The organism is Pseudoalteromonas sp. MMG006 (genome assembly GCF_018101025.1).
Taxonomy (GTDB): Bacteria; Pseudomonadota; Gammaproteobacteria; order Enterobacterales; family Alteromonadaceae; genus Pseudoalteromonas.
The window spans coordinates 230,687-343,131 of the sequence record NZ_JAGJEJ010000002.1 but is presented as its reverse complement, the minus strand read 5'-3'; the positions used below and the strand labels follow the sequence as shown (position 1 = coordinate 343,131).

The 112,445-nt window shown below is 39.7% G+C and carries 104 protein-coding genes, 21 tRNA genes and 1 pseudogene (1 of these 126 cut by a window edge); 54 read left to right on the top strand and 72 right to left on the bottom strand.

The annotated features are described in order from the left end of the window. Positions 1 to 23: 23 nt before the first annotated feature. The 3 genes from J8L73_RS04110 to J8L73_RS04100 all read right to left on the bottom strand — a co-directional run bounded on the left by J8L73_RS04110 (position 24) and on the right by J8L73_RS04100 (position 430). Positions 24 to 99: transfer RNA gene (locus tag J8L73_RS04110), tRNA-Glu, on the bottom strand. Positions 100 to 241: 142 nt separating this feature from the next. Beyond that, positions 242 to 317: transfer RNA gene (locus tag J8L73_RS04105), tRNA-Glu, on the bottom strand. A gap of 37 nt (positions 318 to 354) precedes the next feature. Then, positions 355 to 430 (bottom strand) — tRNA-Ala (locus J8L73_RS04100). Positions 431 to 1,453: 1,023 nt separating this feature from the next. Here J8L73_RS04100 and J8L73_RS04095 point away from each other — a divergent pair. The 8 genes from J8L73_RS04095 (at position 1,454) to J8L73_RS04060 (ending at position 4,531) form a co-directional block, all read left to right on the top strand. Further along, a tRNA-Val gene (locus tag J8L73_RS04095) sits at positions 1,454 to 1,529 on the top strand. Positions 1,530 to 1,675: 146 nt separating this feature from the next. Next, a tRNA-Val gene (locus J8L73_RS04090) sits at positions 1,676 to 1,751 on the top strand. 50 nt (positions 1,752 to 1,801) lie between these two features. Beyond that, positions 1,802 to 1,877: transfer RNA gene (locus tag J8L73_RS04085), tRNA-Val, on the top strand. A gap of 151 nt (positions 1,878 to 2,028) precedes the next feature. Continuing rightward, positions 2,029 to 2,104: transfer RNA gene (locus J8L73_RS04080), tRNA-Val, on the top strand. A 46-nt stretch (positions 2,105 to 2,150) separates the two neighbouring features. After that, positions 2,151 to 2,226, top strand: a tRNA-Val gene (locus tag J8L73_RS04075). A gap of 36 nt (positions 2,227 to 2,262) precedes the next feature. After that, positions 2,263 to 2,338 (top strand) — tRNA-Val (locus tag J8L73_RS04070). A 55-nt stretch (positions 2,339 to 2,393) separates the two neighbouring features. Continuing rightward, positions 2,394 to 2,469 (top strand) — tRNA-Val (locus J8L73_RS04065). A 418-nt stretch (positions 2,470 to 2,887) separates the two neighbouring features. Next, positions 2,888 to 4,531, top strand: a complete 1,644-nt coding sequence (locus J8L73_RS04060; protein ID WP_211000091.1) for a tetratricopeptide repeat-containing response regulator — start codon at positions 2,888 to 2,890, stop codon at positions 4,529 to 4,531. A gap of 3 nt (positions 4,532 to 4,534) precedes the next feature. Here J8L73_RS04060 and msrB read toward each other — a convergent pair whose 3' ends face one another. From msrB to J8L73_RS04010, 10 genes are all read right to left on the bottom strand, one after another. Next, a complete protein-coding gene (msrB, locus tag J8L73_RS04055) occupies positions 4,535 to 4,975 on the bottom strand; it encodes a peptide-methionine (R)-S-oxide reductase MsrB (protein ID WP_211014955.1) in 441 nt (146 codons plus the stop codon). A gap of 106 nt (positions 4,976 to 5,081) precedes the next feature. Further along, the gene (locus J8L73_RS04050) at positions 5,082 to 5,522 is read right to left on the bottom strand and encodes a hypothetical protein (protein ID WP_211014954.1); all 441 of its coding nucleotides are present in this window, start codon (positions 5,520 to 5,522) and stop codon (positions 5,082 to 5,084) included. A 1-nt stretch (position 5,523) separates the two neighbouring features. Beyond that, positions 5,524 to 6,042, bottom strand: a complete 519-nt coding sequence (locus tag J8L73_RS04045) for a DUF2919 domain-containing protein (RefSeq protein ID WP_211014952.1) — start codon at positions 6,040 to 6,042, stop codon at positions 5,524 to 5,526. Between the two features lie 11 nt (positions 6,043 to 6,053). Further along, positions 6,054 to 8,072, bottom strand: coding sequence for an NAD-dependent DNA ligase LigA (ligA, locus tag J8L73_RS04040; RefSeq protein ID WP_211014950.1), 2,019 nt, complete (start codon positions 8,070 to 8,072; stop codon positions 6,054 to 6,056). A 73-nt stretch (positions 8,073 to 8,145) separates the two neighbouring features. After that, positions 8,146 to 8,898, bottom strand: coding sequence for a cell division protein ZipA (gene zipA / locus J8L73_RS04035; RefSeq protein ID WP_211014948.1), 753 nt, complete (start codon positions 8,896 to 8,898; stop codon positions 8,146 to 8,148). A gap of 73 nt (positions 8,899 to 8,971) precedes the next feature. After that, complete coding sequence (locus J8L73_RS04030) at positions 8,972 to 12,370, bottom strand: AAA family ATPase (RefSeq protein WP_211014946.1); 3,399 nt, start codon at positions 12,368 to 12,370, stop codon at positions 8,972 to 8,974. A gap of 67 nt (positions 12,371 to 12,437) precedes the next feature. Continuing rightward, positions 12,438 to 13,169: an RNA methyltransferase gene (locus J8L73_RS04025; protein ID WP_211014944.1), complete on the bottom strand. Its 732-nt coding sequence runs from the start codon at positions 13,167 to 13,169 to the stop codon at positions 12,438 to 12,440. A 78-nt stretch (positions 13,170 to 13,247) separates the two neighbouring features. Further along, positions 13,248 to 15,287 (bottom strand): FUSC family protein, encoded by a 2,040-nt coding sequence (locus tag J8L73_RS04020; RefSeq protein WP_211014942.1) that lies wholly within the window; start codon positions 15,285 to 15,287, stop codon positions 13,248 to 13,250. 10 nt (positions 15,288 to 15,297) lie between these two features. Then, a complete protein-coding gene (locus J8L73_RS04015; protein ID WP_210999918.1) occupies positions 15,298 to 16,158 on the bottom strand; it encodes an HlyD family secretion protein in 861 nt (286 codons plus the stop codon). A 5-nt stretch (positions 16,159 to 16,163) separates the two neighbouring features. Next, entirely contained in the window at positions 16,164 to 16,367 is a 204-nt protein-coding gene (locus J8L73_RS04010; protein ID WP_210999919.1) for a DUF1656 domain-containing protein, read from the bottom strand. A gap of 233 nt (positions 16,368 to 16,600) precedes the next feature. On the opposite strand from J8L73_RS04010, the pseudogene J8L73_RS04005 reads away from it, so the two are divergent. The 3 genes and pseudogenes from J8L73_RS04005 to J8L73_RS03995 all read left to right on the top strand — a co-directional run bounded on the left by J8L73_RS04005 (position 16,601) and on the right by J8L73_RS03995 (position 19,276). Further along, positions 16,601 to 17,709 (top strand): annotated as a pseudogene (locus tag J8L73_RS04005) (YjgN family protein). Positions 17,710 to 17,718: 9 nt separating this feature from the next. Continuing rightward, the gene (locus J8L73_RS04000; protein ID WP_211014940.1) at positions 17,719 to 18,741 is read left to right on the top strand and encodes a M48 family metallopeptidase; all 1,023 of its coding nucleotides are present in this window, start codon (positions 17,719 to 17,721) and stop codon (positions 18,739 to 18,741) included. Positions 18,742 to 18,922: 181 nt separating this feature from the next. Next, positions 18,923 to 19,276, top strand: coding sequence for a DoxX-like family protein (locus J8L73_RS03995; RefSeq protein ID WP_348771792.1), 354 nt, complete (start codon positions 18,923 to 18,925; stop codon positions 19,274 to 19,276). Between the two features lie 53 nt (positions 19,277 to 19,329). On the opposite strand, the gene speB is transcribed toward J8L73_RS03995, so the two are convergent. Together speB and speA are read right to left on the bottom strand one after the other, a co-directional pair. Next, on the bottom strand, positions 19,330 to 20,253 hold the full coding sequence (gene speB / locus J8L73_RS03990; protein ID WP_211014938.1) for an agmatinase: 924 nt from the start codon (positions 20,251 to 20,253) through the stop codon (positions 19,330 to 19,332). A gap of 3 nt (positions 20,254 to 20,256) precedes the next feature. Then, a complete protein-coding gene (speA, locus tag J8L73_RS03985; protein ID WP_211014936.1) occupies positions 20,257 to 22,170 on the bottom strand; it encodes a biosynthetic arginine decarboxylase in 1,914 nt (637 codons plus the stop codon). 243 nt (positions 22,171 to 22,413) lie between these two features. On the opposite strand from speA, the gene J8L73_RS03980 reads away from it, so the two are divergent. Beyond that, positions 22,414 to 23,277: an alpha/beta hydrolase gene (locus J8L73_RS03980; protein WP_211014934.1), complete on the top strand. Its 864-nt coding sequence runs from the start codon at positions 22,414 to 22,416 to the stop codon at positions 23,275 to 23,277. 2 nt (positions 23,278 to 23,279) lie between these two features. Next, positions 23,280 to 23,900 carry a TetR/AcrR family transcriptional regulator gene (locus tag J8L73_RS03975; RefSeq protein WP_211014932.1) on the top strand — a complete coding sequence of 207 codons (621 nt, stop codon included), beginning with the start codon at positions 23,280 to 23,282 and terminating at the stop codon, positions 23,898 to 23,900. 60 nt (positions 23,901 to 23,960) lie between these two features. On the opposite strand, the gene J8L73_RS03970 is transcribed toward J8L73_RS03975, so the two are convergent. From J8L73_RS03970 to J8L73_RS03955, 4 genes are all read right to left on the bottom strand, one after another. Beyond that, positions 23,961 to 24,293 carry a YnfA family protein gene (locus tag J8L73_RS03970; protein WP_211014930.1) on the bottom strand — a complete coding sequence of 111 codons (333 nt, stop codon included), beginning with the start codon at positions 24,291 to 24,293 and terminating at the stop codon, positions 23,961 to 23,963. Positions 24,294 to 24,414: 121 nt separating this feature from the next. Continuing rightward, positions 24,415 to 25,284, bottom strand: coding sequence for an MYG1 family protein (locus J8L73_RS03965; protein WP_211014928.1), 870 nt, complete (start codon positions 25,282 to 25,284; stop codon positions 24,415 to 24,417). Positions 25,285 to 25,449: 165 nt separating this feature from the next. Further along, positions 25,450 to 25,920, bottom strand: a complete 471-nt coding sequence (locus tag J8L73_RS03960) for a GNAT family N-acetyltransferase (protein ID WP_211014926.1) — start codon at positions 25,918 to 25,920, stop codon at positions 25,450 to 25,452. Between the two features lie 150 nt (positions 25,921 to 26,070). Continuing rightward, the gene (locus J8L73_RS03955; protein ID WP_211014924.1) at positions 26,071 to 28,335 is read right to left on the bottom strand and encodes an EAL domain-containing protein; all 2,265 of its coding nucleotides are present in this window, start codon (positions 28,333 to 28,335) and stop codon (positions 26,071 to 26,073) included. Between the two features lie 392 nt (positions 28,336 to 28,727). Here J8L73_RS03955 and cysZ point away from each other — a divergent pair, with 392 nt between their 5' ends. Continuing rightward, positions 28,728 to 29,456: a sulfate transporter CysZ gene (gene cysZ / locus J8L73_RS03950; RefSeq protein ID WP_348771958.1), complete on the top strand. Its 729-nt coding sequence runs from the start codon at positions 28,728 to 28,730 to the stop codon at positions 29,454 to 29,456. Between the two features lie 72 nt (positions 29,457 to 29,528). On the opposite strand, the gene J8L73_RS03945 is transcribed toward cysZ, so the two are convergent. The 14 genes from J8L73_RS03945 to hemA form a co-directional block, all read right to left on the bottom strand. Then, positions 29,529 to 30,050 carry a hypothetical protein gene (locus J8L73_RS03945; RefSeq protein WP_210999930.1) on the bottom strand — a complete coding sequence of 174 codons (522 nt, stop codon included), beginning with the start codon at positions 30,048 to 30,050 and terminating at the stop codon, positions 29,529 to 29,531. Between the two features lies 1 nt (position 30,051). Beyond that, positions 30,052 to 33,357 carry a lamin tail domain-containing protein gene (locus tag J8L73_RS03940; RefSeq protein ID WP_211014922.1) on the bottom strand — a complete coding sequence of 1,102 codons (3,306 nt, stop codon included), beginning with the start codon at positions 33,355 to 33,357 and terminating at the stop codon, positions 30,052 to 30,054. Between the two features lie 17 nt (positions 33,358 to 33,374). Further along, complete coding sequence (gene rlmM / locus J8L73_RS03935) at positions 33,375 to 34,460, bottom strand: 23S rRNA (cytidine(2498)-2'-O)-methyltransferase RlmM (protein ID WP_211014920.1); 1,086 nt, start codon at positions 34,458 to 34,460, stop codon at positions 33,375 to 33,377. 17 nt (positions 34,461 to 34,477) lie between these two features. Beyond that, positions 34,478 to 34,846 (bottom strand): DUF423 domain-containing protein, encoded by a 369-nt coding sequence (locus J8L73_RS03930; protein ID WP_211014918.1) that lies wholly within the window; start codon positions 34,844 to 34,846, stop codon positions 34,478 to 34,480. Beyond that, positions 34,843 to 35,478: an alpha/beta family hydrolase gene (locus J8L73_RS03925; RefSeq protein WP_211014916.1), complete on the bottom strand. Its 636-nt coding sequence runs from the start codon at positions 35,476 to 35,478 to the stop codon at positions 34,843 to 34,845. Before J8L73_RS03925 ends, J8L73_RS03930 begins: the two co-directional genes overlap by 4 nt. A gap of 2 nt (positions 35,479 to 35,480) precedes the next feature. Next, positions 35,481 to 36,377 carry a transcriptional regulator GcvA gene (locus tag J8L73_RS03920; RefSeq protein ID WP_210999935.1) on the bottom strand — a complete coding sequence of 299 codons (897 nt, stop codon included), beginning with the start codon at positions 36,375 to 36,377 and terminating at the stop codon, positions 35,481 to 35,483. Between the two features lie 127 nt (positions 36,378 to 36,504). After that, positions 36,505 to 37,359 (bottom strand): 3-deoxy-8-phosphooctulonate synthase, encoded by an 855-nt coding sequence (gene kdsA, locus J8L73_RS03915; protein ID WP_210999936.1) that lies wholly within the window; start codon positions 37,357 to 37,359, stop codon positions 36,505 to 36,507. A gap of 9 nt (positions 37,360 to 37,368) precedes the next feature. Continuing rightward, positions 37,369 to 38,622 (bottom strand): DUF819 family protein, encoded by a 1,254-nt coding sequence (locus J8L73_RS03910; protein WP_211014914.1) that lies wholly within the window; start codon positions 38,620 to 38,622, stop codon positions 37,369 to 37,371. A 14-nt stretch (positions 38,623 to 38,636) separates the two neighbouring features. After that, a complete protein-coding gene (locus J8L73_RS03905) occupies positions 38,637 to 39,464 on the bottom strand; it encodes a tetratricopeptide repeat protein (protein ID WP_210999938.1) in 828 nt (275 codons plus the stop codon). Positions 39,465 to 39,611: 147 nt separating this feature from the next. Next, positions 39,612 to 39,986 (bottom strand): SirB2 family protein, encoded by a 375-nt coding sequence (locus tag J8L73_RS03900; RefSeq protein WP_211014912.1) that lies wholly within the window; start codon positions 39,984 to 39,986, stop codon positions 39,612 to 39,614. 27 nt (positions 39,987 to 40,013) lie between these two features. Further along, positions 40,014 to 41,558 carry a response regulator gene (locus J8L73_RS03895; protein WP_210999940.1) on the bottom strand — a complete coding sequence of 515 codons (1,545 nt, stop codon included), beginning with the start codon at positions 41,556 to 41,558 and terminating at the stop codon, positions 40,014 to 40,016. A gap of 54 nt (positions 41,559 to 41,612) precedes the next feature. Then, positions 41,613 to 42,452 carry a peptide chain release factor N(5)-glutamine methyltransferase gene (gene prmC / locus J8L73_RS03890; RefSeq protein WP_211014910.1) on the bottom strand — a complete coding sequence of 280 codons (840 nt, stop codon included), beginning with the start codon at positions 42,450 to 42,452 and terminating at the stop codon, positions 41,613 to 41,615. 2 nt (positions 42,453 to 42,454) lie between these two features. Next, entirely contained in the window at positions 42,455 to 43,540 is a 1,086-nt protein-coding gene (gene prfA, locus J8L73_RS03885) for a peptide chain release factor 1 (protein WP_211014908.1), read from the bottom strand. Between the two features lie 7 nt (positions 43,541 to 43,547). After that, a complete protein-coding gene (gene hemA, locus J8L73_RS03880) occupies positions 43,548 to 44,804 on the bottom strand; it encodes a glutamyl-tRNA reductase (RefSeq protein ID WP_211014906.1) in 1,257 nt (418 codons plus the stop codon). 83 nt (positions 44,805 to 44,887) lie between these two features. On the opposite strand from hemA, the gene lolB reads away from it, so the two are divergent. The 16 genes from lolB (at position 44,888) to J8L73_RS03800 (ending at position 51,949) form a co-directional block, all read left to right on the top strand. Then, positions 44,888 to 45,475 (top strand): lipoprotein insertase outer membrane protein LolB, encoded by a 588-nt coding sequence (gene lolB / locus J8L73_RS03875; RefSeq protein WP_211014904.1) that lies wholly within the window; start codon positions 44,888 to 44,890, stop codon positions 45,473 to 45,475. 364 nt (positions 45,476 to 45,839) lie between these two features. Then, a complete protein-coding gene (gene ispE, locus J8L73_RS03870; RefSeq protein WP_211014903.1) occupies positions 45,840 to 46,697 on the top strand; it encodes a 4-(cytidine 5'-diphospho)-2-C-methyl-D-erythritol kinase in 858 nt (285 codons plus the stop codon). Between the two features lie 88 nt (positions 46,698 to 46,785). After that, a complete protein-coding gene (locus J8L73_RS03865) occupies positions 46,786 to 47,733 on the top strand; it encodes a ribose-phosphate pyrophosphokinase (RefSeq protein ID WP_138683549.1) in 948 nt (315 codons plus the stop codon). 149 nt (positions 47,734 to 47,882) lie between these two features. Further along, positions 47,883 to 48,497: a 50S ribosomal protein L25/general stress protein Ctc gene (locus tag J8L73_RS03860; RefSeq protein ID WP_058547454.1), complete on the top strand. Its 615-nt coding sequence runs from the start codon at positions 47,883 to 47,885 to the stop codon at positions 48,495 to 48,497. A gap of 17 nt (positions 48,498 to 48,514) precedes the next feature. Next, positions 48,515 to 49,099, top strand: coding sequence for an aminoacyl-tRNA hydrolase (pth, locus tag J8L73_RS03855; protein WP_058547453.1), 585 nt, complete (start codon positions 48,515 to 48,517; stop codon positions 49,097 to 49,099). 33 nt (positions 49,100 to 49,132) lie between these two features. Next, positions 49,133 to 50,224 carry a redox-regulated ATPase YchF gene (ychF, locus tag J8L73_RS03850; RefSeq protein WP_058547452.1) on the top strand — a complete coding sequence of 364 codons (1,092 nt, stop codon included), beginning with the start codon at positions 49,133 to 49,135 and terminating at the stop codon, positions 50,222 to 50,224. Between the two features lie 523 nt (positions 50,225 to 50,747). Next, positions 50,748 to 50,824 (top strand) — tRNA-Met (locus J8L73_RS03845). A gap of 69 nt (positions 50,825 to 50,893) precedes the next feature. Next, positions 50,894 to 50,978, top strand: a tRNA-Leu gene (locus J8L73_RS03840). 38 nt (positions 50,979 to 51,016) lie between these two features. Further along, positions 51,017 to 51,091, top strand: a tRNA-Gln gene (locus J8L73_RS03835). 5 nt (positions 51,092 to 51,096) lie between these two features. Beyond that, positions 51,097 to 51,173: transfer RNA gene (locus J8L73_RS03830), tRNA-Met, on the top strand. Between the two features lie 97 nt (positions 51,174 to 51,270). Further along, positions 51,271 to 51,355, top strand: a tRNA-Leu gene (locus J8L73_RS03825). Between the two features lie 40 nt (positions 51,356 to 51,395). Next, positions 51,396 to 51,470, top strand: a tRNA-Gln gene (locus J8L73_RS03820). Positions 51,471 to 51,510: 40 nt separating this feature from the next. Next, positions 51,511 to 51,595, top strand: a tRNA-Leu gene (locus J8L73_RS03815). A 40-nt stretch (positions 51,596 to 51,635) separates the two neighbouring features. After that, positions 51,636 to 51,710 (top strand) — tRNA-Gln (locus J8L73_RS03810). A 40-nt stretch (positions 51,711 to 51,750) separates the two neighbouring features. Continuing rightward, a tRNA-Leu gene (locus J8L73_RS03805) sits at positions 51,751 to 51,835 on the top strand. 39 nt (positions 51,836 to 51,874) lie between these two features. Further along, positions 51,875 to 51,949: transfer RNA gene (locus tag J8L73_RS03800), tRNA-Gln, on the top strand. 5 nt (positions 51,950 to 51,954) lie between these two features. On the opposite strand, the gene J8L73_RS03795 is transcribed toward J8L73_RS03800, so the two are convergent. Together J8L73_RS03795 and J8L73_RS03790 are read right to left on the bottom strand one after the other, a co-directional pair. Beyond that, positions 51,955 to 53,544: a bifunctional diguanylate cyclase/phosphodiesterase gene (locus J8L73_RS03795; protein WP_348771957.1), complete on the bottom strand. Its 1,590-nt coding sequence runs from the start codon at positions 53,542 to 53,544 to the stop codon at positions 51,955 to 51,957. Between the two features lie 157 nt (positions 53,545 to 53,701). Further along, a complete protein-coding gene (locus J8L73_RS03790) occupies positions 53,702 to 54,871 on the bottom strand; it encodes an FAD-dependent monooxygenase (protein WP_247659558.1) in 1,170 nt (389 codons plus the stop codon). A 256-nt stretch (positions 54,872 to 55,127) separates the two neighbouring features. Here J8L73_RS03790 and miaB point away from each other — a divergent pair, with 256 nt between their 5' ends. From miaB to lnt, 5 genes are read left to right on the top strand one after another with little or no spacing between them, the layout of a single operon-like run. Next, positions 55,128 to 56,576, top strand: coding sequence for a tRNA (N6-isopentenyl adenosine(37)-C2)-methylthiotransferase MiaB (miaB, locus tag J8L73_RS03785; RefSeq protein ID WP_210999947.1), 1,449 nt, complete (start codon positions 55,128 to 55,130; stop codon positions 56,574 to 56,576). Positions 56,577 to 56,630: 54 nt separating this feature from the next. Continuing rightward, positions 56,631 to 57,689: a PhoH family protein gene (locus J8L73_RS03780; protein ID WP_138683547.1), complete on the top strand. Its 1,059-nt coding sequence runs from the start codon at positions 56,631 to 56,633 to the stop codon at positions 57,687 to 57,689. 4 nt (positions 57,690 to 57,693) lie between these two features. Then, a complete protein-coding gene (gene ybeY, locus J8L73_RS03775) occupies positions 57,694 to 58,152 on the top strand; it encodes an rRNA maturation RNase YbeY (protein WP_104642303.1) in 459 nt (152 codons plus the stop codon). 22 nt (positions 58,153 to 58,174) lie between these two features. Further along, the gene (gene corC, locus J8L73_RS03770) at positions 58,175 to 59,059 is read left to right on the top strand and encodes a CNNM family magnesium/cobalt transport protein CorC (protein ID WP_058547447.1); all 885 of its coding nucleotides are present in this window, start codon (positions 58,175 to 58,177) and stop codon (positions 59,057 to 59,059) included. After that, complete coding sequence (gene lnt, locus J8L73_RS03765) at positions 59,040 to 60,596, top strand: apolipoprotein N-acyltransferase (RefSeq protein ID WP_211014901.1); 1,557 nt, start codon at positions 59,040 to 59,042, stop codon at positions 60,594 to 60,596. Before corC ends, lnt begins: the two co-directional genes overlap by 20 nt. Before the next feature lie 94 nt (positions 60,597 to 60,690). Here the strand turns inward: lnt and J8L73_RS03760 are convergent, their stop codons facing one another. The 4 genes from J8L73_RS03760 to J8L73_RS03745 all read right to left on the bottom strand — a co-directional run bounded on the left by J8L73_RS03760 (position 60,691) and on the right by J8L73_RS03745 (position 63,333). After that, positions 60,691 to 61,503, bottom strand: a complete 813-nt coding sequence (locus tag J8L73_RS03760) for a hypothetical protein (protein ID WP_211014899.1) — start codon at positions 61,501 to 61,503, stop codon at positions 60,691 to 60,693. 138 nt (positions 61,504 to 61,641) lie between these two features. Then, the gene (locus J8L73_RS03755; protein ID WP_211014897.1) at positions 61,642 to 61,929 is read right to left on the bottom strand and encodes a type II toxin-antitoxin system RelE/ParE family toxin; all 288 of its coding nucleotides are present in this window, start codon (positions 61,927 to 61,929) and stop codon (positions 61,642 to 61,644) included. Continuing rightward, positions 61,919 to 62,170, bottom strand: a complete 252-nt coding sequence (locus tag J8L73_RS03750; RefSeq protein WP_121955460.1) for a type II toxin-antitoxin system Phd/YefM family antitoxin — start codon at positions 62,168 to 62,170, stop codon at positions 61,919 to 61,921. The genes J8L73_RS03755 and J8L73_RS03750 overlap by 11 nt, the downstream gene beginning before the upstream one ends. A gap of 83 nt (positions 62,171 to 62,253) precedes the next feature. Next, positions 62,254 to 63,333, bottom strand: a complete 1,080-nt coding sequence (locus tag J8L73_RS03745; protein ID WP_211014895.1) for an RDD family protein — start codon at positions 63,331 to 63,333, stop codon at positions 62,254 to 62,256. A gap of 117 nt (positions 63,334 to 63,450) precedes the next feature. Here J8L73_RS03745 and J8L73_RS03740 point away from each other — a divergent pair, with 117 nt between their 5' ends. Continuing rightward, positions 63,451 to 63,666: a hypothetical protein gene (locus tag J8L73_RS03740; protein ID WP_247659556.1), complete on the top strand. Its 216-nt coding sequence runs from the start codon at positions 63,451 to 63,453 to the stop codon at positions 63,664 to 63,666. Positions 63,667 to 63,730: 64 nt separating this feature from the next. Next, positions 63,731 to 64,255 carry a CIA30 family protein gene (locus tag J8L73_RS03735; RefSeq protein WP_211014893.1) on the top strand — a complete coding sequence of 175 codons (525 nt, stop codon included), beginning with the start codon at positions 63,731 to 63,733 and terminating at the stop codon, positions 64,253 to 64,255. Between the two features lie 18 nt (positions 64,256 to 64,273). Here J8L73_RS03735 and J8L73_RS03730 read toward each other — a convergent pair whose 3' ends face one another. The 4 genes from J8L73_RS03730 to J8L73_RS03715 all read right to left on the bottom strand — a co-directional run bounded on the left by J8L73_RS03730 (position 64,274) and on the right by J8L73_RS03715 (position 68,362). After that, complete coding sequence (locus J8L73_RS03730) at positions 64,274 to 64,786, bottom strand: hypothetical protein (RefSeq protein ID WP_211014891.1); 513 nt, start codon at positions 64,784 to 64,786, stop codon at positions 64,274 to 64,276. 138 nt (positions 64,787 to 64,924) lie between these two features. Next, positions 64,925 to 65,401: an FKBP-type peptidyl-prolyl cis-trans isomerase gene (locus J8L73_RS03725; RefSeq protein WP_211014889.1), complete on the bottom strand. Its 477-nt coding sequence runs from the start codon at positions 65,399 to 65,401 to the stop codon at positions 64,925 to 64,927. Continuing rightward, positions 65,402 to 67,825, bottom strand: a complete 2,424-nt coding sequence (locus tag J8L73_RS03720; protein WP_247659555.1) for an ATP-binding protein — start codon at positions 67,823 to 67,825, stop codon at positions 65,402 to 65,404. A gap of 78 nt (positions 67,826 to 67,903) precedes the next feature. Further along, the gene (locus J8L73_RS03715; RefSeq protein WP_138683536.1) at positions 67,904 to 68,362 is read right to left on the bottom strand and encodes a hypothetical protein; all 459 of its coding nucleotides are present in this window, start codon (positions 68,360 to 68,362) and stop codon (positions 67,904 to 67,906) included. A 174-nt stretch (positions 68,363 to 68,536) separates the two neighbouring features. Between J8L73_RS03715 and leuS the strand changes: the two genes are divergently transcribed. The 13 genes from leuS (at position 68,537) to lipA (ending at position 81,246) form a co-directional block, all read left to right on the top strand. Then, on the top strand, positions 68,537 to 71,125 hold the full coding sequence (leuS, locus tag J8L73_RS03710) for a leucine--tRNA ligase (RefSeq protein WP_211014885.1): 2,589 nt from the start codon (positions 68,537 to 68,539) through the stop codon (positions 71,123 to 71,125). Next, positions 71,126 to 71,617 carry an LPS assembly lipoprotein LptE gene (gene lptE / locus J8L73_RS03705; protein WP_210999957.1) on the top strand — a complete coding sequence of 164 codons (492 nt, stop codon included), beginning with the start codon at positions 71,126 to 71,128 and terminating at the stop codon, positions 71,615 to 71,617. Beyond that, positions 71,617 to 72,654 carry a DNA polymerase III subunit delta gene (gene holA / locus J8L73_RS03700; protein WP_211014882.1) on the top strand — a complete coding sequence of 346 codons (1,038 nt, stop codon included), beginning with the start codon at positions 71,617 to 71,619 and terminating at the stop codon, positions 72,652 to 72,654. Before lptE ends, holA begins: the two co-directional genes overlap by 1 nt. Before the next feature lie 14 nt (positions 72,655 to 72,668). Beyond that, positions 72,669 to 73,304: a nicotinate-nucleotide adenylyltransferase gene (gene nadD / locus J8L73_RS03695; protein WP_211014881.1), complete on the top strand. Its 636-nt coding sequence runs from the start codon at positions 72,669 to 72,671 to the stop codon at positions 73,302 to 73,304. A 54-nt stretch (positions 73,305 to 73,358) separates the two neighbouring features. Then, positions 73,359 to 73,676, top strand: a complete 318-nt coding sequence (gene rsfS, locus J8L73_RS03690; protein ID WP_211014879.1) for a ribosome silencing factor — start codon at positions 73,359 to 73,361, stop codon at positions 73,674 to 73,676. A gap of 36 nt (positions 73,677 to 73,712) precedes the next feature. Continuing rightward, positions 73,713 to 74,183: a 23S rRNA (pseudouridine(1915)-N(3))-methyltransferase RlmH gene (gene rlmH / locus J8L73_RS03685; RefSeq protein WP_058547433.1), complete on the top strand. Its 471-nt coding sequence runs from the start codon at positions 73,713 to 73,715 to the stop codon at positions 74,181 to 74,183. 8 nt (positions 74,184 to 74,191) lie between these two features. Then, positions 74,192 to 76,069, top strand: coding sequence for a penicillin-binding protein 2 (gene mrdA / locus J8L73_RS03680; RefSeq protein WP_211014877.1), 1,878 nt, complete (start codon positions 74,192 to 74,194; stop codon positions 76,067 to 76,069). Then, on the top strand, positions 76,069 to 77,175 hold the full coding sequence (gene rodA / locus J8L73_RS03675; protein ID WP_210999962.1) for a rod shape-determining protein RodA: 1,107 nt from the start codon (positions 76,069 to 76,071) through the stop codon (positions 77,173 to 77,175). The genes mrdA and rodA overlap by 1 nt, the downstream gene beginning before the upstream one ends. Further along, entirely contained in the window at positions 77,175 to 77,939 is a 765-nt protein-coding gene (locus J8L73_RS03670; protein WP_211014875.1) for a septal ring lytic transglycosylase RlpA family protein, read from the top strand. The genes rodA and J8L73_RS03670 overlap by 1 nt, the downstream gene beginning before the upstream one ends. Before the next feature lie 53 nt (positions 77,940 to 77,992). Then, positions 77,993 to 79,153 (top strand): serine hydrolase, encoded by a 1,161-nt coding sequence (locus tag J8L73_RS03665; RefSeq protein WP_058547529.1) that lies wholly within the window; start codon positions 77,993 to 77,995, stop codon positions 79,151 to 79,153. Between the two features lie 179 nt (positions 79,154 to 79,332). Next, positions 79,333 to 79,611: a DUF493 family protein YbeD gene (ybeD, locus tag J8L73_RS03660; protein WP_058547429.1), complete on the top strand. Its 279-nt coding sequence runs from the start codon at positions 79,333 to 79,335 to the stop codon at positions 79,609 to 79,611. A 19-nt stretch (positions 79,612 to 79,630) separates the two neighbouring features. Further along, a complete protein-coding gene (lipB, locus tag J8L73_RS03655) occupies positions 79,631 to 80,284 on the top strand; it encodes a lipoyl(octanoyl) transferase LipB (RefSeq protein WP_104642286.1) in 654 nt (217 codons plus the stop codon). Beyond that, positions 80,281 to 81,246: a lipoyl synthase gene (lipA, locus tag J8L73_RS03650; RefSeq protein ID WP_058547427.1), complete on the top strand. Its 966-nt coding sequence runs from the start codon at positions 80,281 to 80,283 to the stop codon at positions 81,244 to 81,246. Before lipB ends, lipA begins: the two co-directional genes overlap by 4 nt. Before the next feature lie 85 nt (positions 81,247 to 81,331). Here lipA and J8L73_RS19480 read toward each other — a convergent pair whose 3' ends face one another. Together J8L73_RS19480 and J8L73_RS03645 are read right to left on the bottom strand one after the other, a co-directional pair. Beyond that, the gene (locus J8L73_RS19480) at positions 81,332 to 81,478 is read right to left on the bottom strand and encodes a hypothetical protein (RefSeq protein ID WP_348771956.1); all 147 of its coding nucleotides are present in this window, start codon (positions 81,476 to 81,478) and stop codon (positions 81,332 to 81,334) included. 59 nt (positions 81,479 to 81,537) lie between these two features. Further along, positions 81,538 to 82,047, bottom strand: coding sequence for a VCBS domain-containing protein (locus tag J8L73_RS03645; RefSeq protein ID WP_348771955.1), 510 nt, complete (start codon positions 82,045 to 82,047; stop codon positions 81,538 to 81,540). Positions 82,048 to 82,261: 214 nt separating this feature from the next. Between J8L73_RS03645 and J8L73_RS03640 the strand changes: the two genes are divergently transcribed. Both J8L73_RS03640 and J8L73_RS03635 read left to right on the top strand, forming a co-directional pair. Further along, positions 82,262 to 82,501: an RNA recognition motif containing protein gene (locus tag J8L73_RS03640; RefSeq protein ID WP_058547426.1), complete on the top strand. Its 240-nt coding sequence runs from the start codon at positions 82,262 to 82,264 to the stop codon at positions 82,499 to 82,501. Between the two features lie 202 nt (positions 82,502 to 82,703). Continuing rightward, entirely contained in the window at positions 82,704 to 84,323 is a 1,620-nt protein-coding gene (locus J8L73_RS03635) for a M28 family metallopeptidase (protein ID WP_211014873.1), read from the top strand. Between the two features lie 43 nt (positions 84,324 to 84,366). On the opposite strand, the gene J8L73_RS03630 is transcribed toward J8L73_RS03635, so the two are convergent. From J8L73_RS03630 to J8L73_RS03515, 24 genes are all read right to left on the bottom strand, one after another. Then, positions 84,367 to 85,314 (bottom strand): EAL-associated domain-containing protein, encoded by a 948-nt coding sequence (locus J8L73_RS03630; RefSeq protein ID WP_138683528.1) that lies wholly within the window; start codon positions 85,312 to 85,314, stop codon positions 84,367 to 84,369. 231 nt (positions 85,315 to 85,545) lie between these two features. Beyond that, positions 85,546 to 85,761, bottom strand: a complete 216-nt coding sequence (locus J8L73_RS03625) for an EF-hand domain-containing protein (protein WP_058547423.1) — start codon at positions 85,759 to 85,761, stop codon at positions 85,546 to 85,548. 81 nt (positions 85,762 to 85,842) lie between these two features. Further along, entirely contained in the window at positions 85,843 to 86,043 is a 201-nt protein-coding gene (locus tag J8L73_RS03620) for a calmodulin (RefSeq protein ID WP_210999965.1), read from the bottom strand. Between the two features lie 169 nt (positions 86,044 to 86,212). After that, positions 86,213 to 86,425, bottom strand: a complete 213-nt coding sequence (locus tag J8L73_RS03615) for an EF-hand domain-containing protein (RefSeq protein ID WP_058547421.1) — start codon at positions 86,423 to 86,425, stop codon at positions 86,213 to 86,215. A 621-nt stretch (positions 86,426 to 87,046) separates the two neighbouring features. Continuing rightward, positions 87,047 to 87,262, bottom strand: a complete 216-nt coding sequence (locus J8L73_RS03610) for a TIGR02450 family Trp-rich protein (RefSeq protein ID WP_210999966.1) — start codon at positions 87,260 to 87,262, stop codon at positions 87,047 to 87,049. Between the two features lie 96 nt (positions 87,263 to 87,358). Further along, positions 87,359 to 87,712 carry a cupredoxin domain-containing protein gene (locus J8L73_RS03605; protein ID WP_210999967.1) on the bottom strand — a complete coding sequence of 118 codons (354 nt, stop codon included), beginning with the start codon at positions 87,710 to 87,712 and terminating at the stop codon, positions 87,359 to 87,361. Between the two features lie 10 nt (positions 87,713 to 87,722). Next, on the bottom strand, positions 87,723 to 89,966 hold the full coding sequence (locus J8L73_RS03600; RefSeq protein WP_211014871.1) for a heavy metal translocating P-type ATPase: 2,244 nt from the start codon (positions 89,964 to 89,966) through the stop codon (positions 87,723 to 87,725). Continuing rightward, the gene (locus J8L73_RS03595; protein ID WP_211014869.1) at positions 89,959 to 90,399 is read right to left on the bottom strand and encodes a MerR family transcriptional regulator; all 441 of its coding nucleotides are present in this window, start codon (positions 90,397 to 90,399) and stop codon (positions 89,959 to 89,961) included. Before J8L73_RS03595 ends, J8L73_RS03600 begins: the two co-directional genes overlap by 8 nt. Positions 90,400 to 90,704: 305 nt before the next feature. After that, a complete protein-coding gene (locus J8L73_RS03590; RefSeq protein WP_210999970.1) occupies positions 90,705 to 91,037 on the bottom strand; it encodes a Na+/H+ antiporter subunit G in 333 nt (110 codons plus the stop codon). Between the two features lie 9 nt (positions 91,038 to 91,046). After that, positions 91,047 to 91,316 (bottom strand): K+/H+ antiporter subunit F, encoded by a 270-nt coding sequence (locus tag J8L73_RS03585; RefSeq protein WP_210999971.1) that lies wholly within the window; start codon positions 91,314 to 91,316, stop codon positions 91,047 to 91,049. Further along, positions 91,310 to 91,846: a Na+/H+ antiporter subunit E gene (locus J8L73_RS03580; RefSeq protein WP_211014867.1), complete on the bottom strand. Its 537-nt coding sequence runs from the start codon at positions 91,844 to 91,846 to the stop codon at positions 91,310 to 91,312. Before J8L73_RS03580 ends, J8L73_RS03585 begins: the two co-directional genes overlap by 7 nt. Next, positions 91,846 to 93,363, bottom strand: a complete 1,518-nt coding sequence (locus J8L73_RS03575; RefSeq protein ID WP_211014865.1) for a monovalent cation/H+ antiporter subunit D — start codon at positions 93,361 to 93,363, stop codon at positions 91,846 to 91,848. Before J8L73_RS03575 ends, J8L73_RS03580 begins: the two co-directional genes overlap by 1 nt. After that, entirely contained in the window at positions 93,360 to 93,713 is a 354-nt protein-coding gene (locus J8L73_RS03570) for a Na+/H+ antiporter subunit C (RefSeq protein ID WP_210999974.1), read from the bottom strand. The genes J8L73_RS03575 and J8L73_RS03570 overlap by 4 nt, the downstream gene beginning before the upstream one ends. Next, a complete protein-coding gene (locus tag J8L73_RS03565) occupies positions 93,713 to 96,505 on the bottom strand; it encodes a monovalent cation/H+ antiporter subunit A (protein WP_211014863.1) in 2,793 nt (930 codons plus the stop codon). Before J8L73_RS03565 ends, J8L73_RS03570 begins: the two co-directional genes overlap by 1 nt. 271 nt (positions 96,506 to 96,776) lie before the next feature. Further along, entirely contained in the window at positions 96,777 to 97,898 is a 1,122-nt protein-coding gene (locus tag J8L73_RS03560; protein WP_211014861.1) for a hypothetical protein, read from the bottom strand. Next, positions 97,885 to 98,763, bottom strand: a complete 879-nt coding sequence (gene nlpI / locus J8L73_RS03555) for a lipoprotein NlpI (protein WP_211014859.1) — start codon at positions 98,761 to 98,763, stop codon at positions 97,885 to 97,887. The genes J8L73_RS03560 and nlpI overlap by 14 nt, the downstream gene beginning before the upstream one ends. Positions 98,764 to 98,904: 141 nt before the next feature. Continuing rightward, positions 98,905 to 101,031, bottom strand: coding sequence for a polyribonucleotide nucleotidyltransferase (gene pnp / locus J8L73_RS03550; RefSeq protein WP_210999977.1), 2,127 nt, complete (start codon positions 101,029 to 101,031; stop codon positions 98,905 to 98,907). Between the two features lie 338 nt (positions 101,032 to 101,369). After that, complete coding sequence (rpsO, locus tag J8L73_RS03545; RefSeq protein ID WP_004585888.1) at positions 101,370 to 101,639, bottom strand: 30S ribosomal protein S15; 270 nt, start codon at positions 101,637 to 101,639, stop codon at positions 101,370 to 101,372. A 144-nt stretch (positions 101,640 to 101,783) separates the two neighbouring features. Then, positions 101,784 to 102,743: a tRNA pseudouridine(55) synthase TruB gene (truB, locus tag J8L73_RS03540; RefSeq protein ID WP_211014857.1), complete on the bottom strand. Its 960-nt coding sequence runs from the start codon at positions 102,741 to 102,743 to the stop codon at positions 101,784 to 101,786. Next, complete coding sequence (gene rbfA / locus J8L73_RS03535; protein ID WP_210999978.1) at positions 102,743 to 103,150, bottom strand: 30S ribosome-binding factor RbfA; 408 nt, start codon at positions 103,148 to 103,150, stop codon at positions 102,743 to 102,745. The genes truB and rbfA overlap by 1 nt, the downstream gene beginning before the upstream one ends. Positions 103,151 to 103,259: 109 nt before the next feature. Continuing rightward, complete coding sequence (infB, locus tag J8L73_RS03530) at positions 103,260 to 105,920, bottom strand: translation initiation factor IF-2 (protein ID WP_058547406.1); 2,661 nt, start codon at positions 105,918 to 105,920, stop codon at positions 103,260 to 103,262. 25 nt (positions 105,921 to 105,945) lie between these two features. Beyond that, entirely contained in the window at positions 105,946 to 107,445 is a 1,500-nt protein-coding gene (gene nusA, locus J8L73_RS03525) for a transcription termination factor NusA (RefSeq protein ID WP_210999979.1), read from the bottom strand. A gap of 38 nt (positions 107,446 to 107,483) precedes the next feature. Then, positions 107,484 to 107,939: a ribosome maturation factor RimP gene (gene rimP / locus J8L73_RS03520; RefSeq protein WP_210999980.1), complete on the bottom strand. Its 456-nt coding sequence runs from the start codon at positions 107,937 to 107,939 to the stop codon at positions 107,484 to 107,486. 282 nt (positions 107,940 to 108,221) lie between these two features. Next, positions 108,222 to 108,298 (bottom strand) — tRNA-Met (locus tag J8L73_RS03515). 404 nt (positions 108,299 to 108,702) lie between these two features. On the opposite strand from J8L73_RS03515, the gene J8L73_RS03510 reads away from it, so the two are divergent. Beyond that, positions 108,703 to 109,164, top strand: coding sequence for a globin domain-containing protein (locus tag J8L73_RS03510; protein WP_210999981.1), 462 nt, complete (start codon positions 108,703 to 108,705; stop codon positions 109,162 to 109,164). Between the two features lie 327 nt (positions 109,165 to 109,491). Then, positions 109,492 to 111,048: a cryptochrome/photolyase family protein gene (locus J8L73_RS03505; protein ID WP_211014855.1), complete on the top strand. Its 1,557-nt coding sequence runs from the start codon at positions 109,492 to 109,494 to the stop codon at positions 111,046 to 111,048. A gap of 59 nt (positions 111,049 to 111,107) precedes the next feature. On the opposite strand, the gene J8L73_RS03500 is transcribed toward J8L73_RS03505, so the two are convergent. The 3 genes from J8L73_RS03500 to J8L73_RS03490 form a co-directional block, all read right to left on the bottom strand. Continuing rightward, positions 111,108 to 111,554, bottom strand: a complete 447-nt coding sequence (locus tag J8L73_RS03500; protein ID WP_210999983.1) for an Hsp20 family protein — start codon at positions 111,552 to 111,554, stop codon at positions 111,108 to 111,110. A 236-nt stretch (positions 111,555 to 111,790) separates the two neighbouring features. Further along, positions 111,791 to 112,321, bottom strand: a complete 531-nt coding sequence (locus J8L73_RS03495; RefSeq protein WP_211014854.1) for a redoxin domain-containing protein — start codon at positions 112,319 to 112,321, stop codon at positions 111,791 to 111,793. A 112-nt stretch (positions 112,322 to 112,433) separates the two neighbouring features. Beyond that, positions 112,434 to 112,445, bottom strand: the end of a protein-coding gene (locus tag J8L73_RS03490; RefSeq protein ID WP_211014852.1) for a sigma-54 dependent transcriptional regulator. It continues 1,386 nt past the right edge of the window; the window shows 12 of its 1,398 coding nt (coding positions 1,387–1,398); the start codon falls outside the window, past its right edge; its stop codon occupies positions 112,434 to 112,436.

Genomic DNA, 112,445 nt, shown 5'->3' with positions numbered 1-112,445 from the left:
ACACTGACTATTAAAATAGTAAGTGGCGTCCCCAAGGGGATTCGAACCCCTGTTACCGCCGTGAAAGGGCGGTGTCCTAGGCCTCTAGACGATGGGGACACATAAATGTGTCACTAGGACATTTGATAATGTTAGACTCATATCATGAGTTGCTAAGGTAATGCGTAATCTACAAGTAAAGACTCGAGCTTTAATTGTTACGCCATTCTCTTGGTAAAACCACCTCTAACCTAAAGCTAGATGGCGTCCCCAAGGGGATTCGAACCCCTGTTACCGCCGTGAAAGGGCGGTGTCCTAGGCCTCTAGACGATGGGGACACAGAAAACTGCTACCCTAGGACATTACACTAATTTTTGGTGGAGCCATGCGGGATCGAACCGCAGACCTCTTCACTGCCAGCGAAGCGCTCTCCCAGCTGAGCTATGGCCCCAACATAATCAATACTCGCTGTGATAAACACGTCGTGTATCGCTTAGTGCGGGGCGCATTCTATGCACCACCCAAAATAAAGTCAACAGTTTTTTACCTAGCTTTATTTAAATGGTTTAATTTTCAACAAACTGGCTATCAAGCGTGCTAAAAAACGCAATTTAGATAAAATCCCTCATAGACTGCTCATAATAACACCATAATCTTAAAGCTCTTTGTTAGAGCCTTCCTACCGCTATTAACCTCTTGGGTTGTATTATAAATAAAAGGTATACATTTATATGCAAATTAAGTTTAAGCGATTTACTTTTTTAAACTTGCAGCCAATAGTAAGGTTTGTTTTGTCTAGGTGGCAATTTATTAGCTGGGCGAGGCTTTAGTTCCTCGGGTTTAATGTATAAGTAAAAATAAATAAAACTTATTAAAGCTTGTGCACCCTACTTTGCCCTTCAATAATATTTTCTTTGAATGGCACATACCTGGAATTGAGTGATATCGCCTTTTTAGAATATCCACAATATACAACTTCTATATTACCTAAATACAACTACTACTAATTTAACCTTTAAAGATAAATACTCTCAGCTATACATAAAAATATTAGAAAACTTTAAAGTATGTCTATTTTTATAATTGAATTGAAGCGTGTTTAACCATTTCATAGTAGAGACGTGTACTTATAAAGTTCCAGAACTGTTTGCTCTCATCTAACTCTCAAAACTAAACTTGTATAAACTTTTGAATTTTGAATTTTGAATTTTGAATTTTGAATTTTGAACAGAACCCTACGAATGAATTCAAAAAGCAATTGTTGCTTGTAATGTAATAAGCAACTTCATTAGTGTCCACTGCTGTTTATTTAAACTACCACTGCGGAATTGCTGAGAAAATAGACGCAACTCATACCCCGTTGTTTATAAAACCTTCATTCAGTACATTTTTATCATTCAAGTGTTGACACATTTCCAACTCTATCTATAATAGCGCCCCACAACAACGCAGCAATGTGAGGTTGTTTAGATGTGGGTGATTAGCTCAGTTGGGAGAGCATCGCCCTTACAAGGCGAGGGTCACTGGTTCAAGTCCAGTATCACCCACCACTTTTTATAAGTGTTCACATCTAAATTCTACATGGGTTGTTAGCCCAGTTAGAAAAAGAGAGCGTCACTGCTATTTAAAAATAATTGTGGGGTTCACTGGTTAAAGTCCAGTACTATTTGTTTTAATAGTAGCGTTTATTATATGTGGGTGATTAGCTCAGTTGGGAGAGCATCGCCCTTACAAGGCGAGGGTCACTGGTTCAAGTCCAGTATCACCCACCACATATAAAACCTATAATTATATTAATAGTCATGTTTTAAAGTTGTAATATGGGTCGTTAGCTCAGTTGGGAGAGCATCGCCCTTACAAGGCGAGGGTCACTGGTTCAAGTCCAGTACGACCCACCATTTTTTAAAATGGTGTATATTACAAAAATCTAAATGAGTTATTAACTCACTTAGAAAAAGAGAACATTACCGCTATTTAAAAGTAACGGCGAGGTTCACTGGTTAAAATCCAGTACTATTTATTTTAATAGTAGCGTTTTAATTTATATGTGGGTGATTAGCTCAGTTGGGAGAGCATCGCCCTTACAAGGCGAGGGTCACTGGTTCAAGTCCAGTATCACCCACCACATATAAACCTATTATTATATCAATAGTCGCGTTTAAATTTAATATGGGTCGTTAGCTCAGTTGGGAGAGCATCGCCCTTACAAGGCGAGGGTCACTGGTTCAAGTCCAGTACGACCCACCATTCTTAGAATGGTGCATCATATTAAATATATAATTTGGGTGATTAGCTCAGTTGGGAGAGCATCGCCCTTACAAGGCGAGGGTCACTGGTTCAAGTCCAGTATCACCCACCAAATTATACTAAGCGATTAATTGATAACCTTAATAAAAGTCATACCTATTATATGTGGGTGATTAGCTCAGTTGGGAGAGCATCGCCCTTACAAGGCGAGGGTCACTGGTTCAAGTCCAGTATCACCCACCACATATAACTACTCCAAAATCCATAATTTAAAATTTCCCAAAAATATCCTTTTATAAAAAATCGATTTTTACCGCATAAAACTCAATTTAAGTAATCAACCTAGTTAAAAAATAACATTCTTATCCTCTATAAATAATGCCCAGAGTTAATGATTCAAACCAGTTAGTCACCCACACATATAACTACATCCATACTACCTAACCTAAACTCTTGTGATGATATTTAACCTCTCAGTTTTATTCTAAATAATGTCTAGTAATCACTGCACATCAAATACAATTAGTTTAAATAATATAAAGACAGCTAAACGTATGAATATAAATTAATCTTCTAATAACCTCGTCTAATATATAAATTCTCTTGTAAGCAGCGAAACTGTTGATTATAGTCTGTGTTAAATACAATCACACTTAAACCAATGCCAACTAAGATCTATTCAAAAGCTAAAATATTAATAGTCGAAGAGCAGCCACTTGCTCAAAGCTATATGAAACAGTCATTAGAAAAGCTTGGCTTTCGACAGCTAAGTTTTGCTGATCATGCAACTTCGGCAAAAGAGCAGTGTTTAAGTGAGCAATTTGATTTAATAGTGTGTTCGTTTAATTTAAGCAAACAACAAGATGGTTATCAGCTTTACGAAGAGTTACGTGTTAAACAACTAATTAAAAACTCAACGGGTTTTATTTTTATATCTGCAGAAACCAGCGGCTCACTTGTGCATAGTGTTTTAGAGCTTCAGCCCGACGACTTTTTAGTAAAACCTTTCACCGCACAAGAACTTAAAACACGTATAGAACGAATTCTTAAACGTAAGCATGACTTACAAACCGTCTATACGTTTATCGACGATGGTAACGATTCTAAAGCAGTAAAGTATATAGATTCTGCGCTTGATAAAAATAATAGCTACAGCCCTATATTACTTCGCTTAAAAGGAGATGCCCTACTTCGCTTAAAAAGAAACGAAGAAGCAAAAGACTTTTTTAAATCAGTCCTAGATATACAAAAGTTTGCTTGGGCTAAAGTTGGTTTAGTAGAAGCGTTAATTGCAAATAATGAACATATTCTAGCGCAGCGTATGTTAAAAACTATGCTGGAACGCCATGAAACACGCTTAGTTGCGCTCGACTTACTGGGGCGTTTAGAAATAAAACTTAGTCAATTTGAATTAGCACAGGAATTTTTAAGTCAAGCGGTTGATATCGCTCCTCGAAATATTTCCCGTCAGAAGTCGTTAAGTAATGTATCGTTAATTAATCACGACTACGAAAAGAGCTATTTAACGCAAAAAGAAATCGCCAGTTATGCCAAACATTCAATACACGACAACCCCGACATTTACCTAAATGCGGCTCGTGCAGGTATCGACTTTGCGTTAACAACTGATCAAACAGATCAAATTCAGCGTATTTCACGTCAAACTAATAAATATATTAACGACTTAAAACAACAATTTCCTAATAACACTAATCAAGCACAAATTGATGTATTAAATGCTCGCCTACATTATTTAAAAGATGAACATCAAAAAGCAAAAAAACTGATAGAGCAACTTGATGAAGACGACTCACATATTCGCTCAGTAGATGGAGCGCTTGATAAAGCAAAAGCATTTCATGAGCTTGGTTTTCACCAAAAAGCACAAACTTTGTTTACTCAAATTATTAGCCATTGCGAGCGCCACCCAACTGTAAGCGACACGACTTATCTGCGTTATATTCAACAACAGCAAAGTGAACGTAGAGATATTAAAATGGGCCCTAAAGAGCTTAACAACCATGCGGTTAGTCAGTTCAACAAAGGTCAGTTAAATATGGCGTTAGAAGCGTTTACAAAAGCATTTAGAGTTATGCCACGCAATCCTAGTATTGCGCTTAATTTATTACAGTGTTTGTTTGATTCAACCAAACAAAAAGGCGGCACTTTTAACTTAGCTATCGCCAAAAAATGCTACGCCCTTTTGAGTAAATCATCACTACCTACCGATCAGGCGCAAAGGTTAGATAAAATTTTGCATATGGCCAAAGAAATGAAGCTCGATATTCAAAATCCGGACAAATAGCTTTTATAGCTTTTTCATTGCTGCAGCGTTTACGCAATAACGTAAACCAGTAGGCTGAGGCCCATCAGGAAATATGTGCCCTAAGTGCGCATCGCACACATTGCAAACCACTTCTACACGCTGCATACCATGGCTTGAATCATTCACGTACCCTATTGCTTCAATAGTGGCTGGTTGAGTAAACGAAGGCCAACCTGTGCCGCTATCAAACTTTTCATCCGCGTCGAATAATAAGTTATCACAACATACGCATGCATATTTGCCTGGCTCTAATAATGTACAACTTTGAGAGCTATGTGGACGTTCAGTGCCTTTTTTACGAGTAACATAGTATTGGTCTTCACTAAGGAGCTCTCGCCACTGTTCGTCGCTTTTCACAACCTTTTTAGGGGGAGTTGGATTGCCATTGTTAGCAAAATTAATAACATCGTTCCATTTCAACATAACAGCCTCATAAATAATTAAAAAGCATTAGGGTGTAAGCCTAATTAAGGTAGAGGTAAACTAAAGTAAATCAAAGCGTTATAAATACACTATCACCCGATTTGATTTATCCAAAATGTATTGTTTGCTTCTCAGATTCTGTAAGTATACGTTTAACAAAGGCATCTAGCTCAGTACTTTGCGCCGGTAGGCTCACGCTTAACTGACGATCATTACTGCTGTGTATTATTAGCTCATCACTTTTACTTTCAACACGTTCAATATTACTAATAACCAACCAATGCGGGCCGTGCTTTTTATCAAAAAAGCCTGTTAGGCTAAACAACATAAGATGCTGTGCGTCGCGTTGAATAAAACTATCTAATCGATTTCTCGATTTAAATAACGCCGTTAACCTATAAAAACTAGAACAAAGTACAAAAAGCCACACACCAAATAAAAACTTAAACCACATGTACTCACTAAGATTAGTGCTTAACGCAAGCACTAAAAGCAACAATGCAATGACCGATACCACCATCGCTATTTTTTTATTCACGGCGTCCATTTCAATCCTTTGTGAGTAATTTTTTCTCTGTAGATGCTTTTTCTGTAGGCTCAGGCCAATCATTAAAAAACACGGTTAAATATCGGCTTTTAGCCAAGTACCACAGTACCCACAAAACAATAACCATTTGCACAGCTAAAAATAGCGAAAACCGATAATGACTATGAGCCGCCTGTATACTAAGCCACGCTAAATCAATCACAGCGCACAAAATAAGTGGCCAGCGCATATGGCGCCATACTTTTGCTAATTTTTCACTCGCGCTGTGTGAATCTCTTGGCCGGCGCAAACAAAACAATACCGTAGGTACAATCGCAATGGCACCAATACTAATAGCAATAAAAAAATCATTTTTGGTTTTAAAGAATAACGACATTAAATCAAGTTCTGGTCTGCGGCTAAGGGCCGCAATCACCCAAATAAAATATGAGCGCAGTAATATCAGCACACTTAAATGAAATGCAATGGGCGTACGGTAACTCCCGTATTTGTCCCAGTACTCTGGCCCATATCGGCTCATTATTTTTTATCCTAACCGTTATATTTTTCAAACAAGGCAATTAAATCTTCTTCGCTAAGTATTTCAATACCTAGGTCCTGTGCTTTGGTAAGTTTTGAGCCTGCTTTTTCACCTGCCACTAAGGCATCTGTTTTAGCCGACACACTGCCAGCCACTTTTGCACCTAGTTGCTGTAAACGAGCTTTTGCGTCATTTCGATTTAATGTATTTAATGTCCCCGTAAGTACATACGTTAAATCAGCCAAAGGTTGCTCATCTTTTGATGGTGCACTAAGCGCAGGCCAATTAATACCTTGCTCTATCAACGCAGTAACTACATCAACATTATGTTGCTCATCAAAAAAGCCACGAACATGAGTTGCTACAATAGCGCCTACATCACTTACTTGCGTTAAACTATCTATGCTGGCATTTGTTACATTTTCAAGGGTTAAAAAGTGATTAGCTAAGTTTTGTGCAGTCGCTTCACCTACTTCTCTTATGCCTAAAGAGTATAAAAATTTAGCAAGCGTAGTGGCTTTTGCATCCTCAAGCGCACCTACTAAATTTTTAGCCGATTTAGGGCCCATACGTTCAAGCGATTCAAAATGGCCTTGTTTCAAAATAAACAAATCTGCGGGCGTTTTAACCAGCTCTCTATCGACTAATTGATCAACTATTTTATCGCCTAGGCCGTCAACATCTAGCGCTTTGCGTGAGGCAAAGTGCTTAATAGCCTGTTTGCGCTGTGCCGGGCATACAAGGCCCCCAGTACAACGGGCTACAGCTTCACCTTCCACTTTTTCTACGTGGGAGTCACAAATTGGGCACGTTTTAGGAAACTCAATACCACGAGCATCGTCAGGTCGGCGCTCAAGCACTACTTGTGTAATTTGTGGAATTACATCGCCAGCACGGCGAATAATAACGGTATCACCTACTTTTACACCTAAACGGGCAATTTCATCACCATTATGAAGCGTGGCATTTGAGACCGTAACACCGCCAACAAATACTGGTTCTAAACGGGCAACCGGTGTTATTGCACCGGTACGGCCAACCTGAAACTCTACATCGAGTAATTGAGTAACCTCTTCTTGCGCCGGAAATTTATACGCAATAGCCCAGCGCGGAGCACGTGCTACAAACCCTAAACGCTCTTGTAAGGCCTTTTCGTTTATTTTAATTACTACGCCATCAATTTCATATTTAAGCTCGCCACGGCGCGTTAAAATATCGCTATAATATTCAAGTGCCGCTTGAGTGCCTTCTACCAATTTAGTTTCTGGGCAAAGTGGTAATCCCCAATCGGTTAATTTAGCCAATTGCTGGTAATGATCCTCAGGGATGCTGCCATCGGCAACCAAACCTGTACTGTACGCATAAAACATCAACGGGCGTTTAGCGGTAATTTTTGAATCAAGTTGGCGCAAACTTCCAGCTGCGGCATTACGTGGATTTACAAACACCTTATCGCCGCGTTTTTGCGCTTCAGTATTTAATTTATCAAAGCCAGCACTATCCATAAATACTTCACCGCGCACTTCAAGCTCTGCAGGATAATCGCCACGCAGCTTTAGTGGTACATTACGAATTGTTTTTACATTTTGGGTAATGTTTTCACCGGTAAATCCATCCCCGCGCGTTGCTGCTTGTACTAATACACCATCACGGTAAATAATAGAGACTGCTAGGCCATCTAGTTTTGGTTCACAGCAAAAAGTAAGCTCGCCTGTACTCATTAGGCGCTCTTTTATACGGCGATTAAACGCACTGAACTCTTCTTCGCTAAAAGCATTATCGAGCGATAACATAGGCACTTGGTGAGCAACTTGCTCAAATTTACTCAGTGCTGCCCCGCCCACTTTTTGAGTTGGCGAATCGGGCGTTAAAAATTCTGGGTGCTGGGTTTCAAGTGCACTGAGTTCGCGTAATAGCCTATCGTATTCAGCATCTGGAATGCTTGGGGTATCAAGCACATAATAATTGTAATTGTGCTGCTCTAAAGTACGACGAAGATGATTAACTTGCTCACTAATGCTGCTAGACATTTAAACCTCAAAAAACATAAAAAAAGCCACTTTTAGTTAAGTGGCTTAATAAAAAATAATGTATGCGTATTAATTACGCAGAAAATGCACGGACCTGCTCAACATATTGACGAACACGGTCAACACTCATTTCTTCACGCTCGGCATCTAAAATTTGTGCACCAAACTCATCAGCAATTTTTTTAGCCGCGCTGTGCAGCATATTAAACGCTGCAAGCCCATCGCCTTCGCAAGGCAGAGTCATAAATAAGCTCACACCCGCTGTGCTAAATTGTTCCATATTGTCTATATCAAACGTGCCTGGGTTGTACATATTTACCAGTCTGAATAACACTGGTCCTTGGCCTGCTGGGTCAATATGACGATTAAAAAAACCGTCTTCTGAATACTTAAAGCCTAAAGTGTTCACTGCTGGCAATAATTTACTGCCCTGCATGGTTAACCCTTCTGGCATTTGTATATGCACAATTACAAAGTCAGACATCTCAACTGGCGCAGTTTCTTCGCTTTGTGGCTGGGCTTCTGGCTCTTGCACAACTTCCAAATCATCTTCAATTGGAATTTCTGGAACGCTTGTATCCATTTGAGGCTCGTTAGCATCAAAGTTAAGCTCACCAAATTGCGGCTCATCGCGCTGGGTAACTTCTGGCTCTTTTGGCTGTGCGGCCGGTGTATGAGATGGAGTCTCTTGCATTGGTTCTACCCGCTCGCTAGCAGGTACTTCTGGGCTATCTTTTTTTCTAACTGACCATAAACCGTGTACTAATAAGCCACCTATGACAAATACACTGATCACGATTAAAACCCATCTTAGTTCTTCGGCCATCCCCTCACCTTTTATTATTTGATATGCCTAAACCTGTGCATTAGTAAAATACTAATACGCTTAAATTAAAATATTATGTGTGTGCAAGTTGCACTGCTTGTTCTATATCTACTGCTACCATTCGTGAAACACCTGGCTCTGCCATAGTAACGCCAGTTAATCGCCCTGCCATTTCCATCGCAATTTTATTATGACTAATATAAATAAACTGCACTGATTGTGACATTTCTTCAACCAAACGGCAAAAACGAACCACATTGGCATCATCAAGCGGTGCATCTACCTCGTCCAGCATACAGAATGGAGCTGGATTGAGCCTGAATATAGAAAACACTAATGATAATGCGGTCAGCGCTTTTTCTCCACCACTTAACAAATGAATTGTTGAATTTTTCTTGCCAGGTGGTCGTGCCATTATACTAACACCACTTTCGAGTAAATCGTCACTGGTTAACTCTAAATATGCACTCCCGCCACCAAATACTTTTGGAAATAGCTGTGCAAAGTCTTCGTTAACTTGATCAAAGGTCGCTTTAAAGCGTGTTTTTGTCTCAATATCTATTTTACGAATGGCACCTTCGAGAGTATTTAGCGCTTTGGTTAAATCATCTAATTGGTTATCTAGGTATTCACTACGCTGCTTTGCAAGGTCAAACTCTTCTATTGCTGCTAAATTTACGGCGCCTAATTTTTCAAGCTGATTAGTTATTCCCGTTAACTGGTTTTGCGTGGCACTTAAACTTAAAGAGTCAGGTAATGCTTCGAGTATGTGCTTTAAGTTTTGTTTTAGCTCGTCTAATGGCTCAAGCGCTGCTTGTGCTTTGATAAGTAGGCTTTGTTCTTCAATGGTGAGTTTTTGATGCTGCTCTTGTAAACCCACCAGCTCACCTTGTGAATTTTTAAGGCTCGCTTGCTTTGTATTTAAGCTTTCTTTAGCTTGAGCAAGTTTACTTTGAAGCGATATTAGCACCTGCTCACCTTGCTTGTGTTGCTCAAGCAAGCTTGCAATTTTATCTGTGAGTTCTTGCTCTGGAATGAGGAGCTCTTCTATTTCCTCAAGTAACTCTTTAGCACCTTCACTTGCACTTTTATGCTCTTGCTTTGCATGGTTAAGTTTAGTTTGGCTTAGTTGCCATTCACTTTGTATTTTTTGTTCGTATAAACTACTTTGATGCGCTTTTGTTTTATATTGCTCAAGCGTGGTTACAGCTTGACTATACTGCGACTCACTTTGTACTCGAGCATTATTTGCTTTTGCTAAATCATCAGCTAAGTTAAGTTGCTGCTCTTTAATTACTTCAAGCACTTGCACTTGTTCATCGCACGTTTTTAATAACTGTGTGTGCTCAGTTGTTAATGTCAGCTTTTGCTGTTCAAATTTTTCTAATTGTTGTAAGTGCTGAGCAACCTGCTCTTTAAGCATGTCGCTACGCGTTGTGGCTATGGCAATATTTTGTGCAAGTTGATGTATAGCCTCTTTAAGCTCGTTTAATTCATTACTTTGCTGTGTTTGCTGGGCTTTGCAATCGTCAAATTGCTGTTGTATGTTTTGCAGCGTTTGCTGTGCAGCGTTTAATTGTATTGTTTTTTCTTTTAGCTGTTTATGCTTTAAAAGCTGAGAGTTATCGGCGTTTTTATCGGCGCTAACATGCCAATTTCGAGCATGAAGCGCACCTGTTCTATCCATCACCGCAATATAAAAATCATCTTTTAGCAGTGTTAAATCGGCCACTTCGCTATAAGCAATGCGTGTGAGTAAGTCAGGGTAAACACCCTTATTAATAAATGCAGCTAAGCTGTTTTTTGGCACAGCTTTATTACTTTGCCAAACACTGTTATTACTTTGCTGTTTAGTTACATGTAAATGCTCAAGTGATTGCAAGGCTTGTTCAATTACGTGCTCAAACCCTTCTTTAACCACTAATTGCTTAAATAAATTTTGGCTCTGAGCATTTTTATCTTCAAGTCCAAGGCTACTCATCAAACCAGCTATACTGGCTTTTAGCTCGTTAAGGTGTTGTAAGTTATCTTCAAGCTGCTTTTGAGCTTGCTCAACTAAATTATTCTGCTCTGCAAGTTCAGCACTGCAATGCGACTGCGTAGTTTGCTTACTGGCAAGTTCTTGAGTGAGGGCTTGGCGCCTTTGTGTTTGCTCAACTAGCTGCTGCTCTATATCGCTACTTTTAAGTTCATTAATTTGCTGTTGTACTTGGCTTAGCTGATTACTTACATGCTCACGTGCTTGAACGCTTTGATTAATCGTACTTTGCTGCAATTGCGCTTTACTATTATGTTCAAGCTGCTGCTCATTTAAAGCTTGCCACACACGCGTAGCTTGCAGCTTTTCATCAGCTAATAACTCTAATGTTTGAGTCAACTCATCAACTTGCTCGGTGCACATTAAGCTTTGCTCTGTGGCGTCTTGCAAGGTAATTGCGAGTTGTTCACATACACTTTGCTGTTGTAATTTGAGTTCTAAGCTTTGCGATTGACGTAGCTCTAGCTTTACACGATTTTGTTTAAGCGTTTGTGTCTGTTGTTTAATATTTATTTGTTGCTGCTCAGCTCGAGTCAACTCAGTGTGAGTAACGTGTTGCTGATGCTGCGCGTCGCTTAATTTATCTTGTTGTGCTTGAACTTGCCCCTCTAGGCTTGCAAGTACGTCATCGTGCCCTGAGTGCGCCGTTTTAAAAAACGTTATTTGCTCATTCAGCTTTTTAATTTGTGTGCTTTTTTCGAGCTGTTGTTGATGCAGCTTTTGCCATTTTAAAACAGCAATTTGCCCTTTTAAAGTGCGCTCTTGCGCCTTGAGCTCTCGGTATTTTTTAGCATCAACCGATTGCACAGCAAGTTTATCAAGTTGAGTTTGCAGCTCTTTGCGCACATCAAGTAATCGCTCTAGGTTTTCGCGGGTACTTTTAATACGTGTTTGAGTTTCGCGGCGGCGCTCTTTGTATTTAGACACACCGGCGGCTTCTTCTAAAAATACCCGCAGCTCTTGCGGTTTACTTTCTATTAAGCGCGAGATCATCCCTTGCTCAATAATCGCATAGCTACGCGGCCCAAGCCCTGTGCCTAAAAATATATCGGTAATATCGCGCTTACGACATTTGCTACCGTTTAAAAAATACAGCGATTGCCCGTCACGAGTGACTAAGCGTTTAATTGCAATTTGATTACGATCGGCAAAAGTATTGGGGATATCACCTTGGGTATTATCAAAAATCAGCTCTACAGAGGCTTGCGAGATAGGTTTACGATTAGTTGAGCCATTAAAAATGACATCGGTCATGGCATCGCCACGTAAATTTTTAGCTGAGCTTTCACCAAGCACCCATCGCACTGCATCAATAACGTTAGATTTGCCGCAGCCATTAGGGCCAACAACACACGTCATTTGATCAGGAAATGGAATTTTAGTGGGCTCTACAAACGATTTAAAGCCCGCTAATTTGATTGTGCTTAAGCGCATCTTATTGTTATTACCGATTATTATTGTTATTAATTACAAACAATTTAACTCATAAATAGTTAAATTGTTAAGCTTGGCGTTTAAAGTTATCTAAAATAATACCGGTGGCCATTGCCACATTAAGTGACTCTGCACCGCCAAAAGCAGGTATGGTTATTTTGTCGCTCACTAATTTTGCACATTCCTCGCGTATTCCATGCGATTCACTCCCCATAAGCAAAACACCTTCACCACTAAATTGTGTTTTATGCACACTTTGCCCATCTAAAAACGCACCATATATTGGCAAGTTTAAAGTTTGTAAATATTCAGGTAATTCAACTTGGCTTACAGATACTCTTACAAACGAGCCCATAGTGGCACTAATCGTTTTAGGGTTGTAAGCATCGGCGCTGTCGGTACTCGTTACAATATGCTTAATGCCGTACCAATCAGCAACTCTAATAATAGTGCCTAAATTGCCCGGATCTGATACGCCATCAAGAGCAAGGATTAAACCATTACTTTTTGGAAGCGCTGTATTTGGCATATTAACAATAGCAATTGCAGCATTATTACTTACCAGCGTACTTGCTTTTGTGAGTTGCTCTTCTTGAGCCTCAGTTAATTGGGCATGAGGATATTGGCTTTGATAAGTGTTAATAAACGCCTGTGTAGCAAATATATCAACCGCTTTTAATGGGCTGTTTAACAACTCAAGTACGTTTTTTTCACCTTGCACAAGGTATTGATTATATTGCTTTCGGTACTTTTTTTGGCCAAGTTGGCGAATAAGTTTGAGTTGGTTTTTTGAAATCATAGCAGCCCCATAAATTTATCCCCGCAGTATAACAGATTTAACAAACACATCTGAACTTCAAAAACATGAAAACGCCGATTAAGCTTCCGCTATTTTTTTAGCGCTGCGCTCAAAAGTAAGGTTAATGCGCATAAACATGCCTTTAATCGCTTCAACCTGATTTGTTTCGCCTGCAGCATCTACTAGTTCTGCGTATAAGGCGTCTGATTTGTTTTTAAACTCATCGCTACTTTTACCTTTTGTTGCCAGTAAAAAAGCATCGGCAAGGGCATGTTGCCAACTAATAAGTTGCTTTAAGTCTTTGCCAGCAAGTTGTGTACAAATAGACTGCAAGCGAATAGATGCGTGTCCTATGTTTAAAGCGGTTAACGCTAAGTCGGTGATCGCACGCGTATGAGAGCCTTGATCGTAATTAGTCAAACGCAGTAAACGATCTGACATTCTGCGGTTATACCAAATAGCAGGCATGCGCTGTTGATGGATATGTAATAAGTCTTGATGCGTTGTTTTAAACACTCGGTGAATAAGTAAACGTACACTCGGTCCAGTAATTAAGTGAAACACCCAATACAAAATACTCACACCCGCAAAAATAGCCATTGCTGCGCTTAAAGTATAATCGATAGAAAACGCCAAACTCATATCAGTACTTGGCCGCACTAAAATAGTAAACGGAATACAAAACCCTAAACCATACGGCAGTGTCGCTCTATCTGCCAGTAGCAGTAAACCTAAAAAGTAAGGCCCCGCTAGTACCAAAATTAAAACCTCTAGCTGCCCACCACTTTGTGAAAGTAAATTAAGCGCATAAAAAACAGTGACGAACGAGGCGACAGCAATACCTATTAATAAGCGCTTTAAAACGACCTTTAACATGGCAAGAGGTATACGCGCCAACATGATTGAAAAAATGACTGGTAAAATCATAATCATTAATGCAGCTGATGAGCCTGTGCTTACCCAAACAAATGCACCAATAATAAATACTAAGCTAGTTCTAAGTCCTACAAACATTCCCGCTAAAGGATCACGATAGGTCAGCATGCTAGGGGCATTTAATAGGCTTTGGTCTCGCTCTTCTAGTGCTTTATATGCTTTGAGTAATATGGTTAACTCAGAGGCAATTTCTAGGGCTAGCGACAACATATGCGATTCGAATGGGGAGTCGGTTTGATTATTCGCCTTAAGCGCAGTTAAGCGTTTTCTATAAGCTTTTACCTCATCTGCGCAATATTGAAAACTGTCTGATTTGGCAATATTGCATAAAACATCACTCATATTATGCATAAGCGTTGTTAAATCGGGTGTGATCAACTCAGTATGACTACGCTGTAAGCGACCAAAAATTTGAATTAGCGCAAGTAAAGAGAGTACTTTTTGAGAAACTTGGTTTGCGGCACGAGCGCGCCCGGGTCCTTTGGGGCCTTCGTACCTTACCGCGCTTGAATCCTCGTTTATAGCGCCAAGAGTTGCCATTATTGTATCTATTTTTTGATGACGTTTTTCGTGTGTGCCTTTCTCATCTATTTCGGTCATTAAGTAATTTAATGTTTGGTTAATAACAGCGCGTGCTTGTACCTGCAAAGTCTCTTTTACCTTAACAGGCCAAAATAAATGACTCACTAAACCTGCACATAACGACCCCACTACGATTTCGCTCATTCGAGATTGTGCTATATCAAAAACGGCTTGGCTACTTACTGTTGCTGGATTGGCCATCACTAAAAGTACAATAATTTCAGCCGTCACTGCTGCCATAGCAAACGCATAGATAAAGTTGGTTTGTCGCACCATTGCCGAAAGTGCTGAGTTTAACCCTAGCCACAATGCTAAAGTACTCAAAGCAAGGTATGGATAAGGCATAAGTTGTGTAAGCAAAAATATGCCAAATAAGCCACCTACAATAGTGCCTATTATTTGGCAAATGGCCTTTTCTATAACTAAACCACTTTCAGGGCGCAATTGTAAAAATATAGCTGAGACTAATGCCCAATAAGGCCTATCGAGGTTAAGGTACATAGCAACACTTAACGACATTGCCATGGCAATAACGCCTTTTGTTGCAAAAATAATGGCTTGTTTTTTTGGAAAGAATAAATTCCTCAATACATCACCCAAGGTGTTCTCCTTAATGCGTATTGAGGTGAATTGTGGCTGTCATACCTGCGCTAAGCTGCATATTTTTTGGTACGGTGTCTAATTTAATATCAACAGGTATGCGCTGTGACAAACGCACCCAATTGAATGTTTGCTGTACTACAGGTAGCAACTGTGTATTACTTTGTGTATTGGTGTTAGCTATGGCTTTACCCACACTAGTCACATGACCCGTTATAGCTTCACCACCACTTAAAAGGGATATTTTTGCTTTTTGATTATTATGTATTAAAGGGATTTTGGTTTCTTCAAAGTAACCCGTTACATAAAAAGAATCTGACTTAACAATTGCAAATACTGAAGTTCCTTGCGCTACGTAATTACCCTCACGCAGGCTTAAATTAATAATTTGCCCACTCACCGGTGCGTATGCTTTTGTTCTATCAACGTTTAGCTGCGCTATTGCTTGCTCTGTTTTTGCAAGTTCATAATTAGCTTTGGCTATTTTTGAATTAATACGTGTTGACTCAAGGCTTTCTTCGCTGATGGCCTGTTGTGTATTTAGGCCTTTCCTGCGTTGTAGCTTGTGCTTTGCAAGCTCCCATGTGTATAAGGCATTTTCGGTATTGGCTTTACTTTTATCAAGCGCCGCTTGATAGCGTTTATCATCAACACTAAAAAGTAAATCTCCCTTTTTGATGCTTTGCCCATCTTTTATATTTAACTTAGTTACCCATCCAGATACATCAGGCGAAACAGTGACTATTTCAGCCCTTATACGGCCATCTCTGGTCCATGGCGTGTGCATATAATCAGTCCATATCCAGCGACCTGCAAAAACAGCAGCTATAACAACAATAACAGTTATAAATATACGTAAATATTTTGTCATCTAATTTATCTTCCACTGAGTAAATAAACGGTTAAGGCCATATAACAAATAAATAAAGACACCTCAAACCACGCCACCTTCCAAATACGCTCGTGCCAATCTAAACGGTGTAATACAAACCGAGTAATGGCCGTTAAAACAAACGCTATAGGAAAATAAATAACCAAAGGGCTAAACTCTACTCCGCCTAAAACAACGGCTTGCAACATAATAAAATCCATTCGTGTTTAAAAACGGTTATAAACAATGCCTGATATGAACAGTTGAACAATTATAATTACTTGCTCTTAATCTAAAATTAATAACTAGACAGTTTTGAATCTACAACTATTACTTATAGCCTTTTAATCAGTTACTTGCAAAAGGCTAGCGTTACTATAAACATTGAACTTTGCACCAAATTTAGGTAAATTAACAAAAAAACAACATGGGTATAATTTAAATGGAATCAATACACCCTACTCCCCCAGAAACAACACCTGAAGTTAATGAACCTGCGCACCCTATTTTTAGTGGAAAAGTACAATTTAGCGGCAAAGGCGGTGAGTTTTTTGGTATTTGGATAGTCAATATTTTACTCAGCGTACTTACTTTAGGTATTTACTCTGCTTGGGCAAAGGTGCGCACAATGCGTTACTTTTATGGCCACACCCGCATTGACGGACACAGCTTTGACTACTTAGCAACGCCTATACAAATTTTAAAAGGTCGTATTTTAGCGGTTATTGTATTTTTAATTTACTCCTTTGGTAGCAGCTTTTTTCCACTTGTGGGTTTATTATTTGTCGTTGCTTTTATATTTTTAATGCCGTGGATAATTAATCAAGGCCTGCGTTTTAATATGCGTATGACCCGTCATCGTAATGTACGCTTTGCATTTAAAGGCGATTACGGCGAAGCTTTCATTAATTTTATACTGTTACCTATCGCCAGCATTTTTACCTTTTACTTATTAATGCCGTATGTTTTAAAACGTATCGACAGTTACATACACAGCAATATTAGCTACGGTGATACGCCGTTAGCCGTAAACCTAAAAGGCGAAACCTACTACTTAACAGCCCTTATTTGTTTTGTAGTAAGCTCTATCACTATGGTGATTTTTATGGCTGTTTTAGGCTTGTTTGGCCTTGATTTAATGAATGCAGAAAACCAACAAGCTGCACAAGACCCAACCAAAATGGTCATTATGTTTGGTGGGTTAATGATTGCTTATGTATTTATGATTGCCATAGTCACCGCGGTTTGGGCGGCGGCTATTCGTAACCATATTTTTGATAACAGCCAATTTGAAAACATAGCGTCTTTTAAATCAGAGCTTAAGCCTATTCCTTTTGCCATATTACTATTAACAAATATGCTAGCAATTGCGTTTCCCTTGGGCTTGCCTACCCGTGGACCAAAGTACGTACATCGAGAATGCTCGCCGACGTTACTACCGTTAGTATTTACCCAGGTGCGCTAAATTTAGTGGATACCGCGCAGCAAGAGCAATCATCGTTTGCAGAAGAAGCGGCCAATGTATTTGATATTGACCTATCACTAACTTAAGAGCTTATTATGCACGTACAGGGACATTACTTCTCAAAAGCATCAAGCAATTATCAACAAGTTGTCGCTAATATTAGCGACACCTTGGTTGAGATTAGCCACGATGATCAGCTTATTTCAAGCTACGCAATAAGCGATATAACACTCACCTCTGGCCTTGCCGGGCTTGCTGACGAACTGCGTTTTAACGATGGTAGCCGCTTTATTCCAAATGATGTGAATTATCGCTGGCCTTTTAAAACCAATAAGCACGACCTACTAGAGCGTCTTGAAAAAAGTAAATGGGCTATTTTAGCTGCCATTATTTTTACACCGCTGTTTATGTGGCTAATGCTTTATAAAGTAGTACCCGCTATTGCTGTATACAGTGTTGATACCCTGCCACGCAGTGTAGTAGAGCAAATGGGCGAGCAAAGTTTTACCTTAATTGAAAAGCTAGCCCTTGATGAAAGTGAGCTGCCAATTGAGCAACAAACTAAAGTGCAACAACACTTCAATAGCATGCTTAATGAACTCTCGCTTGAGCCATCGGTTTATAGATTATCGTTTTATAAATCAGATAGCTTTGGGGCTAATGCGTTTGCAATGCCCCATGGGCGTATTGTAGTGACTGATGAATTAGCAAATTTATTAGCCGATAAACCCAACGCATTAAAAGCCGTATTACTTCACGAAATTGGCCACGTTGTCCACCAGCATAGCGTACGCATGACAGCCCAATCGGCAGCCAGTACCGTTGTACTTGCTGTGATATTTGGCGATTTAGAAGGGATAGCAGAAGTGGCACTTGGTACCGGTGCTACGTTTGCACAGCAGGGCTTTTCGCGTGATATGGAACGCGAGGCAGATAGCTACGCCCTCATACAACTTGAGCATTTAGGTTATTCGAGCAATGATTTTGCCGATGCCATACAAGCACTACAAAGTGCCCACACAAGTGAAAATGAGCACCTTGAAAAGGTAAACAATTTGCTCGAATATTTATCAAGCCACCCAAGTGCACAAGAGCGCATTGATAATGCCAGAAAATAACACGTTATATATTCAACTTGCTCGCTACATAGTGAGTCTAAGTTGGGCATACTAATTCGATTAACTATAGGAGCTATTTTAACGATAAATAAATCATTTAGTAACTAGGCAAAAAATTTTGTGTTTAGTGGTTCTAAATAGAGATTTTTTAACGACGTTAGTAATTGATTTAGTACGTTAAATTGTTCAAATAGTTATTTGGGTTAGTATCATTCACGGCTTTTTTCCAAAGCTTTATCATATTGCACCGCTTGAAAAATTGATGACAGGCAGTGCAGGTTTTTCAGCACAAGTGTCTGACTTGATTACACGTTCAGCGGGTGTTGGCGAAATTATATTTGGCGTGTGTTTATTTGTATTTTATAAAAATAAGCACATCGTTATTTTAAATATTTTAGCGCTTGTAGGGCTTTTGTTAGCGGTTGTGATAATGCAGCCACCATTACTTATTGAAGCATTTAACCCAGTAACAACTAACCTGCCGCTTATTGGGCTAAGCGTTATTTGGTTAAAAGAAATTAATCGACATCTCTAAAATAAAAGAGGTATGCCAGTGCATACCTTTTTAGTAGGACTTAACTTATTACGTTAGTACTTATTTTTATGTGTCCACAAATGCAATAACTCGCTCGCAATGGTTGCTGCGGCAATAGCGGTAAGCTCGCTTTGGTCGTACGACGGTGATACCTCTACCACATCCATGCCCACCATATTTATGCCTTTTAGCGCACGCAGTATTTTAAGCACTTTATCTGACGTTAAACCACCGCATACCGGTGTGCCTGTACCTGGTGCAAATGCAGGATCGAGGCAGTCTATATCAAACGTTAAGTAAACAGATAAGTCACCTACTCGCTCACGTATTTGCGCTGCAATGTCATTGGCATGTAAATCGTTAGCCTGCATTGCATCAATCACGGCAAACTCGTGCTTTGATTGGTCAAAGTCGGTGCGAATACCAATTTGTATACTGTGCTCTACATCAATTAACCCTTCCATAGGCGCATGATAAAACATAGTGCCGTGATCAAAACGTGAGCCATTGCTGTATGTATCAGTGTGCGCATCAAAATGAACCAAGGCCATTTTGCCATGTATCTTTGCATGTGCACGCAATAGCGGAAGCGTTACAAAGTGATCGCCCCCAAGGCCTAACAGCGTTGTACCTTGGCGAAGTATTTGCTCTGCGGCCATTCCTAGCTGTGCCGTAAAATACTCAGGATCGCCTACCGGGTAAGTAAAGTCCCCTGCATCTGCAACCGTTAAACGCTCAAACAAAGGAAATGTCCACGGGTATTTAGTGTCTTCCCAGGCTAAATGTACCGACGCTCTGCGAATGGCATCGGGCCCTAAGCGAGCACCGGGACGGCCCGAGGTGGCTAAGTCAAACGGTAAGCCTAGTACAACGACATCTGCATCAATGGCATTAATATTTTGCACCATAGGACGACGTAAAAACGTCATCCCGTTTGAATACAATGAGTGGTCAACATGACCAAACAAGCTAGACATTGCTTATAACTCTTCTAAATAAGTGTAGCCATTCAGGCCGCTTTGCAACTCGTCTAAAACGCTTTGCTGTTCATTTTTATCTATTTTTGCAGACACTAACTGCGCGTAAGACTGCTGAAAGCTCTCAACATCTAAATGTACATAACGCATCATGTCAGCCACCGTATCGCCTTGATTTATTTCGCTGATACTGGCAACGCCTTGCTCATCCATATTGATAATAGCGCTGTGTGTATCGCCAAATAAATTATGCATGTCACCTAAAATTTCTTGGTACGCACCCACTAAGAAAAAGCCCATTAAGTAAGGTTTATCAGCACTGTACTCAGGCACCGGTAATGTGCTTTCAATGCCTTGGCCATCAACATAGTGCTCAAGAGCGCCGTCTGAATCACAGGTTATATCAAGTAATACCGCTCGTTTTTTTGGTGCTTCGGTTAAGCCACTTAATGGCAATACCGGAAACACTTGATCAATCCCCCACGCATCAGGCAATGATTGAAAAAGCGAAAAGTTTACAAAAAACTTATCGGCTAAACGCGCATTTAACTCGTCAATAATTGGGCGATGAAAACGGTTTTTGTTATCCATGTGTTTGTTAAGCTCATAACAAATACGTAAGTTAACTTGCTCTGCCCACGCACGCTGCGTTAAATCTAAAAGCCCAAGTGCAAACTGGTTATGCGCCTCTGCTAAATCCCCTTGGCTATCATGATAAATTTCAATGAGTGCGCGGTCGTCTGTTAAATCTGTTAACTGCACAAACGAGGCCCACATATTATTTAATAAAAGCGGTGCATCGGCTGCAGGCGCTTTTAGCTGTTCTGGTACGTAGCTTTCTGTGCCTATCACGTTTGATATAAGTACAGCATGGTGCGCCGTTAGTGCACGTCCTGACTCAGAAATAATAGTCGGCATTGGTTGCGCGTACTGCTTACAGGTATCGCCTATGGTGTACACAATATTATTTGCATACTCAGCTAAGCTGTAGTTCATTGAGTTATGAGATTGGCTGCGCGTACCATCATAATCAATCGCTAAACCGCCCCCTACATCTAAGCACTCAATGCTTGCACCTAATTTGCGTAACTCACAGTAAAAACGCGCGGCCTCGCTTACACCTAAACGCACATCTCGAATGTTTGCCATTTGCGAGCCTAAGTGAAAATGCACAAGTTGCATTAAATCAAGCTGGCCTGCGTCTTTTAAACGATTCACTACGTGCAGTACTTGTGACGCTGATAAACCAAACTTAGATTTTTCGCCGCCACTTGCTTGCCACTTACCTTTACCTTGCGATGCTAAACGTACACGAATACCAATGCGCGGTTTAACATTTAGCGCTTTTGCTTGGCTAAGTACCATGTCGAGCTCAGAAAGCTTTTCAAGCACTATGTATACTTTGTGGCCTAGCTTTTCGCCAATCAGTGCTAAGCGCACATATTCTTTGTCTTTGTAGCCATTACATACAATCACTGCACTGGTTTTTTCTGCCATTGCCAAAACGGTTAATAACTCTGGTTTGCTGCCTGCTTCTAGGCCTAATTGTTTTTTTTCTAATTCAGCTTGGCTTGCTACTATTTCTTCAACGACTTCGCGTTGTTGGTTAACTTTAATTGGGTAAACTAATAAGTAGTCTTTTGGGTAACCATAGTTTTCAATCGCGGTATTAAACGCACTACATAAACTGTGCACACGATGATGTAAAATTTGTGGAAAGCGCACTAAAGCCGGTAAGCTTAAGCCTTTTTCTTGAAGTTGTTTTGCGATATCTGTTAGTGCAATAGTTTGCTCTGGGGCGTGAGCCTTTGGCGCAACATACACATCACCTTGATCATTAATACCAAAAAAACCTTGGCTCCAATGACGAACATTGTAACTCGTGCGAGCTTGTGCTAGTGATGTTGTCTCTTTCATTTATCTTTCTCTTTTATTTAATAATGCCGGTTTGGCTAGTTGCGCGCATTAAAAGAAAAATAGACTTTTAAGTCCAACAAGTATTTTTACTCGTAACGAGTGATTTTTAACATTGATAAAAGCTTTAACCATATCAAGCTGTTTAAATGCGGTTACAACGACTTAAGCTTCGCCATTTAATTAAAAAGTACAACTGTACTTTTTTCAGATAAAATAGAACAATTGTACTTATTTGGCATAATCATGAAGCAAATTTATTTTAATCAGAACAAACCACCTAGGTTTGCCAAAGTCACTAAAGCAGCAACATTTGGTTTAACTAAAACATTTCCAAATCTTAGCGCTCGCCTTGCTATGAAGGTATTTTGTAACCCTCATAGCAGACGAAAATACGACTTTAGAACAGATATTCAACCAATAAATATCAAGCTTAATACCCAATTAGGTGCTATTAACTTGTATTACTTTAGCCAAGAGGGAAACAGTAAAGCGGTATTTCTTTCTCACGGCTGGGCAGATAGCACAAATCGCTTTACTACATTGATAAATGAACTGGTAGAAAAAGGCTTCAACGTGTACTCAATCGATCACATTGGCCATGGTTATTCTTATGGTAAGGTTTCTCATTTATACGGCTACATGCAAGGACTAACTGCTGCGTTTAATTATTTTGATGAGCAGAATATACTTATTGATAGAGTAATAACCCACTCTATGGCCGGCGTGGCTTTATTAAATTTAGATAGCACGTTTTTAGAAGACAAAAAAATAGTGATGATTTCTGCACCTGCGCAAATTTTTGAAGCTATGTTTGAAAAAGTAAAACAAGTGGGTATTTCTGAGCTTATGTTAGAAAATATGCTTAACAAAGTGTCGGAACAATATGGTATTAAATGGCAAAATCTTCACCCTGATAACTCTAAGCATAAAATCAATGAAGACATGCTTTTTATCCATGATAAAAATGACTCTGTTGCAAACTTTGAAGCTATAAAGCATTTAACCGATAACACGCCTGCTACACTTATAGCCACTGAGAAACTTGGCCATGTTAGAATTTTAAAAAGCCAATATGTGTACGATCAAATAACAACGTTCATGAGCTGAAAATGAAAAAAAGTGAGAGTACTAAGCTCTATATTTTACAAAAAGGAATGGCCTTTGCAGCTACACACGGCTTATACAGTATATCCATTGGTAAAATGGCAGCTGCTGCAAATATGTCACGTACAGGAGTGATCTCACATTTTACTAATAAAGAAGATATGCAAGTTGCCATATTAGCCTACACAGAGGAAGAATTTAAAAAGCAAGTTGTTGAACCATCTATTGATGAAGATGCGCTAGTGCACTTAAATAACTTTCAGCAAAAATGGTTACAGTGGCTTAGCTTTTTAGAAATGTGCTGCCCTGAACAGCATACAAGTTGCCCACTAATTAAGGCCTCTGTTGAATTCAAAGCAGACCCAAATTGTTTAGTAAGGCAATTTATGCAAGATCAGCAAGCTAGAATGATTAACTACCTCACTAAACTAGCCGTTAACTGCCAAGAGCAAGGCTATTTTAGTAACGATATAGAGCCAAGTATTTTTGCGTATGAGTTTTATGGTTTATATACAGGGCATGTTGTACAAACAAGCTTAATAAATAACCCTACGCTTGCGCATACTTATGAAAAAGTGGTGAGTGGTTTAATTGCTCGATATATGTGTAATACCAATCCGAAATAAATACTTAATCATTTTTCAGGGCTAAGCGGATGGGTATAAGTAAAAATTAAACTTATCCGTTTATGCGCTCTTAGGCGCAAAGATAATAATAGCCATACCCAGTAAGGCAACCGCCCCGCCCACTGCATCCCACAGAGTAAGCTTTACGCCATCAACTACCCATAACCATAGTAAAGCCACGCAGACATAAACGCCGCCATACGCGGCATAAACACGCCCCGCTGCCACAGGGTGTAAAGTGAGCAACCAAGCAAATAACGCTAAACTGATTGCAGCAGGAATCAAAAGTAATATGGATTTATCTTCTTTGAGCCACAGGTAGGGTAAATAACAGCCAATAATTTCAGCAAAGGCGGTAATAATAAATAGCGCGATAGTTTTTACTTCAAACATAAAACCTCACGTAATTTAAATAACAAAAGCATAACAAAGCTAAGTAACCAAAAAAGTTACTTAGCTATATAGCCCTAAATATGAGTAATAAATCTCTCAACCACTATTTAGATTAAACAGATTACTCAGCTAAGGCTACTTCGGCCAACTTCATTGTACTTTCGAACGACTTAGTACCAGCAATAAATAAACCGTTATGACAAAATACAGCGTCATCTAAGCCTGTTTCAGCTTGAAACTCTTCATCAGATAAACCAGCCCACGCTTTAGGGAGTGACTTTCTATCTTCAAATGAGCCAGGCTCAACCGGCACAGTTTGTATTATCCACTGCCCTGAATGAGACGGATAAACCATGAATAGTGCGTCACTTGATAACATATGGACTGTTTTTTTCCATGGGGTGTACTTTTCAAGCACAATAACTCTAGCATCTTCTGCATGCTCAATTGCTTTAGCAACAATCGCTTTTGCATTTACACTACCGTGGGCTGAAGCAATAAAACGTGTTAGTAGACGTGCAGCAAAATCGACGGCTTCATTAAAACACTCATCAAAGTTGCCTTCTTCTTCCCATGTTGGGTTAAACATAGAAAGCGTTTGGCTAAGGGTTATTCCCTCAACGACACCTTTAACATAGCCACAATCTATAGCATCAATGTTAGACACTAAACCTGAGTCGACTCTATCGGCCACGGCTTGGTTGTTATCACAAAGCGCTAAGCCGTATTTTTTCCAAATTAAGCCAAATGACGAATACGGTGTACCATCTTCACGCTCGCCCGCACCACCACGCTGGTGATGATCAAACCGGCCGGTATCTGGATTATATTCACCGCCTACATCTACCACAATGTCAGCACTTTCTATCAATGCTTTATCGCGAGTACGTACCAGTTTAAAAGAAGGTAAAACATGTTTTAGTACTGCAATACTAAATACATCGTCGGCATGAAAATTACCACTGTGGGTTACTACTGTTATTTCGCTCATTGGATTAGGACTACTTTTAAAAAAGATAAAAAATTCTCACTTATATAATGCTAAAAGCATATTAAAACTAACAAGGTGGATTTTATACGAACAGAGCAATGAAAAACAGTGAAGTATCACTACGCCCACAAAGCGAAGTAGGCGCAAAATATTTAATAGATTAGATTACTTAGGCTCAGGGCTCAGACCAAGCTGCATAAAAACGCTTTGGGGGTTATCTTCATAAACACCAAAGCTCGAACAACGCTCAAAACCTAAATCTTCGTACAAACTAATAGATTCGGTCTGTTTCGGGCCAGTTTCTAAACGAATTAGCGGGATTTTTGTCTCGCCAGCATAATGCAGTAAATTTTGCATTATACGCCTAGAAAAACCTTTACCGCGATGGCTAGGTTTCACATATAAACGCCTAATTTCACCATACAAAGTGCCGTCATTTTGTTTGACAATAGCGCCGCAAGCAATAATACCATCTTCATTTTTTAAGCCAATGGCATAAACATTGTCTTCGCTTAACTCGTCTAATTTGAGAGATTGTGCTGTAGCAACGGGGTATAAAGAGTTTATAAGCCTGTCTATATCTGTAAACACATTAACTACATCTGGATCCTTGGGGCTTAATTCGACTAACTGCATCTACTGTCGTCCATTTTTTATTTTGAATCGGTATAGTACTTTTATAATATATACTTAATAGACACGATCCTAGTGTTGTTTAAATAAAATGTATTAATAACGTAAGCGCCACTTTATTAAAACGTTATAATTTTTTTAAAATCATTAAGCTTAAACTGTTGAACACTCCTGTGTTATGTGTTTCCCATGCCACTTTAAATACTCTTTAGCGTTCATTGGTTTAGCTATCAAATACCCCTGAATATAATCTGCACCGAGCTGGTTTAACAAATCAAACTGTGATGTACACTCAACCCCTTCTGCAACGACTCTAATATCTAAACTTTTGCCTAAGCTAATAATTGTATTAACTATGTTATAGCCTTTACCTTCGTCTGATATTTTATCAATAAAACTTTTGTCTATTTTTATTTCTTTTACTGGAAAAGCATTAAGGTGTGATAAGCATGAATAACCCGTACCAAAATCGTCAATAGAAAATACAAATCCTTGATTTTTTAACTCATCCATTTGCGTAATTGTGTTGTTTATATCACCTGAAAGCATTGACTCAGTAATCTCCAACTTTATTTGAGATGGTTTGATATTAAAGTCATCTATTGTTGAGCATAGCTCGTTTTTAAGCTCTAAAGAGTTAAACTGTATATGGCTTATGTTGATCGATACACTAAAGTGCTCATCTATCAATTTATGTGCGCTGAGCTTGGTTAACAAGCTACAAATATTTTTTAATACTATGGTTTGTAATTTCTGTATTAAACCGTATTGCTCAGCAATCGCAATAAATTGATCAGGTGGGATTACGCCTTTTGTAGGATGCAACCACCTAATTAAAGCTTCTGCGCCTACCACTTTACCTTGCATACTTACTTGAGGTTGAAAGTATGCACAAAACTCATTATTTATAATTGCTCTAACCATGTCAGTTTCAAGTTCAGCTTGATTTTCAAGTAATGTTTGAAGCTCAGGGTCATAAAAACTACAACTATTACCCCCTTTTTTCTTTGCACGATACATTGCCGTATCTGCAAATTTTAATATATTATCTGTTCTCGAATTTTCTTCATCAATTAAGCAAATACCAATGCTACAACTAACCTGAAAAGCAAGCTCACCTACAGAGAACTTTTCATTAAAAACACTTTGTATTTCTTTTGCGACCAATTCAGATTCAGCACAAGCATCTAGGTTATTTTCACCGACAAACTCAATTAGAATAATAAATTCATCGCCACCGACTCTTGCGAGTGTATCTGATGGCTTTATTACAAAGCTTAAACGTTTTGCTAATTCTACCAATACTTTATCGCCGGCCCCATGACCTAACGAATCGTTTATCCTTTTAAAATTATCTAAATCAAGAAATAACAGAGCACCCGTTTTTTTTGTATGCTTTATGCGCTCTATGCACGTAGATAAATTATCATTAAGCGTTCTTCTATTAGGCAGGCCCGTTAATGGATCAAAAAAAGCTAATCTTTGTACTTCTTTTTCGGCTTGTTTACGAAGCGTAATATCACGAGCCATCCAGACAACATGCCGTTGTGAAATATTATCTGGCTGATAATTATCCAGTGCAGCAACTCTCCCCTCAAAAGTTACCTTTCCTTTTGCTACTTCTAACTCATATTCAAATATTTGCATTTCATTGGTTACAAGCGTTTTATTTATTACTGCCATTATCATTTCAGCGTCTTTAGCTGGAAACAATTCGAGCACATTGTGTCCAATCAAATCGGTAGGTGCTTCGCGTAATAAGTTGTTAGATGTGCCATAGACATCCGTATAAAAGCCTTGCTGATTTAATATCAAAATTAAATCCGGCATGACTTGAGTGAATGCTTTAAATTTTTCATTACTTTTTTGCAAGTCGGCCAAAAGCAGCTTAGCTTTATGCAACTCAGCATTTTTTTCTAATGCAATACTCGTAAAGTGCACAAAGTAATCGATAAGTTCAAGATCTTGCTTAGAGGGTTCTTTTGGTGATCCATGATAAATAGCAAAGGTACCCAGTATTTCTGAAGACGTTGAAATTATAGGGGTTGACCAACAAGAGTGGAGCCCTGCATTTTGAGCTAAGCTTTTGTAATTTCCCCATAATGGAGAAATATCAATATCTTGGGCTATTATACGACTTTTTGTATATGCAGCCGTACCGCATGAGCCTACCTTAGGCCCAATTGTAACGCCATTAATCGCTTGTAAGTAATCTTCACTAATGCTTGGAGCAGCACGGTGAAACAGCTGGTTTCCTGCTAATGAGAGTATTGAACACCTTGCAGAATTGTCATCAATAGTTTGTTCAATTGCAAAACAAATATCCTGTAGTACGTCGTCTAAGGCAATCCCTAGTGCAATTTTAGACAAAATATTTTGCTGATGGGATAATAATTGTCTAAGTTTTACAGTATTCATATTTCACCATAATTAAGGGCATTCACAACCAGCCTAAGACATTGAAAAAATAAACTTTTAATGCACTCAATTACTACTTGTAGTTTGTTTTGTTAAAATCAATATTGTTATAACTTTAAAATTTCTGTTTAATTGTTACGCTTATGAAAACTATACCACTGTAACAACAACAACGGTTCTAATAAGTAAGTATAAAAACTACCCACAGACTCAATTATTAACATAAATAAAACTTTTTAGGAACATAATTCAACATTTACTCATACAAAGCATTTGAAATTGTTATTTTAAATAAAAATTTAGATTCTAAACACTTTGTTACTTAAAAAGGCTGTTCAAAATTATTAGGCTATTTATACTGTTGCTAATAACAAAGCTTTAAAGAGGTGACTGTGCAAATTGTAAAAGGTATGGAATATTTTTTTTCTGGGTTTAAATTAATTAGCCAAAAAGGGCTTAAGCGCTTTGTGCTCATTCCGCTCTTAATTAATATTTTACTTTTTGGTAGCTCTTTGTTTTTTTTATTTGGTTGGCTGAGTGATAGTTTTAGCTATATTAGCAACATGCTCCCTGAATGGTTAAATTGGTTAGAATGGTTAATGTGGCCTATCGCAGTATTGGTGGTGCTGTTTAGTTACAGTATGGTTTTTACAGTAATTACTAACTTTATTGCCGCGCCTTTTAATGGGCTGCTCAGTGAAAAAGTAGAGCTTTATTTGACGGGTCAAAAAATTAATGATGATGGCTTTAAAGAAATAGTAAAAGACGTCCCTAGAATGCTTGGTCGTGAATGGACCAAACTTTGTTATTACCTGCCACGCGCAATTGGCTTTTTTATCTTACTGTGGATATTACCGGTAATAGGTCAAATATTATGGGTACTCTTTACCTGTTGGATGTATGCCGTGCAATATAAAGACTTTGCTTTTGATAACCATAAAATTGGCTTTAAGCAAATGAAAGGCGATTTAAAGTCGAAACAAGGCTTATCTTACGGATTTGGTTTTGCCGTTATGTTGCTAACCTCGATCCCGTTTATGAATTTAATAGTTATGCCTGTGGCTGTATGCGGTGCAACACGTTTGTGGGTTGATAATTATCGGCCAAAATACCGTAGTTAATTAATAGGTTGCTGGCTTTTCAATTTTCAAAGGCCAACATATTATAAATAAAAAAGCACCTTAGGTGCTTTTTTAATCTATTTTTAAAGCAATAAACTCAAGCATTGCCCGCCTTGGCAACGCAGCACTTTGCTTATCTACTTCTTCAAATTTTTTAATTAAAATATTGAAACGCTGATTGTTAAAATTTACCGATGTAACTTCACCAATTTTTATGCTGTAGTTTTGCTGCTGATCAAATAGCTTCAGTGTTTTACCTTTTGCACGTTCTACATATAAATAAGGTGTTTGGTCTGGCATTTTTAAACGAACGACATTAATTTGGCTAAGCTCATGTACTGCCACCCAACTTTGCCCCTGCATTAGCGTATTGTAACGACTAATGCCTTCAGGCTGATAAACAACGTCTTGACTTATAAAACACGCCTTACAGCCATCGACTGATTCAACCCGCCAATCAATAGCTGTATGTTTATAATACAAATTATCATTTTTTAGTAACCATTCACTTGCATGGTTAGTATCACTACACGCTATAGGTATACTTAAAAATATACTGTAAATAATAGGTTTAACGCTTAGCCTTTGTTTCATACTATTGCTCTTTAATGGCTTTCAACTCATCAATAATCGCACTACTCGGCTGCGCTTCTTTTATATAACGAGGTATTACATGAGCAGTATTTGGTGTACTTTGTAATTTATATATACTGGTGTTATCAGTATTTGATACACCAAAACGATTGCCTGCACTTTGCATATAAAACTGTAGATTTAGCATGCTCCACTCGTCTACATCTCTAAGCACTGATATTGAATTATCTTGGTTAGTATCAAAACTGTTTAAACTTTCGGTGTTAATTGTATTACAGTTAAAATCAACAGGGAGTGAGCCATTTCGATTTAACCCTTGCGCTTCAAGTATTGTACTCTCATCTAAATTTGCTGAGCTACCACTTGAGTAATCAATAATAAAATCATCCGTAGAGCCTAAATGGCTATTAGTATTTGGTGTAATATCACAGTTAGCATTACCTGGATAAAAACGCTCATAATAACGATCGCCCTCATTATTACCTATTGTTGATAAACCCGCTAATTGATATAAATAATTCATGGAGCTGAGGTGGTTAGGCTTAAAATTAATCTCCTCATCACCGCCATGGTATAATCCTAAGTTGTGACCTAACTCATGAAATATTGTTGATGCTTGGTAATTATAAGCAACATTAGTGGCTATTTGCGTATCAAGCGTTAACCCCCAGCCCCCCATAGTGACCATTAAATCATTACCGCTTATCTCAGCGATACCAGACCCACTAATACTTCCGTCCTCATTGCCGCTATTAGCCATTAATAAGTAATGGAAAATAGGTCTACGGGTTATATCGGTATATTCCATTTTATAAACAAACAAACTTGGACTACTTAGGTCGTATTCAAACGGCGTGTAATTGTTAAATGGCACTGTATTTCCACCACCTAAATCAAAATTTTGCGGCGCAGTGTTTGTACTTTGATCAAATAAATCACCGACGTCAAAGTGAACGGTATAGCCTTTTTCTGCAAACACTGTAACTATTTTTTCAAGTGCAGTACGGTGTGGAGTAATACCTGCGTCACTGCTGTCCATATAATCAACTTCAATAAAGATATCTTTTTGTGATGTACGCGCTCCCCACTCATAAAGTGGTAAGCCCGCAAAAGTTGTCCCTTCCTGCTCAGCACAATCCGGAATGCCATCCTCATCATCGTCTACGGTGCAGCTTATATTGTTTGGCCCAGCGGGTGTATTAAACACAGAATAAAGCCAATCAGTGCTTTGATTAGTGTCTATAGCATTAAGCTCGCGCTTTAAACTGCCCCCCTGTTCAGAAAGGATTTGATCTGCATTGTCCCCTTGCCATTGTGATGGCGTTACTGGCTCTTGTGATGAGTTACCAAATTTTACAAAGTCGATTGTTTGTGTGCCTGCGCTATTTAAAATTTCTGCAAAACCGTTGATGTACCAGTAAGGTCTAATTTGATCACCAGAATTGCCTACAAGCGCTATCTTAGGATTACTTACTGACGCACTAGTTAAAAAATCGTCTCCAAATTTACTTTGCAAAATAAGGTACTCTCCATTGCCAAGCTCTTTATTGGGCAATGAAAATATCGTCTCTGCGCTAGTTGAGCTATCAACCGTATTAATACTACGAGTTTTAAGTGAATAATTCTGTAAATTTACAGCTGCTCCTGTGCCATTATAAATTTCAATCCAAGGTAGGTCGTTACTAAATTGCACAGAAGAGATTTCCGTTATTTTTATATCTTGGCTTGAAGTAGTAAAAGAGGTAACCGTTTGCATATCAATGGCCGTATTATCAAAATTAACCAAATCAGATGTCACACGCACGCTGTATTGAGTATCTTCGCTAAGCGTGGCTGTTAAACTTACGCTATGAAAATACAAGCTAGTATCACTTGTAGTGCCTGACAAGCTCTCTACATTAAGTGCCAAACATGTTGAAAAGCTATCTGCCGATATTTGTATACTCCCAATACATGTACCCTCGCTTGTATTTGTCACTAACGAGCTCGTTTGCATAATGTCTGAAAACGAAATACTAACAGGAGAATCAACTAACACAGGCTCACTGCTACCTTCGGGTGTAACACTGACTATTGTTGCAGGGGTTGAATCAGCAAGAGTAATGTTTAGCAAAAAGTTTATCGTGTCTTTACCATCAGAAGCACTCAAAGTATAACTCTGGGAAGAAATACTATTACTCGGTGGAGTGTAATTAAATATAAGCGCTTGTGAATCAACAACACTTATTTGTGCACCATTCAAATCATCTGGAAAAGTAACTTGTACAGTATCGTTATCGGCATCGTTTATAACCAAACCAAACTGTGTAGTTTGGTTGTACTGAACGTCAATATTTACATCTTGGGCTGTAGGCGGATTATTGGGTGCCAGAATAATAACTGTTTTTTGTGCACTATTTGTGGCGCTATCGTTGTCTGTTACTGTAGCAACGAATGTAATATTCGTGTCTTGAGCGACTATAGGAGCATCAAAGCTAATACTTGTACTGGCTTGTGTTACATCAACCACAGGGCCATTAGTTTGCTGCCAAGTAATACTATCTATTGTGCCATCGCTATCTTGCGCCTCTGCAGTAAGCGTTACGAGTTCATTTTGCTCAGCCTGCTCCGGTGCCGATATACTTATTGTGGGTGCATTGTTTGTCTGGGTAATTAAAATCGTCGTACTTGCTTGAACACTACTTGAAGCATTATCAATGACTGTAACACTAAAACCAAGGGTTGTATTTTCAGTTATATTAGGAGCCGAAAAGCTAAGTATCCCATCCGTTTGTGTAAACTGAACACTATCCCCCGCAGATTGCACCCACGTTATGCTACTAATTGTGCCATCACTGTCTTGGGCATTTGCTGTTAATTCGACTTGTGTATTGGCAAGTGCGCTACTTGGCCCGGTAATATTAACTGTTGGTGGATTATTTTGGTTGGTAATGGTTCCAGTAAATACTTGCTCTGTAGTCCCACCAGTATTATCTGTCACAGCGACAGAAAAACTAAAACTGGTGTCTTGTGAAACACTTGGCGCAGTGGCGGTTAGCGTGTTGCCATTGGCAGTAAATGTAAATTCAGGACCGCTTAGCTGTTGCCATTGGTAACTTGATATTTGTCCATCACTATCACTAGCTTGCGCTGTAATGGTAAATGATTGATTAGCAACAATAACATTACTGCTAATACTGAATGTAACAACTGGGGCGGTATTGCTGGATGAGTCACTAGAATCGCTACTCCCTCCTCCGCCACAACCTGTTATTAAAAGTGATAAAAAAAGTAAACTTAAATATTTGATTAGATTGTTTTTTACCACTTGTGAGCCTCTACTTTTTAACTATACAAATTTTGTGGCACCTTAATAACGTTTAAATGAACGGTTATTTCCTCACGATCGTGGTACAAGTGCTTAGCTTGCAATTCATAGCTTACGCCATATTTAGCAAGCTGCTCTTTAATCATCGTCAGGCATTCATAAACACTATCAAAGCGTTTTTTCATGGGTAGCTTCAAGTTAAATATAAATTCTTTTGCGTATGCATTTACTGCCCAGTCAATCATTAGATTAGTCACTTTGGTTGGTTTTTCCACCATATCGCATACTAACCAATCAATATTTCTTTTTTCAGGGCGATATTTAAAGCCATCGGCTCTAAAGTGCTTAACCTGTCCGGTTTCCATTAAATCGTCGTTCATGGGGCCATTGTCTATTGCGCTTACAAACATCCCACGACGAACTAACTGATACGTCCATCCTCCAGGGCATGCTCCTAGGTCAACACCGCGCATTCCTGGTGCTGCGCGTGTTTCTCGCTGTTGCTCTGGGATAAATACATTAAAGGCTTCGTCAAGTTTAAGCGTTGAACGGCTTGGGCCATCACTTGGCATACGCAGGCGTAATATGCCCATAAAATAGGCCGAGTTATTAAAGCTATACGAATAGCCTACGTAAGCTGTGTTATTAGTTAAAAAGAGTGTATGCATTACAGGGCGGTTAGCTTTTGGTTCACGTAAAACAATATTTTTCTTTTCGAGGGCTTTTTTAAGTGGTGTTGATATTTTTTTACAAAAGGTTAAAAGCTCTTTGCCTTCGTTTGTATCGGGGGTTTCAACGCGCAACTCTGAGCATAATGTAAACTCTTTAGCAGCTTCAACCACTGCACTTACCCTATCTTCTACAGGCATATTTTCTACTAATTTACCGGCAAACCATTGGCGAGCAAATACCATATTTTTAAAATCGACCTTTTTGATTATTTCATCGCTATGGTGTGCTTCAAAACACTCATAAACAACATAACCAGTATTTGGTTTAGCTTTTACATAACCTGCAAAACCTTGCTCGGCAGCATGAAACGTTATTTCAGCAGCAGCATCGCTTTCAAAACCACTACGACAGTAAATCACAACACAAGACATATTAACCCTTAAACTCTTTAAAACTTAAATCGTGCAACTTGCACTAAAATAACAAGCCAACCAATAATAAAACATAATCCGCCAAGCGGTGTTATTGGCCCAAGCCACTTCATTCCGCTAAGGGCAAGTAAATATAAGCTGCCACTAAAAAGTAGTGTGCCAGCTATAAAAAAGCCACCAGCCCAACTTAAGTTTATTCCCCATTTAATTAAAACGGCCACTGCAATAAGCGCAAGGCCATGAAACATTTGATACTCAGCAGCTGTTTTAAATACACCCAGAGAATATTCAGATAAACGACTTTTTAAGCCATGCGCAGCAAACGCTCCTAACATAACCGACAGCATACAAAAGAGACTTCCGGTCATTAAAAATAGTTTGATCATGATTGCTCCACTATGTGTTTTATAAACTTAACAGTACTAAACGCCGCGGCTTTGAGATTTTCTTGTTCAGTTACTCCACTTTTTTTACGTGGTTTTAAAGAATGATCTCCATCGGTCAGCCAAACAAAATTCGGCTGTTTAGGCATAGCGATAGTTTTAAGCTCTTCACGTGTACCAAATGTATCTCGCTCACCTTGCAATACTAAAAATGGGCAATGAATATCGCCAAAGTGCTCTGTGCGAAGTTTCTCTGGTTTTCCTGGCGGATGAAATGGGTAACCAAACGCAATAACGCCTTTAACGGGCTGCTTAGTCGTACATGCAAGCATGGAAGCCATCCGTCCACCCATTGATTTACCACCTATGAATAAGGGTAAATTTGGCTGCGTTTGCGTTAAAATTTGCTCATAATAAGTCAGTAACTTAGGGGCGCGTTCAGGCGGTCTACGTTTGTTGGTTTGTTTTGCAATTTGCATATATTCAAAGTCAAATAAGCCTACATCTACGCCTTGCTCGCTTATAACTTTTGCCATGTATTGCATAAAATCAGAATCGCTACCAGCACCGGCACCATGCGCAAATACAAACTGTGCAATAGCGGGTTGTGTTGTACTTTTAAACCACTCAATCATTATTAATACTCTTGTTCTTGCTCTACTAAGCTTAACATCCACTCTTTAAACGACACTATTTTACCTAGCTCTGTTTGCGACTCTCGAAGCACTAAATAATAAGCATTTTTACTCTCTAGGCTGTGACTAAATGGAATCACTAAGCGCCCTGCGTCTATGTCGGGCTTAGCCAACACACTGTTACCAATAGCAACACCTTGGCCATGTACCGCCGCTTGCAACACCATAGATGAGTGACTAAATATAGGCCCTTGGTTAACTTGAACGTTTCGCACGCCAGCGGTTTTCATCCAGGTTTTCCAATTTTTACGCGTGGTATCGTGTAGTAAGGTGTGGTGTGCTAGATCACTCGGTTGATCAAGTGGTTTAGGGCCGCTTAACAGCATTGGGCTACACAGTGGTACTAAATACTCTGTATGGAGCTTATATGCCTGTACACCACTCCAATGACCCCGCCCATAGTAAATAGCAATATCTACATCATCTGATAAAGAGTTTTCGTCTTGATCTTGCGCTTTTATTCGCACATCAATTTCCGGGTGTAGTTCATTAAACAGGCTCAATCGAGGTACGAGCCATTGAATAGCAAAGCTAGGGGTTAAGCTCACCGTTAAAGAACCCTTTGCGCCACGTGCTAACAGTTTTTCGGTGGCATCAATAAGCTGAGTAAAAATTTCTTTAATATCTAAAAAATAGCCCTGGCCTTCTTCAGTTAATAATAAAGAGCGATTTTTACGTAAAAACAACTTTAAGCCTAAATGCTCTTCGAGTGTTTTTATTTGATGACTAACTGCTGCCTGCGTAACGTAGAGCTCTTCTGCCGCTTTAGTAAAACTCAAATGCCGTGCAGCCGCTTCAAAGGCTTTTAATGCGTTTAATGGAGGAACCCGTCTTGACATAGTCACCAAGCTTAGAATTAGTTTTTCTTATGCGTAAGATTATATACACCATCTATGTGTGTGTATATTAATGGCATAAAAAAAGCGACCTGAGTCGCTTTTATTCTACCTATTTAAAGGTAATTAATTATAAATCACTGGCACTCGTATCAAGCGGTGCAAAGCTTTTAATTAAATCGTCTACTGCTTTCATTTGCGATAAGTAACCTTCTAATTTACTAAGTGCAAGCGCACATGGGCCATCACACTTAGCTTCGTTAGGGTTTGGATGCGCCTCAATAAATAAGCCTGCAATTCCAAGTGCCATGCCACTGCGAGCAAGCTCAGCAGCTTGAGCACGACGACCATCAGCCGAATCTGTACGACCCCCTGGGCGTTGTAATGCATGCGTTGCATCAAAAATAACAGGCGCCATTGCTTTCATGTCATCCATACCTAACATATCAACGACTAAGTTATTATAACCAAAGCTAGAACCACGCTCACACAAAGCAACATTGTTGTTACCCGCTTCATTAAATTTAGTAATGATATGACGCATTTCATGTGGTGCTAAAAACTGTGGCTTTTTCACATTAATAATCGCACCTGTTTTAGCCATTGCTACTACTAAGTCAGTTTGACGCGCTAAAAAAGCAGGTAACTGAATTACATCAACCACTTCTGCCACAGGCGCAGCTTGATGTGCCTCGTGTACATCGGTGATTAACGGAATATTAAAGGTATTTTTAATCTCTTCAAATATTTTCAAACCCTCTTCCATACCTGGACCACGGTAAGAATTAATTGAAGAGCGATTTGCTTTATCAAACGATGCTTTAAATACGTAAGGAATATTTAGTTTTGTGGTTACTTCAACATAGTGCTCAGCAATGCGCATAGCTAAATCGCGCGACTCTAATACGTTCATACCACCGAACAATACAAATGGCTTGTCGTTTGCCAGTTCAATTTCGTTAATATTAATTACTTGGTTGTTCATTTTCATTCCTTAAGGTGCAACTGCTTGCATCATTAATCCACAAATATAAGCCATATAAGTACCTACACCATATCCTAGCACTGCTAATAATACGCCAACAGGCGCAAGCGACGGGTGAAATGCCGACGCCACAACAGGAGCCGAAGCTGCACCGCCCACATTAGCTTGCGAGCCTACGGCCATATAAAATAATGGCGCTTTAATTAATTTTGCCACAATAAGCATTAAGCTTGCATGGGTTAACATCCATATACCACCAATTAAAAATAACCCTGGGTTACTGAATATAGCGGTTACATTCATGTGTAAACCAATTGAGGCAACTAAAATATATAAAAAACTTGAAGCTACTTTTGATGCACCAAAGGCTTCGATTTGCCTTACTTTAGTAAATGACAAACTAATACCAATTGTGGTTGAAATAACGATTAACCAAAAGAACTTACTGTTTAAGCTGTACTCTTTAGCCCATGCATAGTTATTAGCGAAAAACGGCCCTAAAAAGTCAGCGCAAAAGTGAGCCAAACCAGTAATACCAAATGCAATGGCAATAATGGTCATGTAGTCATTGAGAGTTGGCATACGCGCATGTTCTGCATGATATTTTTCAACGCGGCTTTTTAGATCTTCAATCGCCGTGGTATCAGCGCCCGTAGCAGCATCAATTTTTTTATGATTAGCCGCCATTAACAATAAAACAGCCATCCAAATATTTGCCACAATTACATCAACTGTAACCATAACTGAAAATATATCGCCGCCTACCTCAAACATCTCTTTCATTGAGGCTTGATTTGCACCACCACCAATCCAACTTCCCGCTACAGTAGTCATACCGCGCCAAACAGCATCAGGGCCGTGACCACCCACTAAATCAGGATTAAATACACTCACTACCAAAATAGATAGCGGCCCACCAATTACAATACCTAGCGTGCCCACTAAAAACATAATAAGAGCCTTAGGGCCTAAATTTAAAATCGCTTTTAAATCAATACTAATAGTGAGTAATATTAAACACGCAGGTAATAAGTAGCGTGATGCAACATAATAAACATTTGAGCTATGACCATCGACAATACCAAAGGTATTTAATAACGAAGGTAGAAAGTAACACAGTAATAATGCTGGTACGTATTTGTAAAATGCTTTTAGTTTTGGGTTTTCACTGCTTGAGGTTTTAAATATAAACCCTAAAATTATAGCAAGTAAACCAAGTACAACAGCATCATTAGTAATTAATGCAGTGTGAGTATCAACCATGGTTATTCCTATTATTAATGGTGTGTTTTATTATTATCTTCTAGTTCTTCAATTTGATGTTGGATTATCTCTATTGCAGGATCATCTGGGCATTCATCAACGAAAAACTGTAAATCGTCACGTGCCATTTTAGGGCAATCTAGCTGGTTGAGTAAGTAACCTCTGTCGCGTCTCTCATACGGATCGTCGCCTAATAACTCCATTAGCATCTCTACACAGGTTAAAGCGTGACCAAATTTATTTTCACTAATAAAAGACCACTTCTGCTGAGCTAAAAACAGTTTGTATAATTCTTCATCAAAAATCAGCTCTAAAGGTTCTTGTTCTTGACCATTTTCTTCATCCGCATTTTCAGGGATTATGTACCAGCTTTGCTGACCACTACTTGGTTCAATAATATAACCTTCTTCATCACTAATTGTAACGTGCACCCCTACATCACCTTGACTGATACTCAAGTTGGCATCAAGGTTTGCTTGTTGTAAAAAATGACAAAGCAAAATAGCTAACGTAGTTGGTGTGCCACTGCGCATTGATAGCGTATAACTTAGAGTGTTAAGTTTATACTCTGGTACTTTTAAACTTGAAGCGCTAAATAACCAATCGCTATAAAATACATCCAATAATTTTTCCAGACGATCGTGCTCATCACTTACTTTTAAACACAGCGCTGTAATTTGCTGCTCAAAGTCAGTTAGCGTTTCAAAACATGGAGTTAAATCTATTTGAGGGTCCCATTTTGACTCAGCTTTAATACAGCGATAAATCGCTGGTGGTGTAAAATCATCATAAGCGTCGTCAAGATAAGATTCATCGTGTTCATCAAACCCGAGGGTAGTCATTCATACTGCAACAATTTAGAAAACGAGGGCGTAGTTTACCTAATTTTAAAGGCAGTTACCAATAGTGTCATGGTTTGAGTTTATCAAAAGAGGAGTAAAACTTGGGCTTCACTCAGTAGCAAAGCCCTAGCAATTGCATGATTTAGCTTAAAGCAATAAAGCAGATTTAGACGTTGCTAAATAACCAATCGCTAAAATAACAGCTGTGTTTGCTAAAACATATATAATTTTAGCAACTATATTAGTTTGCCTTGCGCTTTTAGCGCCAATTGCTATGTATATAACAACTAGTACTATTTTTTCTAACAGCCAAAGCTGTTCGAATGGATTAATTTTAGCCATAAAAACAAGAGTAAGTGCAGATACTAATAAAAGTGTATCTATACTGTGGCTACCAATCATTACCACTTTATTTTTTGCTAATTTACTACTACCCATTCGCGAAAAAGCACGAACATAAAATAAAATCACACTCAATAATGCAATAGCCATGTGCGAGTGCTTTACTGCTAAATAATCCATATACCTCTATTCTTCTGTTTAATAAATCTAGTCAGGGTAACGGTTAAGAACCGCTTCTAACTCATTTAGCTTTTCATTAAACACTTCGACCATTTTAGGTTCAAAGTGCGTACCTTTTTGACTGTTAATTTCGTCAACCACATTTTGTAATGTCCAAGGTTCTTTATAACACCGTTTATGGCGTAGTGCATCGTATACATCTGCAAGTGCAACAATTCGACCAAAAACGTTTATTTCATCTCCCTTTAACCCCTGAGGGTAACCAGAGCCATCCCACTTTTCGTGGTGCTCTTTGGCTATAACCGCACCAGCACTGACAATTTCATGAGGAGAATCCTTTAATATAATATAACCTTTATCTGTATGGGTTTTCATTACTTCCCATTCTTGGTCATCTAACTTAGCAGGCTTATTTAATACCGCATCCGGAATACCCACTTTACCTACATCGTGCAATGGTGACGCAAGTCTCACTAGATCGGCATCATGCTTAGAAAGCCCATACCCCAGCGCTAAAATATGGCAAATATGCGCAACACGTTTAACATGATTACCTGTTTCAGTTGAGCGCTGTTCAACAGCTTCACTGAGTCTGTATACAAGCTCTTGCTGCGTCGCTTCGATTTCAGATTGCAGCTGTACATTTTCAAATGCTAGCTGTACATTTTGAGAAAAAATCTCGATTAAATGTTGTTGCGTAGATGATAAATCTTTTGGTATTCCTGAAATAAACAACATCGAGTTGTGATTGTACTCACTGCTGCAATACGCAAATAAGTAGTTATCTTTATAAATAATACTTTTTTCATTAAGCGCTTGTTGGCAGGCGCTTAATTGCTCTGCCTGTAAAACATCTTCAAGCTCTTTACCTTCACTTTGCTCAAAATCACCGGTTCCCGAGCACACTATGAGCTTTTTATTATCTTCCTGCTCAGGGTTTTGGGCAACTAACGTTGTGGCGTACATTGCCTGATCAGCAATACCTAATAAAGACGTTAATTGTTGCATAACGCCTTCAATAAAGTTTTCTATCGAATGAGCTGAGAAGATATCGCGAGAAGCGGTGATTATTTTTTCAAGCCCTTCACGAGATTGCTCAATTGAAATAATATCGCGGTATGAGCGCAAGCTCGACATAATCACAGTAAACAGCTTTTGGGCTGTAAGTTCTGTTTTTGATTTGTAATCGTTAATATCATAATTAATGATAACTTGACGTTCTGGAGCTTGGCCTGGCTGACCCGTTCTTAAAATAATTCGTATATGATTATTTTTAGCCTCTTCTCGAATAAATTTGGCAACTTGCAAACCAGCATCATCGGTTTCCATTACTACATCAAGTAGCACAATGGCGGCGTCAGGATGCTCTTTAACGAGCTCTTTTGCTTCTGCCCCCGAGTAAGCACTAATAAATTCTAAACGTTTGTCTTGAAATTCAAAGTCACTCAACGCAAGTTTGGTAACAGCATGAACTTCAGGCTCATCATCAACGATTAATACTTTCCAAGTACCGTGTTCAATCTCACTGATCGACTCTTCAGGTTCATCTGAAAATAAAAAATCACCCATCATAATAGGAATTCCTTCATGGCATTATTTAACGCACGAGTAGGCAATTATTATTCTTTAGGGCCACTGTGCAAGCGTTACACGGTCATTGTTACCAAAATCTTTCACTGTTTTAATATCTATAAACGCCATTTGTTTAAACAAATCGCGAACAGCTTCAGCTTGTTCAAAACCATGTTCTATTAAAAGATAGCCACTAGATAGCAAATAGTCACGTGAATGTGAAATTATTTGTTTAATATCAGACATTCCGGCGTCATCAGCCACTAATGCAGATAACGGCTCAAACCTAACATCACCTTGATTAAGGTGTATATCATCTTGCTCAATATAAGGAGGGTTAGTAACAATTAAATTAAACTTCTCACCTTGCAAAGCACTAAACCAATTACTTTGTTTAACCTCAACATTATTTATGCCAAGGCGCTGCTGATTTTTATTAGCAAGTGCAACCGCGTCAGTAACTCTATCTACCGCTACTATTTGCCAATTAGGCATTTCACTGCCTAATGCAAGTGCTATTGCACCTGTTCCCGTGCCTAAATCAAGCACTTTTGCCTTATCGGGCATAACCATGTTTAATGCGCATTCAACCAAGGTTTCAGTATCCGGTCGAGGAATTAGCGTTGTTGCATTAACTTCAAGCGACAAGCTCCAAAATTCACGCAGCCCAGTTATATGTGCTACTGGCTCACCTTTTAAACGTCTTTGAATAAATACATTAAATTGCGACTGCTGATCATCACTAAGCTCATGCTCTGGCCAAGTAAAAAGGTAGCTGCGGGGTTTTTGAAGTATATGAAGAAGTAAAACTTGTGCATCTAATTTGGCGCTTTCGCTGCTAGATGCTAATAAATCGGCACCAGCAGCGACTGCTTGTTCAAGAGTGAGGGCCACTATTAATCGTCGCCCATTGCAGCCAATAAGTCAGCCTGATGCTCTTGCATTAACGGATCTACAATTGCACCTAAATCACCCGCTACTACTTCATTTAAGCGATACAGCGTTAAATTAATACGGTGATCGGTAATACGACCTTGCGGGTAATTGTAAGTACGGATACGCTCAGAACGATCACCGCTACCTACTAAGTTACGACGCTCAGAAGCCTCTGCAGCATGGCGCTTTTCGTCTTCAGCTTGTTGCAAGCGCGCAGAAAGAACTGACATCGCCTTCGCGCGGTTTTTATGTTGCGAACGCTCATCCTGACACTCAACCACAACGCCTGTTGGTAAATGCGTAATACGGATTGCTGAGTCAGTTTTATTTACGTGCTGACCACCAGCGCCCGACGCTCTAAATGTATCTACTTTTATATCGGCGGTATTAATTTCTATCGCTTCCGCTTCTGGTACTTCAGCCATTACTGCTACAGTACATGCAGAAGTATGCACGCGCCCTTGCGATTCGGTTTCTGGTACACGTTGAACACGATGTACGCCCGATTCAAACTTAAGCTTACCGTAAACACCTTCACCACTAATATTCGCGATTACTTCTTTATAACCGCCGTGTTCACCTTCGTTAGTAGTAACTACTTCAAGTTTCCATTTTTGCGTTTCAGCATAACGGCTGTACATTCTAAATAAGTCACCCGCAAATATAGCCGCTTCATCGCCGCCAGTACCTGCACGTACTTCTAAAAATACATTGTTATTATCTTTAGGGTCTTTAGGTAACATTAATACTTGAAGTTCGTCTTCTAGCGTTAAAATTTGCGCTTTAGCTTCTTTATATTCTTCTTGCGCCATTTCACGCATATCAGGGTCTGAATCTTTAAGCATTTCTTCAGCACTGGCTAAATCATCTTGTGTACCCTTGAACGATAAAAACGTCTTAACGATTTCTTCAAGCTCTGAATACTCTTTAGATAGCGCACGAAAACGGTTTTGATCACTAATGACCGACGGGTCGCTTAGTAGCGCTTGTACTTCTTCATAACGCTCTACTAAGGTTTCTAACTTATTATAAACAGACTCTTTCATTTAACGGTTATTCCTGATCAATACCTAACATTTTTTTCAACTGGTTTAGCTGTGCCACTTCACCTTTTTTCGCTGCATCTTGAATGGCACGGGTAGGCGCGTGCATTAAGCGATTGGTTAATTTATTGGCGAGCTCTAATATAATTTTTTCTGCATCTTTACCTGTATTTAGCTGACTAACAGCACGTTCTACAAGTTCTGATTTAATTGTTTGTACATCATTTCGATAATGGCGAATTAAATCCACCGAATCGAGCGAGCGCATCCACATTGCAAATTCTTTGGTGCGTTCGCTAATAATTATTTGTGCTTGTTGTGCAGCTTGCTCTCGAGCGGCCATATTCTCGCTTACAATGGCTTGCAAATCATCAACGGAATATAAATAGGCGGCATCAAGCTCCCCTACTTGGCTTTCAATATCACGAGGAACTGCAATATCTATAAATAGCATAGGTTTATGACGGCGCTGTTTTAATGCCTGCTCAACAACACCCTTACCTATAATTGGTAACGTACTGGCTGTCGAACTAATTACAATATCAGCGTTGTGCAAACGCTCAGGTAATTGCGCTAAAGCAATAACATCTGCCGACACTTCTTCGGCTAAACCACGAGCGCGCTCAATGGTTCTGTTAGCTACCGTAATATTTTGCGGCTCATTTTGGTATAAATGCTTAGCAACTAACTCTATCGTTTCGCCGGCACCAATTAATAAAACATTCGTTTTATCAAGCTTACCGTAAATATGCTTTGCTAAATTAACCGCAGCGAACGCCACCGATACCGCACTTGCGCCTATATCCGTTTCTGTTCTAACTTGTTTAGCAACCGAAAACGTTTTTTGAAACAACCTATCAAATGTAACGCCTATCGCATCATGCGTTTTAGCACTAAAAAAAGATTGCTTAATTTGCCCCAAAATTTGCGGCTCGCCCAGCACTAAAGAATCGAGTCCACACGCAACACGCATTAAATGATTTATAGCAGCGTTACCTTCATGACAGTAAATATTTTTACTCAGTTCATGTTCATCCAAACCATGGAAACTGGCAAGCCACGATAACAGTGTTTGGGAATTTTGCTGAGCAAGGCTACAATAGATTTCGGTTCGGTTACAGGTAGACACAATAACCGCTTCATTAAAGTCGGCATGGCCACTTAATTGTTGCAACGCCTCTGAAATTTGCTCAGGCGAAAAAGCCACTTTTTCACGTAGTTCTACGGATGCGGTTTTGTGATTTATACCTAGTGCTATTATGGTCATATTTGCCAAATATTGCTGAGCCCTACTTTAAAGGCGGCAATTTTACCAAAAATCAGCGGAATATGGAAAGTAAGGAACAACATTTGATTCGACAATATTTGATTTTATTCATGTTTTTTTTGTTTTTAGGGGGCTGTGCTCATCAAATTGATACAAAAACAACACTTTATGATGATTGGAAACCACGCCTTACTGCGCAAAAAACGTGGCAAGTAGAAGGAAAACTTGCTTTTATAAGCCCAGAAGAACGCCAATCTGCAAACTTAAATTGGCAGCATACAAAAAAATCTAACAATTTAATTTTGACCACATTTATTGGCACTCGTATTTTATCACTCAAGCAATCGGTAAATGGCGCTGAGCTTGAATTTGACGGTGATGAGTATTTTGATACTAATGCCTCTGCACTTTTAAAGCGCTTAACAGGTTTTACTTTACCGGTTAATAATGCAGATAATTGGCTAAAAGGCACTATAGACGATCAAAGTTTAGTGGTTGATGAACTAGGCCGTGCCAAACAGGTATTGTGGTTTGATAAAACAGGTAAGAAGTGGCAAATAGATTACGGTACTTATATTCAAAACAATGGTTATTGGTTACCAACAAAGCTCACTTTGAAGCACCAACAAATAAAAATTAAAATTCAACTCTACGATTGGCAATTTAATTAATACCAATCCGCATAATTAAGTGAGCTATTTTGAGGGCGGATAAACGTGTTGATAGCAAGGCAAAAAATTCGCTATTTAGTCGTTCTAAATAAGAATTTTTTAACGCAGATAGCGACACGTTTAGCCCCTGAAAATGATTAAGTATTATTGCGGATTGGTATAACCCAAATTGGGTTAAAAGATTAACTAACTTAGTTGAATCGTAAAACATTTAAACTTATTTTTCTCTAGTCAGATATTTTCAGTGCACGCATAATAAATTCACGCACTTAGGCTTCCCTACTTAGGATAGCCTTAACGCAGTTAGTACTGAGGATAGCGACGCGAGATAGATTCATTATCTAAATTTCAGGTTATTTTAAGCATGAATAGCACAACTTCTTTTTCTGTTATTGCTCCTGCAAAACTCAATTTATTTTTACATATTAATGCCCGCCGAGATGATGGTTATCACGAGCTAGAAACCTTATTCACCTTTTTAAATTTTGGTGACACCCTGCATTTTGAATTAACTAATGATGCGAATATTTCTATAACAGGTGATACTAAAGGCATACCCTTAAGTGATAATCTAATCTATAAAGCAGCGCATTTATTACAAACCCACAGCAAAACCTCCTTCGGCGTAAAAATAAATTTAACTAAACGTTTGCCAATGGGAGGCGGTGTTGGAGGGGGTTCTTCAGATGCAGCAACAACATTATTAGCGCTAAATAAAATGTGGTCCCTTGATTTAGACTTAACAGAACTCGCCAAATTAGGCCTTCAATTAGGTGCAGATGTACCGGTGTTCATTCAAGGTAAAAGCGCCATAGCACACGGTATTGGAGAACAATTACACCACGTAACACTTGAGAAAAAATGGTACTGTGTTGTTCATCCAAATCAGCACGTAAGTACGGCAAAGATTTTTACCCATCCCGATTTAAAACGCGACACACCAAAAATTATTGGCAACTGGCAGCAGCATAGTTTAACTAATGATTGTGAGCCTTTAGTTAAAAAGCTTTGCCCCGAGGTTGAAAAAACCCTTCAGTGGTTGCTAAAATACGCCCCGTCGAAGATGACCGGAACAGGTTCATGTTGTTTTGTAGAATTTGCAAGTCAAGTTCAAGCACAAGATGTACTTGATAATCTCCCCCATACTTGGCAGGGTTTTGTCGCTTCTAGCGCAAATGTCTCACCTGCTCATACGGAGCTAACCGCCATATTCGATCAATGAAGTAACGTACAAGTAATCATAAGTTAACCTCTAGTGGTAATTATCATTATTGGTTAGTCCAAAAATTCAGTGCCTGAGGAACCCTACCGTGCCTGACATGAAGCTCTTCGCTGGTAACGCAACACCTGAGTTAGCTCAAAAAGTTGCAAAACGATTATATATTGAATTAGGCGATGCTGTTGTTGGCCGTTTTAGCGACGGTGAGATCAGTGTTCAAATAAATGAAAATGTTCGTGGCTCGGATGTTTTTATATTGCAATCAACCTGTGCCCCTACAAACGATAACCTAATGGAACTTATCGTTATGGTTGATGCTCTACGTCGTGCATCCGCAGGTCGTATTACTGCCGTCATTCCTTATTTTGGTTATGCGCGTCAAGATCGTCGTGTACGCTCTGCTCGTGTTCCAATTACCGCTAAAGTTGTTGCCGATTTCTTATCAAGTGTAGGTGTTGACCGTGTTCTTACGGTTGATTTACACGCAGAACAAATCCAAGGCTTCTTTGATGTACCAGTAGATAACGTATTTGGTAGCCCTGTATTACTTGAAGATATGGAAGAACGTGATTTTGAAGACGTTGTTGTAGTATCTCCAGATATTGGCGGTGTTGTACGTGCGCGAGCAATTGCAAAACTACTACACGACACAGATTTAGCAATCATCGATAAACGTCGCCCACAAGCAAACGTTTCTCAAGTAATGCATATTATTGGTGACGTAGAAGGTCGTGATTGTATTATCGTAGATGATATGATTGATACCGGTGGTACATTATGTAAAGCCGCTGAAGCACTTAAAGAGCATGGCGCAAAACGCGTATTCGCATACGCAACGCACCCTATTCTTTCTGGTAAAGCAGCAGAAAACCTACGTGATTCAATGATTGACGAAGTAATTGTTACCGACTCAATCCCGCTATCTGACGAGCTTAAAGCCCTTGATAAAGTGAAGGTACTTACGCTTGCTGACATGTTAGCAGAAACTATTCGTCGCATTAGCAACGAAGAATCTATCTCAGCGATGTTTGAACACTAAGATTAAGCATTTTTGAGTATAAAAGCGCCTTTTGGCGCTTTTTTTGTAAGCGATGTTTATTTTGTTGGGGTGCGGTGGTATGATAGCGCGCCTTTTGGCTAGGGACCTTGGTCGCAAAGGCCCTAAACTTTTTAATAATTGGAGACATCATGTCTAACACAACTTATACATATGACGCTGAACTTCGCGTAGAAACTGGTACTGGTGCGAGCCGCCGCCTACGTCGCGAAGACAAAGTTCCTGCAATCCTTTACGGAGCTGACAAAGAAGCTTTATCTCTTACTTTTGCTCATAAAGATATGATCAAAGCACAAGAAGATGAAGGTTTCTACACTCATATTCTTACACTTAACGTAGGCGGCGAGAAAGTTGAAGCTATCTTAAAAGATATTCAACGTCACCCATTCAAGCCTAAGCTTACTCACCTTGATTTCCAACGTGTAGACGCAACTCATAAACTTACAACTAAAGTTCCTCTTCACTTCATCGGTGAAGAAATCGTAACTAAAGCTGGCGCAACTGTAGTTCACCAGTTAACTGAAGTTGAAGTTTCTTGTCTTCCAAAAGCACTTCCAGAATTCATCGAAGTAAACGTTTCTGAGCTAGTTGTTGGTGATTCAATTCACATCTCTGACCTTGCTTTTCCAAAAGGCGTTAGCTCAGTTGAACTAGGTAAAGGCGAAGGCCACGATCAGTCAATCTTGACTATCAAAGCTAATAAGTCTGCACCAGTTGAAGACGACGCTGCAGACGCTGCTGAATAATATTTAAGGTTCGCACCTTGAATTCTATTCAAATGCTTGTGGGCCTGGCTAATCCAGGCCCCGAATACGCAAACACACGCCACAATGCAGGTGCTTGGTTCATCGAGCAACTCGCTGCACGCTATAACTGCACCCTAAAACACGATCCTAAATATCACGGCCTTACTGGCAAAGTGATTATCCAAGGCCAAGAATTCAAATTATTGATCCCCACTACTTACATGAATCTAAGTGGTAAAGCGGTCGGTAGTTTAGCTAATTTTTTCAAAATCCCCGTGGAAAACATTTTAGTAGCTCACGACGAATTGGATTTAGACCCAGGCGTTGCCAAATTAAAAAAAGGCGGCGGACACGGCGGTCATAATGGTTTAAAAGACATTATTGCTAAAATGGCAAATCAAAAAGACTTTATGCGTTTACGCATAGGTGTAGGTCATCCGGGGCATCGTGAAATGGTTACTGGTTGGGTGCTTGGAAAAGCAGCCAAAGAAGACCAAGAAAAAATGGATGCCGCTGTTGATGAAGCAGTTCGCTGTATGGAAATACTTGCAAAAGACGGTGTGTTAAAAGCACAAAACAGACTACATTCTTTTAAACCATAATCGTTTAAACGAATCTTAACAAGGTATCTTACTATGGGTTTTAAATGTGGCATCGTTGGCTTGCCTAACGTTGGTAAATCAACGCTTTTCAATGCACTAACTAAAGCGGGTATTGAAGCCGCTAACTTTCCTTTTTGTACCATTGAGCCTAATACAGGTGTGGTACCTGTGCCAGATCCTCGTCTAGACGAGCTTGCTAAAATAGTAAACCCGCAACGCATTCTTACTACAAGTATGGAATTTGTGGATATTGCTGGCTTAGTAAAAGGTGCATCTAAAGGTGAAGGCTTAGGTAACCAGTTTTTAGCAAACATTCGTGAAACGGATGCAATTGGCCATGTAGTACGCTGTTTTGAAGATGAAAACGTAATACACGTTGCAGGTACTATTGACCCTGCTGACGATATTGACGTAATTAATACTGAGCTTGTACTTGCTGATATGGATAGTGCTGAAAAAGCAATTTTCCGTAATGCTAAAAAAGCAAAAGGCGGCGATAAAGACGCAAAAGAGCAAAATGCTGCGCTTGAAAAAGTAAAAGTACACTTAGATGAAGGCTTAACGCTTCGCTCTTTAGAATTAACTAAAGAAGAAAAAGCAGCAATAAGCTCTATTAACTTTTTAACTATCAAGCCAACAATGTACATTGCAAACGTTGCTGAAGATGGTTTTGAGAATAACCCACTACTTGATCGTGTTCGCGCTATAGCAGAGTCAGAAGGCGCTGTTGTTGTTCCTGTGTGTGCAGCAATCGAATCTGAGCTATCTGAGCTTGATGACGAAGATAAACTTGAGTTTATGGCTGATCTTGGCTTAGAAGAGCCTGGCCTTAACCTGGTTATTCGTGGTGGCTATGAATTACTTCAGCTACAAACTTACTTTACAGCTGGCGTAAAAGAAGTACGCGCATGGACAATCCCTGTTGGTGCTACAGCGCCACAAGCAGCAGGTAAAATCCATACCGACTTTGAGCGTGGCTTTATCCGTGCACAAACTATCGCTTATGAAGACTTTATTGGCTTTAAAGGTGAAAGCGGTGCGAAAGAAGCGGGCAAAATGCGTCAAGAAGGTAAAGAATACATCGTTAAAGATGGCGATGTTATGAACTTCTTATTCAACGTTTAATCAAGCGATTGAAAAACTAAAAAGGCTCGTGTTTACGAGCCTTTTTTGTATCCTTTACTTTATCCTCACTACCAAAACGTCTCTTTAGCTACTTAATCTCGCACCTGCGTTTATATAACCCCTTTGCAAAAGCACTCAAGTGGTACATATAACCAAGCTGAACATTATTTAAAATGCCTTTGTCTAGGTTAATACCCACTTTATTAAAATAAAATAGCGCTTTAGCTATTAATTTACGTATTGAGATATCAAATTAATGCTAAAATTTATGTCGTACACGATAATGTGTCGAATAATCAAACAATTTTGAGCAGTGTGTTTTTACTCTTTTAATTTATCGCCATGATTTGCATTTGAATTACAGTCAAAAAAACATCATTTTTATTAAAATTTAGCCGCTTAGCTTAATTTTCCTGCAAACAAACACTGATAAGTGTTTTTTTGCAAAAAAGGTGTTGACGGATTTGGGTCATATCAGCATAATACGCCCCGCACTCAGCGATGAAGTGCTAACAAAAAAGATGGCTAAGTAGCTCAGCTGGTTAGAGCACATCACTCATAATGATGGGGTCACAGGTTCAAATCCCGTCTTAGCCACCATTTATTTTTTGTTGCTCAATGAAGAGTTTAAAATAACTACCTCAGTTTTGATTTATCAAAATTTGAAATGCGGGAGTGGCGGAATTGGTAGACGCGCTGGATTTAGGTTCCAGTAACTTAGGTTGTGAGAGTTCAAGTCTCTCCTTCCGCACCATGTTCTTGATAAGAACTAAAACTATCAATTGTTATTGTTGGGATATCGCCAAGCGGTAAGGCACCAGGTTTTGATCCTGGCATTCCCAGGTTCAAATCCTGGTATCCCAGCCAACAATGGCTAAGTAGCTCAGCTGGTTAGAGCACATCACTCATAATGATGGGGTCACAGGTTCAAATCCCGTCTTAGCCACCATTTCTTCTTTTAGAAGTGGCTCTGCAAGAGTTAAAATTGCAACTCAATGAAGAGTTTAAAATAACTACCATTTCTTTGATTGATTCAAAGTGATAATGCGGGAGTGGCGGAATTGGTAGACGCGCTGGATTTAGGTTCCAGTAACTTAGGTTGTGAGAGTTCAAGTCTCTCCTTCCGCACCATGTTCTTGATAAGAACTAAAATTATCAATTAATTCTTTGTTGGGATATCGCCAAGCGGTAAGGCACCAGGTTTTGATCCTGGCATTCCCAGGTTCAAATCCTGGTATCCCAGCCAATTTCTTTACCAAGGAAATTGCTATAAAGAATGACAGTATGCGGGAGTGGCGGAATTGGTAGACGCGCTGGATTTAGGTTCCAGTAACTTAGGTTGTGAGAGTTCAAGTCTCTCCTTCCGCACCATGTTCTTGATAAGAACTAAAATTATCAAATAATTCTTTGTTGGGATATCGCCAAGCGGTAAGGCACCAGGTTTTGATCCTGGCATTCCCAGGTTCAAATCCTGGTATCCCAGCCAACTTTTTATACCAAAGAAAGTTGTTTAAAGAATAAGAACTGCGGGAGTGGCGGAATTGGTAGACGCGCTGGATTTAGGTTCCAGTAACTTAGGTTGTGAGAGTTCAAGTCTCTCCTTCCGCACCATGTTCTTAACTAGAACTAAAACTCATCCAAATTTATAGTTGGGATATCGCCAAGCGGTAAGGCACCAGGTTTTGATCCTGGCATTCCCAGGTTCAAATCCTGGTATCCCAGCCAATTTTCTAAATTATTCTGTATCTATCCTCGCTCAAATACTTACTCATAAATTCATTAATTCTTAACGGTTTACTGTAATAATACCCTTGCAAATAGTCACAATTCATAGTGGTTAATGCCTGCTGTACGTCTTCGTTTTCTATGCCTTCGGCAACCACCTTACAATTTAATCGCGTAGCTAAAAACAAAGTAGACTCCACAATGGCGTAATCCGCTATTTGTGTCAGCATATCTTTTATAAATGACTGATCTATCTTAATTTGGCTTATAGGTAACTCTCGTAATAATACTAGCGAAGAAAACCCAGTGCCAAAATCATCAACACTAAATTCAAAACCCCTACTGTTTAATTTTTGCATCATAGTTTGAGCAGCTTGTAAATTAGTCATCATGGCTCGCTCAGTAATTTCAAAAATAATAAAATCACTCAAACTTGGATCATCAGCTAGTAAGGTTTCTATAAACTCGTAAAACTCAGGACTTTCTAAATCTTTCGTTGATAAATTTACATGCAATGCACCAATAAAGCCGGCACTCTTTAATTGTTTTAAATGATTTATTGTTTCAAGCACCACCCATTTAGAAATACCTAAAATAAGCCCACTTTGCTCTGCAATACCAATAAATAGTTCAGGACTAATAAAAGAGCCATCACTTTGCGGCCAGCGAATGAGCACCTCAGCGCCATGCATATCCTCTGAGTCAGCTTCAAATATAGGTTGTAAGTACAGCTCAAACTCTTTCTCGTTAATAGCGCGCTTTATTTTGCTGCTCATATCTCGTAAATCATTGACGCGTTTGCCAAGCTCTTTTTTATACGCAACATAAGGCTGCTGTGTAATTTTAGCTTCGTGTATTGCTAGGTTAGCTTGCGTGAATAGCTCATTTGCATGTAAAGAGTCCTGTAAGTACTGGCTTGCCCCAATTGTCAGTTTTATTTTTAAATTATGCTCGTAAATAGCAAAGGGGGAATTAATAGATTTATTAATGGCATTTAAACACGCTTCAAAATTATCATTGGGTGAGGTTTCAACTATTAGTGCAAACTCATCTCCGCCAATGCGGTAAAGTTTTGCTATCCCGCTTAAGTTTTGACTCATTCTTTTACCAAATACACTAAGTAAAATATCACCGACCTTATTGCCATATAAATCATTAATCTTTTTAAAGTTATTTAGATCTATTAAAAGCAGCGTAAAAGGATCTTTATACTTAACTTGGCGGTTTAATATTTGAAAGAATTTTTTACGATTTGAAAGTGTGGTTAAATGGTCGTGTTCTGCTAAAAAGCGCTGGCGCTCTGCATACTCATCTATTTTAATAATACTTTTTAAGCTGAGTTTAATAATTAAAAATACAAACGCACCACCGCCACACAGGATAAGCGCAATACTACTGGCAACAAAATCACTCGATGGATTATTAACAAAGTAATATAAAATCCACCAGTAACCTACAATAAAGCCAATAATTAACACTAATAATAAAACCCACGACACTCTCTTTGTTTTTTTACAAATTTGTAAGGTAGGCATAATACTAAGGGTAAGTAGTACAACCCCTATGGCAATTAGGTAAACAAAAAGATTTCCCACAACAACTCATTTTTTATTTGATTATAATTTGAGTATGGCAAATAAATGTAATAACGAAATAAATTTACAATAATTTGTAGTGATTTTGAGAAGTTAAAAAAGTCACAGGTGCTAAGCAATAGAAAAACGCACATCAAAGTTATGTGCGTATAAAGGTTTAACCAAGTTCACCGCTAATAGCGTATTTTAAAACCCAATTTTTCAAAGGACCGGTATTATTGGCCATTTTTAAAAACTGGCTTCGCGCCCATTTAAGGGGTGTAATTTGATTAGAAAAACCAAAGTAACATGCGTCCATCATACTCATCATTAATAAGTTAGCTTTGCGGCGGCTACGCTCGTACTCTTTTAGTTTTAACGGGCAACCAATATCATCAACGCCATCAAGCGCTTTAGCAAGTGCTACAACGTCCTGAAAGCCTAAATTAACCCCCTGCCCTGCAAGCGGGTTAATTGTGTGCGCTGCATCGCCAACTAACACTAACCGCCCTTGCGAGTAATTATTAGCATGTTGACGGGTAAGCGGAAATATCGCATGACTTTGCACGTCAAAGTCGCCTGCAAGTGTGGGAAATTTATTTAAAATATGGGTTTTAATTTGTTCAGGCGCTAACCCTTTAAAGTGTTGTAATATATTAGCGTCGTCATACCAAATTAAATTCGTGTATGGGGCCTGCATAGGTAAAAACGCTAAAGGCCCGGTTGGCGTAAACTGTTGCCATGTTTTTACCTGCTGCGGCGCATCAAGCTTTATAAGTACGCCCATACAATGTTGTTGATACTGCCATCCGGTTACACCAATATTAGCTTTTGCACGTAGCTGCGATTGCCCACCATCGGCTGCAATCACTAAATCAGCGTTATAGCGTGTGTCTCCGTATGCAAGTGTTATAGAATCAATATTTTGTTCAATAGCACTCACAGGAGCTGATTGCTCAATAACTTCTATATTGTAATGAGCAAACTGCTTCCACAAGCTCGCTTGAATAAGGCTGTTTTCGATTAGGTGGCCTAAATGTGAGGTATTAATATCGGCGCAATCAAATAAAAGGTTATCGCCACCACGCTCAAATGCTTCTAGTTGCTTATAAGGTGCTACACGGCTTTGCCTTAAAATAGGCATGGCACCTAATTCATCGAGTAAATTTTCTGAAAAACGATTAATAGCCGATACGCGAATATCTACCGTATCGCTTGCTAAAATATTATCGGCATCAATTATATGCTTTTCTATAATGCGTACCGACTTTCCTTGCTGTGCTAACCTAATGGCCATAGCGGCTCCAACCATGCCACCACCAACAACTATCGCTTTATTTTGAGTCATGTTTTTCATCATTTTGTTAATACGTGAATCTATTTTTATTGTACCGTAACTCGCTGCTTTAGTGCGAGAGTATATAACTATCAAGCTATTAAACTGGCTCTGTATTGATTTAAGATCACAAACATAAAAACTATACTTGAGGCTGGGCGGGTATCCAGCTAAAATACGCGTCCTTTAAGTGAGCAACCTTGCTCCTTAATCCTGATTTAAGCACATTTTTGTGCCACTACCGAATTGAACACGAGGCTATATTTCAATGAGCAAAAAGCTGCATATCAAAACCTGGGGTTGTCAGATGAACGAGTATGACTCTCAGAAAATGGCTGAACTTCTAGATGCTACCAACGGCTACCAGCTAACTGAAGATGCAACAGATGCCGACGTAATATTACTTAACACCTGTTCAATTCGTGAAAAAGCGCAAGAAAAAGTATTTCACCAATTAGGTCGTTGGAAATTATTAAAAGACGACAAGCCAGATTTAATTATTGGTGTTGGTGGTTGTGTTGCCTCACAAGAAGGTGACTCTATTCGCCAGCGTGCGCCATTTGTAGATGTAATTTTTGGCCCACAAACGCTACACCGTTTACCAGAAATGATTAAGCAAGTGCAAGGCGATAAAGGCTCATCGGTTGTTGATATTTCATTCCCAGAGATTGAAAAGTTTGACCGTTTACCAGAGCCAAAAGCTGAAGGCCCTTCAGCATTTGTATCAATTATGGAAGGGTGTTCTAAGTACTGTACTTTTTGTGTTGTACCTTACACTCGTGGTGAAGAAGTTAGCCGCCCAGTAGATGACGTACTACTAGAAGTAGCACAACTTGCAGAGCAAGGCGTACGTGAAGTAAATCTTTTAGGTCAAAACGTAAACGCATACCGTGGTGATACTCACGATGGCGACATTTGCTACTTCTCAGATTTAATTCGTTTGATCGCCGCCATTGATGGTATTGACCGTATTCGTTACACCACATCGCACCCTGTAGAGTTTACGCCGGATATTATCGACGTATACGCTGATGTGCCAGAGCTTGTCGATCACTTACACTTACCAGTACAAAGTGGTTCAGATCGTATTCTTAATTTAATGAAGCGCGGCCACACAGCAATTGAATACAAATCAACTATTCGTAAGTTACGTAAAATTCGCCCTAACTTAAGCATGTCGTCAGATTTCATTATTGGTTTCCCAGGTGAAAGCAAAACAGACTTTGAAGCCACAATGAACCTAATTAACGATATTGGTTTTGATATGAGCTTTAGCTTTATTTACAGTGCACGCCCGGGTACACCAGCAGCTGACTTGCCAGATGACGTAACAGAGCAAGAGAAAAAAGAACGCTTATACCTACTACAAAACCGTATTACACAAATGGCGCAACAAATTAGCCGCCAAATGTTTGATACAGAGCAACGTATTTTAGTTGAAGGTCCTTCTAAAAAGAACCCAATGGAATTACGTGGCCGTACCGAAAATAACCGTGTAGTTAACTTTGTTGGCCCACACACTGTGATCGGACAGTTTGTTGATGTACGTATTACCGAGGCACTACCAAACTCTTTACGTGGTGACTTAATTCGTACAGAATCAGAAATGAACTTACGACGTGAAGTTGCGCCTTCAGCTATTTTAACTAAAGCCGCAAGCATTGAACCAAAAGTCGAAACAACAAACGAAATTGGTGTAGCTACTTTCGTACCTTAGTTGCATAAATTCATTGCGCCAGTTAACACTGGCGCACCCGAATAGGAAGTAATTTTGAGTAATCAGTTAAAAACGTTAGAGATTTATTTAGAACCTGCCGACAACAAACGCCTTTCTTCTTTATGTGGCCCGTTTGACGAAAACATCAAACAAATTGAGCGCCGCCTTGGTGTTGAAATTATCCACCGCGACAACTTTTTTAAAGTAACAGGAAAACTGCACTCAAGCGCTGCAGCCGTAGAGATCCTAAAAGACTTATACGTGAGTACTCAACCTGTTCGTGGTGAAATTGGTGAAATAGAGCCCGACAACGTACATTTAGCCATTACCGAATCAAAAGCCCTAGAGCAAGATGTACCACAAAGTGCTTACGGCAAAGAAATGTACATTAAAACCCGCCGTGGCGTAATTAAACCGCGCAACGACAACCAAGGTTTATATGTAGCTAACATTTTACATCACGATATTACCTTTGGTATTGGCCCCGCTGGTACTGGTAAAACATACCTTGCAGTCGCCGCTGCAGTAGATGCACTAGAGCGTCAAGAAATTCGCCGAATATTACTTACTCGACCAGCAGTAGAAGCCGGTGAAAAGTTAGGCTTTTTACCAGGCGACTTAAGCCAAAAAGTAGACCCATACCTGCGCCCTCTTTACGACGCGTTATTTGAAATGCTGGGTTTTGAAAAAGTAGAAAAACTAATCGAAAAACACATTATTGAAATTGCACCACTTGCTTACATGCGTGGTCGTACACTAAATGATGCGTTTATTATTTTAGATGAAAGCCAAAACACCACCGCCGAGCAAATGAAAATGTTTTTAACCCGTATAGGCTTTAACTCTAAAGCGGTTATTACGGGCGATATAACACAAGTAGATTTACCTCGTGGTGCACGTTCAGGCCTTCGCCACGCAATAGAAGTACTCGACGGCGTTGAAGAAATTAGCTTTAACTACTTTAAATCACACGACATAGTACGCCATCCTGTGGTTGGCCGCATTGTAGAAGCCTACGAGCGCAACGACGAAAATGAGCGACTTAAGCGTATAGAAAAGCAAAAAGCCAAAGATTTATTGGCCGCTCAACAGCAACCTTCTACTAAAGAGTAATACCGTGAGCACCGAACTTGATTTACAAATAGCGTGTGAGTTTGACAACCTCCCAAGCGAAGCGCAATTTGCACTGTGGGCCGACAAAGCCCTAAGCCAATACCGTGATGAGTCTGAGCTCAGCATTGTAATAAGCGACGAAGCGCAATCGCAGCAGCTAAATAACGATTACCGCGGTAAAAATAAACCAACCAACGTACTCTCATTTGAATTTGAAGCGCCACCAGGAATAGACATTCCTCTTGTGGGCGATTTAATTATTTGCCCAGCCATTGTTTTGGCTGAAGCAATTGAGCAAGAGAAGTCATTTCATGACCACTTTGCTCATATGGTTATTCATGGATGCTTGCATTTACTTGGATTTGACCATATAAAGAGTGAGGACGCACTCGAGATGGAAAGTATAGAAAAGCAATTACTTGGCGAGCTAAACATAGCCGACCCATACCGAGACGATATTTAAATTAACGGAGCAATTAGACGCAATGAGCGACGATAACTCGCAATCTAGCCAGGGTTCTTCTGGCAAAACGTGGATGGGCCGCATAGCCCAAATGTTGCAAGGGGAACCCCAGAATAGAGAAGAGCTGGTTGAAGTAATAGCCGATGCGCAAGAGCGTGACGTAATAGATCCAGAAACTAAAGAGATGATTGAAGGTGTGCTTGGCGTGTCTAAGCTTAAAGTGCGTGACATAATGATCCCGCGCTCACAAATGATCACTCTTGAGGTAGATAGCCCATTAGAAGAACTCATCCCAATGATGGTCGACTCAACTCACTCACGCTTTCCGGTAGTGTGTGAAGACAAAGACCACGTAGAGGGGATATTGCTCGCTAAAGATTTGCTACCGCTTATTTTAAATAAAGACGAGCACCTACCATCACTGCGCGATTATTTACGCCCAGCTATGGTAGTCCCAGAGAGTAAACGCGTAGATACCCTATTAAACGAATTTCGTCAGCAACGCTACCACATGGCTATTGTTATTGACGAATACGGCGGTGTATCGGGCCTTGTAACAATCGAAGACATTCTTGAAATAATCGTTGGCGAAATCGAAGATGAGCACGACGAAGAAGAAGATCAACAAGATATTCGACAGCTTGCTAAGCACGTATACGTAGTACAAGCGCTTACCCCTGTAGATGACTTTAACGAGTACTTTAAAACAGGTTACAGCACCGACGAAGCCGACACCATTGGCGGCACTGTATTACACGCATTTGGCCATATGCCAAGTCGCGGTGAAACAATAGACATAGAAGGTTACCAGTTTAAAGTAACCAACTCTGACAATCGTCGTATCTTACAACTGCAAGTCACCGTACCTAAGGTTGATGAAAACGACAGTGAAGACTCTGCTAACTAAACTCACCCTGTTAGCAAAAGATAAAAAAGCATGGCTCGCACTTATTGCGGGCCTAGTTTTAACTTTTGGCTACGCCCCTTTTCAAATTTGGCCCATCGTATTTTTTAGCCTTGCCGCCATTATTTTTTGCATTAACCCAAACAACACAGGTAAAGCACACGCTAAAACGGCCGCTAAATATGGTTTTATATTTGGTTTAGGCTGGTTTGGTGCTGGTATAAGTTGGGTGCATGTATCAATAGCCACTTTTGGTGGCATGCCACTTATTGCCTCACTTTCATTAATGGCATTTTTATGCGCGTACTTAGCATTATTCCCGGCGCTTGCGTTTTGGGCAGCGACTCGCTTTGCAAGTGGCCCTAAAAGCTTTGGTGCATTACTAATAGTAAGCGTTGCAATGAGTGAATATTTACGCGGTACCGTATTAACAGGCTTTCCTTGGTTAAGCTTTGGTTATACGCAAACTGATGGCCCGCTTAGAATACTTGCCCCCTACATTGGCGAATTTGGCTTAACCCTTACCTGCGCAGCCATTGCTTTTGCACTTTATAGGCTTACTCAAAAAGATTTCAAAACGCCATTAGCAACCGCCGCTGCTTTTGTAATACTTGTTGTTAGCGCATTAAATACAGGCTCAGATCAGTATTCAGGTAAACACATGTCAACATTACTTGTGCAAGGTAATATAAAACAGCACCTGCGCTTTGAGCCAAGTGAGTTTTGGACCACTATGAGCAAGTACCAAGACCTAACACGCCCGCATTGGGATGCCGACTTGATTGTATGGCCTGAAGCCGCAGTGCCCGAAATAGAAATGCTGGCCGACACCTACTTAGCCAATTTAGACAAAGCAGCATCGTTTAATAAAACCGCCCTTGTAACCGGTATTGTTGACTATCAACTAGACACTAAAACCATTTACAACACCCTTATTGTGGTCGGTAATAAAGAGCGCAACGACGAGCAGGGCCACTATCGATATTTAGGTAAAAACCGCTATCGTAAACATCAGCTACTCCCTATTGGCGAATTTGTGCCATTTCAAGATATATTGCGACCAATAGCACCACTGTTTGATTTACCTATGTCGTCGTTTACCCGTGGTGATAAAGTACAAAACAACTTACGTGCCAATGGTTTTAACCTGCTACCCGCTATTTGCTACGAAATAGTATTTGCCGATTTAGTACGCGGTAACTACAAAAGCGACTCAGACCTACTTTTTACCGTAAGTAACGACGCGTGGTTTGGTGACTCTATTGGGCCATTGCAACACATGCAAATAGCTCGCATGCGCGCATTAGAACTACAACGCCCGCTGGTACGTGTTACCAACAATGGCGTAAGCGCCGTATACGACCCAATAAGCCACACACAACAAACTATGCCACAGTTTGAAGCTGCTACCATGAAAGCCGATATAAAGCTTATACAAGGCGACAGCGTGTACAGCCAATACGGAAACATGTTTGTATGGGGATTTGTGTTGTTGCTGGGAGTTGGTGGGTTTGGGGTTAGCCTCAAGCCACAAAAATAGGAATAGTTCAGTCAATTTATTACTGGCATTATTCGAAAATTAAAATACTTAATTTCATTGTCACTTTCCAAAAGCAAGTCATTTAAGAGTTCAGTTAATTATTTAGCTTTTCAAAAAATGAGCTTTTATCTAGTTCTTTTATTAATATCTCAAATATTTCATATAAATTTACGTCATCACTATCTAAACCTGTTAACAATAGGAACTCTGAGGATTTATAAATAACTCGAGGGATTTCTAATACCAACTCAATAAAGGCATCTCTATCATAATAAGGTGCCCAGTAGTCATGTTTAGTTTTAAATGGCTGAATATTTATGAAAGATAATAATTTTAAGCAAGCCCACTCTGCTGAAAAGCTATCTTTATTAGTCAATTCAAAAGAAATTATTTGTGACTTACTTAGTACATGATGAAATAGCTCTTCTCGATCGACTGAATATTCTAAATATTCAATGCTGTTACTTGAAAACAACAAATCATATAATCCCATAGCATTTACATCTATAGCGTCACTTTGATCTAAGATGCTTAATTTCACACCTTCTAACTTTATCCAGTTCTCGAATTGAGTTCTATGCTCAAAATAATGCTGAAAGGTTTGGTTTTTTCTAGCTAACAGGAAATTACTCTCATTTTGTGAAATTGAAATAGCACTTTGCTTCGAACTATGAAAGCGCCCAACCATAACACCTAGTATTATAGAAATTGATGCGATACCTAAAGGAAGTGAAAAAGCTGTCAAAAAGTATTTATACCCCTTCACGCTAATTTCAAAATTAAGTTCAGGTATCAATAAAACAGCCAATAATAGTGATAAACTAAGTGGTGTTAAAGTTGCCCACCAAAATATGACATTTTCATGTAGAGATTTCTTTGGGTATATTGAAAAATCAAAGTAGTTCAAAATTTAATTCCTTCTATAATTAGGCTTCCTGCTTTCGCTTTCCTACGTTCTTTTATTAAGAGAAAGGCTTTAACTTTGGAAATAAACAACTAGATAAAAGCATTTAAGAAGCTTAATTTTTCCAAGTGACAGCCCCTATTACTTAGTTCGGGACGCTAACTTTTTATATATTGCATCTTTATCGCGTTTACTAATTGCCAGTACATAAACCACAACTTCGTCATCAATAACTTCGTAAGCTAGGCGATACCCTGCCGTGCGCAATTTTATTTTGTAAACATTATCAAAGCCTCGCAACTTGGATGCAGGTACATGCGGGTTACCTAAGCGCTCAGTAAGTTTCTTTTTAAACTGGCTTTTGAGTGGTGGCGCAAGTTTCTCCCACTCCTTTAAGGCTGCAGGTAAAAACTTTAACTTATAAGTCATCTATACTAACTTCAACCGCTTGAGATAAATCGCCTCTGCGGCTCTCAACAACTTTCGTTAGTTCATAATCATCTAATTGCTCCATTAGTAGCTCATACATTTGTGCAGGCACTAAGTAAGCTGCAGGCTTGTTATGATTTAATATGGCTATTGCTGCGCCATCTGCTTCATTTAAAAGCGCTGTTGGGTTTTTTTTAAGCTCTGAAATACTTGCTGAACAATCAGCTAAAACTTGTCTCATAAAACACCTATAAAGAACTAAATTAAGACCTTATTTTAGCCCTTTTTTTATTTAAAGCTATATATTTTATAATTGCTTATTTTCTAACTAGTTTTAACAGTCTCTTCTACCGTTTTCACATTTACAACTTGGTTCACACTGCCCTGAATAACCACTGTCGCTGATATTTTATCTTGAATAGCTTGCCTGTTTGGGTCCCAATACACTTGCAAAAAGCCTAATAAGCCCGTGGCAAAACCAGCTCCATAGCCGCCGTAGCGCCCAAAGCAATCTAATAAACCTAGTGGCTCACCGCTTAGTGCTACTACGCGAATATTACATACTTTTTTACCCGGCGTTTGTCCGCGCCATAATAACGAGAACAACGTAAAGTATACGGCAGCCCAACCAAAGCCAAGGCCTAGGTCTTGAATAATACCTTTGCCCCACTGCAAAATGCTGGTGACAAGTTTGCTTTTCTTGCTTTTAGTGTCTGCTTTTTCAACTATATTGCTTTCATCTGAAGCTTCGCCCGAAATGCTCTTTAGCTCTGTATCATTATTTTTAAAATCATCTGCCGCTATAGGCTCATCATCAATAGCCATTAACTGCAATAACGTGCGCGTAACTTCAATCCCGCCAACGTCTTCAATTTCAGCAAGCGCTGGTAATTGGCCAACTAAATTAGCATGAGCAACGCTTTGGCAAACATCATCGCAGTTTTTATCATCGTCTGTTTGCGCCAAATACGTGCGTATTATTGATTTTTCATGCTCACTTAACTCATCGTTTTTCTGAGTTTTTTCTATTTGTATACCTTGAATAGCGTTATCGTCTTCAAAAAAATCTATCGCTAATGAGAGCACGGTGAGTGCGCTTACAAACAAAAAGCTCGCTGCAAAAAGTTTTAGAGCTCTGCGCCAAAACGATGACATTTTTGGCAGGTATTGCTGCGCAGTGCCTTTATAAAAAGCCATCGCAGCTACAAATGCAATTAAAGTCGCGCTTAGCTTAGCGGCCATAAATATCAAAGTGACATCTATAATCATCGCCATTGCACGTTTAATAGGGGTAGCTAAAGGTATGCCTAATAATGCTTGGTCAATTTTAAAGGCATGTGGGGTGATCACGTCTTTAGTTTCAGAGTCCGATAATGCTAATTGTTCTATTTCTTTGGCTTTCATTTTTATATTTGTTATTAAAATGGGGAACCCATTTAACTTACGCGCTTTTTATTTTTAGCTCAAGTTAAAGGCTCTACAAATGAAGAGATAAACAACGAGCTCACTATTAAAACGCCAGTGAAGTCTGATAAGTCAGAAGTAATTAGCCAAAATACAACGGGGACCAAGCGCTTAGAAAAGTTTAATGGCAAATGTTATTTAATAGACATAGCAACCGTATTTGGCAGTAACGGTTTGCCTCAAGGTAGCGGCAAACCCTGCCCTGAAGATAAAACAGATAAAGAAATCATGTTTGAAAAAATAATGAAGAAATGGAGCCGTAAAAATAATTAGCTTTAATAAGTGAACAAATAATACATTCAGCCGTATTGATAATTTAAAGCTATTAGGAACAGCCATGACCACTTTGCAGCTCTCATCACTTTTTGTATTTAATGCGTTATTTTTAACGACGCATGCTAATGCCAATCAAAATTGGTATGTAGTAAACGACTCCGTAATGGGCGGTGTATCTAATAGCCAAGTGAGCCAAACTGCTACAAGTTTAATATTTAAAGGGAATGTATCACTTGAAAACAACGGCGGTTTCGCATCAATACGTACCGAACTTGACACCCAAGGTCAAAATTCTAAAAGCATAACGCTACGCATTAAAGGTGATGGAAAAACCTATCAGCTAAGACTTAGAACATCCGACTACCTTGATGGGCCAGCCTATACGCACTCATTTAACACAACTAAAAACGAATGGATGGATATTCACTTTACTCAACGTGATTTTACGTTAACTTTTCGTGGCCGCGTGCTTGAGCAACAAGCAACTATTAATTTTAATGACATTAAACAACTGGGCTTTTTAATTGCAGACAAACAAGAGGGTGAATTCAAACTTGAGGTGAGCAAAATCGAGTTTAAAAGCTAACCTATAAGCCCTGCGCCTTTAAATTGTATAGCTATCGCCTTGTCTTTTTATTTCGCTGATAACCAGCTCAATCATTTGCTGCTTTATCGCAGCTTGCTCTGATTTTAATTCCCCGAGTTGTAGCTCAAGCCTATCTATTTGATCTTGCTGTTGTGTGTTTTTATATTTTTTTACACCTAGGTGATCAGCATCTAAAGCTGAATTTGCATCACTTTTATTTAGCTCATTGGCGCTACTATTTAATGATAAACTTCGCTGAACTGGGCTTTGCTTAAGTTTGTTAATTTGCTCTTGTAATGCAACAATTTGACCTGTGAAATGTTTATATACTTTTTCTAAATTTTTATACTGATTGCCAAACGTTGCGTTATCTTCGCTGTATTTTTGTGCTTTAGTATCTAAAAACTTTGATAACACATAGTTTGGTTCTTCCTCACTCTCTTGCTCGGTAAGTTGTTTATCTGACTGCTTCAGAGGCTGAGAGTTATTACTAAGTACTTTATAGGAAATGGGAGACGGTGAAATATTCATTACTTTATCCCTAAAATAGTGTGTCGCTATTATAGGTATCGACCTATTAATAAAATCCTTGAGTAAATTTTATTGTTAGCCAATAGCAAAAAGCCCCACTTTATTAAAGTGAGGCTTTAGTAGTTTATTACTAAAAACTTATGATTCTATTGCTAATAATTCTACTTCAAAAATAAGCAGTGATGCAGGGGGTATGCTCCCTACTCGCTTTTCACCGTAGGCGAGTTGGTGCGGTACATAAAAAATGTATTTATCACCTGGGCTCATAAGTTGTAAGCCTTCGGTCCAACCTTTAATTACTTGATGTAAACCAAAGCTAATTGGCGTTTTACGCTCTACTGAGCTGTCAAATACAGTGCCGTCGATTAATGTACCGTGGTAGTGCACGTTAACCATGCTGGTTGGGCTAGGTGTATTTTCACTTTCGCCTTTATGCAGAATTTTGTACTGTAAGCCAGAGCTGGTTTCTATTACGCCCTCAACTTGGGCATTAGCTACTAGGTAGTCAGCTTCAATTTGTGCATTTATACCTGCTTGTTGCTTTGCTTTTTTACTATTTTGAAATATTAAAAAACAAAATATAGCGATGATCACCGCTAAAATTATATTGATCATTTAGTGTTTTTCCTCATCAAGCTCTGCATCTTTGTCGTCTTCGCTATCGCCATTAACTATATCGGCAATATCTTTTAAACGCGCTAAAGCAATGCCGTTTACAGAATCCTCTGGGTATTCGCCATCAATAATATTGCCAGCTTCAATATCCATTAATAAGTTAAGTGCTTGGTCTACCGTTTCTACGGCGTAAATATTAAATTTACCGCGCTCTACGGCATCAAGTATTTCGTCATCAAGTACTAAGTTAACTTGGTTCGATTTTGGAATAATAACGCCCTGCTCGCCTGTTAAGCCGCGCATTTTACACAGCTTAAAAAAGCCTTCTATTTTCTCGTTTACACCACCAATGGCTTGCACATCACCATGTTGGTTAATAGAGCCCGTAAGCGCGATTGATTGGCTAATTGGTAAACTAGTAATGGCTGATATAAGCGCACATAACTCAGCAAGTGATGCACTATCGCCATCTATGTAGCCATAGCTTTGCTCAATGGCTATGTTGGCGCTTAGCGTTAAACTAAAGTGCTGCGCGTATTTGTTACCTAAATAACCGGTAAGTAGCATTACCCCTTTTGAGTGAATAGCTTTACCAAGCTCGGCTTCTCGCTCTACATCTATTACGCCATCGGCGCCTGCATATACGGTAGCGGTTATACGTGCTGGTGTGCCAAACGAGGTATCGCCAATGTGCAGCACTGTTAAGCCATTTACTTTACCAATTGCTTGGCCTTGTGTGGCAATAAGCGTGTGGCCTTCTTTTATATCGCTTAGCATATTTTCGCTAATTTGGCCGGTGCGATACTGCTTGCCTTCAATAGCTTCATCAATATGATGCGCGTCAACTAGCGTTTGATTATCTTGTTTGGCGTAGTAACTTGCCTCTGCTACAAGCTCAAGTACATCAGCAAAACGCGCTGATAACTTATTATGATGCTCTGCTTGGCGGTAGCTAAACTTAAGTAAACGCACCATAGCGGCTTGCGTTGTTGTGCACTTTAAAGTTTGCTCACAATACTGCGTTACTTTAGTAATAAACTGGTACTGTAGTTTATCGCTACTTGGCAAGTAATAGTCAAAGTCGGCAAGTACTCTAAATAGTTCAGCAAATTCTTCGTCGTACTCACCTATGGTGTAGTAAAGCTCACGAGAGCCTAATAAAATAATTTTTACATCAAGCGGTATCAGCTGCGGGCGAAGTGTAAAACTACTGCCAACTGAGCTGTCTTGGTACGGTAAATCGTTTTTAATTTGGTGTGTTTTAAGCGACAGCTTTAAACCATCCCACACTTGTGGGTTAGCCATGACTTTTTCGGCGTCCATAATTAAGTAACCACCATTAGCACGATGCAAAGCCCCTGGCTGAATTGAGCGGTAACTTGTTATAAGTGAGCCTTGCGAAGTTGAATACTCAATTTTACCAAATATATTGCCAAAGGTTGGGTTTGGCTCATATACCACTGGTGCTGCATCGTCTTCTTTAAACTCAACTAAAATGTTAGGTGCAAAAAAGTCGGTAAGCATGCCTTTGCGGTCAAAGTCTTCTTTGCTTTCTTCGCTTTCGTCTTCGTCGTCAAGCCACTCAAGTACCGCATCAATAATTTCTACGCGTATATCTTTTAGGTAACGCAGTACACCAATGTGGGTAGCGTATTTGTGTTCTAAATCTTTTAACAGCGGTTTTGTAGCTTGCTCTGCGGTCGACTTTTTAAGATTACGTTGTTTTTCTTTTGATTCGCGCTTCCAACGAGGTAATTCAATGAGCGCTTCTATTAACGCATCTTCTAGCTTTTCTATTTTTTCAAAAAACTCTTCGCGTAAATTGTCTTCAAGTTCTGCAAATTCGTTATCACTTAATTGCTTGCCATCAACAAGTGGTGCAAAACCTACCGAGTTTTTTTCTTCAACTAATGCTACGCTTTGCTCAAATGCAGCAATTTCTACAGCGGTAATAGCGCTGTCGTAGGCGTCGTTAAATTCACGGTCGATAGATTTCTTTTTACGTTGGTATGCCGGGTTGTCAAACGCTGCCGGAAAAGTATCAAGCACTTCATCTAAAAACGAGTCTATGTCGTCGCTTAACTGTTTGCTTTGCCCTGCTTGCATAAATAGCGCAATAGGCTCGCGGTGGTCGTCGTAATTATTTACGTATAACCATTCGTTTGGCGTTGGGCGGTCTTTGGCGTGTTGTTTAAGTTTATCTTTTACAAGCGTAAAACGACCATGTGCAGCTTCGCCCATTACATAAACATTGTAACCGGGCAATTCCATTCCTAATGAAAAGTCCAGGGCACTTTGGGCACGTTGCTGCCCTATAAAAGTAAGTTGCTCTGGGTATGGATTGCTCATACACGTGCTTACGTGATTAGTAGAAATACTCGGTGCGAGCTGTGAAACAGATAGTGGCAGCAATTTTTTCGTCATTCTAACTTCTTTTTTTACCAACATATTCGCTGGCTTTTGGGCGTATTAAGTGGCCTACAAGCCACTTAATACATATATTTAGGGTTGTAATGCCTTACGGCTAAAATAGATCCCATCACATTCAATACACGGAGTAATTTGTGTAGCGTGATAAATATCAAAACTATGGGTGCAATTCTTACATACTAATGTGCCCATGGCTATCCATTCGCCCACGTGATACACACCATTGTGCTTTAAATCCTGACTAAGGGATTGCCATTCAAGTTGGGTTTTGTCTTCTATGTGCGAAAGCTCAAACCACAACGACTCTTTAAGTTCTTGCCACGCAAGCGAATTATAGTGTGATTCGTTTTCTTGAACATGTTCTATGTCACGCTGCAAATAGCTTTTGTATAAAGCGTATCTTTCTTGGCCTAAGTCTTTAAGTGCTTGCTCAGATTCAACAAATCGAGTGACCGCGTCTTTTACTTCATGATCTTTTACATCTTTTAGCCAATGAGTTAAATCGCTAAGCCATGTTTTATAATCTGCCATTTTATACTCCATCAAAATCAAGGGCGTGTTAGCCATTAACATAGATAAGTATAGGTTAACCTGAACTGAAAGTTAGATTTTAACAAAACCGTATTTATACGCTGTGATTAGGCGTTTATTTGGGGTATCCTATCGGCAATTTTTTATTAGTTTGCAAGAAGTCTGGAATCATAGATGCAAGAGCAATATAACCCGCAAGACATAGAGTCAAAAGTCCAAAGTTACTGGGAAGAAAACCAGGTATTTAAAGTCACCGAAGATGAGAGCAAAGAAAAGTATTACTGTCTTTCTATGTTCCCATACCCGAGTGGTCGACTGCATATGGGTCATGTACGTAACTACACCATTGGTGATGTTGTTTCTCGTTTCCAGCGCCTGCAAGGCAAAAACGTAATGCAACCTATGGGTTGGGATGCGTTTGGTTTACCTGCAGAAAACGCTGCTATTAAAAACAAAACAGCCCCTGCAAAGTGGACTTACGAAAACATTGATTACATGCGCAACCAACTTAAGCAATTAGGCTTTGGTTACGACTGGGATCGCGAAATTGCAACCTGTCACCCAGAGTACTACAAATGGGAGCAGTGGTTTTTCACTAAGCTTTACGAAAAAGGCCTAGTGTATAAAAAAATGTCTACGGTTAACTGGGATCCGGTTGATCAAACTGTACTAGCAAACGAGCAAGTAATTGACGGCCGTGGTTGGCGTTCAGGTGCTGTGGTTGAGCAAAAAGAAATCCCGCAGTGGTTTATTAAAATAACCGACTACGCACAAGAGCTTTTAGACGATTTAGACAAGTTAGAAGATTGGCCTGAGCAAGTTAAAACCATGCAGCGCAACTGGATTGGTCGCTCTGAAGGGTTAGACATTGAGTTTACGCGTACCGATAACAACGAAAAGTTTAGCGTATACACTACTCGCCCAGATACATTTATGGGTGTAACATACCTTGCTGTTGCCGGTGGCCACCCTATTGCACAAGAAGCCGCTAAAAACAGCGATGCGATTGCAATGTTTGTTGAAGAATGCAAAAACACCAAAGTAGCCGAAGCAGACATGGCAACAATGGAGAAAAAAGGCATTGCAACAGGCTTTTACGCAACTCACCCATTAACGGGCGAGCAAGTGCCTATTTGGGTAGCTAACTTTGTACTTATGCATTACGGCTCTGGCGCGGTAATGGCAGTACCTGCACACGACCAACGTGACTATGAATTTGCAACCGCTTACGGCCTTGACATAAAACAAGTTATTGCACCGGTTGAAGGCTCTGAGCTTGAAGTAAACCTAAAAGAAGAAGCATTCACCGAAAAAGGTGTATTAGTTAATTCTGGCGAGTTTGACGGCCTTGATTTTGAAGGCGCGTTTAACGCTGTTGCCGACAAACTAGAAGCGCTAGGTGTGGGTGAGCGTAAAGTAAACTTCCGTCTACGTGATTGGGGTGTTAGCCGCCAGCGTTACTGGGGTTCACCAATCCCAATGCTTAGCGATGAAGACGGCCAAGAACTTGCTGCAACAGAAGATATGCTACCCGTTCGCTTACCAGAAGACGTGGTAATGAATGGTGTTACATCGCCAATTAAAGCAGACCCAGAGTGGGCTAAAACAACAGTAAATGGTGTACCTGCTACACACGAGACTGATACCTTCGATACTTTTATGGAATCGTCTTGGTATTACGCGCGTTACTGTAGCCCACGTTACGACGAAGGCATGTTAGACCCTGCTGCCGCAAACTACTGGTTACCTGTAAACCAATACATTGGTGGTATTGAGCACGCAATTTTACACTTATTATACTCACGCTTTTTCCATAAATTATTACGTGACTTTGGTTTAGTCGATTCAGACGAGCCGTTTGATCGCCTACTTTGTCAAGGTATGGTACTTGCCGAAACGTTTTATCGTAAAGATGAAAAAGGCGGCGATGTATGGATTTCGCCAAGCGATGTAAATACCGAAACCGACGAGAAAGGCCGCGTAACTAAAGCATGGCACAAAGAAGATGGTGAGCCAGTATTCTCATCAGGCATGAGTAAAATGTCTAAGTCTAAAAACAACGGGATAGACCCACAACAAGTAATTGCCCAATACGGTGCAGATACTGTGCGTTTATTCATGATGTTTACTGCACCACCAGAGCAAACTCTTGAATGGTCAGACTCAGGCGTAGAAGGCGCACACCGCTTCTTAAAACGTGTATGGAAATACGCAGTAGACGTTAAAACAGTTGGTTACCAAGCACTTGATAAATCGGCGCTTACTAACCCGCAAAAAGTACTTCGTCGTGAACTACATAAAGCCATTGCTAAAGTGAGCGATGATGTTGAGCGTCGTCAAACGTTTAACACCGCTATTGCTGCCATTATGGAGCTGTCTAATAAGTTATTAAAAGCACCATTAAACGACACGCAAGACGTTGCTATTGCTAACGAAGCGCTTGAAGCATTAATTATTATGCTTGCACCAATTACACCGCATTTATCGCATGAGCTTTGGAAAGAGCTTGGTAAAGAAGGTGAAATTTTAGATGCTGCATGGCCAAAAGTTGACGAGTCTGCCCTTGTTGAAGATGAAAAACTCATCATCGTGCAAGTAAATGGTAAACTTCGCGCTAAACTAACTGTGCAAGCAGATGCAACGCAAGAGCAAGTAGAAGCGCTAGCATTTGCAGAAGCTAACGTAACTAAATTTACTGATGGCGCAACCATTCGTAAAATTATTTATGTACCAGGCAAACTTCTTAACGTGGTAGCTAACTAAATGGTTAGCTTTAACGCCCTTAAAAACACATTAGCCTTAGTGCTAATGTGTTTTGTGTTATCTAGCTGTGGCTTTCACTTAAAAAAAGCCTCTAGCCTGCCTGATAACCTAAAAACGCTCACGCTTAAAGGAGATGACGAAAAATCGACTTTATTTGCAGCTCTTAAAAATGAGCTAAAAGCGAGTAATGTTGAACTAAAACCGTCAGCCAAAGATATTGCACAGCTATACCTTCGTAAAGAAAGCATTGAACGTCAAACCCTGTCGTTGTTTCAAAATGGTCAGGTTGCTGAATACGAACTTGCTTATGGCGTAACTTACATCGTTAAACGCCCAGGCGAAAAAGCCATTGAAAAACGCTTTGAGCTTTATCGTAACTACCAAGATGACCCTGATCACGCATTAGCTAAAGCAAAAGAACTTGAGCTTCTTATTAGCGAAATTCGTGAACAAGCAAGTCGTCGTATTGTTAGAGAGCTGTCACAACTATAATGCGCTGTTACGCTAATCAGTTAACCAGTGAATTAAAAAAAGGCTTAAAACCCTTTTATTTAGTGTTTGGCGAAGAGCCCTTTCAAGAAGCGCAATGCGTACAACAAATTCGAGATGCCGCCAAAGCCCAAGGCTTTGATGAAGTAATTAAGTTTACTTTAATGCAAGGGTTTGATTGGCAAGAAATTACAGCTCAATATCAAAGCATGTCTTTGTTTAGTGCACGCACTATTATTGAGCTTGATTTAAACCAACAAAAGCCAGGCGTAGTTGGCAGCAACACCTTCAAAAAAGTTATTGAGCTAATAAATCCCGACACACTATTAATTATTAAAGGTGCTAAAGCCAGCCAAGAAGTACAACGCGGCGCATGGTTTAAAGCCTTAGATAAACACGGTGTATTTGTACCCTGTTATCCGCTTGCTGGTAGTCATTTAAAACGCTGGTTAGATGATCAAGTTAATCGCCTGTCTCTTAATATGCAAAACGATGCAAAGGTTAGCTTAATTAACGCCACAGAAGGTAATTTGTTAGCGTGTTTTCAGGAGCTAGAAAAGCTTTCGTTGTTACACGGTAACGCTTTAATAACCCAGCAACTGGTAATGCAAGGCCTGCTTAATCAAGCCAAGTTTGATATTTTTGATTTAAGCGATGCTCTTTTAAATGGGCATGCTAAACAAGCGATTAAAGTACTTAACAAATTAGCCAGCGACAATACCGAAGTGGTGAGTATTTTATGGGCTATAAATAAAGAACTTAACACTTTAATGAGTGTGCAGCTTGGGCTATTAAACGGCGAACCTATTGCTAACTTATTTAAGCAAAAAGCAATTTGGAAAAACCAACAAGGCCCGGTACAAAACGCCATAAACCGATTAAACATCCAAACCCTTGAACATATCAGTAGCGAGCTTGCGTTGTTTGATTCAAGCTACAAGCAAGGTAATTTAATTGCACCATACCAAGCGCTTGCTCATATTTGCATTAAATTTTGCCAGCCGCTTGATATTCCTATGCCTTGCCACGCACTTAGCTAATTAAGATACTTAAAATGATTGCAATTTTTGGTGGCACCTTTGACCCCGTGCATTTAGGCCACATAAATATGGCCAAACAATGTGTAAAAGCATTTAATTTAAACACCTTATACTTTATGCCTTGTGCTTTACCTGCACATAAAACCGCACCGGGTATTAGCACCGAGCACCGTATAAATATGCTCAGTGCGGCTATTGCTCCTTATTCATTTTTTCAACTTGATTTAAGAGAGCTAAATCGAAGCGGCCCGTCGTATACGTTATTAAGCTTGCAAGAAATAAGAGCTGAGCACCCAACTACACCAATTATCTTTTTAATTGGTATGGACTCATTTAATAACCTTGATAAATGGTACGAATGGCAAGCCATAACACAGCTTTGCCATATTGTTGTTTACGAGCGCCCTGAGCAAACAGTTAACCCTTCTGAGCAACTCAAAAGCTATATGCAACACGCGCAAGTAAATAAGGCGCACGCACTTGAGCAAGCCCCAGCAGGTAAACTTTATTTTTTACCTGGGGATATGTTCGACGCTGCTTCAAGCGTGATTCGTGAGCAACTAAAAAAAACCAATAAAAAGAATGAACTATTACCTAACTCCGTAAGTCATTACATTGAGCAACACCAGCTTTATCAAAGTGATGATTAAAACCCCTTAGCGTGTTAAAATGCGCGCTATTAAATTTAATATTGAGACAAAACCTTGGATTCGAAACAACTTCTTGCCTTTGCACTAGATAAAATAGACGATATGAAAGCACGTGACATAGTTCATATTGACGTAAGTAACTCATCAGACATCACAGATTTTATGATTGTGTGTTCTGGTACTTCTAAACGTCACGTTTTATCAATTGCTGATCATTTAGCAAAAGAAGCTCGTCATGCAGATGCAGAGCCTCTAGGTTATGAAGGCCAAAGCGATGGTGAATGGGCGCTTGTTGATTTAGGTGATGTGGTTGTACACGTGATGCAAGACCAAGCACGTAGCTATTACGATCTAGAAAAACTGTGGGGCTAAACTCCACTATTTTTTAATTGAGCTTGGAAGTAATACGTGAAAATACAAATGATTGCTGTTGGTACAAAAATGCCAGCATGGGTAGAAACCGGATTTACAGAATACCAGCGCCGTTTCCCTAGAGATATGGCACTAGAACTGATAGAAATTCCGGCAGGCAAACGTGGTAAAAATGCTGATATAAAACGTATTTTGCACATTGAGGGAGAAAAAACCTTAGCCGCTATTCCTAAAGGCAATCGGATTGTTACACTGGAAGTGACAGGTAAACCACTTGATACCCACCAGCTTGCAAAAAGTATGGAAAAATGGCAACTCGATGGCCGCGATGTAAGTTTGCTTATTGGCGGACCAGAAGGACTTGCTCCAGAGTGCATTGCTGCCTCGGAGCAAAAATGGTCGTTATCTAATTTAACATTACCGCACCCTTTGGTGCGCATTATTGTTGCAGAAAGCCTCTATCGTGGCTGGAGCTTAAATAACAATCATCCTTATCATCGCGAGTAAACCTTGCCATGTTGAAACAAAGACCCACTATTCGTGACCACTCAGCAGAGGCAAATTTATTTGCACGGCGTGCATTTGTGGGTTTTGTATTTGTATTAGGTTTAGTAGCTATTTTGCTTTCAAACCTATATACCATTCAGGTAGAAGACCACCAAGATTACCAAACCCGCTCTAACGACAACCGCATTAAAGTAATTCCTATAGCTCCAAACCGTGGCCTTATTTACGATAGAAACGGTGTACTTCTGGCCGAAAACAAACCCGTGTATAACCTTGAGGTTATTCCTGAAGAGGTGGACGATTTAGCCGAGTCACTTGAGCAAGTTAGCAAAATAATTACCATTACTGATCAACAAAAAGAAGACTTTTTAAAAGACATAAAGCACACTCGCCGCTTTAAATCGCAAGTACTTAAAACTCGTTTAAACGAGTCTGATGTTGCTAAGTTTTCGGTTAATCAGCATAAATTCCCTGGCTTTAGTATTGAAGCCCGCCTAGCCCGTTATTACCCTTACGGCGATACACTCACCCATGCGCTAGGTTATGTAGCCAAACTAAACCGTAAAGAGCTCAATAAGCTTGAGCAAGAAGACCAAGCAACTAACTACCGTGCTACGCACGACATTGGTAAACTCGGTATAGAAAAATATTACGAACAACTTTTACATGGTCAAGTTGGCTCACAGCGTGTTGAGGTAAATAACCGTGGCCGTGTAATTCGCACACTAAGTATGACCCCACCACAACCGGGTAGCGATATAGTACTTACCCTTGATATTGGCTTACAACAAATTGCTCAGCACTCTTTAAAAGATATGCGTGGTGCAATTGTGGTTATGGATGCAAAAGATGGCGGTGTACTGGCGCTGTACTCAAACCCAAGCTATGACCCTAATTTATTTGTACACGGTATTAGCAGCAAAGATTATAAAGCATTGCTTAACCCTGACCGTCCTTTAATAAACCGTACTACACAAGGACGATACGCACCGGCCTCTACAGTAAAACCTCACATGGCCATACTCGCGCTTGAGGAAAACATAGTGACAGAGTCAACGTCGGTGTGGGATCCGGGCTTTTTTCAAATTCCTAATGTGGATCACAAATGGCGTGACTGGAAACGCTGGGGACACGGCCATGTTGACGTCTACAAAGCGATTGAAGAGTCGTGCGATACTTACTTTTACGATGCAGCCTATCGCCTAGGTATTACAAAAATTAGTAACTTTATGGCGCGTTTTGGCTTTGGGGATCTATCGGGAATAGATATACACGAAGAGACCACAGCAATACTGCCTTCAAAAGAATGGAAAGAAGGCCGCTTTAAAGAGTCTTGGTGGCGCGGGGATACAATTTCTGTAGGCATTGGACAAGGCTACTGGACAGCTACCCCCATCCAAATAGCAAACGCGACCAATATTTTAGTTAATAAAGGCATAAACCACCCGCCACATTTAGCCCAAGTGGCTAAAAAAGAAGATCAAGTTACACAAATTAATGGCGAAGAAAAACCACCTGTCGTATTAAGTAACCCAGATAATTGGCGTATCGCGCTTGATGCTATGCACAACACCGTTAAAAAGGTAACAGGTACGGCTCACCGTGCATTTAAAGGCGCTAATTACGACCCTGCTGGTAAAACTGGCACGGCTCAAGTGGTTAGTATTGCCCAAGGTGAACGTTACGATGCAAAATCACTAAAAGAGCGTCAACGAGATAACGCTATATACATTGGTTTTGCTCCGTATGACGATCCTAAAATTGTCGTATCTATTGTGGTAGAAAACACCGGTGGTGGTAGTTCAGTAGGGGCCCCTATTGCGCGCCAATTAATGGACTACTATTTTGCAGCTAACCCTATTGAGCCTGCAGGGAAACAACAATAATGACTGCATTACACGATAAACGCTCTATTTGGATGCGTATGCACCTCGATTTGCCATTACTCATTGCTTTATTAGTTATGATGGCTGGTAGCATTAGCATTGTTTACAGTGCCAGCGGCCAAGATACCGCAATGATGATTCGCCACATGACTCGTATGGGCGGCGCAATAATTGGCATGGTAATACTTGCCCAGTTTTCACCTGCTACGCTCAAGCGTTTAGTTATTCCGCTTTATTGCGTAGGCTTACTTATGTTGGTTGGCGTGCTTTTATTTGGCGTAAGCTCCAAAGGTGCACAGCGCTGGTTAAATCTAGGGATCACCCGATTTCAGCCATCAGAATTAATGAAGCTCGCGGTCCCTATGATGGTTGCTTGGTATATAGGACGTAATAACTTACCACCTCGCCCGCTGCATTTAATTATTGGCTTTGTAATAGTTATGTTGCCTACGCTATTAATAAAAGAGCAACCCGATTTAGGAACCTCAATATTAATTGCAAGTTCTGGGGTTTTTGTATTGTTTTTATCGGGCTTGAGCTGGCGTTTAATTGGCTTTTTAAGCTCTGTAGTGGGGCTCGCTGCTTGGCCGTTTTGGCATTACGGTATGCACGATTATCAAAAACAGCGCGTACTAACCTTTTTAGACCCTGAGAGCGACCCGCTTGGCTCGGGGTATCATATTATTCAATCTAAAATAGCTATTGGTTCGGGTGGTATAGAGGGCAAAGGCTGGTTGCAAGGTACACAATCACAGCTCGAGTTTTTACCAGAGCGCCATACCGATTTTATATTTTCGGTTTTAAGCGAAGAGTTTGGGTTATTTGGTGTATGTGTACTACTCAGCCTGTACTTATTTATTATTGGCCGAGGTTTATACATTGCTGTAAACGCGCAAGATGCATTTGGTAAGTTATTAGCCGGCGCCCTAACGCTCACATTTTTTGTTTATATTTTTGTAAATATTGGCATGGTTTCGGGCTTGCTGCCTGTTGTAGGTGTACCGCTTCCACTAATTAGTTATGGCGGCACATCAATGGTGACGTTAATGGCCGGATTTGGCATTATTATGTCGATTGCGACAGATAAAAGGATGCTTTTAAAATAATGCGACATTCAACTAAGCTTTTATTTATTACATCATTAATGCTGGCTTTGAGTGCATGTAGTAGTGGCCCTAGTAGCCGCTACAGTATGCGCCATGACGCAGCCCCACTTAGAGCCCCTACAACTCTTGAGATGCAAGATGCGGTTGTAACACAAGTAACAAAAAGTGCCAGTGCGAGTCGCCCTTATGAGGTCTTGGGTAAGCGATACAGCCCAATGCTCGATGAAACAGGCTATGAAGAAGAAGGGGTTGCATCGTGGTATGGCCGAAAATTTCATGGCTATCACACTTCAAATGGCGAAACATACGACATGTTTGCCATGACTGCGGCTCATAAAACATTGCCACTACCGAGCTTTGTGCGAGTAACAAACACTGCTAATGGCAAATCAGTTATAGTACGTGTTAATGACCGTGGCCCGTTTCATGATGATAGAATTATAGATTTATCTTACGCAGCTGCTTACAAACTTGGCTACTACAACCATGGTACAGCCAAGGTTAAGCTAGAGGCTATTACGCTTGCAGGATCAGCTGCGCGACAAACGTATATTCAAGTAGCGGCAGGTAGCACACTTGCTAATATAGAAGCGCTTGCCAGCACACTACGCGCACAATATAAATTACCAACAAATATCGTGCAGAAAGACGCTATTTACAGGTTGCATTTAGGGCCAATTAAAGACTCCCAACATGCTGACCAGGTATTAAAAAAATTAAAACAAAATCAATTTCAAAACGCGTTCTTGCTTTACACTCAGTAAGACCTTTAGAATGGCATAACGCGAATTTTTAACTTTAACCATTAATGAGTATGATGAAATCTATTAAACATAAAATCCTCAAAGGTGTATGCGGCTTAGTTTGTACAGCCGCCGTATTTTCAGCCAGCGCCCAAATTATTCCGGCACCACCTCAAATTAATGCAAAAGGTTATTTTTTAGTAGACTTTACAACAGGTAAAGTAATTGCTGAGGGTGAAGCAGATACACAACTCGCACCTGCAAGCTTAACTAAAATGATGACCAGTTATGTAATTGGCACCGAAATTAACGCAGGTAATATTGCCCCTACCGATATGGTAACGGTAAGTGAAAAAGCATGGGCTAAAAACTTTCCTGAATCATCTAAAATGTTTATTGAAGTAGGTAAGCAAATTAGTGTTGATGAGCTTAACCACGGTATTATTATTCAATCAGGTAACGATGCGTGTGTAGCAATGGCTGAACACATTGCGGGTAGCGAAAGCGCCTTTGCTGATTTGATGAATGCCCACGCTGCTAAATTAGGTATGAGTAATAGCCACTTTATCAACAGCCACGGCCTTGATACTAACGAGCACTACACAACACCACGCGATATGGCAACGCTTGGCGCTGCACTTATTCGCGATGTACCAGACGAGTACGCACTTTATAAGCAAAAGTCTTTCACTTACAACGGTATTAAACAGTACAACCGTAACTCATTATTATGGGACGAAAGCCTAGATGTAGACGGTATTAAAACGGGTCACACATCAGAGGCAGGCTATAGCTTAGTTACTTCTGCAACTAAAAACGATATGCGTTTAATCGCTGTTGTTATGGGCACATCAAGTGAACGTGCTCGTAAAGTAGAAAGCAAAAAGCTACTTAACTATGGATTCCGCTTTTTTGAAACAATTACACCTTACAAAGCTGGCGATAGCTTTGCAGAGCAACGTATTTGGATGGGTAACAAAGAAAACGTATCGTTAGGTATTTTAGAAGATACGCCAATTACTATTCCACGCGGTCAACATAAAAACTTAAAAGCTAACTTTGAGCTAGATAACACACTTGAAGCACCACTAGCTAAAGGCACAAAAGTAGGCACACTATTCTTACAACTAGAGGGTGAAGACATTGCACAATACCCACTAGTAACACTTGAAGAAGTGGAAGAAGGCAGCTTCTTTAGCAAAATTTACGACTACTTACGCTTACAAATTATGTAAACGTAAAAATAAACCCACAGTTGTTGGGTTGTTAAACAAAGCGCCTCTGTTATGAGGCGTTTTTTTTTGCTTGAAAAATGCTAGAATGCGCCCCATATATGCAACACTGCTAATTGCCTATCTGTATTAAGCTTCGAGCTTTGCATAGAGTCCACACTTTTGTATGAGGAGTCACCGTCGTGGTTCAACCTGTTAAAGATACTAAATTTGATGAGTACCTAGAGTACCCTTGCCCATTCACATTTAAAATTATGGGTTTAGCGAACGTTAATCTAACAGATCAAATTCTAACTAAATTACAACCTATTGCTCCGGGTGATTACGCACCAAAAGTAAAACCTAGCAGCAAAGGTAATTATGAATCTGTTACGCTAGTGGCTACGGTTACAAGCGGTAAGCACATTGAAGAAATTTACAACGTGATCAGCAATATCGATGACGTACGTCACATGCTTTAAGCCATAGTTGAGATTTGTTGTGAACGAAAACACCTTAATAGTTCGCCAGCTTGGGCGTCAGCGTTATATGCCAATTTGGCAAAAAATGCAGGCTTATACCGATACCCGCGATGACAATTCGCCAGACGAAATTTGGCTTGTTGAACACGACAGTGTTTTTACCCAAGGCCAAGCCGGTAAAGATGAGCACTTGCTCGCCCCAGGCGACATTGAAGTGATTAAAGTTGATCGCGGCGGCCAAGTAACTTATCACGGCCCAGGCCAACAAATGATGTACGTATTATTTAATCTACGTCGTTTAAAAATTGGTGTACGTGAACTTGTTACCTGGCTTGAAGAGTGCATTATTGAATCTCTCGCTGAGTACGGTATTGATGCATATGCAAAAGCTGACGCGCCAGGTGTTTACGTTAACGACAGCAAAATTGCATCATTAGGTTTAAGAGTTCGCCGTGGCTGCTCGTTTCATGGTTTAGCATTAAATGTTAACATGGACTTAAGCCCGTTTTTACGCATTAACCCATGTGGTTATGCCGGCATGAATATGGTGCAAACGAAAGAATTGAATGGTCCTCAAAACCTACAAAGCGCAGGTGAAGGACTGGTAAAACACATGATAAAGAAGCTTAATGCAACACAGGTTAAGCATACTGAAGGGTTTGAAAACGAATGAATAAACCAGTCAAAATGGAACCAGGTGTAAAACTACGCGACGCAGAAAAAATGGCGTTGATCCCCGTTAAAGTTTTACCAACAGAAAAAACTGAAATGTTGCGCAAGCCTGAGTGGCTTAAAATTCGCTTACCAAAATCAACAGAGCGTATCGACGGTATTAAACAAGCAATGCGTAAGCACGGCTTGCACTCAGTATGTGAAGAGGCGTCGTGCCCTAACCTATCAGAGTGTTTTAACCACGGTACAGCAACCTTTATGATTTTAGGTGCTATTTGTACTCGTCGTTGCCCATTTTGTGATGTTGCTCATGGTCGTCCATTAAAACCTGATGCAGCAGAGCCTGAAAAGCTTGCACTAACAATTAAAGACATGAAGCTTAGCTACGTAGTAATTACCTCGGTTGACCGTGATGATTTACGTGATGGCGGCGCACAGCATTTTGCCGATTGTATTCGCGAAATTCGTAAACATAATCCAACTATCACTATCGAAATTTTAGTACCTGATTTTCGTGGCCGTATGGACCGCGCACTAGAGATACTAATCGAGACGCCACCTGATGTGTTTAACCACAACTTAGAAACAGCACCACGTTTATACAAACTTGCGCGCCCAGGTGCTGATTACAAATGGTCATTAGAATTACTTCGTCGCTTTAAAGAAGCTCACCCAGAAGTTAAAACTAAATCTGGCTTAATGGTTGGTCTAGGTGAAGAAATTAGCGAGATAGAAGAAGTACTTCGTGATTTACGTGCGCATAACGTAGATATGCTTACTGTTGGCCAATACTTACAGCCTTCTAAGCATCACTTACCAGTTAAACGTTACGTGCCACCAGCAGAGTTTGATGGCTTAAAAGAGTATGCCGATGAAATTGGCTTTACTCATGCAGCCTCTGGCCCGTTTGTTCGTTCAAGCTATCATGCTGACCAACAAGCCGCTGGTAAAGAAGTAAAATAATTACTTTTTAACGCGTAATAAAAAAGCCCTTAGCAATTAAATTGTTAAGGGCTTTTTTGTAGGTATTCTTCATCCATTCTTTCGGCTACTTTGTTAAAACGCCTTTTTTAATCACAAAATCAGCAAATCGTACCTGCTCTTCATCACCCCGAAGGCTACCGGTTTCTACTATGGAGCGATAAATTCCCCACTTAGGGCGAGCAAAGTCATCATCGCTGAAACCACGCCACATATCTATGTTTTACTCGCTTATATTAAATAGCTCTTCGTTGTCACTTAAGCGGCTTAGGGTCATATCAAACTGCCCTCTTCGCTAAAAGTAGCTTGAACAAATACCGCTACCCATTCATCAATAATATGCTCAACATCTTGATGATTCCCGCTATACATGTCGGGTGATTCAATCGAACCTTCACTAAAAGCATTTTCTATTAACGTATAAGCACTTAGCCCTGTATTGATACCATCAGCATTCAGCTTTGTCTCTTTGTTTACTAAAAAATCGTCAGAGCGTGCAACTCCTATAATTGTTATAGACACTTTAGCTGTCGTGTCATCAGCCGATGTTACAGTTACTTTATCGGTTTGTGCATCTGTTATAAATAGCTCACCTGTAATTGCAATTTCTCGATTGCTTTCAATATTTACAACTGTTTGAGCGCTAATTACTACGGCGCTCTGCGCTGCTACCAATGCATTTACAGGCTTACTGTTTGATCCTGAGCTGCCGCAACCTACAACTAAAAAACCTATAAAACAAACAGAAAAAATAGTTATAACACGTAAGCCAAATTTTGACATAAACCACAACCCGAGTTAATTAAATGTAAATAGATTGGCGTGTAACTTACCAATTATTTGTTTTAATAACTAAATCTTTATTACCAATGGGGCTTTATACTTTTAGGCTTAACTACTATATAAAAGCAGCTTTAAATGAGAGGGTAAAAATAAAATTAGGCTAAAGCTAAGTTACTTGAGATAATCATTACTGAACCCATTATTTAGGTTAAATATGAAATTATTAGTTCGTAACTTGTCTCGCGCTACTACCGAGCAAGAACTTCGTACGTTGTTTGCAGCTCACGGTAAAGTGACTACTTGTAACTTAGTACTTGATAAAGAGACAGGCCAGTCAAAAGGCTTTGCCTTTGTAGAAATGCCAAACGACATAGAAAGCAAAAGCGCTATTAAAGCACTCAATCAACTAAGCGTTGATAAAAGTAAAATCCGCGTAAAATACGCAGATGAGTAATTAGCTGCTTGCTATATATGATTAAAACCAGCTATTTGCTGGTTTTTTATTTTTTCCATTAAGGTTTTGAGCTTGAGACCATAAAGTTAAACCTGCGCTGGCTTGCCACATCTATCTTATTGAAGTAAACACATAAAAGTTCGACATCACAACTGCTATTCATTTATATTAAAAGCCTATTTTAAAAAATAAAATGAAGACTATGGCCTCTACACTTTTAAAAAGCGCTAGCCTAAGCTTGCTAGTTGCACTATTTGGCTGCTCAGAGCCTGCTAACGAACACTCTCCTCTAGAAACACCCTCTGGCGTGAGCCTAAATAACGTTAAACATCATATTAAAACGCTAGCCTCTGACGACTTTCAAGGACGCGGCCCACTGACCCAAGGTGAAGTAAAAACAGTGGGTTACTTAAGCGAGCAATATAAAGCGCTTGGTTTAACAGGTGCATATAAAGGTAAATACTTACAGCCGGTAAAAATGGCGATGGTGACGGCTAATCAAAATATGCAGTTAAACGTGGCTGATTTAAGCTTTGTTGCGGGTAAAGACTTTACCGCACGTACCGAGCAGCTACAGCCAGTGATAGATGTGCGAAACTCTGATATTGTATTTGTGGGCTATGGTATTAATGCACCTGAATACAACTGGAACGATTACGAAAACATTGATGTTGAGGGTAAAACAGTTATCGTATTGGTAAACGACCCTGGATTTGCGACTCAAAATGATGCGCTATTTACGGGTAACGCTATGACCTACTACGGTCGCTGGACTTACAAATACGAAGAAGCCGCACGCCAAGGTGCAAAGGCTGTATTTATTGTTCATGAAACAGCCCCTGCCGCCTATCCTTGGGGCGTAGTTGAAAGTTCAAACACAGGTACTAAATATACCTTAATGGATAACAATTTAAACGCCTCTAAATTACCTGTTATGGGGTGGCTAACTCTTAATTCTACTGAGCAAATTTTTAATGCTGCAAAGCTTAACTATCAAGATTTAAAACAAAGCGCTTTAAATGATGACTTTAAAGCCACACCACTTAATTTAAAAGCGAATCTTTCGTTTAAAAATGAAGTATCGCATGCCAAATCACATAATGTAGTTGCGCAAATTACGGGTAGCGAATCACCAGACGAGTACGTGGTTGTAAGCGCACATTGGGATCACTTTGGCACTAAACAAAGCGATAGCGGCCCTAAAATTTATAATGGTGCGGTAGATAACGCTTCTGGCACAGCTGCAACACTTGAAATTGCACGCATTATGAATCAAATCCACCAGCAAACACCATTTAAACGCTCAATTATTTTTGCCAACTTTACCGCAGAAGAAACCGGGCTTATTGGCTCGCAAGAATTTGCCTCGGGTGCGGTTGTACCGACCAAGCAAATGGTAGGGCTATTAAACATTGATGGTATGAACGTACTCGATGGTACTGATTATATTTTGCAGTACGGCAAAGACTTATCAACAATGGAAAGCTATTTAGCAAAAGCTGCTAAAGCGCAAGGCCGCGCTGTTAAAATGGATCCTCGCCCGCAAAATGGCTTGTTTTTTAGATCTGATCATTTCTCGCTTTCTAAGCAAGGCGTTCCTAGCTTATTGTTTATGAGCCTTGGCGATACCGACCCCGATTACATTGCGCATAAATACCATAAAGAAGCCGACGATTACTCGCCAAAATGGTCTTTAGGTGGCGTAAAGCAAGATATAGAGCTTATTGTCGATATAGCCTCTGAGCTTGCCAACAATGGCGATTGGCCTAAATGGACTAGTGACTCAGACTTTAAAGCAAAACGCGCACAAGATAAGCCATAATAAACAAGCTTAGCAGTTTTAATTTTATATAATAAAAATCCTCCTATTTGGAGGATTTTTGCTTTAAGCGCGCTCGCATTAATAGGGTTTCAGCCTTAGCCCCTAAGTAAACATAAATAGCTAATGCAATTAAAAGCCCTACCACTGCTAACATCATCGCAATAGCCGGCATTAAATATTCAGCCTGCCCTAGCGCCGCTTTAAACATAGTTAGTAGCGCCTCAATAGATATAGCGATTAGCACAGTAGATATAAACCGGGTAATGGTGCGCCGTGTTGATGAATGCCTAAAAATATCCTTGTGCATTAAAATTTCTTCTTCAAGTATCGTTTTACCTAAATCAAATACTGCTAACGCAAGCGTGATATAAATAATGATACTAAAGGGCTCTAAGGGATCTGATGATGTGTCTACATGAGTTAGTAATGCATATATATCGCTAAAAACAATGTTTAGCAAAAATAATACAAGGCCAAATAAGCATGCCACAATAACACCGTACCCTGCTTTAAAGTAAGGTGACATATTAGCGCGTGCAGTATCCCCCATAATAAACTCTATAAGCTGCGTTAAACTTACATCAACCACTAAATAGTGTTGATTATTAATAGGTTTTTTAAGCTCTTTAATTGCCGATATACATAAATGATGCGTTGCAATCGAAATGTAAGGGTCGGTAAAGCACACAGCATCATTCGCTTTTGATTGCAAGAAGTAGGGCCGCTCACTTAAATCTTGTTGATTTCCGCTTGTGCCTAATTTTTTTGCATACGCGCGTTTAAAACAGACATTATTGCCTTGCTGCAAGCCTTGTTCATTTAAGCAATATTGTAATTCTAAAAATGGATACTGCTTTACAAGATAACGAGTATCTCGCTCTTTAGTTAAGCCATCTTCAATACTCATTAAAATTGATTCGAGCAAGCTATGTATTACATGCTCATACTCGTGGTAACGCTCTACACTACTTATATAACTCATTCGCGCCATATTTTTACACTCATAGATTAACTCTGTAAGTAGCTAAGCAAGTTTAAAACCAAGTATTAAAAGCAAACATATTCAATAACTTATATTTTAAATAAGCTAAAGGTTGCACTCCTTTGGTGACAAATCAGCTTAAATTCTTCTTTCACGCACAAAAAAGCAGCTTAGTATTAATTACTTAGCTGCTTTGTGAGTATGACCGGTTAGGTTTTTAATGCGCTTAATATAGGCTAATTATTGAACCTTTGAAAACTCTTCTTTAGATAACTCGCCATTTCCATCTGCGTCTAATTGATCAAATAACTGCACTAGTTGAGAATTAACTTTTGCTTCTGTTTTGCTAATAACACCATCGCCATCAGCATCAAAAGAGCTAAAATCTACCGCAGCAAAGGCCGCTGAAGAAGAAACAAGTGCCGCAAGAGCTAGCGTTTTATGTAGTGTTTTCATAATCATTTCCTTAGGCGTTAAGCCTGATTAATGGGTAAGAAGTCCTTTTCGAAGATCCTTTAGGAGTCGATTTTGTATAAATTAATATTCAAAAAAATCGTTTTCAGTTAGGCCATCATGACTTTGCATATTTAGTTGTTCCATCAATTGCTTTGTTTGCACTTCGTCTTGAGATTGTAAAGCCTGCTCGTGTGCATCGAGAGTTTTAAAATCTGTATTTGCAAATACCACTGATGATGAAACCAGTGTTAAAAGAACGAGGGCTGATTGCAGCTTTGTCATAATTAAATCCTTCAATTACATGCAAAATCTAAATAGCTCTAAAAATTTGCTCTATGTTGGTCACTATTCACTTCCTGGTTATTCTTTTTAATAGGCTCCCTTGCCTATTTAGGTTGTCTTTGGCAACTCAGAATTTAGATCACATCATAGAGCATTAGCTGGTTTTAACTTATGCCTTTGAAAACTCATCTTGTGATAACTCACCGTCTTGGTTTGTATCAAGTTCTTCAAATTGGCCTAAAAGTTCTGCATCTACTGATGCTTCGGCTAGGCTAACTGCGCCATTACCATCTGTGTCTAACGTATCAAAATCTGTTGCTGCAAAAGCCGCTGATGAAGAAGCTAAAGCCATTAGTACTAATGTTGACTGAAATGTTTTCATAATCGTATTCCTTCATTGGGTTGTTGCGATTAAGGCCTGAGGCTTTCATCACGTTTTGCTAATTACATCTTAGGTATAACAACTTCGATGCCATGTTTTATTTTTTATTTAAAAACATATAGTTAAGCTTAAAATGTATCGGCAAAGCATTATGATGGGAGTAATTTTGTTGCTTTTTAGCAACAGCAGTCAGTATGGTTATAAATATATCAATTTAATCAATAAGTTATAATTAATAAAAAAGACACACAAAAGCTAATTACAAACTAAAACCAATAATTTGATGGTTATGAGAATAAACTTACTATGAACAGAAAAATAAACAGGGTTTAAAGCACAAAGCTAAAAAATTTAAGCCTTTGAAATAAATGAGTTTTAAAATAATTTAAAAATATTTTATCGTGATTTTAAAAAATATTTAGAAAAACATGGTTTTGTTGCCAAATGGCGAATTTTATTATGGGCGCTGTATTTAAAAGAGAAATTTGCAAAGCCTAAGACCTATTAAATCCTCTTTAACATTATGTTTTTTGGAGGGAGTTTAAATGCAGTACCACCGGTAAAAGCCTTTACTCAGTGGCTTTGCTTATACAAAAAATGTAAAAGTTGAATGCATGGAAGCTATTTCCAGCCTTGGCACCACTTTTGAGCGTCTTTTAAATCGCGCCAACTAATTGGGTATTGGTTTTTAGAAAATACCGACTCAGTAACGCACGCAATTACATTAGCATCTTCGTCGTATTCAACTTCGACAATAATAAAGTGTTTTTCTTTATTGATGGCTGGTGTTGCGGTCCATTTACTATTGAGTAGTTTTTTAGGGTTTAATTTATTCATAACTTTAAATAATCGTTTTTTTAGTTATACGGCCTAACCCAATGTTTAGCTCAACAAATAGCTAGGCCGTATTTATATTACTTAGCTAGGCTTAAGTTACTCAGCAATCAACTTACCTTTATACATTTGCATTTGGCAATGAAAGTCGTATTCGCCAGCCTTAAGTGCAGGTAAGGTGATTTTATTATCATCTCCCATTGCCAAGCTTTTGCTTATATCAAGCGCTGGAAATACAACAGTTTCAGCGCACGGCGCGCTGTCTTTTCTATTAAAAGTAAGCGCTACTTGTTTATTTGCCGCAACTTTTATATTGCCAGGCTGGTACACGCCGTTATCTACTACTATGGTGACTGCATTGTCATCAGTTTGAATTTGCTTTGGTTTATATAACCAAAACCAGTAAATAATAGCAGCTATTAAAATGGCGCCGAGTATATTAATCATCAACATAATTTACTCCCTAAGATTTATTAGGCTTAAAAAAGCGTAAGCGATTAGCGTTAGTAACCACCGTTAACGATGAAAGCGCCATAGCGGCTCCCGCTACCACAGGGTTTAATAACAAGCCAAAAAATGGATAAAGCACGCCTGCCGCAATAGGAATACCCGCTACGTTATATATAAAAGCACCGAACAGGTTTTGCTTAATGTTACCAATAGTTGCACTGCTTATCGCTATTGCATCAGCTAGGCCATGGAGTGAGCCTCGCATTAACGTTATATCGGCACTTTCTATAGCGACATCTGTGCCAGTACCAATTGCAAAGCCTACATCCGCCTTAGCAAGCGCAGGTGCATCGTTAATACCATCGCCAGTCATACCAACAATCTCGCCTTGTTGCTGACGTTTACTCACTTCGTTTACTTTGTCCTGTGGCAAAACTTCAGCTATGAAATCATCTATTCCTACTTTTTTGGCAACCGCTTGTGCTGTCGCTTTGTTATCCCCTGTTAGCATGACAAGGTGAATACCTTTATGTTGTAGTCGTTTTATTGCCTCAGCAGAGTCTTCTTTTATCGGATCCGCCACCGCAATTAACGCTGTTAGCTGGTTATCACAAGCAAAGTACATGGGTGTTTTAGCCTCTTTTGCAAACCTGTGCGCTTGCTCAGTAGCCTCATCAACAGCAATCTCGTATTTATCCATAAGCGCTTTATTACCAAATAACAAAATTTGCCCATTCACCTTACCGCTTACACCTTTACCGGTAATGGCGTCAAAATCAGTCGCTTTACTCAAGGTTATGTTTTGTTTTTTAGCATGCTGCATAATAGCCTCTGCCAGAGGGTGCTCAGAGCTACTCTCTAGGCTTGCAACTAGCTGCATAACGTTGTTTTCATCTGCACTATTAAACGTAACAACATCTGTTACTTGTGGTGCACCTTGCGTGATAGTGCCGGTTTTATCTAAAATCATGGTGGTTATTTTAGAGGTGGTTTGCAGAGACTCGCCATTACGAATCAAAATACCCGACTCAGCCGCTTTACCAACGCCTACCATTACCGACATAGGCGTTGCTAAACCAAGCGCACACGGGCACGCAATTATAAGCACAGTGGTAAGCGCGACCACTGCATAAGCAATTGAAGGCTCTGGGCCAAAGTTTAGCCATGCGAGCGCAGCCAATATGGCAATAATCATCACTGTGGGTACAAAAATACCCGAAATAACATCGGCTAAACGCCCTATTGAAGGCTTTGAGTTTTGTGCTCGCTTTACCATATTAATAATATTGGCAAGGGTGGTTTCGTGGCCAACATGCGTGGCTTCAAATAATAAAGTGCCACTTTTATTTATGCTACCAGCAACAACTTTATCATCGACTTGTTTGCTTACAGGCATAGGCTCACCTGTGAGCATTGACTCGTCAACACGGCTGCTGCCTTCAAGTACATTACCATCTACCGGTATTTTTTCGCCAGGACGTACACGTACGTGATCGTTTGTTTGCACATCATTTATATCAATATCTTGCTCTTGCCCCTGGCGTACAACACGCGCTGTTTTAGCTTGTAAGCCAATTAAGCGCTTAATCGCTTGTGAGGTGCGCCCACGTGCTTTTACTTCAAAGGCAAGACCTAAACTAATTAAACCGATGATCATCGACGAAGCTTCAAAATATACGTGCCGTGCTACTTCAGGTAATAAACTAGGTGCAATAACGACAAACATTGAATATAACCACGCAGTACCTGTACCAAGTGCTATTAACGTATCCATATTTGCAGCATGGTTTTTAAATGCCTGCCAGGCGCCTTTATAAAACTGCTTGCCCGATACCGCCATTACCACAAGGGTCACAATGCCCACAACAAACCATGCAATACGCTGCGTTGTTGTTGATACGCTCATATCAAAAATAAGACCGTAAACCATTAAAGGTACACCTACACCTAAGGCAAGCATCATATTTCGCATAAGCTTTTTATAGTGCGCATCATCCGATTTAGCTTTTTCGTCAAGGGCATCTTGATCAGACTTATTACTCATAGGTTTTGCGCCATAGCCTATGTTTTCAACTGCTTTTATTAGAGTGCTTTGCTCAGCGCTTCCCTCTACTCGTACTGTGCGCTCTGCAAAGTTCATTTCGACATTATTTGCACCTTGTACGCTTTTTAGGGCTTTTTCTATTTTGGCAACGCAACTGCCACAATTGGCACCTTCAATTATAAAGTTTAGTTCGGTGTTTTTGCTGTTACTCATCACACACCTCTGTTGTTACAGGATTTGGAATAGGATCGACAAATGTCTCTATTAAACTACATACATCACTTGAAACAGCGCCATCGGCAGATACATCCCATTGTTTTAATGCAGATTGCATGCGCGTACGTAGCTTGAGCGTTTCTTGAAACAGCGCTTCTGTTTCTTCTAAACGCTTGGCTATAATCTTACGCGTAAGTGGGCATGGGCAATTACCTTGCTCTGATTCACTAATAATGTGTTGCACATCTTTTAAAGAAAACCCCAATTGGCGGGCGCTTATTATAAATTGCAAACGTTGTTTATCTGCCTTGGTATATTGCTGGTACCCATTGCTTTCACTACGTATTGGGTTTAAAAGGCCCAAACGGGTGTAGTGACGCACCGTATCAGGGGTTACATCCATCTGCTTGGCTAATTGTTTTACATACATAATTTAGCTCCAACGTATTTCAATACCTACCACTATAAACCTAGGTGTTACACACAGGTCAATACATTGCTTTATTTAAACATAATTTAAATTTACTGAGACTGATTGAGTAAAATAAATACAAACACGTTAAGTGCAGCGACTAGATAAACAATAGAAATATTTATGAATTTTCTTGTTAGGTTTTGCATAATTTTTATGCTCGGTACACGCAGTTACGCCCTAAAAGCACGAAATAATACTCACACATAGAACAAAAAAGCCGAATAAATAAATTATTCGGCTTTTTAGCTACATCAACATGCTTAATCATCTTCTATATTATCAAGCCCTTTAGTTCCTTCTTTAGCTTTTAATTTATGATGAATAGCGGATTTAATTAACATATAACCACTGATGGGCGCTGTTATTAATAAAAATATAGTGATCAGTATTTCTTTAACACTCAATCCTGTTTTAGAGTTAGCAAAAAACACCATTGCTGCAATTAATATACTCGCCATACCTAGCGTTGTAGCTTTTGTTGGACCATGTAAACGCATAAAAAAATCAGGCAACTTTATTAAGCCCATCGAGCCTATTAAAATAAAAGCGCCGCCAAATAAAAGTAATATCGATACCACCCATTCGCTTATCATTGTAATACCTTATTCAATTATGTCGCCGCGCAGTAAATACTTACATACTGCAACTGTACTAATAAACCCAAGCATCGCTATTAATAATGCAGCTTCGAAGTAAAGACCTGTCCCCATGCTAATACTGTATAAAATAATCAACGCAATAACGTTTATATACATTGTATCAAGTGCTAACACTCTATCAGGTACAGATGGGCCAATAATAAGTCGCCATAGATTAAGTAATAGCGATATGCCTATCATTGAAAAAACAATGAGTAATACAATTTCTAACATTGAAATATCTCCTTTAATGGAGCTTCATAGCGTTGTTTAATTAATTTGATAAGTGCCTCTTCATCTTTTAAGTCGAGCACATGTATTAGCAGGTAACGTTGTGATGGTTCTTCACCTTCGCTAAGTGATTCAGGTATAGGATACACCTCAGCGCTAACCGTACCAGGCGTTAACGACACACAGCTTGCAAGTATTGTAATTGGCATATCGTGAGTTAAATCAATAGGCACTTTTACAAAAGCGGGTCGCAATTTTTTAGCGGGGCCAATAATTAATAGCGCAACTTGCAAATTAGCAACAACAATATCGTACAACACAATAAACAACTGCTTTAACGCTAATCCAGGCTTTAATATTAATGGCTGCGGATCACGCAAAGAAAAACTAAGTAGTGGTATAAATATCGCAAAAAAAGTTGCTAAAACTAAATGCCCCGGTGAAACACTATTATTTAGCAATAGCCATATTAAAAATAAAAATAAGCTACGAAATGGTGTAGGTAACCAACGATAACGGGCTTGTAATCTCATTACTTACCTCCTCTAATAACCGCGCTAATACCACCACTTATATCATGCAATTGGACAGCTGCATCGTGCATATAATCGCTCATTGGGCCACCAAATATCACCAACAAAGGCGAACAAGCTAGTAACCCTACAATAACAACAACCTGAAGTGGGTGTGCATTTTCATCATCACTGTTGTCACTCTTTTTATCTTTTTGCTCCCAAAACAAACTTGTACCCGCTCGCGATAGTGCAATTAATAATACAAAACTGGTAATTAAATACACAGGCCAAAACAACAAGGCTTGCTCACTATTTAATGTGGCTTTGAGAATCCATATTTTACCTACAAAACCTGAAAGAGGTGGCATACCTACAACGGTAAGAGCTGCCATAATAAAACAAGCACCGAGTAAGTAAGGCTGTTTAACTGCGCGGCCCGCGACTAAACGGTCTCCCACTTTACCTCTTTGAGTAGCGATTAAATCTGCCAATAAAAACAAAGCAGCACAAACAAGTGTAGAATGTACTAAATAATATAATAATGCAGCAGTCGCCGTTACATTTTGCAGAGCTATTAAAGCCACTAATGTCCCCACTGATACCACAACTAAATTAGCCGTTAGCTTACGTAGGTCTTGCGCCGCTAACACACCAATTGCACCGACTATAATTGTTGCAATAGCTAAGCCCCAAAGCCAAGACTGAGCCATGTGCTCAAGTTCCCCTGCCTGCTCGCCAAAAATAACCGTGTACACACGCAACATGGCGTAAACACCCACTTTGGTCATAATTGCAAATAGTGCAGCAACTACTGGTTTTGCGCTTGCATACGTATTTGGTAACCATAAATGCAGCGGTAAAAGCGCACCTTTCAGCGCAAATACCACCAACAATAATAAGCCACCGGCTTTTGCTAAATACACATCGTCGCCTGTAAGCTGCGACACTTTTTGTGCCATATCGGCAATATTTAATGTACCTAGCACACCGTATAAAATGCCCAAACCGATTAAAAATACACTGGAGCCTACAAGGTTTAATATTACGTACTGCAGTGCGGCGCGGGTGTTTTGCTTATCACCAGCATGCATGAGCAATGAATATGATGCGATAAGTAGTACTTCAAAAAATACAAATACGTTAAACAAATCCCCTGTTAAAAAGGCACCGTTTACGCCAAGTATTAAAAAGTGGACTAAAGGATGAAAAAAGTTACCTTTTGCGTCATCACCCGCACAGCCATATAAAACAACACCTAAGCCAAGTAACGATGTCAATGTAACTAACAATGTAGACAGCATATCGGCAACAAGCACAATACCAAAAGGTGCAGACCAGTTACCTATTGCGTAGACATTGATACCCGAATCATAAACATGTAGTAAAAGCAGTACACTGGTTATAAAAGTAATGATTGCCATAATGGATGAAGCAATACGACGAATTTGTAAGCTTTTACCGCACGGTGGTAAAAGCAGAATTACCGCAGCAAGCATTGGCAGTAAAATTGGTAAAGAAGCTAAATGCTGAATCATTTTTGCTCCTTATTATCGGTTGTACTTTTGATAACATGCCCATCTACATGGTCACTGCCTAAATCGGCTCTACCACGTATAGCCAAAATAACCACAAACGCTGTCATCGCAAAACCAATAACAATCGCTGTAAGTACTAAGGCTTGAGGTAATGGATCGGCATATTCAGTGCCCGTACCAAGTACGACTGCTTTATTAATTGTTAAACGACCTGCAGAAAATAAAAATAAATTAACGGCATATGAAATCATAGTAAGCCCAAGTACTACAGGAAACGTGCGAGCTCTTAGCAGTAAGAAAATACCGCAGCTGACTAATACTCCAACGCATGATGCGTACAATAATTCCATTAAATATTTACCTCTTTTTTCTGGGTATCAGCGGTCATGTTCCCAAGGCTTGCTAAAATCATTAATGTTGCACCTACCACTGTGAGGTAAACACCTAAATCAAATACAATTGCACTCGCAAGCTCTGTCTTACCAATAAATGGAATATCAAAATAATCAAACCATGTGGTTAAAAATGGTTTATCAAAAAACCAACTTCCTACACCAGTAAACAATGCAATACCAATTCCTGATGCGATAATTTTGCGATAATTGACAGCAAATCGTTCACTTATCCACGCCGAGCCATGTGCCATATACTGTAATATAAAGGCGATAGATGTCACCAAGCCTGCGATAAAGCCACCGCCAGGTAAATTATGACCACGCAAAAAAATGTAAGCTGATACAAGCAAAGCAAGTGGCAATAAACTGTGCGAAATACTCGCAAGTAAAATAGGATGGCGTTCTCTTGCCCAAGGGCGGCCTTCACCATCACTTGCAGGCATAAATAATGGAATTCGTGAAAGTACTTTATATATTCCCAGCGCTGCAATACCTAATACGGTTATTTCACCAAGCGTGTCAAAGCCCCTAAAATCGACCAAAATAACGTTTACCACATTGGTACCGCCACCACCCGTTTTGGCATTCGCTATGAAGAAATCTGAAATAGACTCAAGTGGGCGAGTGAGTAGCGCATAACAAATACTTGCAACCACTACACCCAACGTCGAAGCAATGCCTAAGTCGCGTAAAACCCGCAACGAGCTTGATTCTTTAGGTGTATGTTGCGGTAAAAAGAACAAAGCAAGCATAAGTAAAATAACCGTTGCAACCTCTACAGTTAATTGTGTAAGCGCCAAGTCAGGTGCTGAAAAGCGAGTAAATGCAACAGATACAAGCAGCCCTACAATAGAAATCATTAATAAAGCAACCACACGCGATCTATGCCAAATAACCGTGGCTAGAGCGCCTATTATTAATAAACCAGCGCCAATAGCGTTGTGCACATCCACAGGTGTTCGCGCCATGGTGCCAGCTAATGCTTGCATTTCAAATAGCGGCCAGCCGGCACACAACAATACAACCCCTAGCATAATAACTAAGTAGCGCTGTAAAGAACCATTTTCTATATGATTTACCTTTGATTGGCACCATGCTATTACAGACAACACTGCACGTTCAAACGTCTTTTTAGCATTAAATGGCGGTAAAGATGCTTGAAACTGAAATAGGTGTTTTCGATTTATATAAATAAATAAACCACCGGCAACGGCCATAGCACTCATCAGTAATGGTAAGTTAAATCCGTGCCATAAAGCCACTTCGTAATCTGGCATCGCTTTGCCTAATACCGCTGATGATGCTGCTGATAAAATACCACCCACTATAAAGTGTGGGAAAATACCAACCAGTAAACAAATAACAACTAAAATCTCTATTGGTACACGCATATAACGTGGCGCTTCATGAGGTGTACGTGGTAAATCTATTGGGTCGCCATTAAAAAATACATCGTGAATAAAGCGTGCTGAGTAAGCAACCGAGAAAGCACCGGCAATAGTTGCTAAAACAGGTATTAACCACGACATTGAGCCTAATACTTGCTGATGAAGTGTTTCTGCAAAAAACATTTCTTTAGATAAAAAACCATTTAGCAAAGGCACACCAGCCATTGATGCCGCAGCAACCATCGCAAGTGTCGCTGTATAAGGTAAAAATCGCCACATTCCATTGAGCTTACGCATATCACGCGTGCCTGTCTCATGGTCGATAATACCCGTTGCCATAAATAGCGATGCTTTGAACGTAGCGTGGTTAATAATATGAAGAATAGCCGCCACGGTTGCCAATTCAGTATCTAAACCTAATAAAAGCGTGATTAAACCTAAGTGACTAATTGTTGAGTAAGCCAGCAAACCTTTTAAGTCATGTTTGAATAGCGCTATGTATGCACCAGTCAATAGCGTAGTTAAGCCGGTTAAGCCAACTAAAAGAAACCACGTATCTGTACCCGACAAAGCAGGATAAAAACGTGCTAACAAAAATATACCGGCTTTAACCATCGTTGCAGAGTGAAGGTATGCACTAACAGGTGTAGGTGCTGCCATGGCATGAGGGAGCCAAAAATGAAATGGAAATTGAGCCGACTTCGTAAAAGCACCAAGTAACACTAATACTAAGGCAACTTCGTACAAATCGTGGGACTGAATTATAGCCTTGCTTGCCAAAATGGTATCTAGATTATAACTGCCAACAATATCGCCTATTAGCATTAAGCCGCCCAGTAGCGCTAGGCCGCCAGCACCTGTTACAGCAAGCGCCATGCGCGCGCCTTTACGTGCTTCTGATTTTTGCCACCAAAAGCTAATAAGCAAAAATGAGCTTATGCTGGTTAATTCCCAAAATAGCCAAAGCTGAATAACGTTATTTGACATAACGATGCCAAGCATTGCGGTCATAAACAGCATTAAATAGCTGTAAAGCTTAGGCATTGAATCGTTTGCACTTAAGTAGTAGCGGGTATATAAAATGACCAGCAGCCCAATACCTAAAATCATGAACATAAATAATAAGCTAAGACCATCCAGCCTAAGTGATAAATCAAGCCCTATAGAGGGGATCCATGATAAGGAGTAACGGATAGTTTCGCCGGCTAAAACGGCAGGTGCATGGTATAAAGTAATGCCCAAAGCAGTCAAAGGAGCAAGCGCGGTTAGGCCTGCGCTTTGATTTCGGGTTAATTTACCTGTGCATGCAGAAATAACACTGCCAATTAAGGATAACAAGGGTATCCAGAGCAAAGTCATAATGTAGGGCCTTTTATTATCATAAGTTTATCAGGGCATCCCTCTTTTGGTGACTTAAAGATGCTTTTACTACCTGTTTTTAAACGACATTAATAACTATAGTTATACTGAAAAACACTGATTTTGTCTACGAAAAGCGACGCTATATGTATGTTTAATAAACAAGATTCAACAAATTAATAAGCCTCTGAAAATCGAATATAAACTAGAGTAACTTCCACTTTTATATAGCTTTATTTGCGATTGTAAGCGTATAAGCGTGGCATTGTAGTTATTCGCCAATCATATCTAGATGATTCAACCAAAGTTCCCTGTATTGAGCCGAGAGCCCTAATTGTTGATACTGCATAATAGACCAATTTTTGCTGGGTTTGTAAGCTACTCCTCCTTTTTGACAACTTTTTGCTTTATGCCAGCCTATTGGTGCATCGTCATTATGAGAAATATATAAATTAGGGGCAACGTAGCCACTTAGCCTACATAGCCATGCTTGTTTAGATTGAGATAGAACGTATTCATCTTCAAAGCCGCTAAAATGCATTAATTCATGTAAAAACACGCTGTAATTTGCTCTAGAATTAACGAGCATAGTGCCATTGCTTACATTTGCCATGCCCTGCCTTGGCATCATAATAATAAAGTCGAAGTTTTTCGGGAGTTGTTTTTTGAGCAAAGATGTTTCCCACTGGCACTTTGCCGCTTGATTAGTACTGTGGTTACACTCAATAGTGCCCGCAACATAAATAGGTTTTGAAAAACAAAAAATATTTTCTTTTGGCTCTGGCTGCTTATTGTAGGTATTAATAAGCTCAGAAAGTTTATATAAGCCACTACGATGATCGCTCATCGCTAATACATTAAACATACATTGTGCATCTGGCTTAAATTGATCCTGCAACGATGCAAAACCAAGCTTATTTATAAACGTACTTGAAACTCTATTTTGCGGTGTTTTTGTTTCAAGTTTTAGGTGATTTAGCACATCTCCTGCTGGCAGAGAATTTATGCTCGCAAGTAATTTTAAATCGCCCCACCTAGCTTGCTCAAGCAGATGCTTAGCTAATGTTTTACGCTGCGAAATGGTTAACTCATTTATGCTCGCAAACCAAAACTTCTTTGCCGTATCCCCTTGCTTATCATCTAAAAGCCTCAAAGAGTAAGTGTATTGTGCGATGGGTACTGAATGACGCGCAAGTTTTGCCAAGAGGGCGTTAGGTAGCGCGGCTAAATGGTGTGAAAAATAAGTGGGAAAATTCCAATAACTTTGTAGCACATTTGCTTTGGTGCTTAGTACATTCCAAAAGCCAATTCTGCCATGGTGATTACTTGAGCCTGAAATAATCAGGCTACACAGTAATACACCTATTAACTTAATACGGTTAACTTGCGTCAACACCCGCCATCAACTCAAGTTCTAAACGCGCGTATTTATACTCAATAAACTCATGCACATTGGTAGCAAGTGCGAGTCTAAAGTAATCTGCAGCTAAGTACTCTTCACCCGCTGCCTGATGCATTTTAGCTAAGTAAAAATACGCTTCACATAAACGCTGCGCATACTCCTGCTCAGTTTTAACCCCGTCACTAATACCTGATAAAAAAGCATGTTCACTCATATCACCGGTATAAAGTGATATTAATTGATATGCCCACTGTGACTCATCAAGTGCTGTTGCATTGGTTTTAAGTGACTCCAACGCCTTAACTTTATCGTCTTGGGCACTTGCTAAGTAAACCCATAAAACACGGTATGGATCGTTTGGAGAGCGCGCTAAAAACTCATCAAAATCGTTTTTAGCAAGGCCTGCTCTATCACCGTAATAAAGAGCAATACCTCTATTTAAATAGGCATACTCGTGCTCTTCATCTAGTTCAAGTGCTGAATCAAAAAACTCATAGGCTTTTTCGTATTGCTGCATCAGCGTATGTTGAATACCTAAAAAGTTATACACCTCAGCTAAATCGGGCTTAAGTTTAACCGCACGGTTAAAATCTATGCGTGAAAGAGTGGTCATGCCTAGGCTATCAAAAAGTACACCCCGGTCATAGTAAAGCTTAGCTTGCTGCTCTTCACTTAAGTCGGCTCTATTTAATAACTCAGAATAACGAGCTATAGCAATTTCACTTCTAAAGTCTGAAGCTAAAGGTGCTGTAAAAGGCACATTAACAATGGGTGTTGGCTCTGTTTCAGTTGTAGTTTGGCAAGCGCTTAAAGACAAAATAGCAAAAGATGCCAAAGCTAAATGTTTGAGTATCATTAAAATCCTTAATACCAAGATATATCGCGATAAATATAAGACAGACCTTGTCTAGTAAGGTTTCATTAAAGCATAAAAAAAGGGGCTAAACAGCCCCTTTTTTACTATCTAGCTAATATAGCTAGATTAATAAGTTAGCAATTATGCGTCTTTTGACTCATCAGCTGCTGGAGCTGCTGATTCCATTGCTTCTTTAATACTTAGACGTACACGACCTTGACGGTCAACTTCTAGTACTTTAACTTTAACTTCTTGACCTTCACTTAAGTGGTCAGAAACATTGTTAACACGCTCAGTACTGATTTGAGAGATATGCACTAAGCCATCTTTACCTGGAAGAATGTTTACAAACGCGCCGAAGTCTACGATACGTACAACTTTACCTTCGTAGATAGTACCTACTTCAAGTTCAGCTGTTAATTGCTCAATACGGCTAATTGCATTAGCTGCACTTTCGCCATCTGTAGCGGCAATCTTAATAGTACCATCATCACCGATTTCAATTGTTGTACCAGTTTCTTCAGTAAGTTGACGAATAGTAGCGCCACCTTTACCAATTACTTCTGCAATCTTCTTCTGTGGAATTTGCATTGTGTAAATACGTGGTGCAAACATAGATAGCTCTTCAGAAGGAGCAGAAATCGCTTCGTCCATCACATTTAGAATGTGTAAACGTGCAGCTTTTGCTTGTTTAAGCGCAATTTGCATGATTTCTTGAGTGATACCTTCAATTTTGATATCCATTTGAAGTGCAGTAATACCGTTTGTTGTACCTGCTACTTTAAAGTCCATGTCGCCTAAGTGATCTTCATCACCTAAGATATCAGAAAGAACTACAAAGTTTTCTTCTTCTTTAACTAAGCCCATTGCGATACCCGCAACAGATGCTTTAATTGGTACACCCGCGTTCATAAGTGCTAGTGAAGTACCACATACAGATGCCATTGAAGATGAACCGTTTGATTCAGTGATTTCAGATACCACACGGATTGAGTAAGGGAACTCAGTAAGTGTAGGCATTACAGCTGCAATACCACGTTTAGCTAGGTTACCGTGGCCGATTTCACGACGCTTAGGAGACCCTACAAAACCAGTTTCACCAACACAGAATGGAGGGAAGTTGTAGTTAAGCATAAAGTGGTTTTTGTGTGTACCCGTTAAATCATCGATTAACTGTGAATCACGTTCTGTACCAAGTGTAGCGGTAACTAATGCTTGAGTTTCACCACGTGTAAAGATAGCAGAACCGTGAGTACGCGGTAATACGCCAGTCATTACATCTAGTGCACGAATCATATCTGGTTCACGACCATCGATACGTTTTTCGCCAGCAGCGATACGGCCACGAACGATTTTCTTCTCAAGAGAACCGAATACTTTACCAACTTCTTGCTTATCAAGCGTTTCGCCTTCAGCAAGTTCGCTTGTTAATGCTTCAATTACTGCATCTTTAGCTACGCCAAGTGCTTCTTTACGCGCTACTTTATCTGTAATGCGGTAAGCTTCACCTACTTTTTCAGCTGCAAGTTCTGCTACTTTTTCTTCAAGCGATACGTTTTTCTCAGGTGCTGACCAATCCCATGTAGGCTTGCCCGCTTCTGCTTTAAATTCGTTAATTGCTGTGATGATAGCTTGAGATTGCTCATGACCATATACAACAGCACCTAGCATAACGTCTTCTGCAAGTACGTCAGCTTCTGATTCAACCATTAGTACTGCGTTATCAGTACCTGCTACAACTAAATCAAGTTGGCTTTCTTCAAGCTCTTTTAGTGTAGGGTTAAGTACGTATTCACCGTTGATGTAACCAACACGTGATGCACCAATTGGACCACTGAACGGGATACCAGAGATAGCAAGTGCTGCTGATGTACCAATCATCGCAACCATATCTGGTTGGATCTCAGGGTTTACAGATACAACAGTTGCAATAACTTGTACTTCGTTAACAAAACCGCTTGGGAAAAGAGGACGAATTGGACGGTCAATAAGACGTGCAATAAGTGTTTCACCGTCGTTAGGACGACCTTCACGCTTAAGGAAACCACCAGGGATACGACCAGCAGCGTACATACGCTCTTGGTAGTTAACAGTAAGTGGGAAAAAGTCTTGGCCAGGTTGAGCTTCACGCTTACCAACAACAGTTACTAAAACTGAAGTATCGCCAATGCTTGCTAATACTGCGCCGTCTGCTTGACGTGCGATTGCACCTGTTTCTAGGGTTACAGTGTGTTGACCTAGTTGAAATTCTTTAATAATTGCTTGCACTTAAAATATTCCTTAAATGTTTTTATATTTCATTAATAAGTGTCATTAAAAGGGCCAATTACAGTACATAATTGTATTCAGTTGGAAATCAATTAAGTACTACAATTGGCAAAATTTTTAATGACTGCAGATAACCTATTCATCTACGCGCATAGTATATACCAAAGCGACGTAAAATTGCGAGTCTACCCCAAGATAAAAGTAATCACTTTAGCCTTATCATTTATCAATTGTTTTATTTATATTTCAAGGCGTTTAAATTGAAGGTATGTTGTCGGGCTACGAAATTTAGGCACAAAAAAAGGAGCTATAAAGCTCCTTTTCTCGTAATCAAGTTCTTAGCGACGTAGGCCAAGCTCTTGGATTAACGCAGTATAACGCGAGATATCTTTACCTTTAAGGTAATCAAGCAATTTACGGCGAGTACTTACTTTACGAAGCAGACCACGACGTGAGTGGAAGTCATGCTTGTGGTCAGCAAAGTGACCTTGAAGCTTGTTGATATCAAAAGTAAGTAATGCTACTTGTACTTCAGGTGAACCAGTGTCGCCTTCTGCACGTGCAAATTTAGCAATGATATCGATTTTTTCTTGATTGCTTAGTGACATAGTAACTCCAAAAATTAAATTTAAAAGGTGTCTTAGCCGATCACTAATTCAGCCAAAACGATTAAGCGGGCGTATTCTACCAACTATGGGAATAACTACAAGCTAATTATACTAAAGATACCCTTAGGGCATTCAGTATGGTACTTATTCTGGCTTTTTGTAGTCATCTTGTTGGCTTGCAAGTCCACGTTTAGACTTTAACTGCCCATTTGGATTACGCTCGCCAGTGCCGATAAACACACCATCAGCAAGTACTTTAATTGGGCCATCAGGTAAATCTGTTGCTGTATCTACAGCTTGCCCATGACTAAACACCGACCCTTGTTCTTTTGTTATTTCTACAACAGGAAGACCAACTAAAGCAGTGTCCATAGGTAGTAATAACTCATCAAGGTAAGTAGATGGTGATATTTCTTCATCTTTAGCTTTATCTAACAAGGCTTGCACTTCATCAAGCGTTACCATTTTATCTGTTGGGTAGTGCCCTACAGCTGAGCGATGAAGCATAATAACATGTGCGCCACACCCTAGGTTTTCGCCTAAATCATCAACAATAGTACGAATATACGTACCCTTTGACACATGCGCAGTCATTTGTACTTCGTTAGTTTGCCCATCAAACTCATCTAGCGTTAAACTAAATACGTTAATTTTTCTGCATTTACGAGGTACTTCAATGCCTTCTCGTGCGTACTTGTATAAAGGCTTACCCTCATACTTAAGCGCTGAATACATTGATGGATACTGATCTGATTCACCTAAAAAGGCCGCAATTTCACGCTCTAGCTGTTCATACGTTACGTTTACGTCTTTAGTACTAACAATTTCCCCATCAGAGTCTGATGTTGTTGTACGTTCACCTAATTTAGCGCGTACTACATAGGTTTTGTCTATATCGAGTAAAAACTGAGTGAACTTTGTCGCTTCACCAAAACAAATAGGAAGCATACCTGTTGCTAGTGGGTCGAGTGCACCTGTATGCCCTGCTTTTTGAGCAAAATAAATACCTTTCGCTCGTTGCAGCGCTTTGTTAGACGAAATACCTTCTGGTTTGTTTAACAACAAAATACCGTCAACCGGACGGCCTTTACTGCGTCTTGCCATTAGTCTTTAGTGCCTTCTTCGCTATCTGTTTCGTCATCTACATGCTTAGCATTATCTTCACGAATAACCGAATCTACTAAGTTAGAAATACGCATACCTTCCATAAGTGAGTTGTCTACAACAAACTTAAGCTCTGGCATTATGCGTGCACGAATACGTTTACCTAATAACGAACGGATATAACCCGTAGCTTCGTTAAGTATTTTTGCGCTTTGCTTCGCTGCATTTTCATCTTCAGTATTAAATACTGTGATAAATACTTTAGCGTAAGATAAGTCGCGCGATACTTCTACCGCAGACACTGTCACCATACCTAAGCGTGGATCTTTAATTTCGCGTTGTAAAATTACAGCAATTTCTTTTTGAATTTGCTGAGCAACACGATCAGTGCGAGAAAACTCTCTCATTGCATTTGTCCTAAAATAATAACTTATTGAAATTTAATAATAAGATAATTTAATAATGGATACACAAATGGGGGCTAAGCCCCCATTTACAATCTTAGCTCACGAGCAATTAAAGTGTACGTTGTACTTCAACTGTTTCGAATACTTCGATTTGGTCACCAACGCGAACGTCATTGTAGTTCTTAACGCCGATACCACATTCCATGCCGTTACGAACATCAGCAACATCGTCTTTAAAGCGACGAAGTGACTCAAGCTCACCTTCGTAAATAACAACATTATCACGAAGTACACGAATTGGCGCACTACGTTTAACAACACCTTCAGTAACCATACAACCAGCGATAGCGCCAATTTTTGGAGACTTAAATACGTCACGCACTTCAGCAAGACCAATGATCTCTTGCTTAAACTCTGGTGCTAACATACCTGACATTGCTTGTTTAACTTCGTCAATTAAGCTGTAGATTACGCTGTAGTAACGTAGGTCTAAGTTTTCAGTCTCAATTACTTTACGTGCAGATGCATCAGCACGAACGTTAAAGCCAACTACGATTGCGTTAGACGCTGCAGCAAGTGTTGCATCAGTTTCAGTGATACCACCAACACCTGAACCTACAATCTTCACTTTTACTTCATCAGTAGAAAGTTTAGTTAGTGAGTCAGAAATCGCTTCGATTGAACCTTGAACGTCTGCTTTAAGTACCACGTTAACTTCAGAAACATCGCCTTCAGCCATGTTAGTGAACATGTTTTCAAGCTTCGCTTTTTGCTGGCGAGCAAGTTTAACATCGCGGAATTTACCTTGACGGTATAAAGCAACTTCACGCGCTTTACGCTCATCTTTAACTACAGTCGCTTCATCACCCGCAGCTGGAATACCAGAAAGACCTAAAATCTCAACTGGAATAGAAGGACCAGCCGATTTGATGTCTTTACCGTTTTCATCGCGCATTGCACGAACACGGCCATACTCAAGACCACATAATACAATGTCACCTTGGTTAAGCGTACCAGATTGAACTAGGATAGATGCAACTGGACCACGGCCTTTATCAAGACGAGATTCAATTACAACACCTGCAGCCATACCTGTAGAAGGAGCTGTAAGCTCTAAAAGCTCAGATTGCATAAGTACAGCCTCTAGAAGGTCATCAATACCTAAACCAGTTTTAGCTGAGATATGAACATACTGCGTATCGCCGCCCCAATCTTCAGGAATAACGTCTAGCTGCGCTAGTTCGTTTTTAACGCGATCTGGATCTGCGCCTTCTTTATCCATTTTGTTTACTGCGATGATTAAAGGAACGCCAGCTGCACGAGCATGCTGAACCGCTTCTTTAGTTTGTGGCATTACGCCATCATCCGCTGCAACTACTAGGATTACGATATCAGTCGCTTTAGCACCGCGAGCACGCATTGATGTAAACGCGGCGTGACCAGGAGTATCTAAGAACGTGATCATGCTGCCGTTTGTTTCAACGTGGTATGCACCAATGTGCTGTGTAATACCACCTGCTTCGCCAGATGCAACTTTCGCTGAACGAATGTAATCTAGTGTAGATGTTTTACCATGGTCAACGTGACCCATTACAGTTACTACTGGCGCGCGCGGCTCAGACTTACCATCTTCATGGCGGTCATTTAGTACTGTTTGCTCTAATTCGTTTTCTTTAACGATGATAACCTTGTGACCCATTTCTTCAGCAACAAGTTGTGCTGCTTCTTGGTCAATTACTTGGTTAATGGTAACCATGTCACCCATTTTCATCATTGTTTTCACAACTTCAGCGCCTTTAACAGCCATGCGTGATGCAAGCTCGGCAACTGTAATTGTTTCGCTAATGCGCACTTCGTTTTTAACGTCAGCTGTTGGTTTTTGGAAACCATGCTGCAGCGATGCTGGTGCTTTTAACTTAGACTTGTTACGGCCTCTAGACGCAGCAAATTTATCTTTTGCTGGTGCTTTTTTCTTTTTCTTCGCACGGCGTGTACCTTGCTCATCACGAGCATCGGCAACATCTTCTGCTTCACGTGCGTAAGTTGAAGTCGTAAGGTGATGATCCGCAGTTTCTTCGCGTTTCTTACGTTCTTCTTCTTCTTTCTTCCAGCGTGCTGAATTCTCTTCAGCTAGCTTTCTTGCCTCTTCTGCTTGACGTTTCGCTTCTTCTTCAGCTTTCTTCAATGCGGCCTCTTCTGCTTCTTTTTGCAGACGCTCAGCTTCGATGCGATCTTTCTCAGACTTAGCACTTTGCTCTGGGGTCATCTGCTGTTGTTTAGCTTTACGCTCTGCATCTGCTTTGCGTTTAGCTTCTTCTTTGGCTTTACGATCAGCGTCTTCTTTCGCTTTACGTTCTGCCTCTTGTTTCGCTTTTAATTCAGCGGCTTCTTGTGCAGCTTTTTGCTGCTCTTCAAGACGCGCTTTCTCTTCTGCGGCTAGGCGTTGTTGCTCTTGTTCTTGCTCCATTGCGCTTTTCTTCACGTATGTACGTGTTTTGCGAACTTCAACTTGAACATCTTTTGCTTTACCCGTAGAACCAGTCACACTTAACGTGCTTTTGCTCTTACGTTGTAAAGTCATACGCGCTGGGCCATCTGAGCCAGTACCGCCATGTTGCTTGCTTAAATGATCAAGTAACGTCGCTTTTTCTGCTTCAGTTACATTATCAGTTGCCTGCTTAGTGATACCCGCTTGTGAAAACTGCTGTAGCAATTTATCAACAGTTGTACCTATATCGCCGGCTAGTTTTTCAACGTTTACTTCTGCCATAGTGTGTAATACCTCCGTTAATAAATTACTCGTCTGCAAACCAACAAATATTACGTGCAGCCATGATTAATTCACCTGCTTTTTCAGGCGATAGCTCTGTAATATCAACTAGTTCGTCGATGCCTTGCTCAGCTAAGTCTTCAAGTGTAACTACACCTTTACTTGCCATAACAAATGCTAAATGACGCTCTAAGCCTTCAAGCGCAAGTAAGTCTTCAGCTGGTTCTACACCCTCTAAGCTTTCTTCCGTTTTAAGTGCTTTAGTCGTTAACGCGTCTTTTGCACGTGAACGTAAAACGTCTACTGTTTCTTCATCTAAGCCATCAATTTCTAAAAACTCTGATGCAGGTACATACGCTACTTCTTCAAGTGTAGAGAAACCTTCGTTGATAAGTAGTGATGCAAACTCATCATCGATGTCTAAGTTTTCAGTAAATAAGTTAATTAACTTATCTGACTCAGCTTCATTTTTAGTACGCATGTCTTCAACAGTCATAACATTTAGCTCCCAGCCAGTTAATTGGCTTGCTAAACGAACGTTTTGACCATTGCGACCAATTGCTTGTGCTAGGTTATCTGCTTCAACAGCGATATCCATTGAGTGAGTGTCTTCATCCATTACGATTGAAGCAACTTCTGCAGGTGCCATTGCGTTAATAACAAACTGCGCCGGGTTGTCATCGTAAAGTACGATATCAACACGCTCACCGCCAAGTTCTGACGATACAGCTTGAACACGTGCGCCACGCATACCAACACACGCACCTACAGGGTCAATACGTTTGTCGTTAGATTTAACAGCGATTTTAGCACGAGAACCTGGATCACGTGCTGCGGCACGTAATTCAATCATTTCTTCGCCAATTTCTGGCACCTCAATGCGGAATAACTCCATCAGCATTTCTGGTTTTGAACGCGTAACGAATAATTGCGCGCCACGTGCTTCTGGTTTAACTTCGTATAGAAGACCACGGATACGATCCCCCGGGCGGAAGTTTTCACGTGGTAGCATATCATCACGGTAAATAACCGCTTCTGCGTTGTTACCTAAATCAAGTACGATTGCATCACGAGTCGCTTTTTTAACTACACCCGTTACAAGCTCGCCTTCTTGATCTTTATAAGCCTCTACAACTAAAGCGCGCTCAGCTTCACGTACTTTTTGTACGATAACTTGCTTTGCCATCTGTGTAGTTATGCGGTCAAATTTAATAGATTCAATCTGTTCTTCAACATAATCACCCATTTGCAAATCAGGTTCTTCAACTTGAGCTGCTTCTAGTGTGATTTCGCTGTAAGGGTTTTCTAATGAACCATCTTCTTGAACTTCTGCAATCTGCCAGCGACGGAACGTGTCGTAATCGCCCGTTTTACGGTCAATTGCAACGCGCACTTCAATTTCGCCGTCGTGTTTTTTCTTTGTTGCTGTCGCTAGAGCGAACTCTAGTGCTTCAAAAATCTTCTCTTTTGGAACCGCTTTCTCATTGGAAACGGCTTCAGCAACTAATAATATCTCTTTTGCCATGGGTAATGCCTCGCTTGCCCTATTCCTTCGCACTCGAATTAAAACTTTGCGATTAAATTCGCACGTTCGATGTTACTAAGCATGATTAAATACTCTGCACCATCAGTAGATAGTGTGATCATATCGCTGCTAACAGCTACTAAGTCGCCTTTAAAATTACGACGACCATCTTGTGGAAGTTTAGTACGTACGCGTACTTCCTCTCCTTGCGCCTGCTCGTAGTGATCTTGTTTGAATAATGGACGATCAACACCAGGAGACGATACTTCCAAATCATATTCGTTTGTAATTGGGTCTTCGACATCTAAAATCGCACTAATTTGGCGACTTGCGTCCGCACAGTTATCAACTGAGATCCCATCCTCATGAGCAATATATACTCTTAAGGTAGAATGGCGACCCGCTTGCACAAACTCAAGACCATGTAATTCAAAGCCTAACATTTCTACCGCAGGCGTTAACATGGTTACTAAATCTTGTTCAAGTTTTGTCACGAAAATCCTCCATACAAACAAAAAAAGGGCTTATAGCCCTAAAATACTGTGTTTAAATTTTGATTTGATGACACTTGCCACAAATCGTAAGGTGCAGATACAACAACGCCCCGAACCAAGCGGGGCGTCACACCAATAAAGCATAAAACTGTGTGGCCTAGGGCCAAGCTTGGTTGCGGGTCAATAACCTGACCAAATTTAAACTACATAGCTTAAAACGCAAAACGCGCATTACTTAGAATGCGCGATATAAATTAGTAAGGTAATACCTACTAGTAGAATTGGTTGCGGGAGCCGGATTTGAACCGACGACCTTCGGGTTATGAGCCCGACGAGCTACCAGGCTGCTCCATCCCGCGCCAATAGATATCAAACCTAAAATTTAATATCGCTGTTAGGTGTTTTACAACACACTAAACAATGGCCGCTATTATAAGGATGTGTGGCATAATTAGCAACCATAATAAGTAATTAGTTTTTAAAAATACCAGTTCCCAAGATGCTAATTTTATATAGGCATTAGAATCATAAGCTTCACAAAACACGGTAACTTTGTATACTTGATTAATTGGGCTACATTTAAAATGCTTATGCTAACCAGTTTTAAGTGTGATTTATACACACGTAATAGCTAGAAATAACGTTAAAAAAGACAAAAGCCATACTTTAATATTGAAAAGCGTGCAGTATTTGAGCACACCGCTATAATAAAGCGTAAACAGATTTGAGAATAATAATTATAATTCACTGCGAAGAGATAATAATGAATACACAACAATCAGCATTGTTAGATAATTTAAAAATTATTAAACCGAATTTTCATGCCTTTACAGCTCGCTTCCATAGTAAATTGGCAGAATCTGATATAAAGATGGATTATCCTGCAGCGTCGCATTTTAACGAAAAAAGTTTTACTTTGTTTTGCGTGCTTGAGCGAATAGTTAAACACATAAATAAGCCATCACAGGTTGCCCCTTTTTTAGTACACCATTTAGCTTATTTAAAAAAGTCAGGCGCAACTCAAAATGATATATCTATTTTAGCTGATGCTTTTTACGATACGCTTAAAGAACACCTTGGCAGGTATTTTACCCACGAAAGCCAGGTTGCTTGGCGAGATGCGCTTAACTTTTTTGAAAAATTTGCTAACAGCACCCTATTCAATTTCTCAAACGTGATTTCGTTTCAACAGAAGATTCAGCAAAAACAAAGTAATAATTCGTAATTATAATGCTTAACCGGTTTTATAATCGGTTGAGCTCTGTCCTCTTATTACACACCACTGCATATTCAAAACGCCTATTAATTTAAACTCGATGTAATGAAAGCTGCGCTCCATCAGTAATACACTCATTTGACTCAACATTAATAAAGGTACATCGCTGTTTTCAGATATGCACTTTATAAATTTTATCTAGTTCTCAGCTTTATTAGGCTCTAACACTCTGGTTTATTTATGTGTCAGTAAGTTTGATAAGGTACTTTACTACTGCATTAAATTACCAAGATCGATTTCCCGCTCAATGACGTATATAAATCATTTGGCCATGTTATGAAAAACTATAAAACACTCAGACTCATATTAGGCGATCAACTAAACCCCTCTCATTCATGGTTTAAGCATAAAGACAATGACACTCTGTATTTAATAGCAGAGCTTAAACAAGAAACAAATTACGTAAAACATCATGTTCAAAAGTTATGTGCTTTTTTTACAGCCATGGCTAATTTTGCAAGTGCACTAGAAGATGCAGGGTTTAACGTACTTCATTTAACGCTTGATGAAACACATGACGATGAACACCTGCCTGGTTTATTAAATCGCATAGCTGCGCACTATAATTGCTCAGCTATAGAGTACCAATATCCAGATGAATATCGATTAAAAGAGCAAATGAATCGATTTAAAAAGGACAGTACATTTCATGTAAATGCAATTGACTCAGAACACTTTTTATTACCGTTTGAGCAAATAACTAAACGATTCGCCAAAAATAAACATGTAACAATGGAACATTTTTATCGCGCCATGAGGAATCAATACAATATATTGATGGATGGCGATAAACCGCAAGGCGGCAAATGGAACTATGACAGTAATAATCGCAATAAATTTTCAAAGACAGATTTAGCTGATATCCCGCTCCCAAAAATGTTTGATAACGATGTTAGTAGTATAATTTTTCGTTTAAAAAAACATAATGTGGGATATTTTGGTGAGATCAAAGATGAGTTACTTCAGTGGCCAACCACCAGAAAGCAAGCTATTGAATGCTTAGAATACTTTTGTAAAAATTTGCTAAGTCGCCTTGGGAAATTTCAAGATGCGATGACAGATCAATCCAACCATAACAGCAGCTTGTATCACAGCCGCTTATCGTTTGCATTAAACGCAAAAATACTTCACCCCCTTTATGTAATTAAACGCGTATTAAATGAATATGAACAAAATCCCCAGCAAATAACAATTTCACAAGTTGAAGGATTCACTAGGCAAATTTTAGGCTGGAGGGAATATGTAAGAGCTGTTTATTGGGTGAATATGCCTGATTATGCAGATAAAAATCAACTAGATGCTAAGAAAAATCTACCCCGCTACTTCTGGGATGGAAACACAAAAATGAACTGCTTAAGCCATGCACTTACCCAAAGCCTTGAGACCGCTTATGCCCACCATATACAGCGACTTATGGTCATAGGGAACTTTTGCTTATTAACAGGCATGAACCCGAACGAAGTAGATAATTGGTATTTAGGCGTTTATATAGACGCCATAGAATGGGTGGAAATGCCAAACACACGAGGTATGAGCCAGTTTGCTGATGACGGTATTATTGCAACCAAGCCCTATTCTGCAAGTGGTAATTATATCAATAAAATGAGTGATTACTGCAAAAGCTGTCGATACGACGTAAAGCAAAAAATAGGTGAGAACGCGTGTCCGCTGAACAGCCTATATTGGCACTTTATGAACAAGCATAGAGGTAGGTTACAATCTAACCCTAGAATAGGCATGGTTTATAAAAACTGGGATAAACAGTCATTCGATCTTCAAACACAAACTCTTGAGCAAGCGAAGCTTTATATCAAAAACATAGATACTTTATAACGTAAAAACCGCCTCAAATGAGGCGGCTAAATAATCAGGGGAAAATGTACTTTAGAAGATTATTTACCTTCTATTAGGTTGCTATTACCAATTTCAATTTTACGTGGTTTTAACGCTTCAGGGATCTCACGTTCTAAGTCAATACTTAGTAAGCCATTGGCTAAATCTGCGCCAAGTACTTTTACATGATCTCCTAACTGGAATTTACGTTCAAAGTTACGCTCAGCAATACCTTGATGAATAAATTTACGCTCTGTGTTTTCATCTTTGTTTGCTTTAGTGCCTGCAACTTTAAGCGTGTTGTTTTCAGACTCAATAGTTAACTCGCTTTCACTAAAACCTGCTACCGCCATTGTGATACGGTACTTGTCTTTATCGAGTGCTTCTATGTTGTACGGAGGAAAGCTCGGTTGCTTGTCTGTACGTGCTGCTGCGTCCATTAAAGATGCTAAGTGATCAAAGCCAATGAATGAACGGTATAGTGGTGATAAGTCTACTGTACGCATAATAATATCCTCATATTTAAGCGATATAATGTTGCTACTTTTCTTTTGAACAAGTACAACACAATTAAATTAATAATATAAATCTCAATTACTTCTGTTAAATAAAGACCCATCAGGCGTCTTCACTTAACTATTTATGGGCAGTAATTTTGTTTTCAAGTAATTAAATAAAAAAATTCAAAATAAAATAAAAAAGGCACATAACTGTGCCTTTTTTAATTCATTTAAAAATATGACTATTTAATAAACGTGCCTCGGATTGGGTAATCGTTTTCTCGTGAAAACTTAATCCCACCTAACAACTGCTCTAAATCAGGACGAACGAAAGGGCTGTTTGAAATATCGAGCATTTGCAGCTGATTTTTTTCGTTAAGTACAAAAATACCCGGCTCTGCAAATGGGTGATCTGTTTCGGCATCACTTCGTGGCTCACTAATATGTAGCCCTAAATCGGTCATTTGCTTAATGGTTAAGCCGTAGTAAATTGGAAAGTTGATATCTATTTTTTCAAAATGCTTATTAAGCTGCTCATGACTATCGCCGCTAACGGCAACAACTTCAACGCCAGCCTCTTTAAAGTCTTCATGCATTTTAGCAAGTTCATTAAGTTGCACAGTACATTTAGGACAGTGTTGACCTCTATAAACAACAATCATTTTCCAAGGGGAGTCACTTACTCTGTCTACTAAGTCTATTTTTTGCTCGTCTACATCACTCACTATTAGTGATGGCATAATATCCGCAGGCTTTAACCTAGTGTTACTCATGGCGTTCTCCTTTTACTTTTCAGATTAAAAATTGATTTTGCTCTTACCCATAGACCTTAGGGTAACTTATATTAATTCAACCTGAAAAATGTAATCACAACGCTATAAATATTTAAGACCACCC

Coding starts and splice junctions, on each gene's coding strand:
- J8L73_RS04060 (WP_211000091.1), top strand. CDS start 2,888: ATGCCAACTAAGATCTATTCAAAAGCTAAAATATTAATAGTCGAAGAG.
- msrB (WP_211014955.1), bottom strand. CDS start 4,975: ATGTTGAAATGGAACGATGTTATTAATTTTGCTAACAATGGCAATCCA.
- J8L73_RS04050 (WP_211014954.1), bottom strand. CDS start 5,522: ATGGACGCCGTGAATAAAAAAATAGCGATGGTGGTATCGGTCATTGCA.
- J8L73_RS04045 (WP_211014952.1), bottom strand. CDS start 6,042: ATGAGCCGATATGGGCCAGAGTACTGGGACAAATACGGGAGTTACCGT.
- ligA (WP_211014950.1), bottom strand. CDS start 8,072: ATGTCTAGCAGCATTAGTGAGCAAGTTAATCATCTTCGTCGTACTTTA.
- zipA (WP_211014948.1), bottom strand. CDS start 8,898: ATGGCCGAAGAACTAAGATGGGTTTTAATCGTGATCAGTGTATTTGTC.
- J8L73_RS04030 (WP_211014946.1), bottom strand. CDS start 12,370: ATGCGCTTAAGCACAATCAAATTAGCGGGCTTTAAATCGTTTGTAGAG.
- J8L73_RS04025 (WP_211014944.1), bottom strand. CDS start 13,169: ATGATTTCAAAAAACCAACTCAAACTTATTCGCCAACTTGGCCAAAAA.
- J8L73_RS04015 (WP_210999918.1), bottom strand. CDS start 16,158: ATGACAAAATATTTACGTATATTTATAACTGTTATTGTTGTTATAGCT.
- J8L73_RS04010 (WP_210999919.1), bottom strand. CDS start 16,367: ATGTTGCAAGCCGTTGTTTTAGGCGGAGTAGAGTTTAGCCCTTTGGTT.
- J8L73_RS04000 (WP_211014940.1), top strand. CDS start 17,719: ATGCACGTACAGGGACATTACTTCTCAAAAGCATCAAGCAATTATCAA.
- speB (WP_211014938.1), bottom strand. CDS start 20,253: ATGTCTAGCTTGTTTGGTCATGTTGACCACTCATTGTATTCAAACGGG.
- speA (WP_211014936.1), bottom strand. CDS start 22,170: ATGAAAGAGACAACATCACTAGCACAAGCTCGCACGAGTTACAATGTT.
- J8L73_RS03980 (WP_211014934.1), top strand. CDS start 22,414: ATGAAGCAAATTTATTTTAATCAGAACAAACCACCTAGGTTTGCCAAA.
- J8L73_RS03975 (WP_211014932.1), top strand. CDS start 23,280: ATGAAAAAAAGTGAGAGTACTAAGCTCTATATTTTACAAAAAGGAATG.
- J8L73_RS03970 (WP_211014930.1), bottom strand. CDS start 24,293: ATGTTTGAAGTAAAAACTATCGCGCTATTTATTATTACCGCCTTTGCT.
- J8L73_RS03965 (WP_211014928.1), bottom strand. CDS start 25,284: ATGAGCGAAATAACAGTAGTAACCCACAGTGGTAATTTTCATGCCGAC.
- J8L73_RS03960 (WP_211014926.1), bottom strand. CDS start 25,920: ATGCAGTTAGTCGAATTAAGCCCCAAGGATCCAGATGTAGTTAATGTG.
- J8L73_RS03955 (WP_211014924.1), bottom strand. CDS start 28,335: ATGAATACTGTAAAACTTAGACAATTATTATCCCATCAGCAAAATATT.
- J8L73_RS03945 (WP_210999930.1), bottom strand. CDS start 30,050: ATGAAACAAAGGCTAAGCGTTAAACCTATTATTTACAGTATATTTTTA.
- rlmM (WP_211014920.1), bottom strand. CDS start 34,460: ATGTCTTGTGTTGTGATTTACTGTCGTAGTGGTTTTGAAAGCGATGCT.
- J8L73_RS03930 (WP_211014918.1), bottom strand. CDS start 34,846: ATGATCAAACTATTTTTAATGACCGGAAGTCTCTTTTGTATGCTGTCG.
- J8L73_RS03925 (WP_211014916.1), bottom strand. CDS start 35,478: ATGATTGAGTGGTTTAAAAGTACAACACAACCCGCTATTGCACAGTTT.
- J8L73_RS03920 (WP_210999935.1), bottom strand. CDS start 36,377: ATGTCAAGACGGGTTCCTCCATTAAACGCATTAAAAGCCTTTGAAGCG.
- kdsA (WP_210999936.1), bottom strand. CDS start 37,359: ATGAACAACCAAGTAATTAATATTAACGAAATTGAACTGGCAAACGAC.
- J8L73_RS03910 (WP_211014914.1), bottom strand. CDS start 38,622: ATGGTTGATACTCACACTGCATTAATTACTAATGATGCTGTTGTACTT.
- J8L73_RS03905 (WP_210999938.1), bottom strand. CDS start 39,464: ATGACTACCCTCGGGTTTGATGAACACGATGAATCTTATCTTGACGAC.
- J8L73_RS03900 (WP_211014912.1), bottom strand. CDS start 39,986: ATGGATTATTTAGCAGTAAAGCACTCGCACATGGCTATTGCATTATTG.
- J8L73_RS03895 (WP_210999940.1), bottom strand. CDS start 41,558: ATGATGGGTGATTTTTTATTTTCAGATGAACCTGAAGAGTCGATCAGT.
- prfA (WP_211014908.1), bottom strand. CDS start 43,540: ATGAAAGAGTCTGTTTATAATAAGTTAGAAACCTTAGTAGAGCGTTAT.
- hemA (WP_211014906.1), bottom strand. CDS start 44,804: ATGACCATAATAGCACTAGGTATAAATCACAAAACCGCATCCGTAGAA.
- ispE (WP_211014903.1), top strand. CDS start 45,840: ATGAATAGCACAACTTCTTTTTCTGTTATTGCTCCTGCAAAACTCAAT.
- J8L73_RS03860 (WP_058547454.1), top strand. CDS start 47,883: ATGTCTAACACAACTTATACATATGACGCTGAACTTCGCGTAGAAACT.
- ychF (WP_058547452.1), top strand. CDS start 49,133: ATGGGTTTTAAATGTGGCATCGTTGGCTTGCCTAACGTTGGTAAATCA.
- J8L73_RS03790 (WP_247659558.1), bottom strand. CDS start 54,871: ATGACTCAAAATAAAGCGATAGTTGTTGGTGGTGGCATGGTTGGAGCC.
- miaB (WP_210999947.1), top strand. CDS start 55,128: ATGAGCAAAAAGCTGCATATCAAAACCTGGGGTTGTCAGATGAACGAG.
- corC (WP_058547447.1), top strand. CDS start 58,175: ATGAGCGACGATAACTCGCAATCTAGCCAGGGTTCTTCTGGCAAAACG.
- J8L73_RS03755 (WP_211014897.1), bottom strand. CDS start 61,929: ATGACTTATAAGTTAAAGTTTTTACCTGCAGCCTTAAAGGAGTGGGAG.
- J8L73_RS03750 (WP_121955460.1), bottom strand. CDS start 62,170: ATGAGACAAGTTTTAGCTGATTGTTCAGCAAGTATTTCAGAGCTTAAA.
- J8L73_RS03745 (WP_211014895.1), bottom strand. CDS start 63,333: ATGAAAGCCAAAGAAATAGAACAATTAGCATTATCGGACTCTGAAACT.
- J8L73_RS03735 (WP_211014893.1), top strand. CDS start 63,731: ATGACCACTTTGCAGCTCTCATCACTTTTTGTATTTAATGCGTTATTT.
- J8L73_RS03730 (WP_211014891.1), bottom strand. CDS start 64,786: ATGAATATTTCACCGTCTCCCATTTCCTATAAAGTACTTAGTAATAAC.
- J8L73_RS03725 (WP_211014889.1), bottom strand. CDS start 65,401: ATGATCAATATAATTTTAGCGGTGATCATCGCTATATTTTGTTTTTTA.
- J8L73_RS03720 (WP_247659555.1), bottom strand. CDS start 67,825: ATGACGAAAAAATTGCTGCCACTATCTGTTTCACAGCTCGCACCGAGT.
- J8L73_RS03715 (WP_138683536.1), bottom strand. CDS start 68,362: ATGGCAGATTATAAAACATGGCTTAGCGATTTAACTCATTGGCTAAAA.
- leuS (WP_211014885.1), top strand. CDS start 68,537: ATGCAAGAGCAATATAACCCGCAAGACATAGAGTCAAAAGTCCAAAGT.
- lptE (WP_210999957.1), top strand. CDS start 71,126: ATGGTTAGCTTTAACGCCCTTAAAAACACATTAGCCTTAGTGCTAATG.
- holA (WP_211014882.1), top strand. CDS start 71,617: ATGCGCTGTTACGCTAATCAGTTAACCAGTGAATTAAAAAAAGGCTTA.
- nadD (WP_211014881.1), top strand. CDS start 72,669: ATGATTGCAATTTTTGGTGGCACCTTTGACCCCGTGCATTTAGGCCAC.
- mrdA (WP_211014877.1), top strand. CDS start 74,192: ATGTTGAAACAAAGACCCACTATTCGTGACCACTCAGCAGAGGCAAAT.
- rodA (WP_210999962.1), top strand. CDS start 76,069: ATGACTGCATTACACGATAAACGCTCTATTTGGATGCGTATGCACCTC.
- J8L73_RS03670 (WP_211014875.1), top strand. CDS start 77,175: ATGCGACATTCAACTAAGCTTTTATTTATTACATCATTAATGCTGGCT.
- J8L73_RS03665 (WP_058547529.1), top strand. CDS start 77,993: ATGAAATCTATTAAACATAAAATCCTCAAAGGTGTATGCGGCTTAGTT.
- lipA (WP_058547427.1), top strand. CDS start 80,281: ATGAATAAACCAGTCAAAATGGAACCAGGTGTAAAACTACGCGACGCA.
- J8L73_RS19480 (WP_348771956.1), bottom strand. CDS start 81,478: ATGTGGCGTGGTTTCAGCGATGATGACTTTGCTCGCCCTAAGTGGGGA.
- J8L73_RS03645 (WP_348771955.1), bottom strand. CDS start 82,047: ATGTCAAAATTTGGCTTACGTGTTATAACTATTTTTTCTGTTTGTTTT.
- J8L73_RS03640 (WP_058547426.1), top strand. CDS start 82,262: ATGAAATTATTAGTTCGTAACTTGTCTCGCGCTACTACCGAGCAAGAA.
- J8L73_RS03635 (WP_211014873.1), top strand. CDS start 82,704: ATGGCCTCTACACTTTTAAAAAGCGCTAGCCTAAGCTTGCTAGTTGCA.
- J8L73_RS03630 (WP_138683528.1), bottom strand. CDS start 85,314: ATGGCGCGAATGAGTTATATAAGTAGTGTAGAGCGTTACCACGAGTAT.
- J8L73_RS03625 (WP_058547423.1), bottom strand. CDS start 85,761: ATGAAAACACTACATAAAACGCTAGCTCTTGCGGCACTTGTTTCTTCT.
- J8L73_RS03620 (WP_210999965.1), bottom strand. CDS start 86,043: ATGACAAAGCTGCAATCAGCCCTCGTTCTTTTAACACTGGTTTCATCA.
- J8L73_RS03615 (WP_058547421.1), bottom strand. CDS start 86,425: ATGAAAACATTTCAGTCAACATTAGTACTAATGGCTTTAGCTTCTTCA.
- J8L73_RS03610 (WP_210999966.1), bottom strand. CDS start 87,262: ATGAATAAATTAAACCCTAAAAAACTACTCAATAGTAAATGGACCGCA.
- J8L73_RS03605 (WP_210999967.1), bottom strand. CDS start 87,712: ATGTTGATGATTAATATACTCGGCGCCATTTTAATAGCTGCTATTATT.
- J8L73_RS03600 (WP_211014871.1), bottom strand. CDS start 89,966: ATGAGTAACAGCAAAAACACCGAACTAAACTTTATAATTGAAGGTGCC.
- J8L73_RS03595 (WP_211014869.1), bottom strand. CDS start 90,399: ATGTATGTAAAACAATTAGCCAAGCAGATGGATGTAACCCCTGATACG.
- J8L73_RS03590 (WP_210999970.1), bottom strand. CDS start 91,037: ATGATAAGCGAATGGGTGGTATCGATATTACTTTTATTTGGCGGCGCT.
- J8L73_RS03585 (WP_210999971.1), bottom strand. CDS start 91,316: ATGTTAGAAATTGTATTACTCATTGTTTTTTCAATGATAGGCATATCG.
- J8L73_RS03580 (WP_211014867.1), bottom strand. CDS start 91,846: ATGAGATTACAAGCCCGTTATCGTTGGTTACCTACACCATTTCGTAGC.
- J8L73_RS03575 (WP_211014865.1), bottom strand. CDS start 93,363: ATGATTCAGCATTTAGCTTCTTTACCAATTTTACTGCCAATGCTTGCT.
- J8L73_RS03570 (WP_210999974.1), bottom strand. CDS start 93,713: ATGGAATTATTGTACGCATCATGCGTTGGAGTATTAGTCAGCTGCGGT.
- J8L73_RS03565 (WP_211014863.1), bottom strand. CDS start 96,505: ATGACTTTGCTCTGGATACCCTTGTTATCCTTAATTGGCAGTGTTATT.
- nlpI (WP_211014859.1), bottom strand. CDS start 98,763: ATGATACTCAAACATTTAGCTTTGGCATCTTTTGCTATTTTGTCTTTA.
- rpsO (WP_004585888.1), bottom strand. CDS start 101,639: ATGTCACTAAGCAATCAAGAAAAAATCGATATCATTGCTAAATTTGCA.
- truB (WP_211014857.1), bottom strand. CDS start 102,743: ATGGCAAGACGCAGTAAAGGCCGTCCGGTTGACGGTATTTTGTTGTTA.
- rbfA (WP_210999978.1), bottom strand. CDS start 103,150: ATGAGAGAGTTTTCTCGCACTGATCGTGTTGCTCAGCAAATTCAAAAA.
- infB (WP_058547406.1), bottom strand. CDS start 105,920: ATGGCAGAAGTAAACGTTGAAAAACTAGCCGGCGATATAGGTACAACT.
- nusA (WP_210999979.1), bottom strand. CDS start 107,445: ATGGCAAAAGAGATATTATTAGTTGCTGAAGCCGTTTCCAATGAGAAA.
- J8L73_RS03510 (WP_210999981.1), top strand. CDS start 108,703: ATGAATACACAACAATCAGCATTGTTAGATAATTTAAAAATTATTAAA.
- J8L73_RS03505 (WP_211014855.1), top strand. CDS start 109,492: ATGAAAAACTATAAAACACTCAGACTCATATTAGGCGATCAACTAAAC.
- J8L73_RS03500 (WP_210999983.1), bottom strand. CDS start 111,554: ATGCGTACAGTAGACTTATCACCACTATACCGTTCATTCATTGGCTTT.
- J8L73_RS03495 (WP_211014854.1), bottom strand. CDS start 112,321: ATGAGTAACACTAGGTTAAAGCCTGCGGATATTATGCCATCACTAATA.